We start from the raw sequence: 115,343 nt of genomic DNA on the forward strand, positions 1-115,343 counted from the left end.
GTGCGTGGAAATTTTGATCCGGTGCTCGCCTTCAACACCGATCGTAAAACATTCGATGGCAAGAATTATTACAACTACACGAATGCAGAAGTAGTAATACCAACATGGTTTGGTGTTGAGTTATATGGTGGACTGGAAAATAATTTTGGCGATAACACCAATCGTGAAATTACACTTGGACAAAGCAGTTATGCAGGCATCAGTATTCCGTTGTTGAAAGACCTTGTGCTCGATAAACGAAGGGCCGCTTTGCAACAGGGTAAACTGTTTACACAGCAATCGGAATTTGAACGCCGGACCATCATTAACGAATTATTTTTTGATGCGTACAAAGCATATTGGAACTGGGCGAAGGATTACCAGGTATTACAGGTTTTAGATACGACCATAGCTTTAAATGAAGCTCGATACAAACTGGTGCGAATCTCTTTCGAACAGGGCGATCGTGCAGCGATTGATACCTCTGAAGCCTTGGTACAACTGCAAGCCTTTCAGCAGCTGCGAGAAGATGCGTGGTTGAAATACAGAAAATCGGCACTGGAACTTTCGGTGTATTTATGGTTGCCCGATAACAAGCCTGCTTACCTGCCTGAAAATATAATACCAGATACTTTGTGGAGCAAACAACAACTGGCGATGTATAAAATTGCATCGCTCGATAGTATGCTGGCGAATGCAGCACTGAACCATCCAAAATTACAACAGATCGATTTTAAGCTGCAGTCGCTTGAAATCGAACGCCGGTTAAAATTTCAGAGCTTATTACCTAAGCTGGATCTGAAATATAATTTTTTGCAAAAGGGGTATAACCTGGGTAATGCGTTTAAAAACAACATTCTCGAAAACAACTACAAGTTTGGAGTAAGTGCAGTTGTACCTATACCAAACCGCAGCGGTATTGGCGATTACAAAGCTGCACGCATCAAACTAAAATCGACAGAGCTCGACAGAAACTTTACAGCGCTTACTATTGAAAACAAAGTACGCTTTCATTATAACGAAGTGGTGAACTTACAAAAGCAGGTGCGTATTTATGAAGCTGCTTTAGACAACTACCGTAAGCTGTACAATGCCGAACTGCTGAAGTTTTCATTTGGCGAAACAACTTTGTTTTTACTCAACTCACGTGAAACAAAAGTGCTGGAAGCAGAGCAGAAATTACTGGAGTTGAAAACAAAATTCTACCAGGCTTTTGCTGCGTTGAATTGGGCTACAGGTTTGTTGCAGTAAATCTTCTATGGATTGTGAGACTTTAAGCTTTGCTACCGTCTTCAAATAAATACAGCAATTCAACCTTCGGTTTTTGAAAAAAGGTCGAATTGCTATACTTTCTAATACCTACTACTCTTTGTAAACTAAAGTCTAATAAACTTTTGTTACAGCAAAAGTACCATTGTCATTTGCAGGGTTTACATTCACATAAGTACCGTTTGTCAGCGTTCCATTAGATGGGTTAAAAGTTGCAGTTAAACGTTGCTGTACGCCAACATTAGATGAAATACCATACATAGTGGTTACGTTAGCTGTAAAAGTATTAGCGGATAACGTCCATGTGCCGACACCAAAATGATAAACGTTGCCTGCATAACCTTCAAACGTTATTTTTCCGTCGGATTTAATTGCAAGGCTGTAGGGCACTCCTGAACTTGAGCTGTTTCCAATTGTTCCAACCCACAGTCCTTGTATGTTTTTTGCTGTTTGGGTTGTGTCTTTTTTACAGCTTGCGATTGTTACGCTGAATAATACTGCGAAGAGCAGATGCGATTTTAATTGGGTTAGCTTTTTCATTAAAAAATTTTAGAGTTTGGTTATAAGGATAAAAATAGTGAAATACTCAATAAAATGATCTAAAATGAAATGTGTAGGATATATTTACGCTGAACAGTGGTTGTAAATTTTCTGCCTGTTCGTTCTACTTGAACTCTTCTGTAAAGGAATCATCCCATTTAAATGCATTTACGATCCATCCATTTTTATTTTTATAGTAGGTGATTATTAAACGGATTGCTGTGTTGTCGTAACGAATCAGATAAGTTTCCCTGATAGCAAAGTCGAGGATTGTTTCATTTTTTACTTTTACGTAGTTAATTGGATTCCCGAATCGATCACTGATCAGGTTAAGATATTTAATAGTCTTTTCTTCAAATGAAAGAATTTCATTCTCAGGTATTGGCCAGAACTTTCGAAGTTCCTTAGTTGCTTACAATATTTTCTTGGTAAAAAAGAGATTGGTAATCTTTTCCGAGAATGATTTTGTTTCTGCGACAGTTAACAGATAGTCGGATTGAGCGTTTGCGTAAAAACTGTAGAATAAGATGGATGTAATTATGATTACTTTTTTCATGGTTATAGGTTTGTTTTTAATTAAGTTATCCTTTACTTCTTCCCCAACCCCTTCTTAAAAAACAGCAAGTGATAATCTACTGCACTGCCCCAATAAGCACCGTTGTGCACACCTGGCCGTTCGGTATAATCATGATCTATTTTCAGCCGCATCAACTTCTGGTGCAGGTTGCGGTTCACTTCTAAAAAGAAATCGCCGAGACCACAATCAATGAGCAGATTCAATTCGCCATTCTTCAATGTTTCTACTTGTGTAATAACCGCATAGTTATCCCAGTTTTCTTTATTGGTGGTAATAGCACCAAGTACCTGTTTAATTTGCCATTTATCGGGGAAGGGGCGTATATCCACACCGCCAGCCATTGAACCTGCCTGTGCATACACATCTTTGTTACGCACCGCAAGATAAAGGGCACCATGTCCGCCCATACTTAAACCGGTAATGGCTCTTCCTTTTTTATCTGCAATGGTTTTGTAAGTACTGTCGATATAACTCACCAACTCTTTACTTACAAAAGTTTCATATTTCATTTTCGGATCAACAGGGCTATCGAAATACCAGCTGTAATAACCACCATCCGGACAAACAATCATCATCTGCAGTTCATCGGCCTTTTGTACAAGCTGTGGTGCTTCTTTGATCCAGCTGGCGTAGTTACCGCTGTAACCATGTAAAAGATATACAACCGGAAAACGTTCTTTACTTTTTTTATACTTTTTTGGTGTAATTACAACGCACTTAATTTCCTTCTGCATGCTGTTGCTGAACACAGTGATGGTATCAACTTTACCAGCGAAGAGATGAAAAGAAAGAAAAAAGAAGAAGAGGAGAGTGGTCAGTTGTTTCATGTGTTGAAGATAACACAAGGTTGAAATAAAGAAGATCATCAACTCATTTTTTATTTAGTTTAAACACAAAGAACAAAAGGGAATAAACGCACAAAGGGCACAGAGATATTCTCTGTGCCCTTTGTGAAAGCTTTGTATACTTCGTGCTACTATCTTAATTCTTCTGTGCTCTTTGCATTGAGTTGCCACCTGCGCTAGCTCCACGTGCAGGACCACCGCCCTGACGGAACAAGGTAAACTTCGATGGCATTTCTTTCACCGGCCATAAGTTGTTGCTCTCATCAATGTCAGCAGTTTCACGCATTGGATCGATACGGATAGCAGCCACTTCTTTATCCTTGATGAACACTTTGGTAAACTTCTGTTCATTCAGTTTCCAAACACTTACAGGAATACGGTCAACTTCTTTGCTGCCATCTTTGTAAGTCCATTCAACAATTACCGGCATCACCATACCACCTTTGTTGGTAAAGCTTAACTCGTAAAAGTTTTTATTGGCCCATTTGCTTTTGTTTTCATTATCAACCGGAATAGCAGCTTCACGTTGTTGCTGTGCAAACTTTATATCCGCATCGGGATTGTAATAATAATAATCACGCAAGCTTGTGTCGGCATCTGTTGCGTATACAATACTCTTATCTTCTTTGTTACGCAGTTTGTGTACAGCATTAAATTCCTGGCGCTGGAATGCAGCTGCATTGGCTGCATCGTTTACTTTAAACCAACGTACACTGTCGAGCGAAATATCTACAGGCTCTGTGCCATAATACCAGCCTCTCCAGAACCAATCAAGATCAACAGCACTTGCATCTTCCATTGTGCGGAAAAGATCGGCAGGTGTTGGATGTTTAAATGCCCAGCGGCGTGCATATTCACGGAATGAATAATCAAATAATTCACGACCCATCACCGTTTCACGCAAAATATTTAAACCGGTTGCCGCTTTTGCATAAGCGTTCGAACCAACCTGCAATACGTTATCACCCATCGTCATAATCGGCTCCAGCTGATCTTTCGGCAGCTTCATATAATCGGTAATAAGATGCGCAGGTCCACGGCGTGAAGGATAGTTGTTATCAAACTCACCTTCGGTTAAGAATTGGGTAAAGGTATTTAAGCCTTCATCCATCCACCAGTACTGACGCTCATCGCTGTTAACGATCATCGGGAAGAAGTTGTGACCTACTTCGTGAATCACTACACCAATCATTCCGTACTTGGTTGCTTCGCTGTACGTACCATCTTTTTCTGTACGGCCGTAGTTGAAAGCAATCATCGGATATTCCATACCCTGCGATGCTTCTACTGATAATGCAACAGGATAAGGATAAGGAATGGTGTGTTTTGAATACACTTTCAATGTATGTGCTGTAACCTTGGTTGAATACTTACGCCATAAGCCATACGCTTCTTTCGGGTAGTAGCTCATGCTCATGATCTTCTTACCTTCAACATATGTAGGCATCGCATCCCAGATAAACTTACGGCTGGCACCCCATGCAAAGTCACGCACGTTTTCTGCAGAATAGATCCAGGTTTTTTTATCAGTCGATTTATCTTTTTCGTTCGCTACTGCTTCATCAAGCGTAACTACTTCCACTACATCTTTTGCAGTTTGCGCCTGTTTCCAGCGTTGCAATTGTGCAGGTGTAAGTAATTGATTATAGTTCTGACATTCGCCGGTTGCAGCTACCACAAAATCACCCGGCACCGTCATTTTTACTTTAAAGTTGCCAAAGGTTAATGCAAACTCTGCACCACCACTGAACTGTGTGTTCTGCCAGCCCTGGAAATCGCTGTACACAGCCATGCGTGGATAAAACTGGCTCATGGTAAACACCATATTTCCATCTTCCGGAAACAGCTCGTAACCACCACGGCTTCCCCATACACCACGATCCGGAATTTTATAGTTCCAATCGATTTTGAAAACAAACTTCTGACCGGGCTTCAAAGCAGTGGGTAAATCAACACGCATCATCGTTTGGTTGATGGTGTATTTTAAAGCATTGCCTGCGGCATCAGTAAGCTTTGTAATTTTTACACCCAGGTCGTTTTCTTTTGCAATACGCCATTTTTCAATGTTCTGCAATTGCGTATTGCTCATGGTTGCATCCATGCGGTTGCGACCGTTACGCAGGTAATCATGATCTGGATGATGAATGTTTCCATCAACCTGTAACCACAAATACGTTAACGCATCGGGCGAGTTGTTGAAATACGTAATGGTTTCAGTACCGGTTAAACGCAAATTCGATTCATCCAGCTCTACGCTGATGTCGTAATCGGCTTTTTGTTGCCAGTATTTCGGACCGGGAGCACCACTGGCTGTACGGTACTCATTAGGACTTTGTAATAAATAACCCAGTTGTTCAAAGCGGTTGCCATGATTACTGCCCGGGTTACTTTGCGGAGGTTGCGCCACACTTACCACAGTAAGCAGTAAACAACCCAATAAAAAACGAATATGCATAGTTCAGATTTTTTCTCAATGCTTTAAAAAGGCAAACGCTCTAATGCCATTACTATCGACAATGCTGCTATACCACCTGTAACAAACAAGGTCCATTCTCTGCGTTGTATATTGAACACTTGTATACACAGAAACGCCAGCAACATGACGACTACTACAATCAATAACTGGCCAAATTCTAACCCTACATTAAACGCCAGCAGCTGGGTAACGATTGATTCACTTTTTCCCAGCATGCTTTTCAGGTAGTTGCTGAAGCCAAGTCCATGAATGCAGCCAAACAACAAAGCAGCAATATAACGCAGCTTTGGCTGATTGGGTGTTTCTTTTTTTTGCAGGAGATTTCCAAGTGAGGTTAGCAGTATGGTAACCGGTATCAGAAACTCAATCCATTTGCTGGAGATGAGTATTGCATCAAACACGCTTAATGCAAGTGTAACCGAATGCCCGACTGTAAAAGCCGTAACGAGTACCAGTACTTTTTTCCAATCTTTTGCAATATAAGGGAGGCACAGCGCCATGATAAAAAGGATGTGATCGTACCCTTTCCAATCGGTAATATGGTAAAAACCTTCCCTTAAATAAAACCCAAAATCCTCCATTTTTTATTGCAGCGGTGATTGAAGCTGGAAAATAAAACAGAAGTTTGTACCCTTAAAATTTAATCGGTTAATGGTGGCAGTATTATATAAGCGGCTCGGTGAAGGCAAGCCGGTAGTGGTGAGTCGTAAGTCGTCAGTGGTGAATCGTCGGTGGTCAATCGTCCGACGTCTGTGTTTACTGCTGGCTATCGGCTTATGGCTAACGGCTTTCTCCCTGCACCCTTATTACATGAGCGTTACCGAGCTGGAGTACAAACCTGCTGAAAAAGAAGTACAGGTTGCCTGCAAAATTTTTACCGACGATCTCGAAGAAGCATTGAAAAGAGAGTTCAATAAGAAAGTGGATATTGTAAACGCAGCACAAAAAAAGGAGAACGAACAACTGCTGCAACGCTACCTGCAAAAGCATTTAAAACTTCAACTCGATAACAAAGCCGTTGCCTTAGATTTTTTTGGATTTGAAGAAGAAGGTGAAGCCATCTGGATTTACCTGCTGGCCAAAAATACAGCAGCATTTAAATCGGCTACCGTGTTCAACGATGTATTGTACAGCTACAGGGAAGATCAGCTCAACATCATTCATTTTAAAAATAAAGGCGAGCGTAAAAGTTACCGTCTCAACTATCCCAATAACCAAGTTTCCTTCAGCTGGTAATTAAAACGCATCCAGATAAATTTTTGCTGCCAGAAACAGAATGGCAAGCAGCGAAATCCATAAAAGATAGTAATAAGCTGTTGCTTTTTTCTGAAACACAAGATGTCTTTTCTGATCGATACTTCTTGCTCTTAATTTGGGTTCACGCAAGGGCCTCAGCGTAACAATGTTTGCAGCAAAAAGACTGGAAAGAGGGGAGTGGCTGCTTTTTTCATTTTTTGCATTTAAACGATCGTAACCTGCCATGAGTAATGCACGCAGCAGGTAAAGCAAAAGAAACAAAGCAAGCAGTCCGTATAGCAGTAATGTTAACATGCTAAAACTGGATGGGTTTTAATGTAAGCTTCCTGTTGGTATTGTACTCAATAGCAGGAGCCGGAATTTTAAAATATTGTAACGAAAACAAAGGTGCGTTCAGGGCTTGCTGCGAACGGATACGATGCAGATCTGCATCAGCAGCCAGGTAAAACTGGCGGCTTCGTTTAAACGAAGGTATTATTTTACCGTTTATCTCAGTCGGATTTTGTCGGGCACCAATCATACCATCCGCACCAATACCGGCGGCGGCATTCAGCCATACCGGAAAAGTACTTTCCGTTTTCATAAACGAGCGCAGGTTTACACTCAGCCAATAGGTTTGCCCGTTGTAATCTTTCATTAACCGTTCGGCCCATTTGCTGCCGAGCTGTTTGGGATTGTATTGTGCATACGGTGTAAAACTGGCCGAAAATTTCAACCCAATGCGTTGCTGTCCCCAACCTTTTTGTTGCGCTGCAAACAAGCCAATACCGGAGAGGTTGGCCAGCATATCGCCATTGGAAAAACCCCAGTCACGGCTAAAGCCATCCATCACTTCTACAATGCCTAAAAATGCAAGCGAGGTAAGTGCGCTGCCTACAATAGCCTGGTTCGGCTTAACACCGCTCCAGCGCAACAGATCGTGCTGCATGGTGGAAATATTGTAAGCTGTTGTTGCATGCCCCAGCTTATCCATCTGCAACCATTCACGGTTATCGTTCAAAAAATGAAACTTGCTTTTGGGATATTTTTTATACCATAGAAAATAAAGCCCGATGGAGGTAAGCACAAAAATGGCCGACTCGGTAAACACCACTTTCTTTAAACGGTCGGGACGAAACTGCTCACTCGGCGGAAGGAAATACTGCTGCGCAGCCAGCTGCTGAATGGAAAGTGCAGCAAATAAAAACAGCAGTATCAGTTTCTTCATGTGTATAACGGCAGGTGAACAGTTGCAAAATACGGAAGCTGCAGCAATTACCACTCATTACAAACAACCGTTTTCTATGCACGCTAAAATCATTATGCAGCTTTTTGAATGTTAGCAGCAGAATACTACATTTGAATCTCTAAAAAAATTAAACTGTATGCAAGCTACGATTCAGGCCAATGTACAAAAGTGGCTCGATGGAAATTTCGAGCAATCGGTAAAAGATGAAATCAAAAAAATGCAACAGGATCATCCCGATGAACTGGCTGATTCGTTTTACCGCAACCTCGAATTCGGTACCGGTGGTTTACGTGGTATTATGGGCATTGGCACCAACCGTATGAACAAGTATACAGTGGGTATGGCTACGCAGGGTTATGCCAATTATCTCAATAAAAGTTTTGGCGAAGGCAATGTAAAAGTGGTAGTGGGTCACGATAGCCGCAACAACAGTCGCCTGTTTGCAGAAATTGTTGCCAACGTAATGGGCGCCAACGGCATCAAAGTGTTTTTGTTTGAAGCATTGCGTCCTACACCGGAGTTGAGTTTTGCCATCCGTCATTTGGGTTGCCAGGGTGGTGTGGTTTGTACTGCATCGCACAACCCTAAAGAATACAATGGGTACAAAGCCTATTGGAATGATGGCGGACAATTGGTTCCCCCACACGATAAAAATGTAATTACCGAAGTAGATAAAATTGCAGGAGTAGATGATGTAAAATGGAGTGGAGGCGAAAGCAACATTACCTTGATCGGAAGAGAAATGGATGAAGCGTATATGCAGATGGTGCAAAGCCTTAGTGTTTACCCGGAAGTATGCAAGGCGCAACACGATCTCAAAATTGTGTACACCTCTATCCACGGCACAGGTATTACACTGGTGCCCGAAGTATTGCAACGTTTTGGATTTACCAACGTAACCATTGTGGATGAACAGAAAGAACCCAATGGTAATTTTCCAACCGTGGTGTATCCCAACCCTGAAGAAGCAGAAGCGATGAGCATTGGTTTGAGGAAAGCTAAAGAACTCGATGCTGATATATTATTAGGTACCGATCCTGACAGTGATCGTGTGGGTATTGGTGTAAAAGACCACAACGGTAACTGGGTACTCATGAATGGTAACCAAACAGCTGTGCTTGCTTTCAATTACATGATTGAAGCACGCAAGGCAAAAGGCATCAATCAACCGAACGATATGGTGGTGAAGACGATTGTTACCACCGAAATGATCGATACCATTGCCAAGGCAAGTAACATCAATTGCTACAATGTGCTCACCGGTTTTAAATGGATTGCTGAACTGATCAAAGAAAAAGAAGCAACAGAAAATTATATTGTTGGCGGAGAAGAAAGTTATGGTTTGATGATCGGCAGCCAGCTGCGTGATAAAGATGCCATCAGCGCTGTAGCATTGCTCTGCGAAATGGCAGCGTATGAAAAGAACAAAGGCCGCAGTCTTTATCAAAAAATGATTGACCTGTATGTCCAGTACGGTTTTTATAAAGAAAGCCTCATCTCCATTACCAAAAAGGGCATGAACGGACAAGCCGAAATTGCAGCGATGATGGAAGGCTACCGTAACAATACACCAACTGTTATTAATGGTTCAGCAGTTGCACAATTGCTCGATTACCAGTTGCAGAAAGGCAAGAATGTACAAACTGGTGAGGAGTGGACGATCAACTTACCAAAGAGTAATGTGTTGCAGTTTATTTTAGCTGATGGCAGCAAAATTTCTGCACGACCAAGCGGTACCGAACCAAAGATCAAATTCTATTTCAGCGTACATGCACCGTTGGATAAAGCAGAAAACTTTGATGCCGTACATCAGCAACTCAACGAACGTATTGATGGTATTATAAAAGATATGCAGTTGAAATAAGTATAAGTACGAGGTGCGAAGTAAGAATTACGAAGACATCGCTATTCGATCATATAAATAGAAAGACTGCATTCACTCAATGCAGTCTTTTTAGTTTGCTGTTGAAAGTGTGTTGATGTACGCAAGTTTGCTCTTCACTTCAGTAGCATAACAGCTAAATCAAGGCGAAATCCGATTTCGTGTCGTCAATCGAAATCGGGGTCTTTTTTGTTTCTTTTTGGACAAGCAAAAAGAAAAAGAAAAATGAAAGCGACAGCTTTCTTATTTTGCACCCGCTTTATGAGACGATTTGAAGATACTTACCGCCACAAAGGATTACGCAAAAAATTAGTTGAGCTGTTGCGCAGCAAAGGCATTACCGACGAACGTGTGCTGGAAGCTATTAACAACATTCCCCGCCATTATTTTTTAGATACGGCTTTTGATGAAATTGCATATGAAGACCGTGCATTCCCCATTGGTGAAGGACAAACGATTTCGCAACCCTATACTGTAGCGTACCAAAGTCAGCTGCTTGAAATAAAGCCATACGATAAAGTATTGGAAATTGGTACCGGTAGTGCCTACCAGGCTTGCGTGCTGGCCGAAATGCAGGCACAGGTGTATACGATTGAACGGCAGAAAAAACTTTTTGACTTTAATAAAGCTTCGTTTCCTTTCTTAAAAAAATACCTCAACATTAAATTCTTTTACGGCGATGGCTTTGAAGGATTGCCCACGTTTGCACCGTTTGATAAAGTAATTATCACGGCTGCTGCACCGTTTGTTCCGCCGAAACTCATTGAACAAATGAAAACGGGTGCGAAGATGGTAATACCGGTTGATGAAGGTGATGCTCAACGCATGAAACGTTTAACTAAACAGGCCGACGGTTCTTATACTGAAGAAGAGTTTGAACAGTTTTCGTTTGTACCGATGCTGGGTGGAAAGCAGAATGGGAATTGAGTGGGGCTGCTTTGATTTTTGTTATTACATAGCGCAAGCGTTGCGCTTGTGCTGTGCAAAAGAGCGTTACTAATATCATTTAACATCTTTTTTTCTTAAGTATTTATGAGTGAGGAAAATTAAAATAATTAAGACGATCGCATTAGTCCAGAAAAACCGAATGGTCGAAGAGGGAATAGTATGTCCGCTTCCAATTGCCAGCATCCACCATAATAAATCTAACAAAAGAAGTAGGATAAAAATTACAAAGAGCGTACGCCTAAGTAAATGCATTTGATAAGTTTCTATTTTGTATTTTATTTCGGCATTGTTGTTTCTGTCTAAAGGAGTAGTTCGTGGAGGCACGAACCACGGCTTTGGGCACAAGCGGGACGCTTGCGCTAAACCGAGCCATATTGCCAAACCGCCTGTTGGCTGCAGACTTGCCTTGTCACATGGCTCTTGCAAATGCGTTGCCTATATGAAGTCTTGAAATCCATATTTTAGAATTGTTAGGATTTACTTCAACAGAAATCAACGTACCGCCACACCTCACGTTTTTACCAATAAATTCTGAAGGATTTATTGGGCCTGCATATTTAAAATACTCAAAGCAAAGAATATTTGTCTTGGTGTTGTTAGCGGTAATTGTCATGCCTTGCAATTGTCCGTCTTTAGTAAAAAATTGCAGTGAGTTGTAACCATGAGCTGAACTGTCAATATATGGATGCGCAGACATAACAAGTCTTTGTCCGACATATTTGTTTGCTTTTTTCAGAAAGTCAGCATGCGACATTTGGTCAAGAGTTACCATGCCTGCTGATGAAAAAATATTCATATAGATAACAATACCACGTAAATCAGAACTGTCATTTTGTGTCGAGCTTAATAGTTGGCTTGTCTTGTCAAAAGCACCTTTGAAATCTTCCTTTTGCAAAAAAGGAATCACTGATTTAAAATCGTCGTAGATAATTACTTGTCCATAAGAAACAGTCGCAATAATTAGCGGAAAAAGAAGCGACAATATTAATTTCATAAGAGTAGAGTGCTGTTTGAAGTTTGCAGTCAACACTAAATTATGCGCCACTCCCCATAAAACCAAATTCCTCAACTCTTTGATTGGTAGCTAAAGTTTTACAAGTGAGTTCGGTTTGATTATAAACAACACCGCAACACCTGATCACAATCAGTTTCTCCTTCTCGGCTCGCTTTTAATTTTGCGGCTTTTACAAACACTGTTCATCAAATGAAGAAGAAGGTAGAACTGCTGGCTCCTGCAGGAGCATTCGATTGTATACAGGCCGCTATCAATGCCGGCGCCGATGCCATTTATTTTGGCGTAGAGCAACTCAACATGCGTACCCGTTCCAGCGAAGGGTTTACAATTGAAGATATCAAAGAAGTGGCAGTGCTTTGTCATGCCAATAACATCAAAGCCTATCTCACACTCAACACGGTGATGTATGATCATGATCTGCAGTTGCTGCGTATCATCCTCAACAAAGTAAAACAACACAGCATTGATGCGGTGATTGCTGCCGATTTTGCCGTGATGCAATTGTGCAAAGAGTTGAATATTCCGCTGCATGTTTCCACGCAGGCCAATGTAAGCAACAGCGAAGCAGTACAGTTTTTTGCAGGCATGAGCGATGTGGTGGTGCTGGCACGTGAACTTACTTTGCAACAGATGAAAGCCATCACCCGTGATATTGAGCGCAAGAATATTCGTGGTGTGTCGGGCGAGTTGTTGAAGATCGAAGTGTTTGTACATGGTGCGTTGTGTATGGCCGTGTCGGGTAAGTGTTATTTGAGTCTGCATGCGCAGAATGCATCTGCAAATCGTGGTGCCTGTGTGCAAACCTGCAGAAGAGCCTACAAAGTAACTGATGCAGAAACAGGCGAGGAGTTGCTCATCGACAACGAATATATTCTGTCGCCGAAAGATTTGTGTACGATTGGTGTCATCGATCAACTGATTGATGCAGGTGTGGATGTATTAAAGATTGAAGGACGAAGCAAAGGTGCAGAGTATGTGCAAACTGTTACACAATGTTACCGTGAAGCAATTGATGCAGTTGATGCAGGAACCTACACACAAGAAAAAATCGCAGCATGGGAACAACGCCTGGCAACGGTGTACAACCGTGGCTTTTGGGAAGGATATTATCTCGGTCACCCAACAGGTGAGTGGACGAAGAAGCCCGGCTCTGCTGCAACTGAAAAGAAAATTTATGTAGGTAAAGGCAGAAAGTATTATCCAAAAATAAAAGTGGGTGAGTTCAATATTGAAAGCGGTTCGTTAAAAGCAGGCGATACCATTTTAATTACCGGTCGCAGACACGGTGCTGTGAAAGAACAGTTGCATACGCTTACTGTAAATGGTGAAGCAGCCGTTGTTGCCAATCGTGGCGATAAATTAACATTACCTGTTGCTACAGTTGTATTGCCAACAGACAAGCTGTATAAAATTGTGGAGGAAGTACATGCCTAAAATCGTTCACTATCGTAACAAGTGTATTGGCTGTGGTATTTGTTACCAGCAGCAGCCTTTGTATTGGCGCATGAGTAAGAAAGATGGGAAAGCTACTTTACTCAATGCTGTAACAAAAAAGGATGTGCAGTTGCTTGATGTGAATGAAGAAACTGCTGAAGCAAATCGTTCGTTGATTGCTGCATGTCCGGTAAGGGTAATTAAGCTGATGTAATGTTATTATAGTTTATGCCTTTTATTCCTTTGTTGTTTGCCAGCCCAACAAAGTTTTTCATTTCTTTTTCACCGGTATCCAGATCCCTTCTTCTGAATCCTCGCTGTTGTTCTTATACTTTTCGCCCAGTACTTCAAAATGCGGACGATCATCTACTACATAGTCCGACTGTGGCAACCATTGCGAAAAGATCTCTTGGAAAATTGCGGTATCGCTTCCTTTATGATCGAACACCGCATACAAACCTCCGGGTAAGTGAAAATGTTCAAATCCTTCAGGCAAGGCAGTTGTATCAATTACTTCTGCCAATGCCCATTTGGTAAATTCATTGGCAGGATTGAATGTTGTAAAATAATCGGCATTGTACACTTGCAGCGAATAAAGCAAATCATTGACCGCAGCAAGTTGTGTACGTTGCTGCATAAAGCTTTGCCACAACAATCCTGTTTGGTTATGTACAAAACTCATGCGTTGTTGTTTTCCTGCAAGTGTTTTGGGTTGCAGTTCAAGTATACGTGGTTGTAACATGTAAAGAAGTAAATCAGCGTTTAATCTTTTTGTCTTTTACGGTGATGTAGCGTAACCACAAAAAGTTTTTGTAAATACGCTTCACCGATTTTAATGTAAAGTGTGTGGCTTTGCGTTTACCATAGCCTTCTTCTGCTTCAAACACAGTTGGCGCACCAATGGTACCATCGGCTAATGGTGCAAGCACCAAACTGAATTCGTCAATTAAACCTGCTTTCAGGAACGAACCGTTTACATGTCCGCCACCATCAATCCGCACACGCTTAATACCAAAATGTTTATTAAGTTTTTTCAATGCCAAAGCAAGATCGAGCTCTTTCTTGCCGGCAAAGATGTAAGATACATTTTTGCTGCGCAGATGTGCCAGGTAGCTGCTGCTTACATCTGCGCTCAGCACTTCAATTACCTGTTCGGTAGAAACCATATTGGTATCCCAAAAGCATTTGCCCGAAGGATCGATCACTACTGCAAACTGTTTTGCAACTTTCGGTGCAATAAAATCTTCTTTGGCAATTTTTTCTTTTGGCTTTTCAAGTTTGTATTTCTTTTTGCTGCAGAACTCCTGCATGGTTTTACGGCCTACCAGCCATGCATCGGCTTTTATTTTCGAAGCCGGTTCTTCAAAGTATTTGTGATGATCTTTAAATCCCCAGATGTTCTGTTTGATGCGTCCGTCTACCGAACCAAGCATGTGGCAAATAACGTATGGTTTCATGTGTGTACTTTTTGTGTGATGGATTTATTTTCCCTGCAGTCTGCGGTTGGTTACCGATTCGCCGCCAATACCCCAGTTATCTGTTTCCACTTCGTCAATTACAACAACCGTTGTCTGCGGATTTTTGTTCAGTACTCTTTGCAGTAGTTCGGTTACACCTTTTATCAGTTCAGCTTTTTGTTCTTTGGTAGCACCTTCGTTGGTGATTTTGATATTTACGTATGGCATAGTAAAAGCGTTAAGTGAAACAATTAGTTTAACTGTAATTCGGCAATCACCGAAAAATGATCACTTGCAAAACGACCGCCCCATGTTTGCGAAATCGTTGCATGGGTTAACACCTTCCAGCTGCCTCTCAGAAAAATATAATCAATTGGCTGATCGTTGCGTTCCTTGTTTTGAAAACCGGTAAAGGTACCTGTTGGTCCGTAGTGCGGCGTTTGCGAAAGTTCTTTGCTGTCGGTTAAATGCAAAGGATTGTTTTTATCAACGATCACCTGTATCGGTTCATCGGTTGGTTCTGCATTAAAATCGCCGGTAATAACTGCAGGAGTGGAGCCTGCAAATTCTTTTACTTTCTGTAATACCAGCTTTGCACTTTCTCTCCGTGCAATTTTACCCATGTGGTCGAAGTGGGTGTTAAAGGCAAAGAAAATTTTCTTGCTGCGTTTGTCTTTAAACTTCGCCCAGGTAACAATGCGTGTAATAGCAGCGTCCCATCCTTTGCTACCTGCAACTGTTGTTGTTTCACTTAACCAGAACATATCGTTACTGAGTAATTGCAGTTTGGTTGTATCGTAAAAAATAGCGGAGTATTCACCCTTGGTTTTGCCATCATCTCTGCCACCGCCTACATACTTGTAGTTTGGTAAACGTTGCTGCAGATCCATCATCTGATCGTGTAAAGCTTCCTGTACACCCAGCAAATCAACTTTATGAAAAAGGATTTGCGAAGCAACTTTGTCTTTGCGGTGGGGCCATGCATTTAAACTGTCGTAAGGCGTATTTAAACGGATGTTAAACGTCATTACCTGTAAACTGTTCTGCGCAAACAGGAACGAAGTAGTTACAACAAAGAGTAAAAGAAGAGAAAGCTTTTTCATTACATGCATTTATTGTGCAGCAAGTTCCTTAATATCTTTCACTTCCAGTATTTGTTTTTTGTAACCTTTTGTAACAGCGTTGATCATTGCGAGGCCAATATCGCTCAATCGTACAATCATATTGGGGGCAATGGTTTTTATAACCGGCACCATCCATGCAAAATACTTGTAGTAGGGCAGAGTATTCTTCATGCCTTTGCCGGCAATAATAAAGCCCGGCCGGAAATTGTATACCTGTGCAAAGGGCAGTTTGGTTAAATCGTTTTCTGTTTTGCCTTTTACACGTGCCCACATCATACGTCCTTTTTCACTGCTGTCGGTTCCTGCACCTGAAACATAACAAAAAGTCATGTTCGGATTTTGCCTTGCAAGTATTTCAGCAACATGCATGGTAAGTGTATAGGTAAGATGATAAAATTCCTCTTCCTTTTTTCCAACCGATGAAACACCTGCACAAAAGAAACAGGCATCGTAATCTTTTAGCTGTTCGGCAATGGGGGTAATGTTTTGAAAATCGGAATGGATGATTTCCGTCAGTTTCGGATGTGAAAGCCCATAGCTTTTACGGCTGAGGAGTACTACTTCGGCTACGGCAGGGTGCTTCAGGCATTCGTGCAATACACCTTCGCCCACCATGCCGGTGGCTCCGGTAATGATTATTTTCAGCTTGGTTGTTGTCATAACGCAACTCTTTTTTTCTTAAAACGAGTAAATAACATAAATCCTCTAAATGCTAAGCAATTTATTTAGCAATGACCGATAAGTGTAGGTAAAGAATATAATATGATCTACTACAAACTGCCTAAGAAAGACCATTTATTTTTACTTATCCCAAATCCAAGGTAAAACACAGTTATGAGTACTATTAAATTAAAACGCCTGTCGGGCTTTCTTTTTTTCTTATCAATTTTCAGTTCTGTTTGCACATTTGCGCAAACACCCGGCTTAGTCGTTCGTCCGGCAGGAGGCAAAGGGCCTGCAGTATTAAACCCAAACCAGGATTTTTACACGTCCGCAACCACGGCAGGTTTTACTACAAATGATATTACGCAGAGTGAGATTTTGTACAAAATTATTAAGCCGATAATGGTAGAGCCAACTGGTGATCTGGCAACAGGACCAACAGGAGGGTACTCGGATATTGTAAAAACGGTAGACAATAGTGGTTGCTACATTTTCAATGATGGAACAAACCTGTTGTTTCGTTTACGTATCGGCGGTATTGTAAGTGGAGCCAAAGCATATAATATTTTAATTGATACCGATAATAAATTAGGTGCCACAGGTGCAGCAGCCGATCCAAATTATGTTGCGCCAACAAACAGTGGCAATGGAAATCCCGGTTTTGAGTTAGAAGTAGCTTTGGAAACGGGTTCCAGTGGGAGAGTTGCAATTTATAATGTAGATGGTATTGTTAATCCAACTGCAAGCACAACTTATTTGCTCACTACGAATCAACTTATTTCCGTTGCGCTTAGCCGTGAGTCGGGTGATGCAGATTATTTCTACGATTTTTTTGTTCCTATTTCAGCATTGGGTATTTCTGCATCAACACCTATACGTATTGTAATTTCTACCAATACTAATCCCGGTTCTGCATTTCAGGGAACCCGTTCTGATATTTATGGTATTGATGATACTCAGTTCAGCAATACGACTGATGCATGGGAGTATTTTGGCGAAAACTCTCCCAGTTTTACACTTAATGATGTAACCAGTGGAGGCTCCGGACCGTCTGCCGTATGTACTGCAGCACCAACCGTAAACAGTGGCATCGCTTCCGGATCAAACATAAACATTACAGGAACGTGGACAAGGCTGGATGCGACCAAACCGTCTACTGCAACAATTTCTGTGTATAAAAACGGAACATTGGCTGGCACAACTACGGCCACTTCAGGTGCAACATGGACCTATACGATTGCATCTGTGGCAACAGGAGATATTATTACAGCAAAAGCGCAGGCAAGTGGTGAAAGTATGTGTTTGGTGAGTAACAGTGTGACTGTGACTTCTTGTTCGCCTTCAAATATTTCTTCTGTCAGTGGTATTGGGGTTACTTGTGCAACTGTACGAGGTATACAGGGAACCAAGCCTGCAAATGCAAGAATTAAAATTTATTCGATCGCTGCAGGTGGCAATCTAACATTATTTGCAACGGATAATTCTTTAACATCGCCATCGGGCTATTTTGTTACTTATTTAGATACTAATAGTCCAACAGGTACAATATGGGAATATAATGGTGCTAATAACGGGGGCCAGAACAATGCCTGCTCAGGAGGCTCTCCTGATCTTACAAATACAAGCTTTGTATTTACTGTAACCGAATCCGGCAAATGCGAATCCGCTCCCTATTTTTATTGTATGGGGCTTACGCAAACAGCAACGCCCGTTATAACCCAAACCGCATTGTACCCGAGTTCTGCTACAATTAGCGGAACCGCAACGGCAAGCTCTACCGTGCGGTTATTAATTAATGGATTTATTGCAGCAACGACTACTGCATCTGTTGGCGGCACATTCAGTTTCAGTAATCCCGTGTTACAAGTAGGAGATGTTGTTACTGTTAATGCACAGTCTGCAGGACAGTGTGTAAGTTTATCTCCAACATCAATTACGGTTAACTGTTTTACTTCTGTTCCTGTTATTACAACCGATGCGCAAGGTAACTTAACTGCTGGTGCTACAACTGTTACAGGCACATCATCTGAACCTGCAGGTACAACTATACGGGTTTATAATGCTTCTAACGTATTACAAGGCTCGTCAACTGTACAGGCAAATGGTACATGGTCGGTAACAGTTAGTGCTTTGGTCAATGCAACGGGTTATTATGCTACTGCACAAAACGGAACCTGTAGTGTGAGTGCTAATTCTTCAACTGCTACGGCCAGGGCTGCCACAACGGTTTGTCCAACAATTACAGGATCGTATGTTGAGGGTAATACGACCGTTTCAGGTACTATAACCGGACCGTTTACAGGAACAGTTTATTTATACCAGGATGGCGGATTAATTGGTTCTGTTGCATTAACAAGTCAAAGTAGCTGGACAATTACAGTTAACACAGCTACGCCATTGTATGCAGGTGGGGTGTTAACTACGGGAGCACAGGCAAGTGGTGGTACACTTAACAGGGCTTGCGCTTCTACTACTACGGTAGGTTGTTCGGCGCCTTCAACGCCATCAATAAGCCCAACCAGTTCTACCATTTCCGTGGGTCAAACAGTAACGTATACTGTTTCCAATACGCAATCGGGTGCTTTATATATAGTAGCAGATGCAACAACAGAAGAGAACTATGCAACTTCGAAATTTGGTAACGACGGATCGCAAACATTTACAACAGCATCATTTACCAATGCGGGTGTTTATACAATTAATATATCTGCCGATAAATTATCCGGCACAGCTTGTGTTACCAGTTCTTCTGCAACGGTAACTGTGCTGGGAGCATCATTGCCTGTTCATTTATTATCGTTTTCCGGAACCTTGGCAAACCGTCAATCGCAGTTGCAATGGCGTACATCAACCGAAATAAATGCGGCTTATTATGTAGTTGAACGTAGTAATGATGGCCGCAGCTTTATTGCGGTGGGCCAGGTACAGGCATCGGGTAATTCAACTATTGAAAAGCGATACAACTTTACTGATGCAGCTCTTACAGGTACTGTTTATTTCTATCGTTTAAAAATGGTTGATACTGACGGAAGCATTGGCTACAGTTCTATTGTAAAGCTGCAACAAAATCCGGTACAGAAAATAATTGTATCACCCAATCCATTTACATCAACGATTCAGATAAACGCAACAGTTGAAGAAAGCGGTGTAGCAGATATCCGGTTGTTAGATCAATACGGCAGAGTGGTTTATCAAACTGTTCATACAGTTGTACAAGGTACAAACAGCATACAATTAACGAAGCTTCCAAACTTACCGGCTGCGCATTATTTACTGCAATGGAACAGTAATGGGAGAACATATACGGAAAAAATAATGAAGCAATAACAACAACTAAGAACGACTTATAAAAGCAAAGGCCTCCAAAATGGAGGCCTTTGCTTTTATGTTATAACTGATACGAAGTTATTATTGCATCTGCATTTCTTCTCCGCCACCACCTTCAGATCTGTTGCTCTTACGTTTAAATAACGATGCATCGAACTTACCAAATCGGTAGTTGAAGTTTAAACGAACAAAAGCAGGATCTCTTCTTCTCCAGCTGTATTGCTCAAAGAACTGCGATTGCGAAAACTGGTTGTTACGACGTGTACTGAAAATATCGCTCCAGTTTAAAGAAAGGGAAGCAGTGTTGTTTTTGATCTTAAATTCTTTACGTACACCCATGTCAACATAGTAGTTGTCATCAATATAACCTTGTGTGGTTGCAATGCTTCCGCCACCAAAGCCGCCACCGCCGAAGCCCATACCACCACCACGACCACCACGGCCACCGCCACCAGATGATACAGGTAAAATTGAACGGGAGTTATAATCACCACTTAACTGCATAGTCCAGCCTTTTCCTAAACGGAAAGAGTTGTTCAGCTTCACCGTATAGCTGGTACGTTCGTTCTTTAATTCGGGCAAAATAGAACTGCCGTCAATCTTCGAATAGTAAACGTTTACGTTGTAGTTAATTTCCCACCACTTTGCTACGGTGTTACGGAACACTAATTCCAAACCTGCAGCGTAACTTTTGTTTGCATTCACCCAGGTACTGATGATTACACTGTCGGTTGAATTACCTAACTGCTCTTTATTTTGGTAGCGTGAGATAAGATTGTTCGTTTGCTTACCAAATATTGTTGCAAGAAAAGTATTGTTTTTAGAACCGTATGTTTTCTGATACGTCAATTCCAACGAGTTGGTGAATTCCGGTTTCAGATTAGGGTTACCTGTTTGATAGTTAAAGATGTCGCTGTAATCGGTATTGGGCAGCAACTGGAAGAAACTCGGACGATTAATTCTGCGACTGTAGTTCAACTGCAGGTCCTGTTTGTTCTTAACTGTTTTTGATAAAAACACACTTGGAAAAAGTGCCAACGGAAACTGGTTTTGAAAACGTTCTGTTTTACCAACCTGTTCGCCGTCATACTTCGAGCTTTCAATACGCAAACCTACCTGGTAATTCAGGTTTGCCTTTTTAATTTTTTGCGAGTACGTTCCGTATGCGGCATGTACATAATCAACATACTTAAACTGGTTGCTCAATGCGTTATTTACAGTTCCGTTAAAAGAGTTGCGCTGGAAACTTTCAAAATAACGGATTTGTGTACGCACACCGCCTTCGAACTTGATGTTTTCAGTAATCGGATCTGCATAGTCGGCCTGTGCAACAATAAGCGAGTTGTTACCACCTGCATCAATACCCTGTGTGCTTCTTTGGTAAAGGTTTGTCCATAACGGATCAAACCACTTTGAATCGGTGATTTGCTGATCGTTATCGCTGCGGCTCTTGTTATAGTTGATATCTACTGTAAACTCTTTTCCTGCTCGGGGAAACAGATGTTTAAAACTGAGTGTACCACCACCGTTACGGAATTGGTTCATACCATCCGTTTCACGGTAGCTGTAAATGCTTTTTGGTGTTGAGTAAGATGAATCGTAACGGATATAATCCTGGTTGAACAGATCAAAATTTCCACCACCAAAGTTACCGGAGATGGTAAGGGTGTTGCGGTTGTCGATAAGGAAATCGAAACCTGCACGACCGAAGTTGAACATGCCTTCGCTGATGTTGCGGTTACGTGTAAAGATTGTATTGAACACGTTATCGCCAAGATTTTTACGATCTGTTTCGCCAAAGCCAATGCCTCTGCGTTGGTTTAAACCAATGTTGGCAAAGAAGTTCACCTTGCCCTGACGGATGTTAATATCTGCACCACCATTTAATCGGCCACGCATATCTACACCTGCACGAACGCTGCCACTGTAACCTACACGTTTGTTCTTCTTTAATACAATGTTGATGATGGCCGACTGACCGCCACTTGCATCGTACTTAGCAGATGGGTTTGTAATTAACTCAATGCTTTGAATCGCATCTGCAGGAATCTGATCCAGGGTTAATACAGTAGGGCGACCATCTACAAATATCTGCGGAGCGCTGTTACGCAAAGTAATGTTACCATCAATATCCACATTAACGGTAGGTACGTTACGCATTACATCAACTCCGGTTCCGCCCTGCGAAACGATATTTTTTTCAACATTAAATATTTTACGATCGATGCCCAGTTGCAGGGTTGGTTTTTCACCGGTAACCACAACTTCGCCCAATTCTTTTACATCGGCTTCCAGTTTAATATTTCCTAAGTCCTTATCAACCTGGTTCAACATATCTTCCATTGCTCCGCCGGGGCGGATGTTGAAGCCTACTTTTTGTTCAATTGTTTTAAAACCAATGGCTGTAACGAGTAAGCGGTACTGACCCATGATGCTTAAGCTTTCGAGGCTGAAATCGCCATTTGCCTGTGTTAGCTGACCGGTAACCAATACGTCTTTTCTTGTTTTGGTAGCTGAGTCCATTCTGTTTTGATACAGCTGAACAGAAGCACCATCGATTGGTTTGTTGGTTTTCGAATCAACAATTTTTCCATAAAAACGTCCCATATTCATTTGGGCACCGCCAGCATTCGGACGGCCACCGCCCGGTATTTGGGCAACCAGTTCAAGGTTAACAAGCAAAACCAAAAGGCTGATAATTAATCGCATGTACTTCTTTTTAAAATTGAGGCGCAAATTTCTGCGTAAATAAATACCGTTCACATTCAATTAGTATGAATGTGACATTAACCGATTTAGACGGTAAATGGTTTGGCGGGTAGTTTTGAAAGTGATGAGTGGAAGCTATTGCGTAAGAAGGGTTAGCACCACCTGGAAAATACCGATGAGAAAGCCCAGCACTGCACCAATAATTTCTACAAAACGGAACTCTTTGGCCATTACCTGGTAAAGAATTTCTTCCAGCTTATCGCTTGAGAAGGCTTTTACTTTTTCGGTTACAATAGCTTCGAGGTCAAGCTGTTGCTTTAAAGTAACACTGTAATCTTTCATGAATTTCGGAAACAGAATTTCCAGCTCATCCATAAAAACGGCTTTCAGTTTTTCAATGGTTTTATCGCCAATAAACATGCTGATCATGGGCATGGTCTCGCCCAGCTTTACCCGTAAAAAATGATCGATATGGGCTTCTACCGTGGGCATTACTTTCTTGAGGTTATCGGGGTTGGTAATTTTTGCCTCAATTTCATCAAAGGAAAGCAACTCCCGGCTTACGAGTTTACCAAGCTTTTCGGCAAATTGCTGTTGCCGTTTAGGAAAAATACCCTGCACTTTCATGCCGAGTATGTTTACAGGGTTGCGGGGATGGAACAACATTTTAATAGCAACCCAGTTGGTTACCCATCCAATAAAAGCAGAAATGATCGGAATAAGAATAAGCCAGTAATTCATAACGTGGCTGCAAAGAACGTTTATTTTTTAAATATGCATTCTTGATTTGCTTAGAAAAATGAATTCCATTACTTTTGCAGTCCCTTAAACACGGAGGCTGTAGCTCAGTTGGTTAGAGCATCAGATTGTGGTTCTGAGGGTCGAGGGTTCGAGACCCTTCAGCCTCCCCAAGGAAAATGAAATCCCTGCATTGAATGTGCGGGGATTTTTTATTTGAAAATTATTGTTTCTGCAAAGTCTGCTCGTGGAGATGCCCCGGTGTTACGCCATATTCTTTTTTAAACGCCTTTGTAAAATTCGAAACATCGCTGAAGCCAATGCGTAAGCCCGCTTCTTTAGGCGAAATGCCGGTAGTGAGATAGCGTTTTGCTTTTTCGAGACGGTTTTTGTTGTAGTATTCGTACAAGGGGTAGCCGTACACCTGTTTAAATCGTTGTTTCAATTTCGTGCCGCACATCTGGGCAATAACAGAAAGCTTGTTGATGGATGGAAAGCGATCGAGATCTTCTTTCAGTAATTCCTCAATAGCCTTCAGTTTTGTTAAGTCTTCTTCCGGAATAATTGTTTCGGTGTTAATTGCGGGTTGTTCGTTGAGGTATGCTTTAAAAAAGTAATCGAGCAAGGACAGAATTTTACTTTTTATCTGAAAGCGTTGCTTCTGGCTTGTTAGATCGGAAGCAAAAATTGTTTGTAGTGATGTGTTGATCTCTTCATCAATGATCATTTTATCAACCAACTGCACACCTTGTTTGGTAAGCTGGGTAATTTTCTTTTTTGCTTCATCGTCAAGATGCACAGCAATCCATTGTGGTGTAAGATAAATGCCCAGGCGTTTAATAACCGAACCGGCAGCGTAATGCACCTGTAACTCGGTGTTGGTCGGCGATAAAAAGATATTGTTCTTTTGAATAGTCGATTCGTTACTGAAAGAATCTTTTTTGTTTTTGATATGTATAAAATCAGTAACCTGCGTTTGGTTAAAGAAGATGAGTAAACCGCTTTGGTTATTACTTATTCGGTGAAGCGTACAATCGCTATTTAATGTTGCATTTAAAATGCCAAACGAAAATGTCCGGTCAATACTATCGGCATAACAATAGCCTTTGCCGATAGTTTCAGGAAACACAAGGATATTATTAGCAACCTTGCAATTGGTTAGCGCTCCTATTTCCTGTAACCAGGTTTTAAAATTTCGTTGTTTGTATTTTAAATACATGGTTGCATAAAGGTATAAAACCGGTATATGTAACTATGTAGAACAGAATATGATGTTTTTGAGGTTTATTGTAATTTCTGCTTAATCTCCTGCAGCTTCAGTAATGCCTCAACAGGAGTAAGGCGGTTAATATCAATACCGCTCAACATGTGTCGTATATCTTCAAATGTTTGCGAATGCACATCAAAAATATTCAGCTGCATTTTTTGTACGGGCATTTGCTTTAGTTGTTCTTTAATATCGCTGCCGCCACGCTGGTCTTCGAGCTGTTTTAAAATTTCGTTGGCACGCTGAATAAGTATTACAGGCATACCGGCCATTTTTGCTACATGTATACCAAAGCTGTGGGTACTGCCGCCGGGAGCCAGTTTACGTAAGAAGATGACTTTATTACCAACTTCTTTATTGGTGATATGGTAGTTTTTAATACGTGGAAATTTTTCTTCCAGTTCATTCAGCTCATGGTAGTGCGTAGCAAACAGTGTCTTGGGCTGCTGGGGCGATTGATGTAAAAATTCGGCAATGCTCCAGGCAATGGAAATACCATCATAGGTTGATGTGCCACGGCCGATCTCATCCAATAATATTAAACTGCGTGCCGAAAGGTTGTTGATGATGCTGGCCGTTTCATTCATTTCTACCATGAATGTACTTTCACCTCCGCTCAAATTATCGCTGGCGCCAACACGGGTAAAAATTTTATCAGTAAGCGGTATGGTTGCAGCTGTTGCAGGAACAAAACTTCCCATATGTGCCATCAATACAATTAAACCTGTTTGACGCAGCAATGCACTCTTGCCACTCATATTGGGTCCTGTAAGGATAATGATTTGCTGCTGATCTTTATCCAGCACAATATCATTGGCAATATAACTTTCACCTGCGGGTAAATGCCGTTCAATAACAGGGTGGCGTGCATCTTTTATATCCAATGCAACTTCATCCTGTATAAGCGGACGAACATATTTGTACTGGATTGCGTTTTCTGCAAAACAACTAAGGCAATCCAGTATTGCCATAACCTGTCCATTGATTTGAATAGGGCCGATGTACTCCTGTAATTCCAGCAGCAGTTTTTCAAAAAGCTCTGATTCTATTTTCAGAATTTTTTCTTCTGCACCTGTAATTTTTTCTTCATACACTTTTAGCTCGGGGGTAATATAGCGCTCGGCATTGGCTAGTGTTTGTTTCCTAGTCCATTCGGCAGGTACTTTATTTTTATGTGTATTGGTTACTTCTAAATAATAACCAAACACATTATTGAAAGCAATTTTCAAAGAGGGGATACCTGTTGCTTCGCTTTCACGTTGTTGTATTTCTAACAAGAATTCTTTGCTGTGGTGAGCAATACGGCGCAGTTCGTCCAGTTCGGCGTGTACCCCTTCTTTAATAACATCGCCTTTGCTGATCATTACCGGTGGATTGTCTACAATCTCATTCAAAATCCTTTCGGCAATGTAGTGACAGGGATTAATTGTATCGCTTAAACGTTTTAAATACGTGTTCGATGAAGTTTTGCTCAGCTCTTTAATTTGTCCTGCAAAGCCAAGCCCTTTTGCCAAATGTAAAATTTCACGTGGATTGATTTTTTTCAATGGCAGTTTTGCAACAAGGCGTTCCACATCACCACTTTGTTTGATGAGTGTTTGCAGTTGCTTACGCAAATCGGTTTCAAGAATAAGCGACTGAACTGCTTCTAACCGCTCATTGATGCGTTCCATATCTTTCAACGGCAGTACCATCCAGCGGCGCATCAAACGTGCACCCATAGGCGAAACCGTGTTGTCGAGTATCTTCAACAGCGTATGACCACCATCCGCACCGCTACCCAACAACTCAAGATTACGAATGGTAAAACGGTCCATCCATAAATAATCACGTTCGTCTAAACGTTGCAGCGATGTAATATGGTTGAGGTTGGGATGCTCGGTATCACGCAGGTAATGCAGTACAGCCCCTGCAGCAATGGTGCCCAGCTTTAATTCTTCCACACCAAAACCTTTGAGCGAGTGTGTTTGAAAATGTTTCAGCAACAATTCTGTTGCATAAGCTTCAGAAAAAATCCATTCTTCTAAATGGTAGGTATAAAACTTGGTACCGAAGTTTTCTTTAAACTGTTTTTGTTTGTTGCGTTGAAAAACAACTTCAGCAGGTCGTAAGCTTTGTAATAATTTATCAGCGTATTCTTTATTTCCTTCAGCTATAAAAAATTCGCCGGTGCTGATGTCGGTAAACGCTAAACCGTAGTGATCGTTTTCTTCATGAACAGCAGCAAGAAAATTATTGCTGTCGTGTTCCAGTAGTTTATCGTTGGTAGCAGTGCCCGGCGAGAGTAATTCCGTAACACCACGCTTTACAATTCCTTTCGCCTGTTTCGGATCTTCTAATTGATCGCAGATGGCAACCCGATGACCGGCTTTTACTAGTTTGTGTAAATAAGTATCCAGCGCATGATGGGGGAAGCCTGCGAGTTCATTACTGGCTGCAGATCCGTTGTTGCGTTTGGTTAACGTAATACCCAGCACTTGTGATGCAATGATTGCATCGCCACCAAATGTTTCATAAAAATCGCCAACACGAAACAGTAAAACAGCATCGGGATATTTCGCTTTAATTGCTCCGTGCTGTTGCATTAACGGGGTTTCTGATCCTGCTTTTGCCATGGCGGCAAAAATAAGGAAGCAGCCTGTTCAGTAAACGATTAGTTGTTCAGGTTTTTTTAGCTGTAAATAATTTCGAAGCTCATGTTGGCAAACTTGCCAAACATAGCGCTAACGCCGCAGTATTTTTCTTTTGAAAGGGTCACCGCTTTTTCAACTTTTTCCCGGTCTTCGGGCTTTACGGTAATGCGGTAAATCACTTTTACATCGGTATAAATTTTCGGGTGATCGGCTGAAAGCGTTGCTTCTGTGTCGATAGAGAAATTGCTGAATTCAACACGCATTTTATTGAGTAAGGAAACAACATCAATACCGGTGCAGCCCGCCAGGGCAGAAAGCATCAGCTGTTTCGGACGAGGGCCGCTGTTGGTACCGCCATCATTTTCCGCAGTGTCTATTATTAACTCATGTCCGTCATCGAATTTCGATACAAAACGCATGCCCCCGGTAAACGCTGTCTTAACAATTTTATCTGCCATAATAGTAATAAGCTGTTCTTTAATTCCGCAAAAATACGGGTCAATCCATCATCTTCTACCATGGTAGCGTTGAATAAAAGGTTGCCTTGGGTTTGCAAAGTCCTTCGCTTCTTTTGGTACGAAAATCTTTATCAGCAGAATACCTGCAACAAACCCACCAATATGTGCAGCATAAGCCACGCCATCACTTTGGCTCGAAAGCAGACCAATGCCACTGATTATCTGAAAGGCAATCCATACGCCGAGTGCAAGTAATGCCGGTATAGTTACAATAAACCAAACAAAAATGGCGTGTACTTTCCGATGTGGGAAAAGAATAAGGTAAGCGCCCAGTACCCCTGAAATGGCACCGGAGGCACCAAGGCTCGGGATAAACGGATCTTGTGCAAGGAAGTAGGTTGAAAATACATGACTCAGTGCGGCCAGTAATCCGGTTATGAGATAAAACAGCAGGTAACGCAGGTGACCAAGTTTGTTTTCAATATTATCGCCAAAGATCCAGAGGTAGAGCATATTGCCGGCCAGATGCGCAAAGCTGCCGTGCATAAACATCGATGTAAACAGGGTAAGGTACACAGAGCCGGGTGTTTCGTACAAAGCCGGACGCAAAAATTGTTGTCCGGTTTCGGGTATTTGCAGCAGCATTGCAGGTCTAACCTGGTCAACCCCTGTAAGTATTTCAGCAGGCACAGTACTCCAGGCATAGGTAAACAATTCGTTAGATCCCAGTTGCTGAAAAAACAGGAACACGAATACGTTGGCAACGATCAACAGATAATTAATATAGGGCGTTATTTTTCTGTCGGAGTTATCGTCTGCAATGGGTAAAAGCATGCTTTTTTCTTAAAAATACATCGTTTCTTTGCGCCCAAAACAGCAAAAGAGGAGAGTTTTCCACGATTCTTGGGTAAAAAGAGATTAGCCACGAGGATTTTTAAAATTCGCTTAAAAAAAGTGAAAGATTTAAGTTGGAAACTCTTACCTTTGCCGTCCTAAAAATTTGTATCATGGCTAGAGTTTGTCAGCTTACAGGAAAAGTGCCGGTTGGTGGTCACAAAGTATCGCACTCGAACATTAAGACGAAGCGTCGTTTTTTGCCCAACCTGCAAACGAAGCGTTTCTTCCTGGCTGAAGAAGATAAATGGGTAACGCTTAAAGTTTCTACAGAAGCGATCCGTACAATCAACAAAAGAGGTTTGTACAGCGTTGTGAAAGATCTCAGAGCGAAAGGAGAACATATTTAATAAGCATATTTAAACTGAGCTAAAATGGCAAAGAAAGGTAATCGTGTACAGGTTATTCTGGAGTGTACAGAGCACAAAACATCGGGTCAACCCGGTACAAGCCGCTATATCACTACCAAGAATAAAAAGAATACACCGGAGCGTTTGGAGTTGAAAAAGTTCAACCCTATCCTTAAGAAGGTAACTACGCACAAAGAAATCAAATAATAATGTGCGTGATGCACATTTGAATTATTCAAACGGATCCCTCTGGGATTAAAAATTAAGAAGTCATGGCAAAAGCAGCTTCAAAGAACGCAAAGATTAAAGACGCCAAAGCAGCGGCAGAATCAAAAAACTGGACAAAAGTAATCAGGGCCGTTCGCAGTCCTAAATCTGGTGCATATACCTTTAAGGAGCAAATTGTGCACAAGGACAAGGTGAAAGATTACCTGGCTCAAAAATAACTTATACCTGATCAGTATATTCAAAGCTGTTCCAAGTTCACCAACATGGAGCGGCTTTGTTGTTTTTATATGCTAAACCTATTTCGTAGTAATATTGTAAAAACAGAACGATGGGATTTTTTGGAAAACTATTCGGTAAAAAAGAAAAGGAAAGTCTGGATCAGGGATTGGAGAAAACCAAGGAAGGTTTTCTGGGAAAGATTGCAAGAGCTGTTGCCGGCAAAAGCACAGTTGATGCAGAGGTACTCGACAACCTGGAAGAAGCCTTGGTGAGTGCAGATGTTGGTATTGAAACGACCGTAGCGATTATTGAACGTATTGAAGCACGTGTTGCAAGAGATAAGTACATTAATACTTCGGAGCTCAACGGTATTCTGCAAAATGAAATTGAGAATATTCTTGTTGATGCTCCCGCTGATACTACTTACTCCAACTTTGATTTACCTGCAGGTAAGAAGCCTTTTGTACTAATGGTAGTGGGGGTGAACGGTGTTGGTAAAACAACAACGATTGGTAAACTCGCTCATCACTTTACCCAGGCAGGAAAGAAAGTAATGTTGGGTGCAGCAGACACTTTTCGTGCCGCTGCGGTAGACCAGTTAACAATCTGGAGCGATCGGGCAGGAGTTCCTATCGTAAAACGTGAGATGGGTAGCGATCCTGCTTCTGTTGCGTTTGATGCGGTAAACAGTGCTGTTGCAAAAGATATTGATGTGTTGATTATTGATACCGCAGGACGTTTGCATACCAAAACACATTTGATGGAAGAGTTGAGCAAGATCAAACGTGTTATACAAAAAGTGATTCCTGACGCACCGCATGATGTATTACTGGTATTAGATGGTTCAACAGGACAAAATGCAATAGAACAAGCCAAGCATTTTACCGCTGCAACCGACGTAACAGGGCTTGTAATTACAAAGCTAGATGGTACTGCAAAGGGTGGTGTTGTATTAGCTATTGCACACCAATTTAAAATACCGGTAAAGTTTATTGGAGTGGGAGAGCGGGTAGAAGACCTGCTGGTATTTGATAAGCATGAATTTGCAGACAGTCTCTTTAATCTCAAAAAATAAGAATAGAAACGTACATAAAATAAAAACCTCCTGCTTGCAGGAGGTTTCTTTTTTGATTCGTTAGAATCTTATTTCTTTTTCGCAGCTTTTTTAGGAGCAGCTTTCTTTGCAGCTTTTTTAGGAGCAGCTTTCTTTGCAGCTTTTTTAGGAGCAGCTTTCTTTGCAGCTTTTTTAGGAGCAGCTTTCTTTGCAGCTTTTTTAGGAGCGGCTTTTTTAGCAGCTTTCTTTTTTGTTGCCATTTTTTTAGAATTTAATGATTAGTAAAAAAAACTTAACAGGGTAAAAATAAAAAAATTTTTATTTTAAAAAAATTTTTTTAAGCACCTGCTTCAACGGGGGCAACAGAAACGAAAGTCTTGTTATTCTTTCCTTTTTTGAATTCAACAACGCCATCGGCTAATGCGAAGATGGTAAAGTCTCTACCAACTCCTACATTTTTACCAGGATGATATGATGTGCCACGCTGACGAATAATGATATTACCGGCAGCTGCAGGCTGGCCACCATAGATTTTTACACCAAGGCGCTTACTTTGTGAATCACGGCCGTTCTTTACACTACCTTCACCTTTTTTATGAGCCATTGTATTAGAATTTTATTTTTAAAAATTTTAAATCCGAATGAAATAATTCAGATTAAGCGATACCGGTTACCTTAATTTGAGTGTACAACGTACGGTGTCCTCTCTTTTTGCGGAAACCTTTACGACGTTTCATTTTGAAAGCAATCACTGTTTTGCCTTTCTTTTCAGCAACAATTTCAGCTTTCACTTTTACTTTAGCATCAGCACCTGCACTGATTTTTCCATCCGTATCAACAAATAATACATCAGAAAACTCAACTTGGTCGCCAGCGTTACCTTCAATATGAGGAACGTAGAGGCTCTGACCTTCTGAAACTTTGAACTGCTGACCGGCGATTTTAACGACTGCAAACATAACTTTCCAATATTAGGGCTGCAAAGGTAGGGATTAAATTGGTTTGAAAACAAGTTTCTACTTAAAAAATTTGCCCATTTTAACGGGACGCTTTGGGCTTGTAAAGTTAAATTTGTGGCCTCAAAACCGGGTTTCGGAATGAAAATTAAATCAGTGCTTGCAAAACCTTTTGCGGGTTATATCTATAAATCGATCCAAAAAAGTAAACTTACCGCTTTGTCTGACCAGGAACAGATCCTGAAACAGTTGCTTAAAACCGGGCGAATAACCGAATACGGCAAGGAACACAATTTCGGTCAAGTAAATAATTATGAGGAGTTTAAGCAAGCGGCGCCCATCAGGGATTACGAGCAAATCCGTCCATGGATCGATAAAATCGTTGAGGGTAAGCACAATATACTTTGGAAAGGCGTGCCCATGTATTTTGCCAAAACTTCGGGTACAACCAGCGGCGTTAAATATATCCCCATAACAAAAGAATCTGTTGGCAATCATTTCGGTACCGCCCGTAACGCTGCTCTTTGTTATGCTGCCGAAACCGGAAATACCCGCTTTTTCGATGGTAAGCTCATCTTTTTATCGGGTTCACCTGAGCTGGAGAGAGTGGGCGGCATTCCAACAGGCAGGCTTAGTGGTATTTCGAACCACCTCATTCCGAAATATCTCCGCACCAATCAGTTACCTTCTTACGAAACCAATTGTATTGAAGATTGGGAAACCAAGCTGGGTAAAATTGTAGATGAAACTATCAACCAGAATATGACCCTCATCAGCGGTATTCCGCCATGGATGCAGATGTATTTTGATGAATTGATGAAGCGAACCGGCAAAAAGGTGGGCGACATCTTCCCTAATTTTAACGTAATGATCCAGGGTGGGGTGAATTTTGAACCCTACAAAGCCAAAATATTCGAAAGTATTGGCCGAAAAGTAGATACCATCGAGGTCTTCCCTGCAAGTGAAGGCTTTTTCGCCTTCCAGGATTCGCAGGTAGCAGACGGCTTATTATTAAATACCAACGACGGGATCTTTTTTGAATTTGTACCGGCTGCAGAAATCCACAACGAAAACCCAACCCGCCTTTCGCTCAAAGATGTAAAAGTGGGCGAAAACTATGCACTTATTATTAATAGTAATGCAGGCTTATGGGCGTACAATATTGGCGATACGGTAAAATTTGTTTCTACAGATCCTTACAGGTTGGTAGTTACCGGCCGTATTAAGCATTATATTTCTGCTTTTGGCGAGCATGTAATTGGCGAGGAAGTTGAACAAAGCTTATTACAAACAGCTAAAGAAGAACATATTCATATTACCGAGTTTACGGTTGCTCCTATGATTCAGCAGGGCGAGGGCAAAAGCTACCACGAGTGGTTTATTGAATTTGAACACAAGCCTGCCGATCTTGCCGGTTTTGCAAATAGGCTGAACGAGAATATGCGGGAACGCAATATTTATTATGATGATTTGATTACAGGTAATATTTTACAGCCGCTTAAAATCACCCCGGTGAAAAAGAACGGGTTTATCGATTACATGAAAAGTATTGGTAAATTGGGCGGACAAAATAAAGTGCCACGCCTCAGCAACGATCGCAAAATTGCCGACGAACTGATGAAGTGGACGGAAAACTAATTTTCAACGAACGAAGTACGGTGCACAATTGTAATGGTTTTGTACAGTAGTACACAACTGTAAACAACACGGCATCTTCAGACGACTATATGCAACAACAAAAGAAACGCATTGCCATTTTTGGTTCAACAGGTTCTATCGGAACACAGGCGCTCGATGTTATTGAGGCTAACCCGGATTTGTTTGAAGTTGAAATTCTTACCGCCCATACAAACGATGAGTTACTGGTTCAACAGGCGATCCAGTTTAATCCCAATGCGGTGGTTATTGTGGATGAGCGCAAGTACGAAAAAGTAAAACAGGCACTTGCTTCAACCGATGTAAAAGTATTTACAGGCGAACAGTCGCTGGAAGAAGTAGCTGCGTTTGATACCTACGATATGATGCTGGCGGCCATTGTTGGTTTTGCCGGTTTAAAACCTACCTTAAAAGCCATTGAAAATAAAAAGGCAATTGCACTAGCCAACAAGGAAACACTGGTTGTAGCAGGTGATATTGTGATGCAGAAGGCTGTTGAAAACCGTGTGCCCGTTATACCGGTAGACAGTGAGCACTCTGCCATTTTTCAATGTTTGGTAGGAGAAGCAAGAAATAAAATTGACAAAATCATTTTAACGGCAAGTGGCGGTCCTTTTCGTGGACGCAAACCCAACTTCCTGTTGAATGTAAAGCGGGATCATGCATTGCAGCATCCAAACTGGAGCATGGGCGCAAAGATTACCATCGATTCTGCCACACTCATGAACAAGGGTTTGGAAATGATCGAGGCGAAATGGTTATTCAATCTTGCTCCCGAACAAATACAGGTTGTTATTCATCCGCAAAGTATTATTCATAGCATGGTGCAGTTCGAGGATGGCAGTATAAAATCCCAGATGGGTTTACCCGATATGAAATTGCCCATTCAGTATGCCATGGCTTTTCCGCAACGCATACCGAATAATTTCCCACGTTACGATTTTAAAAAAATCAACACGCTTACGTTTGAAGAACCCGATCTTAAAACATTCCGTAACCTGGCATTAGCAATCGATGCCTTAGCAAAAGGTGGCAATCTTCCCTGCATTATGAATGCGGCCAATGAAATTGCAGTATGGGCATTCTTACGCAACAGGGTTGGTTTCCTGGATATGACAGACATTATTGAAAAAGCAATGAACCATGTAAAGTTTATTGCAAAGCCAACACTTGATGAGTATCTTGAAAGTGATGCCGAGGCACGCAACTATACCGCTTCACTTATTCAGATGTAACCTTTAAAAAATTATAACTTCTTTTTTTCTGCATATTTGCAGTCCATTATCATAAAAGGAAAACCACACTAATTAATCTATTATGTTATTAGCAATTAACTGGGGCGAGTTTGGTATTAAAGCAGGACAATTACTGTTGTCGCTTTCGATCTTGATTATTTTACATGAATTCGGGCATTTTATTACTGCACGTTGGTTTAAATGCCGGGTAGAAAAATTTTATCTCTTCTTCGATCCCTGGTTTTCTATTTTTAAAAAGAAAGTAGGCGAAACTGAATATGGTATTGGTTGGTTGCCGTTGGGCGGCTATGTGAAAATATCGGGTATGATTGATGAAAGCATGGATAAAGATGCCATGAAGCTTCCACCACAACCTTGGGAATTTCGCAGCAAACCGGCCTGGCAACGTTTGATCATCATGATTGGCGGTGTAACCGTCAATGTGATCGTTGCGTTTATTATTTATGCCATGATTTTATTTGTGTGGGGTGAAGATCGTGTGCCGATGGAAAGTGTGAAATCGGGTGTTTGGGTTACAGATAGTTTAATGTATGATGCAGGCTTAAAAGACGGTGATAAAATTGTTTCAATTGGCGGCGAACCTGTTGCTTATTTCGATGATGTAAATAAAGAAATTCTTACTGCCAAGGAGATGGTGGTTGACCGCAATGGCGTTGAGAAAAAAATTATTTTTCCAACAGACCTGGTTGGTAAGTTGGTTGAAAGTAAACGCCGACGCAGGTTGGTTGAAATTCGGGTGCCTACCATGGTTGAAGCGTTTGATCCGAAAGACACTAGCTATGCAAGTAAATCGGGCTTGAAAAAAGGCGACCGGATTATTGCGGTTGACTCCGTAGCTGTTAGTCATTTCGATGAAATGATTCCGCTGGTTGCAAAAAAGAAAAACGGAACGGTTACGTTTACTGTAAACCGTGATGGCGATACACTCAATGTTACTTCCAAAGTAAATAAGGATGGAAAAACAGGACTTGGCTTGTGCGAAATGGAAACCTATGCAGCTGCAGGCGTGTTTACTATTCAGCACAGATCTTATAGCTTTTTTGAAGCGTTTCCTGCAGGTGTAAAGAAAACATTCAGCAAGTTGGGCGATTATATCGAGCAGTTTAAATTAATTCTTCGTCCAGAAACCGGTGCTTACAAAGGTATTGGAGGTTTTAAATCGATGGGTTCTATTTTCCCTTCTGTTTGGAACTGGGAAAACTTCTGGGGCATTACCGCTTTCTTCAGCATTGTATTGGCATTTATGAACCTGTTGCCAATACCTGCATTGGATGGTGGACATGTACTGTTTACATTAATTGAAATGATTACCGGCCGTAAACCCAACGAAAAGTTTTTAGAATATGCACAAATTGTTGGTATGGTGTTGCTGTTAGGTTTGATGCTGTATGCAAACGGCAACGATTTGTTTGGCTGGAACAAGTAAGTTATAACTCAATTCCAATCTTCTTCATTAAGATAGAGGCGTTCATGCTTTGGCAAACGCCTCTTTTTATTTTGTAATCGAAGTATAGTTCTTCTGCATTTACCTGTACATCGAAATGGTAATTATGAACAGTTGCCGGATATTCATCCGCTAGTTTTGCCAGTTCCAGATCGTGTGTTGCAAGAATACCTGTTGCTTTCTGCAGTAGCAATTGTTTTATCAATGCCTTCGATCCGGTATGCCTGTCGTTGGAGTTGGTGCCTCTTAAAATTTCATCAAGTAAAATGAAAACAGCTTCGTTGTTATTCACCGCATCAATAATCTGCTTCAGTTTTTTCAGCTCGGCATAAAATGTAGAAGTATTTTCTTCGAGATTATCTTTAATGCGCATGCTGCTCATAACTTTCAAAGGTGAAACAGTTAGTTGCTTTGCGCATACCGGAGCACCCATGCAGGCCAGCACCATATTTACACCTACACTCCGCAGGAATGTACTTTTGCCTGCCATGTTAGAACCGGTAATGAGGTTGATTTGTTGTTGCCCTTTTGTTGTAAAATCGTTCAAGACATTTTTACCGCTTTCAATCAATGGATGTCCCAGTTGTACTGCATCAAAAACAGGTTCGTTTGTTTGTAATACCGGGAATCTCCAGTGTGGATGATTAAAGGCAAGTGTAGCCAGGCTGCCCAGTGTTTCCAGTTCGGCCAAGGCACTAAACCAATGATTGATTTGTTGATTATTTTTCTTCTTCCATGCTTCTAACTGCAATACGAGCTGCAGATCCCACAACAAAAAAATATTCAGCGGAATAAATACAACGGGGTTTAACCGGTAATCGAAACGGTTAAAGATTTGTTTCAACTGAAAAATTTGCTTCGATGCTTTGGTGGAGTTGTTGTGAAACTGTTGTTGTAACGAAAGTAATAACGGATCTGTAAAAGCAGCCTGTTCAATGCAGTTGATGCTGTTGGAAAGTGTTTCCATTTCGCCGGTAATTTTGTTCAGCTTACGGTAAAGCGGAACAATAGAACGGGTAATGCCAAATGCAATCAATGCAAATAATAACGACGCCTGTAAGAAGCGTTGGTAAGTAATTACATCAACTAAAAAACAAAACAAAGTTGTTAACGCAACAGCAGGAACAATAAAGCGCAGTACATGCCAGTAAGCTTTATGTACAAATAAATTTTCTTCCTTTAACCATGCTTCCAGTTTCTTTTCAGTTGATGAAGTAATAACCGTTTCCCTGCCGATTGCCTGCAGCTCCTGCCGCCAATTTGTTTTACTGCATAATTCTTTTATCGCTTGTTGTCGTGCAGTAATAGTTGCTGCATCGGCTGGTTCTAATAACCATTCGGCCATACAGTTATTGCCCTGCTGCGATGTGGTTCTGTTGATGTATTGGTAAAGCGAAGCTCTGCCGAAAATATCCAAATCACCTGCATACGGATGCTCTTCATGATAAAATTCGTGGCCATCTTTCTGTTGTGTAAAACGATGCTGTAAGTATTGCAATTCCTCTTCGTTCAATGCAATAAGATTACGGCAATGCTTAATGGTATCATGGTTGGTCAAATCTTTCTTCACAGCAAACAGAAACAAGGCAACACCCAACACAATTACAAGCAATGAAAACAGTAGTGCTAGCGACCAAACATACCAGGTGCAAAAGGCTGTAACAGCCAGTATCGAAAATCGTGTCCATCCTAAAATTCGTTTCCGTTTCAGAAGTTCATGCAAGTGGATAGTTAAGGTTGATAGCTGTTCTTTATAAAACTGTTCCGGTGTGCTGTTAGTTGCCATATTGTAAAACTATGAAAGAAACAATGAACGGGTTCTTTTGCATTTTGACAACAGAAATAAATGTATTTTTGCAGTCCGCCGGTACTTTGTACTTCGTACCAGCTAATGGGGCTGCCTGGTTTTGACAGCATAGATCTTTGAAGGTGTAAGCATGCCGTGCGTTGTGTAATTAGCACGTTAATCTGAATACTCAAAACTCAAATGGCAATACACAGTATGCCATGGCTGCGTAATTAGTGATTATTCAGTCATTCGGGCCGCCGAACAGGTTGATCTGTTACCAAGTTCCGCCGCCGACTCAAAAACAAAACAGGTTGCTGTAACACAAGGCTGTGACTGTTGCAAAAGATTTATTCAGCTACGTATTGTATTGGTAGGTTCAGGTCCTGTACAGTGCCGACAATTAATCATGAAATAAGCATGTAGAAAGCTTTTGGAGAATGTGTTTGGACAGCGGTTCGAGTCCGCTCAGCTCCACAATAAAAAGGCAATCTGTTTAAAACAGGTTGCTTTTTTTGTTTTAGCCTTAACCTGATGTAGAGTTCCGTTCAATAAGTGTAGATGGAAGCACCGTCACGGATTCGGCGGTAATTGTATGCTTCTTCTTTTCGATCATGGTAAACAATGCTTCGGCAGCAGTTTTACCAATTTCAAAAGCCGGCTGTGTAATAGTTGTTAATGATGGATTAAGAATAGGAGCGGTTTCCAATGTAGAAAACGCAATCACTTTCAAATCGTCCGGTATGTTGATGTTCTTTTCAAGACAAACGAGATAGATCTGCATCGCCAGTTTTTCAACCGAAGCAACGATGCCATCAATTTTTTTATTCTTCTTCAGCAATTTCTGCAGCTGCTCAAAAATCATTTCCTGTGTGCCGGTACAATCAATAACAAATTCATGTTTGTTGTTGGTTAAGCCTGCATCTGCAAGTGCAGCCGCAAAGCCTGCCGAACGTTTACTGCAGATAGAGAGACTTTCGGATGTTGACAGAAAAACAGGTTGTTTACAACCTTTTTTGATCAGCAGTTTTGCTGCTTCGTAACCACATGCATAATCGTTGGTGATTACTTTGGGTGCTTTAAAGTTTTCAAACTCACGATCAAAAAACACAAACGGAATATTCTCGTTCTGCAGCTTTTCTATGTGCGATGCAGTTGTTGTTGCACTCGAAACAGAAATCAGCACACCATCCACTCTTCCGCTTAAACAATGGTTCACTGCATTTTTTTCAATTTCAAAACTTTCATGTGAGAGATAGATAAGTACATGATAGTTTTTTGTAGTAGCAACAGCCTGAATACCGTTAATGGCTAAAGAAAAAAAGTTATCAGCCACCTCGGGCAAAATCACGGCTATCGTTTTGCTTTTTTGTTTACGTAAACTACTGGCATAAGGGTTAGGCACATAATTCAGTTGCTCAGCCATTGCCAATACCTTTTTCTTGGTTTCACTGCTTATTTCATGGCTGTCTTTTAACGCCTTTGAAACAGTTGCAATGGAAAGTCCAAGTTCTTTTGCCAGGGTTTTAATTGTAAGCTTACTCATACGCTCTAATCAAATCTTGTGGTTGGGTTTTACACCTGTTGCATATAAAGATAGGCGTTATACCGAAAACGGTTTCGTAAATAAAGTCTACCAAACTAACAGCATTATCCAACAAAAAAGTGTCATTTTAACACATCAATCACAACCAACGATTTGCTTTATATGAAATGGCAGACCATTCCATGTTTCAGCCTTTACTATGCAAACTGCAATACTGTGCAGTACGCCTCTACGGCATTTTATCCTTTACACATTCTATCAATCAATAAATTTTAAGCTTTATGAGTAAGAATAACTTTGAGGCTGTGCCCCTGAATAACCTCGATGAGTGGGAAGATGATTTGCTGAGGCGCTATCCCGATCCGGAAGCAATTGCTACAGGAAAAGCAACGGAAGAATACCGGAATTACCAGGAGCCGGCAAGAGATACTGTGAAAGAGTTTTACCGTCTCAACCATACCTATCAAACTTATGCGTTTGTACAGGAAAAAGAGAAAGAGTTCCTGCAGTTCAATAAAAAAGAAATGACGATTTGGGATGCGTTTGATTTTCTGAATCAGTTGGTAGATGATTCAGATCCTGATACCGATCTTGATCAGCTGCAACATCTTTTGCAAACTTCAGAAGCGATTCGTCGTGATGGGCATCCCGATTGGATGGTGCTGGTTGGTTTAATGCACGATATGGGGAAAGTGCTCTGCCTGTTTGGTGAACCGCAATGGGCAGTAGTAGGCGATACCTTCCCCGTTGGTTGTGCTTATTCTGATAAGATTGTATACCCTGAATATTTCTCGGCAAACCCCGATTATAACAATCCTGTGTATCAAACGAAATACGGTGTGTACGAACCTAACTGCGGTTTGCGCAAAGTACACATGAGCTGGGGGCACGATGAGTATGTATACCAGATGATGAAAGATTATTTACCGGAAGAAGGTTTGTACATGCTCCGTTATCATTCGTTTTATGCATGGCACAGAGAAGGTGCGTACGATCATTTACTCGATGAGCATGACCGTAACATGCTCAAGTGGGTGAAGTTGTTTAATCCTTACGATCTCTATTCAAAAAGTCCGGAACCGCCAGACTGGAAAAAGTTGAGACCGTATTACGAAGAGCTGGTACAAAAATACCTGCCTTCTACCATTAAGTTTTAATAATAAGTTTTTTCAAGTATAACTCAGTTTTAAAATCCGGTATTCTCCATCCTTGTTCTTATTATAACTCAAAAACAAATTGCTATGATGCGAATCTTTAAACGAGGCTTGCTGAATCATTATGTGTTGCCTGCCATAATGATCACTTTCCTTGCTTTCATTACCACGAACGTAAGCGGGCAACAAACACAGGTAAGCGGAACTGTAAAAGACGAAAAAGGTGAACCGGTTGCGTCTGCTACAGTGGCAGTAAAAGGAAAGAATGTTTCTGTTACTACTGCAACCAATGGTACCTTTTCTATTTCAGCAAAAACAAATGATGTACTTGTTATCAGTGCGGTTTCGTTTACTACACAGGAAGTAAAAGTTACTTCTGCATCTTCTTACGACATTGTCCTCTCAACCTCCAGTGTTGCCTTAACAGATGTTGTAGTTGTAGGTTATGGCCGTACTTCTAAACGAACAATTTCAAGTGCTATTACATCTATTAAACCGGAAGATCTTAACCGAGGTGCAATTGGTGACGTAGGCCAGTTGTTACAAGGTAAAGTACCTGGTTTGAACATTACTGCAAGTGGTGATCCTAACCGTCCTGCGGCGGTGATTCTCCGTGGTGCATCAACTGTAAACAGTCCGCAAGGTCCGTTCTATGTTATTGATGGAATTCCCGGTGCCGACATTAATGCCGTAGCTCCGGATGATATTGCTTCAATGGACATTTTAAAAGATGCTTCTGCAACTGCCATCTACGGTAACAGAGCTTCTAACGGTGTAATTATGGTTACGACCAAAAAAGGTAAAAAAGGAAAATTGAATGCGGCCTATAACGGCTATGTTGGTTTTGAAACTGTAAGCAGCAGTCTCGACCTGATGGATGCTACGCAATTACGAGCGTATGCACAAAAGAACAACTATACACCAAGCTCTAACGACGATAAAGGTGCAAATACCGATTGGATGAAAGCTGTGCAGAAAGAATCGGCACTTTCACACAATCACAATATCTCTTTTAGTGCAGGTACAGATAAAAGCAGCTACAGTGCAAGCTTAAACTACCTGAAGAAAGATGGTATTATGTTACAAAGTAGTTTGGAAAGAGTAATTGGAAGAATCAGTGCAGAACATCATGCATTGAACGACAAGCTTACTTTGGGTTTAAACATTATGAGCAGCAACAGTAAAGCATCAAATGTTCCTTTGCAAAACATGGTGTTCCAACAAGCGGTGAAGTTTAACCCAATGTCGCCGGTATATAATGCAGATGGTACATTCTTCGAAAACCCGAACAATACACAGTACTTCAATCCGGTTTCTATTGTAAAAAATGCACTTGATGATACAAAGTATGGTTCTTTGCAAGGCAACTTTACTGTAGAAGCGAAACTGCCATTTAACTTAACTTATAATGCAAACCTTGCTTACCAGCGTGGTACATGGTTGCATGGGGAGTATTACAACAGTTACTATTCACGTAACTACAGCACCGGTAGTTTCTACACCAACGGCGATCCTGGTGGTGGCCGCAGCCTTCGCAATTTTTACTCCAATGGTCTTGCATACAGAGGTTATTATCAAAGCAGTGCTAAAACACTCGAATCGTATTTAACGTGGGGTAAAAAGTTTGGTGCGCATAACATCAAAGCGGTGTTGGGTTACAGCTGGCAAAAGAATACCAACAACGAAGGGTTACAAGCCAGCCAAACAAATTTCGTAAACGATTATACAGGCTACAATAATCTTGGTTTAGGTAACTATCAAACTGTAAATGGTTTTGCTGTTGATTACGGTGGAGCTGTTTATGAAGAAACTAATTTTATCTCCGATTTCTTCCGTTTAAACTATGATTTTAACGAAAAGATTTTAGTACAGGCTTCTGTACGCAGAGATGGTAGTTCTGTATTCGGTAAAAATAAAGAATGGGGTTATTTCCCTGCAGCAAGTGTTGCATGGCGTTTGTCTGAAGAAGATTTCATCAAGAATGTTGCTTTCATCAGCGACTTAAAGCTGAGAGCCAGCTATGGCGAAACCGGTAATGCTTTCGGCTTAGGTGCTTACAATGCACAACGTTTGTATAGCAAATCGGGTACATACTACAACAATGGCGTGTTTGCTGCCTCTTTCCGTTCATCGCAAGGTTCTAACCCTAATTTACAATGGGAGGTTACAGCAACAAAGAATATTGGTTTGGATTATGGTTTCCTCAAAGGAAAAATCAGTGGTTCAATTGATGTGTACGAAAAAACCACTACGAACATGGTGTTTCCTTATGCTGTTGCACAATCAATTGATCCAAGTGGATTCTTATGGTTGAACGTTGGTAAAATCAGAAACCGAGGTATTGAGTTTAGTGTAAACATCAACGCAGTAAATCAAAAGAACTTTACCTGGAGTACCGGCTTGAACCTGGCAACAAACCAAAACGTAATTCTGGATTTAAAAGGTCCTGAGCAATATGGTGTAAATGCAGATTCTACTTACTACACACAAATTGATGGTCCCGGAACTTCTGGCAGCCGTCTGCAGATCCTTGCAGTTGGTGGTCCTTTAGGTCAGTTTTACTCATTCTCTTATGCAGGTAAAGATGCCAACGGTAATTCGTTGTTCTACAAAAAAGATAAGACCACAACTACGAACCCTTCTAACGTAACAGATTACTTCCCGCTTGGTAGTCCGCATGCTAAGCTCATGTTCGGCTGGAACAACTCACTGCGTTATAAAAACTTCGATCTGAACTTCTTTGTAAGAGGTGTGCTTGGTAATAAGATCTTTAACGCAACACGTGCAGATCTCTCATACGTAGTAACTGCGGGTCAAACAAACATCAGTCCTTATGCTGCAGATGATAAAAGAACTGATTCACGAAACAACAACTTCTCATCACGTTATGTAGAAGATGGTTCATACCTGCGTTTCGATAATGCCACTTTAGGTTATCGTTTCAATATCAAAAACGACTACATCAGTAATCTGCGTTTGTATGCAACTGTAAACAACCTGTTTGTAATAACGAAGTACAAGGGAATCGATCCTGAAATTAACCAGGGAGGTGCTTCTTTGGGTGTAGACTATAACAGCTTCTATCCGAAGACACGTACGATTCTTTTAGGTGTATCAGTTGGATTTTAACGATTAAAAAACTTTTTATGAATAAGTATTTCAAACAATTTCTCATAGTGATAGCAGCAGGTATAGCTATAAGTTCCTGCCACAAAATTGAGGTAAAGCCTAATTCGCTTTATACCGAAGATGTGTTCCCGAAAACCGATGCCGAATTTCAGTCGGTAATGGGTACTATTTATACCAGTTTACGTGGGCATTATTCGCTTGGTTACTGGTTTGCACAAGAACTCAGTTCAGACGAATCGATATTGCCGGTGTATGGTGGTAACTGGTTCGATGGACAAGGTTATATTCAGTTGCACCGCCACAACTGGAATAAAGATCATGGATGGATTACTACAGTGTGGAATGATGCCAACTCAATCGCCGGTCTGTGTAACCAAACCATGTATATTTTCAAAAATGCACCTGAAGGTGATTCGAAAAATACAGCAATTGCCGAGCTGAAAACATTAAGAGCATTTGCCTATTGGGAACTGCTCGATATGTTTGGTAACGTTCCTTTAGATACGGTTTATCCAAGTCCCGGCGTGCAGGCAAAAGCAACACGTGCACAGGTATTTACTTTTGTTGAATCTGAGTTAAAAGCAGCACTTCCTTATTTAAAAACAGCAACAGGCAGCAGCACTTATGGTAAAGTAACCAAGTGGATGGCCTATGCATTGTTGGCAAAACTGTACTTAAACGCAGAAGTGTATGCTGGTACTCCTAAATACAACGAAGCAATTGCGGCTTGCGATGCTATCATTGCTTCAGGCAATTTTGCGGTAGAAGGAAGAAGTACATATCTTAATCAGTTTGCTCCAACAAACGGACCTTCCTTCAAGGAATTCATTTTCGCTATTCCTTACGATCCGTCAACAAGCAATGGTTACTTATTCCACGGCCGTTACGATCTAAACCGTAACCTCGGTATCAAGTATCGTTATTCAGGAAGTACACCGGGTAGCTATTCATTCAACCAGATCATCATGAACCAAACAACCGGCAATGGGTTGGTGAATGCAAGACCAAGCGGACCTCGTGCAACATTATCGAGCTTCTACAATGCTTATTTTGTATCTGATGCCAATGATATCAGAAACAATCAGTGGTTGGTAGGTCTTCAATACTGGCCTGATGGAAGCCCGTTGATGGTGAGCACAACCAAGAAAGGGTACAACCAGTTTTATACAGGTTCTGATGGCGCAACTGCTATGACCTATCACCTGTATATCGATTCTGTCTTTTCTACCCGCCAGGATGCAGCTTCACTGGATATGGGTAATGATGAAATTGCCTGGAACATGGGTATCCGTAATATCAAGTTTGCGCCCGATCCAAACTCATCAAGCCGTAACCAAAGTAACGATGCCCCACTATTCCGTTATTCAGACATTCTGTTAATGAAGGCTGAGGCAATCTTACGTGGTGGTACAGCAACAAATGGCCAAACAGCGCTTTCATTGGTGAATAGTGTACGCAGCAACCGTACAACTTCACCGGCATGGACAACTGTAACACTGGAAGATTTGTATGCAGAACGTGCACGTGAATTTACATGGGAGTGCTGGCGCAGAAACGATATGATCCGTTTTGGTAAGTTTGAAAATGCTTATGGCTTTAAAACCAACACAGATACGTATCGTCGTATTTTCCCGATTCCAACTTCGGCAATGAACACAAATCCGAAATTGGTGCAGAACCCAGGTTATTAGTATTCTCAGCAGTTATAATCAATAGTTAATCACCCCGGGGTTGTCAAGCCCCGGGATTTTTCTATCACGTATATTTATTGCATGCAATCACTACTCCAAAAATCAATACTGTTTGTTGCATTTGTAGTATGTTACAATACACAACAGGCGCAGGTATTGGTAAAAGATTCATCCTCTTTGCCGAAGCCAGATACAAAGCTGGTGAAGAAAGAAAAAGCATTACACTTTATTGCCATGGGCGATTGGGGACGTAACGGAGCCGATCATCAAGTACAGGTAGCCAAACAAATGGGTATAACTGCCAATGAAATTGGTTCGATGTTTACCATTGCTACAGGTGATAATTTTTACCCCAGTGGTGTGATCAGTGAGTTTGATCCGCTTTGGAAATATTCGTACGAAGATATTTATACCGATTTCCGTTTGCAGTGGGATTGGTATCCTGTATTAGGTAATCATGATTACAAAAGCAATCCCGATGCGCAGGTAAACTATTCAACCATCAGCAGACGTTGGAAAATGCCTGCACGGTACTACAGCAAAATATTTTCAATCAACGGCGATACTACACAACAGGTGTTACTGGTATTTATTGATACCAATCCATTGATTCCTGCGTTCTATAAAAATGCGGAGTATGGTCCAAATGTAAAAGGGCAGGATACAACCAAACAAAAACGGTGGATGGAAAAACTGCTCAGCAACAAATCGCCCAACATTAAATGGAAAATTGTGGTTGGTCATCACCCGATGTATTCCGGTGGCGGACGAACAGAAGGGTACGATACCAAAGCCATCCGCAATTCATTAAAGCCAATGTTTGATAAGTATCATGTAGATGTTTATCTCTCTGGCCACGAACATAGTTTGCAGCACATGCAAAGTGAAGGCAACATGCATCATATTATTTCCGGTGCAGCGTCGGAAAAAACGCCTGCACGTTTAATTGAAAACAGTTTGATGTCTGCTTCTGAGTATGGCTTCTTTGTTTTCTCTGTTACAGGAAATGAATTATTACTGCAAGCAGTGAATGATACAGGAAAAATTATTTACAGCTACACAATTAAAAAATAAATTCTGTTTGAACCAGGCTGCAACATATAACCAACCAACTGCAACAAACAGCAGGCTTTTATCGCTCGATGCGTTGCGGGGCTTTGATATGTTCTGGATCGTAAGCGGCGAAGGAATATTTCATGGTCTTGCAGCTGCTGTTAAAAACAAATACGGACTAATACAAGACAAAACAACCTGGCAAATAGCTACAACCGAGCAGTTGAGTTTTTTTGAACGCATACTGGTTGGTATCAGCAATCAATTACATCACACTGTGTGGAATGGTTTTACGTTTTACGATCTGATATTTCCACTATTCATTTTTATTGCCGGGGTAAGCATGCCGTTCTCTTACAGCAAACAATTGAACGGATTGCCTGATGCGAAAAAGAAGATCTACCGTTCATTAATTAAGCGAACAGTATTATTGTTGTTGCTTGGTATGATTGTAAACGGTCTGCTGCAATTCAAGCCGTACGATGAAACACGCTTTGCCAGTGTACTTGGCCGTATTGCATTGAGTTGTTTTTTTGCTGCTATTATTTATCTCAATGCGTCGTTTCGTTGGCGCATTGCATGGGTTGTATTGTTGCTGTTGGGCTATTGGCTGATGTTGCTGTTTATACCTGTTCCGGGTTTTGGTGCAGGTGATCTTACTGCCGAAGGAAATGTTGCAGCCTACATTGATCGTTTATTCCTGCCGGGCAAATTGCACCGCACAGTCTACGATCCCGAAGGATTACTTTCTACCATACCTGCCATTGCAACAGCATTACTGGGAATTTTTACAGGTGAGTTCATGCGTTTACAAACGCACACAGCTAAAAAGAAAGCCTTGTTTTTAACAGCAGCAGGGTTGGTTTTATTATTAACAGGTTGGCTTTGGAGCTTTGTTCTTCCAATCAATAAAAATTTATGGACCGGTTCTTTTGTACTCTACACCGGTGGATGGAGTTTGTTCCTGTTTGCACTGTTTTATTTTGTGCTTGATGTGCAACAGTTCAAAACCTGGAGTATGCCGTTTGTATGGCTGGGCTGCAATTCTATTTTAATTTATATGGCTGCACATGGCGTGGTCAACTTTCTGTCAACTTCCGAATTTGTATTCGGAGGTATCATCAAACAATTTTCTCCCCAATGGAGCGAAGCGTTATTATGGACAGGTGTTGCACTCATTCAATTTGCCGCTTTGTATTTTTTATATAAACGAAAGCTGTTTTTAAAACTATAACGATTAACGTACTTGCCCAATGCATAAATTATTACCAGCCGATTATATTGTTTTCTTCATCTACTTCATTGCTGTATCTGTTTATGGGTATTACATCTACCATAAGAAGAAATCGGCAACCATGAGCTCCAACGATTTTTTTCTTGCCGAAGGTTCGCTTACATGGTGGGCTATTGGGGCGTCGCTCATTGCCTCCAATATTTCTGCCGAACATTTTATTGGCATGAGTGGCTCCGGTTTTGCATTGGGGCTTGCTATTTCAACCTACGAATGGGCATCGGCTGCAACGCTCATCATTGTGGCGGTATTCATCATTCCGTTGTATCTCAAGAATAAGATCTATACCATGCCGCAGTTTTTGGCAAAGCGGTATAACGATAGTGTAAGCACCATCATGGCGGTGTTCTGGTTACTCGTATATGTGTTTGTAAATCTCACGTCCATTATTTATCTCGGTGCATTAGCCATCTCTTCTATTTCGCCCATCAGTTTCGAATGGAGCATTGTTGGCTTAAGTGTGTTCTCCATTGTTGTTACACTCGGTGGTATGAAAGTGATTGGTTATACCGATGTGATACAGGTGATCGTATTGTTGATTGGAGGATTGGTGACAACGTACTTAGCGCTATCACTGCTTGCAGATAAGTTTGGTTTTGATGGAAATATCCTTGAAGCTCTTGGTGTGTTGCGCAAAGAAGCTCCGGATCATTTTCATATGATTTTTGATAAGTCAAGTCCGCACTACAAAGAGTTGCCCGGCTTGTCGGTGTTGATCGGCGGCATGTTGATTAATAACCTTGCTTACTGGGGATGTAATCAATACATCGTTCAGCGTGCATTGGGTGCCGATTTAAAAACTGCACGCAACGGAATTTTGTTTGCAGCATTCTTAAAACTGTTGATTCCTGTTATTGCTGTACTGCCCGGCATTACCATGTATGTGATGCACCAAAACGGTATGTTCCAACAGGAGATGATAGATGCAGCAACCGGCAGCATCAAACCCGATCATGCGTATCCTACATTGATGAACTTGTTGCCGGCAGGTTTAAAAGGTGTCGCCTTTGCTGCATTAACTGCTGCAATTGTTGCATCGTTGGCAGGTAAGGCCAACAGTATTTCCACCATTTTCTCACTCGATATTTATAAAAAGTATTTCAATAAAGATGCATCCGATAAAAAAGTTGTGCGTGTTGGTCGTTGGGCTGTGATTCTGTCTATGGTAATTGCGGCAATTATTGCGCCTGCATTAAAATCACTCGATCAGGCTTACCAGTTTATACAGGAGTATGTTGGATTCTTTTCACCCGGTGTGCTGGCGATCTTCTTGTTAGGTATGTTCTGGAAACGTACAACAGCTGCTGCTGCATTGGCAGGTGCGGTGTTAACGATTCCTGTTTCTACCGTATTAAAATTTTTACCAACTTGGACAAACGGTGCATTCCCCGATTATCCATTCCTTGATCGAATGACGATTACATTTTTTGCAATTGCCGTGCTGATGATTGTGATGAGTTTACTCAAGCCCAACAAACCCGGCGATACGCATTCAATTGAAGTAGATAAAAGTTGGTTTAAGGTGTCAACTGAATTTGTTATTGGTTCTGTGATTATTTGTGGCGTGTTGGTGGCGTTGTACACCGTGTTCTGGTAGTATTATTCATCCTTTAACTTGAAATGACGATGAACAGAAATGATTTTTTGAAAATAGGAGCAATGGCAGCATTAAGTCCGTTGTTTGTAAAGGCATCAGCAAATGATTTTAGTGCGTCCATTGACACAGAGATGATGAACCACTTACTTGCTGCAAATGATAAAACAGCAGCACAATTAATGGAAACGGTGAAGCCTGGCAACCTTCGTTTCAGCCGCATGATCGCTTATGATATTGCCGTGCTTACGGCTGCTTATTGTGCAAAAGGATCGGCGTACTATCACCATACAGAAGTGGTAAGCAAGATCGATTTGCTGGTGAAGTTTTTAGCAAGTGCACAGGCAGAAGATGGAACGGTAAATGTGGGTAATCTGGAATCGCCACCTGATACTGCGTTCCTTGTTGAGATACTTGGTCCTGCTGCATCCATCCTGCGGAAAGATAACAGCAGCGAATTGAAAGATGTGCAGCAACAGTTAAAACAAATTTTATTAAAAACAGGTGAAGGTCTTTCAACAGGTGGTATACACACGCCTAATCACCGTTGGGTGATAAGTGCAGCACTTGCGCAACTCAGTCATTTATATCCCAACAAAAAATACAGTAACCGCATCAACGATTGGTTGGGCGAAGGCGTGTTCATTGATGCAGATGGGCATTACCCTGAACGCAGCGGTATTTATTCGGGTGTGGAGAATGCAGCATTTATAACAATAGCAAGGTTGGCGAACAAGCCTTCGCTGTATGCTCCTGTTCGGAAAAATCTTACCATGTACCAGTACTACATTGAACCGAATGGCGAATTGGTACGCAACGATTCAAGGAGACAGGATCAGTACGAAGCTGCTGCAAAGCCAAGTACGCTGTTTTATCTGCAGTACCGGTATATGGCTGTTCATGAAAAAAGTCAACTCTTCGCTGCTATTTGTAAACAGATCGAAGGAACAAAGGATTTTGAAAAAGACATACTTACCCGTTCGTTGTTTTACTTTTTGGAAGATGAAACATTACAGCAACAATTACCAACTGCTGAAGTGTTGCCTGAACGGTACGAAAAATTATTTACAACATCACACCTGCTGCGGATTAAGGAAAAGAACACAACCATTACATTGTTTGGCGGAACCGACCAGCCCCTGCTCATTGCATCGGGTCGTTCTAATTCGCCAGATTTCTTTTCGTACAGAAAAGGGGATGCTATTTTGAAGTATATGCGGTTGTCGTCGAATTTTTTCAGCATGGGTTATTTCTATAGTGATGGTTTGCGAAAAGAAGGGAACAGCTATGTACTGCGGAAGAAACTGGAGATACCTTACTATCAACCGTTGCCAAAAGAAAAACGAAAAGCAAATGGCGATTATAAATTGTCGCCGAGTATTGATGATCGTTTCTGGAATAAAATGGATTTCAGTAACCGTCCGGTGAGTAATGTAAAAACATTGGAAACCATTATCCGTTTAACTGAAACAAACGGAACGGTTGAGCTGGACTTTGAACTGAAAGGAATGAAGGGCGTACCTGTTACCATTGAATTGTGTTTTAAAGAAGGCGGACAATTAACAGGTGTTGCTGCTGCAGATGCAAACGGCAATAGTTTTCTGGAACAGGGAACAGGTGAATACCGTTCGGGAAATGACGTGATTTCATTTGGTCCCGGTGCAGTAGCACATAAACAAATCATAAACCTCGAAGGAGAACGTTACAGTACGCATTTCGGAACATTGCGTACCAAAGGTGAGCATGTGTACATTACCGGTACAACACCATTTAAACACAAACTTATATTTCGTTAACCAGGTTGTTAGTTGAAAGCGGTAACAGCTTGCCTTGATTAAGTTGAATAGGAATGAAAAAAACATTTTCCATACTTTTCTGCATACAGTTTTTCTGCTTTGGTTTATTCGGGCAGATGTATAAACAGTGGGGCGATCTGGGAAATGGAACTTACGCTAATCCTGTTTTGCCTGCCGACTTTAGCGATCTGGATGTTATTCGTGTGGGGAATGATTACTATGCTATCTCATCTACAATGCAGTTTTCTCCAGGCATGGTCGTGCTGCATTCTGTTGATCTGGTGAATTGGAAAATCATTGGACATGTAGTAGACGATCTTACGAAAATAAGTCCGCAGCTCAATTGGGATAAAATGAATCGGTATGGCAGAGCTGTTTGGGCAGGTTCTATCCGCTACTATAAAAATAAATTCTGGGTTTACTTTGGTACACCTGACGAAGGTTTTTTTATGAGCTCGGCAACAAATCCTGCGGGGCCTTGGGAGCCACTTCATCATTTATGGAATGTATCGGGCTGGGATGATTGTTGTTCTTTTTTAGATGATGATGGGCAACTTTATTTCATTGCAACAAATTTTTCAACTGATCCGAAAAATAAGAAGGAGTACAACATTCATCTGTTTAAAATGACAGCGGACGGAAAGCAGCTGATCATGGAATCGGATACGATTCTGTACCAGGCAAAAGGAAGTGAAGCAAACAAGCTATATAAGATTAATGGATTGTACTATCATTATTTCAGCCAGGTAAATGAATTAGGACAACGTTACATTATGATGGGACGATCAAAAAATATTCTCGGTCCGTATGAATACAAGCAGTTGAATAAAGTTGACAGAACGAAAGATAGAGAACCCAACCAGGGAGGATTGATAAAGGTAACTGACGATCAGTGGTATTTTTTAACACATCATGGAAGGGGAGATTGGGAAGGAAGACCGGCCAGCCTGTTACCGGTAACATGGATCAATAACTGGCCCATCATTGGCAAGGTTGGGAAAGATACCATTGGTGAAATGGTATGGACAGGAAAGAAACCAATCACAGTAAAGACGCAACAGACTATCCAAACAAGCGATGAATTTCAATCTGCAAAACTGAATGTGCAGTGGGAATGGAATTACCAGCCGAGAGCAGATAAATGGTCGTTAACGGAGCGTAAAGGCTTTTTGCGTTTACATGCATTTACACCATTTGATCCGACGAACAAAGAACAACTGTTACTGCGTGCAGGCAATACCATTACACAACGCAGTATGCGGACCAACACAAACCTTGCAACTGTAAAACTTGATATCAGCAATATGGTTGATGGGCAGCATACCGGATTAACACATTTTTCTACTGCAGGCTACAGTACAATTGGTATACGAATGAATAATGGACAAAAGTTTTTGGTCTACCATGTAAACGGAAAAGATTCTGTCGTTAGGACGATAACACACAAAGATATCTGGCTGCAATCATCGTGGAATATCGACGGCATGAATATCTATTCGTATAGCCTTGATGGAAAAAAGTTTATTGCGCTCACAAATTCTTCACAGTTAAGATGGGGAAGCTACCGGGGCGACCGCATTGGTATTTATAATTACAATTTACTTGCTGAGAAAGGTTTTGTTGATGTTGATTATTTCCGGTACAGTTATTCCAAGTAGTTGTATCAACCGTAGTGCGCAAGTAGAAATAAAATTCAGTTAACTGTAAATATATTTTAGTGATGGATATGAAGAAGATTGTTTTATTCGCAGCGTTGATTTTTACAGCACAGTTTGTTTTCTCTCAGCAAAGGGAATTCATTATTACTGCTTTTGCTGCAAAGGCCGATAGCAAAACCAACAATGCAAAATTTATTCAGGCAGCAATTGATAAAGCGTCTGCTGCAGGTGGTGGCAAAGTAATTGTACCGAAAGGAAAATTTGTAACCGGACCAATTGTATTAAAGAGTGGAGTGGAGCTTCATTTGCAGCAAGGCGCAGTGTTACAGGGGAGTACGAATCGAATAGATTATGGTAAAGAAACTGCACAGGCGCTTATTAGTGCAGCGCATCAAAACAATGTTGCAATAACCGGCAAAGGTGAAATTGATGGACGAGGTGCGGAACTGGTGGAAGACGTGTACCGTTTGTTGAAAGCTGGAAAGATTACGGATGCAGAATGGAAAACAAAACGGCCAACAGAGTTCAATCGCCCCAAACTTGTTTTGTTTGAATTGTGCAATAATGTTCGTGTTACAGGAGTAACCATTAAAAACGGTTCGGGCTGGGTGCAGGATTATATCCGTTGCAACAATGTAATTATCGACAGCATAACAGTTAACAGTACCAGTTACTGGAACAACGATGGTATTGATATCACCAATTCAAAAAATGTGTCCATCACCAACTGCTATGTAAATGCAGCCGATGATGCCGTGTGTTTAAAATCAGAAGGTAAGGAACCGGATAGTTGTGTTAATATCTACATTGCCAACTGCAAACTTCGCAGCAGTGCAAACGCTGTTAAATTCGGCACAGCATCGAAAGGTGGATTTCGTAATGTAGTTATAAAAGATATTGAAGTGTGTGATACCTATCGCTCAGCCATTGCACTGGAAGCAGTTGATGGCGGGTTTTTAGAAAATGTAGAAGTACAAAATATTAAAGCAACCAATACAGGCAATGCCATCTTTATTAAACTTGGTCACAGAAACAAAGACGAACGTTACAGTGTGGTGCGCAACATTCACGTGAAAGATATGTATGTGGAAGTGCCTGCAACAAAACCTGACAAGGGTTATAATATGGAAGGACCATTGTTGCGTTATCCTCCGGGTGTTGTTCCTGCCAAGCAAGGTGAAGTGCAAAGTGTTTCTCCCTGGAATCATACATTGAACGACAGCACGGCCATCATTTACCGGCACAATGTATTTCCATCTTCTATTTCAGGATTGCCCGGTCATGATGTGGAATCGGTCACATTGGAGAATATTGAAATTGTGTACGAAGGCGGAGCCGATAAACAGCGGGCTTATTTTCCCTGGCAAGCATTAACAAAGATCACCGAAGCAGAAACTGCTTACCCGGAGTTTTCTATGTTTGGCGAATTGCCTGCATGGGGTTTGTATGTGCGGCATGCAAAAAATATTCAATTGAAAAATGTAATGCTTCGTTATAAACAGGAAGATTTTCGTGTGCCTTGTATTTTTGATGATGTGAAAGAATTGCAGATACAGCAACTCTCAATTCCGCAAAGCAAAGATGTTCCGGTGCTGTTGTTGAACAATGTAAAAGGTTACAGCTTCAAAGAACTTCGTTTGCCTAAACCGGAAAGTGAAGCAATTATTGTACAATAGAATTACAGGTTATGAAGGGAGTGACACAACAAAAGATGAACTGTAGCAATACAGCTGGCTACATAAAAAATATTTTCAGTTTATTGTCAGTAATCGTACTGATGCAATTTGCAACAGCACAAAACCTAATGAAATATGTGCAACCGCTGGCAGGCACAGCATCGGCAACAACCATTAGCGCTGTTAAACACAGCGAAGCAGGCGGAACAGAAACAAACGCCAACACCATTCCTGCAGTAACATTACCGTTTGCAATGACACAATGGACAGCGCAAACAAAACAAACCGAGAACAAATGTGTGCCACCTTATTTTTATAAAGATTCCTTGCTCACGGGATTTCGTGGATCTCATTGGTTGAGTGGTTCCTGCACGCAGGATTACGGAAGCTTTACAGTAATGCCCGTTGCTGGCACATTAAAAACAGCAGCGAAAGAGTATGCCGTTCGCTTTTCGCATAACGATGAAATTACTTCGCCTGCTTATTATAAAGTGAAAGCTGGTGCAGTTACAACAGAGATCACTTCCACACTTCGTTGCGGACTGTTGCAGTTTACAATGCAGCAGGATGATAGTTTGTACGTGTTGGTTACACCCAACAGCGATTATGCAAAAGGGTTTGTAAAAGTGGATGCAGCGAAAGGAGAAATATGGGGTTACAATCCGGCGCATCGTATTTACCAGGGTTGGGGCGAACCAACAGGTTTCAGCGGATGGTTTTATATCAAGATTGAAAAGCGATTTACAAAGCGTGGCACATTTGCAGGTGCTGAAGTTTTTACAAATGATAGTGTACTGCAAAAGAAAGAGGCAGGTGCGTTTGCTGGTTTCAAGTTGAAGAAAGGTGAGCAGTTATTATTACGCATCGGTACATCGTTCAGCAGCCTTGCAGCAGCAAAGAAAAATTTAGCAGCAGAAGTTGGCTCAAAAAGGTTTGATGCTGTTCGTGCTGCTTCAACACAGCAATGGGAGAAAGTATTGGCACAGGTGCAGGTGCAAACAAACAATGAAAAAGACAAGCGTGTATTTTATACAGCCATGTATCATTCCATGCAGCATCCACGTTTGTTCAGCGATGTGGATGGCACTTATCCTTCGTTTGCAGGTAATGCCCAGTTGAAGAAAATGAATGGGAACTATTACGATGATTTTTCGATGTGGGATATTTATCGTGCACAATTGCCATTGCTGGAAATATTGAATCCAACGATGACGAATGATTTTGTGCGGTCGTTGATCTTAAAAGGGGAGCAGGGTGGATGGTTGCCGATCTTTCCTTGCTGGAACAGTTATACTGCTGCCATGATCGGCGATCATGTAACTGCATTTATTGCGTCGGCATACAACAAAGGTATTCGTAATTACAATGTACAGTCTGCATACCAATTGATGCGTAATAATGCATTTGAAACACCTGCCAGTTTTGCGGAGTATAAAAACGGAATGGGACGAAGAGCATTAACATCGTACCTGCAATATGGTTATGTGCCAATGGAAGATAGTGTGCAGGAAGCCTTTCACAAGAAAGAACAGGTGAGCCGGACATTAGAATATGCGTTTGATGATTATGCATTAAGTGTTGTGGCAAAGGGTTTGAACAAAACAGAAGATCACAAAAAATTACAGCAACGTTCATTCAATTATCAAAACGTTTTTGATGCATCGGTTGGTATGATGCGTGGTCGTTTTGCAATAGGAAAATGGGTTGAACCTTTTCGTGCTGATATTCGTGAACCTTATATTACCGAAGGTACACCAAGACAATATACTTTTTATGTGCCGCAGGATATTCCGGGTTTGGCAAAGCTGATGGGCGGAACAATGTCATTTGAAAATGCATTGGATAGTTTGTTCAGGAAGAATGAATACTGGCATGGTAACGAACCCGGTCACCAGATTCCCTTCTCGTACAACTACACTTCATCGCCTTACAAAACGCAGAGAGCAGTAAGAAAGATATTGGCAGAAGAATACAGCGATGGGCCCGGTGGATTAAGCGGTAATGATGATGCAGGACAAATGAGTGCATGGTATGTGTTTGCAGCAATGGGTTTTTATCCTGTCGATCCTGTTTCAAACAACTATTTATTATGTTCTCCTTTGTTTGATGTAATAACTATGCGTTTGCAGGGAAATAAGACATTTACACTGCAAACACATAAAGCAAGTGCGCAATCGCTTTACATTGATCAAGTAAAATGGAATGGGAAACTGTACAGTAAAAATTATATCACTTACCAAATGATCATGCAGGGCGGCAAGCTGGAATTGTGGTTAACAGATAAGCCAACACAATGGGGAGCATTACCTGCAAACAGACCAACAGGTTTAACTCAATAAAGGAATAGTCATGTCTACATTCAAAACATATTTCATTGTTGTGCTTTCGTTCATTTGTTTTTCCGCAGCAGCACAGCAAGGCAACCGACAGAAAGTATTTGTGGTAAAAGATTTTGGTGCAGTGGGCGATGGTAAAACAGATGATGCCGTTGCAATACAAAAAGCAATTGATGCAGCACATGCAGCAGGTGGTGGTACGGTGTTGTTTACTGCGCCGTTTGTGTACAAGGCAAGTCCCATTACTGTCAAATCAAATATTGAACTGCATTTGCAGGGAGGTTCAAAACTGCTTGCCAATCCTGATGAAAAGGTTTATACCAAAAGTGCCTTCCGAACTAATCCCGGCGAAGGAACAATCTGGATCGGAGGAGAGAACGTAGAAAATTTTACCATCAGCGGTAACGGAGAAATTGATGGAAATGGTATTTCATTCATGGGTGCAGAGCTGGAAGATTCGTATGAGTTGAAACCGTTTAATGTGCTTGATCCACGTCCGCATGTATTAACCATCATTGGCGGAAAGAACATACGCATACGTGATGTGAAGATCGGCAACTCTGCTTATTGGACGGTTCACTTGATTGGTTGTGATGATGTGGTGATCAGCGGTATTACTTTGCTCAACAGTTTAAAAGTGCGTAACAGTGATGGTATTGATCTTGATCATAGTAAAAATGTACGCATCAGCGATTGTTATATTGAAAGCGGTGATGATTGTATTTGTTTAAAGAACCGCAGAGAGTATGAAGAGTTTGGTGTGTGTGAAAACATTACTGTTACCAACTGCACCATGACATCCAGAAGCTGTGCCATCAAAATCGGTTCGGAGAATATGGATACCATCCGCCAGGTGCTGATCGATAATTGCATCATCAAAAAAAGTAATCGTGGGGTTGGTATTCAGCACAGGGATGAAGGTGTGGTGAGTGATGTCATCTTCAGCAATATGATCATTGAAGGACATTTATTCAGCGATGTATGGTGGGGCAAAGCCGAACCCATTTACATTACTGCATACCGCAGGGCAAAGATCAATCACAAAGATGCCAACTGGCGTTTTCCCAAAGGAGCAACAGAAGGAAAAGTGGGCGTGGTGAAGAATATTTATTTCAGCAACATTAAATGCTCAAGCGAAAACGGTGTGTATGTAAGCGCCGAATCGCAGGATAAAATTCAAAATATCGTGTTTGATAATGTGGATGTGTTCATCAACAAAATAACGAACATACAAGGTGGCATCTACGATCGTCGCCCGGCAAATGTAGAAGGCTTTGTAAAAGGAACCACTGCCGGTTTTTATTTTGATACCGTGAAGAAAATTGTACTGCGGAATTGTTCGGTAGAGTGGGGCGATAAGAAAGAAGCTTATTTTTCAAATGCTATCCGCAGCATCAATGTCGGTTCGTTGGAACGGTTCGGCTTCAGCGGCACCTCCGCTTTTCCCAAAACAGCGCCTGCCATCAAACAATGATGCACATCATCTACACAATAGGTAAATAGTGGGCTTTGTAAGCCGAAGAGCAATAACTTTACCCCCGTTCAAATTTTTGCCCGTTCGACCAAGGTCATCCGGGCGGGCTTAGCAAAACAATCAAAAATGATGAGGGTAATTTTTCTTGCCGCACTTATTGTATGTAGTTCGTTCAACGCTTCTGCACAACGCAAACGAGTTAACATCGATGAAAACTGGAAGTTTGCTTTTGGTCATGCCGCAAATCCTGAGAAGGATTTTAACTATGGTCTCAAAACTATTTTCTCCAAATCGGGAGCAGCAGCCGGCACAGCCATCGATCCGAAGTTTAACGACAGCAGCTGGCGCACACTTAATCTGCCGCATGATTGGGCCGTTGAATTGCCTTTTGCTTATGTAGATAATTTCGATGTAGAGAGTCACGGGTACAAACCTGTTGGTGGTTTGTTTCCTGCAACAAGTATCGGTTGGTACCGCAAACAATTCAAACTGGAAAAAGCAGACTCGGGCAGAAGATTTCAATTACAGTTCGATGGTATTTTTCGTGATGCCAATGTATGGATCAACGGATTTTATCTCGGTAATAACAAGAGCGGTTATGTGGGTGTAAATTATGATGTCACTGATTTTCTCAACTTCGACCGTAACAACGTTATTGTTGTTCGTGTGGATGCCACACAATACGAAGGCTGGTTTTACGAAGGTGCAGGTATCTATCGCCATGTATGGTTAAACAGTTATCTTTCATCTCATATTACAACAGATGGCGTGTTTGCTTATGCAAACATCAACGGGAGTAAAGCAACATTGAATGTGGAGACAAGCATCATTAATGAATACGGTAGTTCAGGTAGTTATTCTGTATCAACATATCTCACCGACAGAGCAGGAAATAAAATTACATCATCAAAAGAACAGGCGCTTGCATTGAATGTGCTGGAAGAAAAAACGTTGAAGCAAACAATTGCTGTTAACAATCCAACAATATGGTCGTTGGAGAATCCTTACCTCTATCGTGTAGTAGTGGAGTTAAAACAGAATGGAAAAATCATCGATCAGCAAAAACTTCGTTTTGGTTTCCGTTCAATCGAAATAAAACCGAATGGTATTTTCCTTAATGGTAAACACATTAAAATTTACGGAACAAATAATCACCAGGATCATGCAGGTGTAGGAAGTGCCTTGCCCGATTACTTACAATACTATCGCATTGGTCTATTGAAAGAAATGGGTGTGAATGCTTACCGCACCAGTCACAATGCACCAACACCTGAGTTGCTTGATGCATGCGATAGTTTGGGTATGCTGGTAATGGATGAACAACGTTTGCTCAACAGCGGTGCTGAATACATGGATCAGTTTGAGCGTTTGGTAAAGCGTGACCGCAGCCGTACTTCTGTTTTTATGTGGAGCATCGGTAACGAAGAAGGCTGGATTCATACCAACTCTTTCGGTAAGCGTATTGCAGAATCATTTATTGCCAAACAAAAACAACTCGATCCTACACGAACATGCACCTATGCTGCTGATGTGGCGAATGTTTATAAAGGGGTGAATGAAGTGATTCCTGTACGCAGTTTCAATTATCGTCAGTTTGCTGTGGCCGATTATCATAAAGATCATCCCGATCAACCGATCATTGGTACAGAAATGGGCAGTACGGTTACCACACGTGGTGCATTGGAAAAAGATTCTATCCGTGCTTATGTGCCCGACCAGGATATTACTGCTCCGTGGTGGGCCAGCCGTGCAGAAGAATGGTGGAAGCTGGCAGCAAGAAACGATTTTTGGTTAGGTGGTTTTGTCTGGACAGGATTTGATTATCGTGGTGAACCAACGCCGTACAAATGGCCGAACATCAATTCGCATTTTGGAGTGATGGATGTTTGCGGCTTTCCGAAAAATATTTACTACTACTACCAAAGCTGGTGGACGGATAAAGATGTGCTGCACATTTCGCCACACTGGAACCATCGTAACGAGTGGGGGCTACCGAAAAAGCAAATTGATGTGTGGGTGAACAGTAATGCAGACAATGTAGAGCTGTTCCTGAATGGAAAAAGTTTAGGGAAGAAGGATATGCCCCGCAACGGTCACCTGCAATGGAAAGTGGAATTTGAACCAGGCAAGCTGGAAGCAGTTGCTTATAAAAATGGACGAAAACTGACAAGTAAAGTTGAAACAACAGGTGTACCAGTTGAAGTAGTATTAACGCCGTATAAAACAACGATGCTTGCTGATGGCAAAGATGTAACCGTGATGAATGTTTCTGTTGTTGATCGTGAAGGAAGAGAAGTACCCGATGCCAACAACATGATTTATTTTAAAGTGGAGGGCGATGCGAAAATCATTGGTGTAGGTAACGGTGATCCCAGCAGTCATGAAGCAGATAAATGTGCAGATGGTTTGTGGCAACGCAGTTTGTTCAATGGTAAATGCCAGGTGATTATTCAGTCGGGAACAAAGCCGGGTATTTTTAAAGTAGAAGCAAGTGCAAAGAATTTGTACACCGGTTCAACAGATGTGATTACAGTTGATCCGGTAAAAGCAGCAACGATTACCATTGATGAAAAGTATAAACTGAAAGGTGAAGCTGCAAAGCCAAGAGTTGTTGATCAGATGATAGGCGCTGATATTTCGTTCTTACCCGAACTGGAAGCAAAGGGAATGAAATTCTCGGATAAAGGTGTAACCAAAGATGCTATTGAGATCATCAAAGAGCATGGCATCAACTATGTGCGTCTGCGTATCTTTCACGATCCTGCGCAGGATAGCGGCTATTCACCCAAGAAAGGATTTTGCGATCTCAATTACACAAAGCAAATGGCGAAGCGTGTAAAAGCTGCCGGATTAAAACTGTTGCTTGATTTTCATTACAGCGATTACTGGGCTGATCCCGGTAAGCAATACAAACCTGCTGCATGGAAAGGTCTTTCGTTTGAAGAGTTGAAAAAAGCCTTGTACGATTATACCAAGATGGTGATGGAGGAATTGAAAGCGCAAAATACGTTGCCCGATATGGTGCAGGTGGGCAACGAAATCAATCATGGTATTGTTTGGCCCGATGGTAATGTGAGCAATATGGATCAACTGGCGCAACTACTTTGTGCAGGAACAGCTGCAGTAAAAGCGGTTGAACCGAAAACACAAATGATGTTGCATGTAGCACTCGGGGGACAAAATAACGAATCAGTTTTCTTTATCGATAACATGCTTGCACGTGGAGTGCATTTTGATGTCATCGGGCAATCATATTATCCCAAGTGGCATGGCACATTAGCCGACCTGGAGAATAATCTCAATGATCTTGTTCGCCGTTATAACAAAGATGTAATTGTAGTTGAATACTCAGCATTGAAAGAAGAAGTGAACAAAATCGCTTTTGGGTTACCGAATGGAAAAGGAAAGGGCACTTGCATTTGGGAACCACTCAGCACCTGGGAAAAGTTTTTTGATAACGATGGTAAATCGAATCAGTATCTGCCGTTGTATGATGAGATGAGTAAAAAGTATCTGAATAAATAAACAGCAGTTTCAAAATAAAAACGGGCAACAATTGTTGCCCGTTTTTATTTCATCCAAAATTTGTTATTCAAAAATTCTTGCAAAGTGATTCTCTAAGTGGTTGCGCATACCATTGCGGAATTGTTCTGGTGTACCATGTTCCAGTATCTCCACCAGTTCTTTATGCGATACGAATGTTTTCAACGCTGTTTGCTTTTTTAATAAACCACTGTTGTGCACATAATCAAATACAGGTAATAACATTTTCTGGAATTTCTTCATCGTTTCATTGCCTGTTATTTCGTAAAGCTTTCCATGAAATGCAATTTCGTGTTGTACATTGAACAAATGATCCTGTGCAGCAGGTGGTTCGTTAGCAACGATCTGTTTTAACTCCTTTATATCTTCTTTGGTTACACGATGAAACAGGAAATCGGCCATACCAATTTCAAGTACCAGTCGTATTTCAAACACTTCTTTTAATGTTTCAGGCGAAAGAATATGCGGGTTCATACTCTTACCCAGATTGCCGAACAGATCCGGACTGGTAATAACGGCACCCTTCTTTTTCTTCGACTCAATCAGCCCCATCAAACGCAAACGCAGCAACGCTTCACGTATTACCGTACGACTTACACCCAGCGCTTCGGCCAGTTCAATTTCTTTCGGAATACTATCGCCCACCTTTAGTTTCTGCTGTTGCAGCAACTCCACCAGGTTGGCTTCTACCTTATCCACCAAACTGCTGGTTTCAATGGTTTTTAAATGTCCGTTCAAAAGAGTGTTCGTCATATTATGTAATACTTAATTATTCAAAATTAAGAAAATTGGGCAGTTCACTTCGATTTTTCGATTGATTATTAATTACTTAATCTAATCTAAAAAAATATTTGTTGGAAAGAAAGAACTTTCTTTAACTTTATTATGTCATACATAATACAAAATTAAAACAAAACTTGCTGTATGAAAGCATTTTTAAAGATGGGATTGCTGCTGAACTTCCTGCTGCTCACCTTCATGGCGGGAGCACAATCCATCAAAATTTCCGGGCAGGTGTTATCGAAAGAGGATAACACAGCTATTGCCGGTGTATCTGTTGTGGTAAAAGGAAAAAGCAGCGGAACACAAACCGATGCCGAGGGCCGTTTTACGATTGACGCTGCCATCGGCGATGTACTTGTTTTTACTTCTGTAGGTTTTACAACGCAGGAGGTAAAAATTGAAAGTGCAGGTAGTATAACCATTACCCTGCAGGCATCTGTTTCTAAAATGGATGAAGTTGTAGTGGTGGGTTATGGTACACAAAAGAAATCGAAGATTACCGGTTCGGTTAGTAAACTTGATCCGAAGGTTTTGCAAACCGGTGTGCGTTCGAACCCGGCTTCTGCATTGGCAGGAACAATTCCGGGTTTACGTGTGCAGCAAACATCCGGTCGCCCGGGTGCGGTACCCAACATTGTACTGCGTGGTGGTACCAATTACAATGGTACCGGTTCGCCGTTAATTCTTGTTGATGGTTTGGTGCGTGCAGGTTTCTTTGAAGTAAACCAGGAAGATGTTGAGTCGATTGAAGTATTGAAAGATGCATCGGCAACAGCGATCTATGGTGCACGTGCAAACAATGGTGTAATTCTCATCACCACCAAAAAGGGGAAAGCTGGTACTTCAAAAATTACAGTAGGTTCTAAAGTGGGTGTAAACCGATTGAATCTGCCTTTCGAATTTTTGAATGCAAGAGATTATCTCTACTACTCAAGAAATGCCGTAAAAACGTCGGGTGTTTATGATCCTTCACGTTTATCGCAATTAACTGCTGCGGGTCCGTTTGGTACAGGTAATCGTTTCCTCGATGGAAGTGGTAATGTCATTGATGGTAATGTAAACTCGTTAGGTGTTTGGAGTACAATGAAACTCGATAATACCAACCGGAATAAACTCAACGATGGTTGGGAAACAATGATCGATCCGATTAACGGAACCGATACACTTATCTTCCGCAACTTTAATTATAAAGATTATGCATTGCGTGATTACAGTTTAACACAGGATCACAATGTATCGATGAGTGGCGGTAACGATAAAGGAAAATATTATGCAGGCTTTGGTATGTACGATGAAAAAGGTTTGCCGATTAATACGTTCTACCGCCGTTACACATTTGTGTTGAACAGCGAATACAAGATCCGTCCCTGGTTAACCTCTACCTCCAACTTAAACTTTGCCAATGCAAAATGGCGTGATCCTGTTACCAACTCAGAAGGTAACTACCTGTCTCGTTCATTAGGTGCACCTCCAACCATGCGTGGCTGGAACGAAAAAGGAGAGTTGCTGGTTGGTCGTGATGTGGGCGATGGTAACCCGTTGGTGAACGATGCAAAATTTATCCGTAACAATAACAGCGATAAGTTTACCATTTCTCAAGGATTTAAAATTGATCTGCTGAAAAATCTTTACTTAAAAACAAGTGCTAACCTGTTTTACGATGAAGGTTTTTACGAAAGCTTCAATAAAGATTATTTGCAAAGTCCGGGTAACATCAACCGTACACGTTCCTCTTCTGCATCGTTTGGCCGCAGCTTAAGTCAAACTTATAATGCAGTAATTGATTATAATACAAGTTTCGGTGATCATGATCTTGACTTGATGGCCGGTTCGGAGTACTATGATATTTATTCGTATGGTGTTTCTGCATCGGGTTCGCAGGCGCCGTCAGACGATTTTCTCGATCTGCAATATGTTCGTCGTGACGCAACAACGCAACCTTCTGTTGATTCGTACCACGAACGTCAGCGTATTCTTTCATTCTTTGGAAGAGCAACCTACGATTACAAAGAAAAATATTTAATTACAGGAACACTTCGTAGTGATGGTTACTCAAAACTCATCAACAACCGTTGGGGTACATTCCCGGGTGTGTCTGTTGGTTGGAACCTGCACAAAGAAGATTTCTTTGATGTAAGATGGATCAATGCACTCAAGCTGCGTGCAAGCTATGGCCAAAATGGTAACGTAAGCGGCATCAGTGCGTATGGTTTGCAAGGTGGTTACAGTGTAAACCGTTACAACACATCTACCGGTTATCTTTTCTCTACACCTCCTTTCCCTGATCTGTTGTGGGAGCGTTCATCAACTTACGAAGGCGGTGTTGAAGGTAATATCTTAGGTAAAATTGATTTCAATATTGCTTACTACAAGCGTATTACCTCCAACAAAATTTCCAGCTTTAACCTGCCTGCAACTTCCGGTATTACCAGTTTAACAACCAACAACGGTAGCATGCAGAACCAGGGTGTGGAAGTTGATTTGAATTATGCAATTGTTCGTAAAAAAGATTTCCAGGTTGATGTAGCTGCAAACTTTGCTTATAATGCGAACAAAGTATTAAAGCTTCCAAACAATGGTTTGGAAAATAACAGGCAAGGAGGTTTTCAGGTTTGGGATCCTTCACAAAAGAAACTCATCTGGGTTGCCGGTACACAGCAAGGACAAGACCCTAATGTTGCTTATGCTTACGTTGCAGAAGGGTTGTACCGTACACAAGCCGAACTGGATGCGCACGGCAACCGTGTTGATTTGAATGGTGCAAAAATTTTATTGGGCACAGCCAAATGGGCAGCGCTTACGCCTGCACAACGTGCCAGCTATTACAACATTGCGTTGGGTGATGTACGTTGGAGAGATGTTGACCAGAACGATACAATCGATTTCCGTGATCGTGTGTACATGGGCCGTACCGTTCCACGTTTCACCGGTGGTTTCTCTGCCGCTGCACGTTGGAAAGGATTATCTGTTAGTGCACGATTTGATTATGCGTTTGGCTTTGTGGCATACGATGGTCCACGTGCATGGTTCATGGGTAATGCACAAGGTACATTCAACACCATTAAAGATGTGTACGATACTTGGACGCCAACCAATACCAATGCAAAATTCCCTACTTGTTATTGGGCCGATCAGTTGTTTAAAAACAACGTGCTGCGTGAGTCAAGCATGTTCTATAAAAAAGGCGATTACCTCGCTTTGCGTGAAGTGAACATCAACTATGCGTTGCCGCAACGTTGGGCCGGTGCAATCAAAAGCCAGGCTGTTAACTTCTCTGTTACCATGCAGAATGTTGGTTACTTAAGTAAAGCAACCTTGTACTCTCCGGAATCGGGAAGTATTGCTAACTCAGCTGCAGGTTTCGGTGGTTATCCGCTTCCACGAATTATCATTTTTGGTGCACAGGTAACATTTTAATTCATTTCAATAGTTATAAAGATGAAAAAGATTTTAAATGGTTTGTTCTTGCTGGCAATGATCGTTTCGATGAATGCCTGCAAAAAATTAGAACTGGCACCGGAAGATTATTATGCCAGTGGAAACTTCTGGAAAACGGCCGCACAGGTTGATGGTGCAATGGTTGGTTTGCATAACCAATTGAGAGGTTTTCAGTTTACATTTTTCAACCTTGGTGAACTGCGTGGCGGTGTGTTTAAAGATGCAACCGGTGCAACAGGCACATCTTCACTCAACTCTGCAGCAATTATCCGCCAGGATCTGCGTGAATCTGCTCCGGGTATTTCGAGCTGGGCAGGTTTGTATGGCCCTATCTTCCAGGTAAACCTGTTTATTTACAATGTAGAGAAAGCTGATTTTTTACCGGAAGCCGATAAGAAATATTATCTCGGACAGGCATACGGTCTTCGTGCATATTATTATTTCCATTTGTATCGTACCTATGGTCGTGTGCCATTGGCAACCGAGCCCAAAGTGTTAACCAATACACCAACATCGGCAGAGCAGGCATACTTAGCTCGTACGAAAACAGAAAAGGAAACACTGGATTTTATTAAAGCTGATGTAGAGAAATCGGTAACCAACTTCAATGCAAACTATACAACCAAGTTCAGCAAAGGCATGTGGAGTTTATTGGCTACACAAATGCTGAAAGCGGAAGTATATCTGTGGAGTGCAAAAGTAAAGATTGATGGTGCTGCTCCAACAACTACAACAGCCGATCTTGCAACTGCACGTACAGCAGTAGAAGATGTAATTGCACGTACGGCTAAACTCAACAGTTTTGCAGATGTATTTAAGTATGCAAACAAAGGAAATAATGAAGTGATTTTTGCCTTACGTTTCCAGGTGGGTGAAGCAACCAATAACTACGGGCAGTTCATTTATGCACAAACCGATCCGATGAGCAGTTTTGTTTCTGTTGGTGGTGCGCCTTTAACTTCTGATCAGGCCGGAGCTTCTGCTGCTGATCCGTTGAAAGTTGCAGGTGGTGGTACCATTATCCGTTACGAATACAAGTACGATCTGTTTGCGAAATATGATACGGCAACAGACCTGCGTGCAAGAGCAACCTTCTTCGATTTTTACCGCACACCCACATCAACAGCAACCAACAAGTTTGTAAACCTGCGTAAGTTCTTAGGCACTATGGATGGTACCAACAGAAGTTTTGCAGATGATGTACCGGTATATCGTTGGGCAGAAGCGCTGTTGATTTTAGCAGAGATTAAAAACAAACAGGGACAGGATCCTTCTGCTGAGATCAATGCCGTTCGTCAGCGTGCGTATGGTAGCAATCCGTACCCTGTGTATACAAATGGAAGTTTCGAAGCCAACGAAATTGCGATCTTCGAAGAAAGAGGAAAAGAATTTGTAGCTGAAGGAAAGCGTTGGTACGATTTGCGTCGCATGCAGGATGCAACAGGCGATCCGTTGGCATTCAGAACAGACCTTCCATTGGTAGGTGTACTCATCAAAGCTACACAGGAGTACAAACTGTTATGGCCTATCGATCGTACAACACTGAACCAGGATCCAACCATTGAGCAAAATCCCGGTTACCCAGGAACATAAGCATCGTTTCGATTTCATAATCAGCAGTTAGTTTAGCCGGGAGTAGTCCTGCTCCCGGATTTTTTTTAATGTTTATTAATTTTTAGAACTTGTGCATATGAACAGAAAGAAATTAGAAGGATTGATTGCCGCACCTTTTACACCTATGCAGAGCGATGGTTCGCTCAACCTTGCAATCATTCCGGCTTATTACGAAATGCTCAAAGCAAATGGCGTAAAAGGCGCATTCATCTGCGGTTCAACAGGTGAGGGTGTTTCGTTATCACTCAACGAAAAGAAAGCAGTAGCAGAAGCATGGGCTGCAGTAGCAAAAGAGGATGCAGATTTTATTGTGATGCCTTTATTAGGCGGCACCTGCTTAACCGATTGTAAGGAACTGGCTTTACATGCGCAGCAGATTGGTTTGGATGCAATTTCGTTTACCGCACCGTTTTATTTTAAACCGGCATCGGTAGATATGCTGGCGAAGGCCTGCAGCGAAGTGGCATCGGTAGTACCCGATATGCCGTTTTACTATTACCATATTCCGGTGCTTACGGGTGTAGGTTTTTCAATGATTGATTTATTAAAAGCAGTGGATGGCCTCATTCCCAATTTTGCCGGCATCAAATACACACACGAAGATTTTATGGACTTTCTTTCGTGTATGAATTTTCAAAATGGTAAATACGATATGCTGTGGGGCAGAGATGAAAATATGTTACCTGCATTGGCATTGGGTACAAAAGCATCGGTAGGAAGTACATTTAATTATGCAGCGCCTTTGTACTATCAATTAATAGATGCATTTAATCATGGCGATTTAAAAGCGGCCAATGCATTACAGCAACAATCCATCGATATGATTACCTTGTTGGGTAAGTACGGCGGTATTGCAACAGGTAAAGCTTATATGAAATTACTGGGTATTGATTGTGGTGAGTTTCGTTTACCTGTCAAGAATATGAGTGCCGAACAATTTGAAGCCTTTAAAAAAGATACAGAACAGATTGGTTTTGCAGAATTTTCATCACGCTTACAACCGGCTGTGAATGTTTAAATAAGAATGAACCGATTGCACATATCATTATCGTTATTATTCCTCATGTTTTTTACTGCAAACATAGCTGCACAAAAAAAACAGAAGCTGACTATGCAATGGACTGTTGCTGCTGAGCTTCCTGTTGCCGAAAACAAAACGAAAGCGTTGGGCGTTGCCGGCGCTGTTACAGGTATACATAAGCATAAACTCATTATTGCAGGAGGCGCCAATTTTCCTGCTGCAATGCCATGGTTGGGCGGTAAAAAAAACTATGAAGATGCCTTGTATGTGTATGCAAAAAAGGGTGACGGTATTGTATTGCAGCAGCAAGCAAAACTTCCGTTTACCATTGCTTATGCTGCTTCCTGCACAACTGAAAAAGGAATTGTTGTAGCCGGTGGCGAAAACGAAAATGGTTTGAGTAATAAAACATTTCTGCTACAGCTTACAAACAATGCATCCGTATTTTCCATTCAACATCTGCCCGATCTTCCTTTTGCGGTAACCAATGCATCAATAACGGTTAACGGGCAACACATTTACCTGGCAGGTGGTGAAACAACGAATGGCGTAAGCGATCAGCTGCTTGAACTCGATCTTAATAATCTGGCGGCAGGATGGAAGCAACTGTCAACAATAGCAAAGCAGATATCCCATGCCGTTTTGTTAATCAATGAACATACGCTGTATGTAATTGGCGGGCGTAAACGAAACAGTAATGGCATCAGCACGTTGTATAATTCTGTTTCTGCATTTGATTTGTTAACCAAACAGTGGACAGAAAAAAAAACCGTACCCTATGCTTTATCGGCCGGCACCGGAGCAGTGTATAAAAATCAACTGCTTATGTTTGGTGGCGATAAAGGCGAAACCTTTCATCGCACAGAAGAATTAATTGCAGCCATTAATACTGCTGCCGATGAAGCAACAAAAAAGAAATTAACCGACGAGAAAACAGCTTTGCAATCAGCTCATCCGGGCTTTAGCAAAGAAATTTTAGCGTACAATATAATCAATGATAGTTGGGATGTTATCGACAGTATTCCCTATGCTACACCAGTTACGACAACCGCTGTCAAATGGAACAACTGTTTTTATATTCCAAGTGGAGAAATAAAAGCAGGAGTTCGTTCGCCTTTTATACTATCTGTTAAACCAGTAACCAGAAAATGAATAACTCAAAATCATATCCCTGGATCGTTGTTGGTTTGCTTTGGGTAGTAGCATTACTCAATTACATGGACAGGCAAATGCTCAGCACCATGAAGCCATCAATGATGATTGATATTGCTGAGTTGCAAACAGCTGCCAACTTCGGCAGACTGATGGCGATCTTCTTATGGATCTATGGCATCATGAGTCCGTTGGCAGGGATGATTGCCGACAGAGTAAACCGTAAATGGCTCATCGTTGGAAGTTTGTTTGTGTGGAGTGCAGTTACCTTAGCGATGGGGTATGCACAAAACTTTACACAATTGTACTGGCTTCGTGCAATCATGGGTGTTAGTGAAGCGCTGTACATCCCGGCAGGGCTCTCTCTCATTGCCGATTATCACGACGATAAAACAAGATCACTCGCTATTGGCATTCATATGACGGGCTTGTACATGGGCCAGGCATTGGGTGGCTTTGGTGCAACCATTGCATCAGCCTTCTCGTGGAAAACAGCCTTTCATACATTCGGTTTAATCGGTATTGGTTATGCCGTTGTATTAATGCTTTTCCTGCGGGAGAAAAAAGTACAAGCAATCGAAACGCCAAATCAATCAACAGCAAAACCATCCCTTACAAAAGGGTTGGCCTTGCTTTTCAGTAACATATTTTTTTGGATCATCTTATTCTATTTTGCTGTACCCAGTTTGCCCGGTTGGGCAGTAAAGAACTGGCTGCCGACATTGTTTGCCGATAGTTTGCATATCGATATGTCGAAAGCAGGTCCGTTATCCACCATCACCATCGCCGCATCTTCTTTCATCGGTGTCATCTTCGGTGGTATCTTATCCGATCGTTGGGTGCAGAAAAATATCCGTGGAAGGATTTACACCAGCGCTATTGGTTTGGCATTAACCATTCCATCCTTATTGTTTATTGGTTTGGGCGATACCGTGTTTCATGTAGTGGCAGCAGCGTTTTGTTTTGGTTTCGGCTTTGGTATGTTCGATGCGAACAACATGCCCATCCTCTGCCAGTTTGTTTCATCGAAGTATCGTGCAACAGCATATGGATTGATGAATATGACAGGTGTGTTTGCCGGTGCATTCATTACCGATTGGTTAGGTAAATCAACCGATGCAGGAAACCTGGAAAAAGATTTTGCCATGCTTGGCGGTATTGTAGCCGTTGCCTTAATTATACAGTTGTGGTTGTTGAAACCCAAAGCAACGACTGTAACAGAAGAATAATCATTTATCAGTTTTATATAATCGAACATGAAAAGATTTTATTTGAGTGCTTTTGTTTTATTGATAACAGCATCAGCGCTGTTGGCACAAACTACACCGGTTACTGTATTTGAATCGGGGAAAGAAGGACATAAGAGTTACCGTATTCCTGCCATTGTAAATTTAAAAGACGGAACGCTGCTTGCATTTGCCGAAGGTCGTGTAAACAATGCAGGCGATTTCGGCGATATCAATATTGTACTCAAACGAAGTACGGATCATGGCAAAACTTGGACCGCCATACAGACTGTTGTGGATTATGATCAACTGCAGGCAGGCAACCCTGCGCCTGTTGTTGACTTAACAGATCCTATGTACCCGAAAGGAAGAGTGTTTTTGTTTTATAATACTGGTAATAATCACGAAGGCGAAGTACGTAAAGGAAAAGGTTTGCGTGAAGTGTGGTACAAAACATCAACCGATGGCGGTGTTACTTGGAGCGAAGCAGTGAACATCACCACACAAGTGCATCGCCCGAAACAACCTGCAACAAATGCTGCTTATAATTTTAACGAAGACTGGCGAAGTTATGCCAACACGCCCGGTCATGCGATGCAGTTCAGTACAGGTGTATACAAAGGGCGGATTTTTGTAGCAGCCAATCATTCTGCAGGCGAACCGTTAAAGCAGGCAGAAGATTACAAAGCACATGGTTTTTATACAGATGATCATGGTAAAACATTTCAGCTGAGTGAAACCGTTGATCGTGTGGGTGGTAACGAAGCAATGGCGACAGAGATTTCCGGCAATCGTTTAATGATGAATATCCGCAACCAGAAAGGCGATGTGCGTGCAAGATTAATTGCCATCAGCAACGATGGTGGAGCGAAATGGGATAGTGTTTATTTCGATAACAACTTACCCGATCCTGTTTGCCAGGGAAGTATTTTAACGGTTGGTAAAAAGAAAGGCAAACAGATTGTTGCGTTCTGCAATGCAGCCGATACAAAAAGCAGGGATAATCTTACACTCCGCATCAGCTACAATGATGGATTTACCTGGAAGAAAAGTATCGTCATTGATTCAACAGGAAAAAGAGATAATGCAGCGTACTCCGATATCGTTCGCATTTCTAAAAAGAAGATCGGCATCCTCTACGAAAAAGATAATTATGCAAAGATCATTTTCACGATTGTAAAGTGGAACTGATACTGTTATTGAAATACTAAAGTAAAATGACTTACACAACAAACGATTTAATTGCTCTTATAGCCACGTTAATCTTCGTAATGACAATGATTCCAAGGCATGACTAAGCAAGTGTATCCAGTAAGTTAATTAAATAGACTATTATTCAGGCTGGCTTTCAAATTCCTTAATAAAGCAATTCTAAATTAAATCTTTTAAAAACAAACACTATGAAGCATCTAATGCTATTATCATTTCTTACAGTTTTTTCTATTTCTGCAAAGTGCCAGTTAGATAGAAATTATTGGCTTGTTGGTGGAGCAGGTAGTTTTTACACTTATAACGAACAAAGCGTCAATACTGTAACAAATATGCCTGTCTCAGGAAAGTTAACAGAAATAAACATTACTGGGAATGTTGGTTATTTCCTTTTTGACAAATTTGCAGTAGGTATTAGACCAGGTATCAATTCAATAAAAAGTCATGGAGCAAATTCTGCATCGGTACTTACAGAAGTTACCAAGATTTACGTTGGGCCTTTTGCCCGTTACTATTTTCTTAATAAGGAAAAGCCATTTAATATTCTAGTTGATGGTAGCTATCAGTTTGGTTCATTGGCAAACTTTGGAAAGGGCACAACTCAAAATGCTTCTATTATGACAGGCACAGAATTATTCTTTAACAATAGTGTAGGACTTGAGTTTCTACTTGGCTATTTATACCAAAAGAATATCAAGGATGAAACTCAGAACGCCTACAAACACATAAAAAAGGGATTCTATGTTTCTATCGGTTTTCAAATTCATTTAATCAAAGATTAATTTAAACAAACATGAAAAAAATATAAAATCTAAGCCTTGGTTCGTGTCTTCACGAACCACTCGGTAATTGTTGAAAGAAATGAATAATAGTTTACGAGTGCGCACGGAAAATTAAAAAATGTTACCATTTTAAGAATTTAAAACAACTCTCAAATGAGTTATACAATACAGGAATTAAAAGAACTGCAACAATTTTACAGCAACCAGTTACTGAACGATACGGTTCCATTCTGGTTTCCCCGTTCCTTCGATACAGAACATGGTGGTTTTTTATTGATGCGTGATGCTGATGGTGCACTCATTGATGATGATAAAGCGGTGTGGATACAAGGAAGAGCAACCTGGCTCTTATCAACTTTGTATAACACTGTTGAACAAAAACAAGAATGGTTGGATGGTGCCAGACTTGGCTATGAGTTTTTAAACAAGCATTGCTTCGATACTGACGGACAGATGTTCTTTCATGTAGCACGCAGCGGCGAGCCCATTCGTAAACGCCGATATTATTTCTCCGAAACATTTTATGTAATTGCTGCTGCGGCTTATGCAAAGGCAAGTGGGAGTGAAGAAGCAGCAGCGAACGCCAGAAAAGTGTTTGGGGAATGTATTGCTTATGCAAGTGGTGAAAAGAAACTGCAGCCAAAATTTACCGGTACAAGACCCACACGTGGTATTGGTGTACCCATGATTATGACCAATACGGCGCAGCAGTTACGGGAATTAATTGGAGATGAGCGTTGCGATGAATGGATCAGCAAATGGATTAATGAAATTGAAACCTACTTCGTAAAAGACGATATCAAATGTGTGATGGAACAGGTGGCGCCCGATGGCAGCATCATTGATCATATTGATGGACGTACACTCAATCCCGGTCATGCCATTGAAGGTGCATGGTTTATTCTGCATGAAGCAAAACATCGCAACAACGATCCGCAGTTGATTACACTCGGTTGCAAAATGCTCGACTATATGTGGGAGCGTGGATGGGATAAAGAGCACGGCGGTATTTTGTATTTCCGTGATGTGTACAACAAACCGGTGCAGGAATACTGGCAGGATATGAAATTCTGGTGGCCACACAACGAAGTGATCATTGCCACACTGCTTGCTTATACGATGACAGGCAATGAGAAATATGCACAATGGCACAAGTTGGTGCATGATTATGCATACAGCCATTTTCACGATAAAGAACACGGCGAATGGTTTGGTTACCTGCATCGTGATGGCAGCATTGCTCAAACAGCCAAAGGAAATTTATTCAAAGGTCCGTTTCATTTGCCCAGACAGGAATGGTATTGTATGCAATTATTAAATGAGTATCTGTCATCTTCAACGAATCTTGCGCACACGTTTGAGCAGTAACCAACCAGGTGTAATCAATAATTTTATCAAAGCAATCTTTAATTGTTCTCACCAATGAAAAGATTGTCATTCAGTTACTTTTTTTATTTCCCATCGTTGCCATCGAACAGTTGTCGATGGCAACATTTTTTAGATGAAACGTTCCCGGAAAGTTCAAATAAACAGCTGTTAGTGAAATCGAAGCAAAAGCCTGCTTATATTTATTATGGCTGGCAGCCATTCAACAAAGAAAATTTAGTGAATGGTGAACAACTGCCTGCATCAACATTTAAATTGAAAATCGAGTGAAAAAAAAATTGCTTACCGTTTCCTTATTGTTGTGGGCGCATATTTTGTTTGCCCAACGCAACGATGTTACTGTCCGTTTTGATGCTCCTGCCACACATTTTACGCAAAGTTTACCATTGGGGAATGGTCGTTTAGGTGCCATGATGTTTGGTGATACAAAGAAAGAGCGTATCGCACTCAACGAGATTTCGTTGTGGAGTGGTGGACCGCAGGATGCAGATAATGAAAATGCCTACCAGTTCTTAAAACCCATCCAGGAGTATTTGCTCGCAGGTAATAATAAAGCTGCACAAGAGTTGTTGCAGAAAAATTTTATTGCAAAAGGAAAAGGTTCGGGGCATGGCAGAGGAGCAAATGATAAGTATGGTGCCTATCAAACCATGGGCGATCTGTTCATCAGCTGGAAAGACAGTAATGCAGCTGTAAGCAATTACAGTCGTGTGCTTGATCTGGAGAAGGCAACTGCTACGACCACATTCACCCGCAATGCTGCAACGTTTACAGAAGAACTGTTTACCGATTTTGTACATGATATTACATGGGTGCGTTTGTCAACCACAAAGAAGGGCAGCATCAATGTTGTGTTGGCCTTGTACAGAAAAGAGAATGCGCAAATCAAAACCAAGAAGAATACCATTGCGATGATGGGACAACTTCCATCGGGCGCCGATAAAGGGATGCAGTTTGTGACTATTGCCCAACCAACAGTGAAAGATGGAACCATCCGGCAGGAAGGAAATGAACTGGTGATTGAAAATGCAACTGAATGCTGGGTCAAAATTTCATCGGTTACGAATTATGAGTATGCAACCGGTAATCTTTCTGCAAATGATATTATTGAAAAGGCATTTCAGTACATCGAAAAAACAAAACAGACTTCCTTTGCTGTAGCACAGCAAAAAAGTACAGTAGCTTATCAGAAACTATTTAACCGTTGCCGTTGGAACATGCCCGATAGTAAACCCGGCACAGGGTTTACAACTAATCAGCGTCTCATCAATTACAATAACGGCGACGAAGATTTGCAGTTGCCTGTGTTGTATTTCAACTTTGGCCGATATTTACTTATCTCTTCTTCACGTCCGGGTTTATTGCCGGCTAATCTGCAAGGCTTGTGGGCAGTAGAATACCAAACACCATGGAACGGCGATTACCATCTCAACATAAATGTTCAAATGAATTACTGGCCGGCAGAGTTAACCAACTTAGGTGCACTTGCCGAGCCGATGCATCGTTTCACTTCTTCCTTAGTGAGCAATGGAAAAAAAACAGCGAAGGCTTATTACAATGCAAATGGTTGGGTAGCTCATGTTATTAGTAATCCCTGGTTCTTTACATCACCCGGCGAAGGTGCAAGTTGGGGTTCAACATTAACAGGTGGTGCATGGTTATGCGAACATATTTGGGAGCACTACCGTTTTACAAAAGACACAGCGTTCTTACGAAAATATTATCCGGTTCTAAAAGGAGCTGCACAATTCTTACAATCCATCTTAATAAAAGAACCAACGCACGGCTGGCTGGTAACAGCACCATCCAATTCACCCGAGCATGCGTATAAAATGCCGAATGGTTTTATTGGCAATACTGTTATGGGGCCAACAATGGATATGCAGATCAGCAGAGAGTTGTTTAATGCCTGTATCAACGCATCAACTGTGTTACAAACAGATGTAGAATGGCGGAGCGAATTAATGTCAACAGTAAAACAATTAGCACCGAATCAGATTGGAGCAAAGGGCGATTTAAATGAGTGGTTAAACGATTGGGACGATGCAGAGCCAACACACAGGCATGTGTCGCACTTGTATGGATTACATCCGTACGATGAAATCTCAATACGTAAAACACCTGCGCTTGCAGAAGCAGTAAAGCAAACATTGTTGCAGCGTGGTGATGCCGGTACAGGCTGGAGTATGGCATGGAAAATAAATTTCTGGGCACGGCTGCACGATGGTGAACATGCATTGCGGTTATTTAAACAATTGGTAAAGCCTGTTGCAGGTGGCGATGAAATAAAGATGAGTGGCGGTGGAGGTACTTATTCTAATTTGTTCTGTGCACATCCGCCTTTTCAGATTGATGGCAACTTTGGTGCAACAGCAGGTCTTGCCGAAATGTTGTTGCAAAGCAATGATGAAGAAATAGAGTTGCTCCCTGCATTGCCTGCTGCCTGGTATACAGGAAATGTAAAGGGGTTGTGTGCAAGAAATGGGTTTGATGTGAACATTGAATGGAAGGACGGACAACTTGTTTCCTGTTCGTTGTTATCAAAAGCAGGGAATAAAGTTGCACTATTATACAAAGGAAAAACCATTCGATTGAAAACAGTGAAAGGTAAAACCTACAGGTTTGCCTTGAACGATTTTAAGTAACTTATGAAGAGGAAGCGTTTGCTGATTGCATTTATTCTTTTAGCACAGCTGCAGTTACAGGCACAGGTGAAATTGCCGCTGTTGCATGATAGTCTGTTCTCCACTTACTATCATCAGCGGGTGACGTTGTTTGAGTCGATGCCGCAAACAACCCTTCGACAAGCTCAGGGTGAAATTATTTTTCTGGGCAATAGTATTACCGATGGCTCGGAGTGGGCGCAACTCTTCAATGATGTGCGGATGAAGAACCACGGCATCAGTGGCGATATTACAGCAGGTATGCTGCACCGTTTGGATGCAGTAATAAACCGAAAACCCGCAAAAATATTTTTGCTGATTGGTACCAATGACCTTGCAAGAAACATCAGTGCGGATAGTGTACTGAAGAATATGTTGCTCATCGCTGATTATGTAAAGCAGCAATCGCCCAAAACAAAATTGTATGTGCAGAGTATTTTACCGGTGAATGAACTGTATGGAAAGTTTGGCGGCCACACAAAAAATACAATACTCATTCAGCAAGTAAATGAGCAGTTAAAGGCAAATGCTGCAGCTCATCATTACCAGTATGTTGATCTGCATACGCCGTTCAGCAATGAAAACGGAAAACTGAAACCGGAATTAAGCAACGATGGGTTGCATTTAATGGGTAATGCCTATCTATTGTGGAAGCACATCCTCTATCCGTATGTGTACGATCTGCAACCAAAGGCTTCACTGATTCCGCAGCCACAACAAGTACAATGGAAGGCAGGTGCTTTTGCTTTGTACAATTGCAAGACGATTATACTGAAAGATAAAAGTCTGCTGAAGGAAGCAACGCAACTGCAGCAATACCTTCAATCGATGGGTTGGGAAATGAAGTTGACTGATAAAGCAGCAGCCAATGAATTGTTTATTGAGTTAAGTCTTGGAAACGTAAAAGCAACACAACATGAAAGCGAAGCGTATCAGCTGGATGTAAGTACTTCAAGCGTAAAATTGGTTGCCAACACAGCACACGGTATTTTTAATGGTATGCAAACACTCAAACAATTGCTGCGCAGCGAAACAACGATGGATGCGGTGAGTATTACCGATTGGCCTGCGTTCAGCTGGCGTGGCTATATGATTGATGTAGGACGGAATTATATGTCGATGCCGTTGCTGAAACAGCAGATCGATGTGATGGCGGCGAACAAACTCAACATTTTTCATTTTCATGCAACAGAGGATATTGCGTGGCGCATCGCCAGTAAACATTATCCGCAACTTACAGCACCCGAACACATGCTGCGGAACAAAGGCATGTATTACAGTGAAGCAGAGATCAAAGAGTTGATCAACTATTGTAAAGAACGGCATATTACGTTCATTCCTGAAATTGATATGCCCGGCCATAGTGCAGCGTTTAAACGTGCCATGAAAACCGATATGCAGAGTGACAGCAGGTTGGCGATTGTAAAAAATATTCTCAAAGAATTTTGTACAACCTACGATGTGCCGTACATCCATATTGGTGCAGACGAAGTAAAGATCACCAACAAAAACTTTGTTCCTGAAGTAACAGCATTCATTGAAAGTATGGGCAAGAAAGTGATCGGCTGGCAACCCGGTGGTAATTTCAGCAATAGCACCATTCGTCAACTTTGGATGGATGACAATGCACATCACACATCAAACAATCAAATTCAGTTCATCGATTCCCGGCATTTGTACCTGAATCATATGGATCCGCTGGAAGCAGTGACGACGATCTTCAACCGAAAGATTGCTGACAAAGAAAAAGGTGATGCAACAACACTCGGCGGCACCATCTGTATGTGGCACGACAGAGCTGTTGGCAAAGAAGAAGATGTGCTCAACATGAATCCTGTATATCCTTCTATACTTGCTTTTGCAGAACGCAGCTGGCAGGGTGGTGGTGTTGATGGTTGGGTAGCAAACATCGGCGAGCCGAATACAGCAAGGGCAAATGCATTTGCAGCGTTTGAAAAACGTTTGCTCGATCAAAAACAACAATACTACTCTTCGCTTTCATTTCCTTATACGCAGCAATCAAATCTTGTTTGGAAATTATTCGGTCCATTTGATAACAAAGGCGATCTGTCCAAACAATTTACACCGGAACAAAAGGGTTTTGATGCAGATAAAACAAAGCAAGCAATAGAACAGGTTGGTGCAACAGTTGTGTTGCGTCATTGGTGGGCGCCGTTAATTAAAGCTGCAATACCGAATGCAGAAGACAGTACTACCTGGTATGCTGTAACAAAAATCTGGAGCGATGAAGATGAAACAAAACAGTTCTGGATCGGCTTTAATAATTTATCCCGCTCACCTGCAACTGATGCACCACCTGCAAATGCATGGGATGCTAAACAAAGTGCAGTGTGGGTAAATGGACAATTGATTCCTGCGCCGCAATGGAAACATGCAGGACAAAAAGGAAACAGCGAATTGCCATTGGCCGATGAAGGTTATGAATACCGTATGCCAACAAATATTCCATTAAAGAAAGGTTGGAACACTGTCTTGATCAAAGCGCCGGTTGGCAGCTTTAAAGGAAAGGATTGGCAAAACCCGGTGAAGTGGATGTTTACGTTTGCACCTGTTCAATTTTAAATAAATAAACACGTATTGATTATGTCCTTAAAATTTGTAAAGTTCCTGTTGTTGCTTGCTTGTCCGTTAACTCTGTTTGCGCAACAGGTTTCTATTATTCCGCAACCGGTTGAGTTAAAACTGAACGAAGGAAATTTTAGTATCGATAAAAATACAACTGTACAGTTTAATGCTTCGCAGGCTGCATTAAAACCGGCCGTTGATTTTTTTCTCAATGCCGTAAAAGATATTTCCGGCATTGCATTGCAGCAGAACAAACCGGCGGCAAAAAAAGTGGAGTTTATTCTTGCTGCACAAACTGCATTCAAGCCCGAAGCATACAGCTTAACGGTTACGCCTTCACTGATTCAGATCAAAGCCAGCAGCTATGCCGGTATTTTTTACGGCATTCAATCTGTGCTGCAAACATTACCACAGGTGCGTACCAATGCAGCGTTGCAGGTGCCTTGTATGCAGATCAATGATGAACCACGTTTCAAATGGAGAGGTATGCATCTTGATGTGAGCCGTCATTTCTTTTCAGCAGATGTTGTGAAACAATACATCAACCTGATGGCAATGTACAAGATGAATACTTTTCACTGGCATTTGGTAGATGACCAGGGCTGGCGTATTGAAATCAAAAAATATCCCAAGCTTACTTCAACAGGTGCTTGGCGTGTTGATCAGATTGATAAAGTGTGGGGCAGTCGTCCGCAGGCAAAACAAGGTGAAGCTGCTACTTACGGTGGCTATTACACGCAGGAACAGGTAAAGGAAATTATTGCGTATGCGAAGACAAGAAATGTAACAGTGGTGCCTGAAATTGAAATGCCCGGGCATGTAGCATCAGCTATTGCAGCGTATCCGCAGTTGAGTTGTACGCAACTGCCGCAGCTGCCGTTAACGGGTGGTAATTACAATAACATGTCCTCAAACTATTGCGCAGGTAACGAAGAAGTGTTTTCTTTTTTGCAGGATGTGTTAACAGAAGTGATTGCACTCTTTCCTTCAACCTATATTCATATTGGTGGCGATGAAGTGGATAAAGGTCCATGGAAAAAATGTGAGCGTTGCCAGGCTCGTATGAAAAAAGAAGGATTGAAGAACGAAGAAGAACTGCAGAGTTATTTTATCAAACGCATGGAGAAATTCATCGTCAGCAAAAAACGGAAAATGATTGGCTGGGATGAAATACTCGAAGGCGGATTGGCGCCTGAAGCAACTGTGATGAGCTGGCGTGGTGAAGCTGGTGGTATTGAAGCGGCAAAGATGCATCATGATGTGGTGATGACACCGGGTTCGCCTTGTTACTTCGATCATTACCAGGCAGGGCCCGAAGGTGAGCCGTTGGCCATTGGTGGATTTAATACCGTAAAGAAAGTGTACGATTATGAACCGATACCAAAAGAGTTGAGTGCAGAACAACAAAAGTATGTATTGGGTGCACAAGGCAATGTGTGGACAGAATATATTTCCACTGCAGAACATCTCGAATACATGGTGTTGCCACGTATGCTGGCGTTGGCGGAAACGGTTTGGTCGCCTGCAGCAACAAAAAACTGGAATGATTTCAGCAGACGTTTACAGTTTCATTTTAAAGCCTTTGATGCAAAAGGGTTGCATTATTCACCGGGCAATTTTACAGTTGACATAAAACCTGCTTCCAAAAATGGCAAACTGGAAGTGGCGTTGTTTTCTGAGGTACCCACGGCCTCTATTCTTTATACAACTGATGGATCGGTGCCAACTGTATCAAGTGCGGTGTACAAACAACCCATTGCTGTTGAAAGTACACAAACGATTCGTGCTGTCACTGTGCAGAACGGAAAGATCATGAACCTGCAACCTGTTGAACAACGTTTTGTGATGCACAAAGCAGTTGGTGCCAATGTGCAGTATGCGTTTGCTCCATCACGTTCGTACATGGCCGATGGTATGAATTCGTTAACAGATGGTGTGCGTGGAAAATCAGCAGTCAATAAATTCTGGCATGGCTTCAATAAAAATAATCTTGTTGCAACGGTTGATCTGGGTACAGAAAAAAATATCAGCCGTATTTCACTTGGATGCTTGCAACATTACCGTGACTGGATCTTTTTACCAACAGAGGTGAAGTTTGAAGTATCACTTGATGGAAAAATATTTACCGAAGTGGCAACCGTGCAGAACGATGTGCCGGTGAATACACTTGCGCTCACCATCAAAGATTTTAAAACAACGTTTGCAGCTATCAATGCCCGTTATGTGCGTGTTACTGCGTTTACGTTAGAAGCTTGTCCGAAAGGTCATCCCGGAGAAGGAAAACCTGCATGGACGTTTGCAGATGAGTTGGAAGTAGAATAAAGTGATTTTTTATTGAACCACAAAGACACGAAGCCACGAAGAAACAGGAAGCCAATGATTCAGTGTTTCTTCGTGGCATTTTTTATTCTTTGTGCTGCTTCGAGTCTTTGCGTCTTCGTGGCTAAAAAATTATTTCAACGCTTCCCACAACACTTCCACCGGATGCAAAGCTTTTTTGCCTGTACCATCTTTTACCTGGTGGCGGCAGCTTGTACCGGGTGCTGCAATAATTACATCATCCGCTGCATTACGCACAGCAGGGAACAACACCATTTCGCCGATCTTCATCGAGAGTTCATAGTGTTCTTCTTCATAACCGAATGAACCGGCCATGCCGCAACAACCCGAAGGAATGGTTTCTACTTTATAATTTTCTGGGAACGATAATACTTTCACAGTGGCTGCAGTGCCTACCAATGCTTTTTGCTGGCAATGGCCATGCAGTTTTATTTTCCTTTCAGCAGAAGTGAATTGCTCTTTGCTGATGTTGCCTTTGTCGATTTCACGTGCAATAAACTCATCGATCATGAATGTATTGGCAGCAAGTTGTTTGGCTTTGTCAAAGTTCTCATCGGTTGCCAGGTCAACATACTCATCACGGAAGGAGAGGATAGCTGAAGGCTCAATACCGATCAATGGTGTATCGGCAGTAACAACAGGATGCAGCAATTCAATATTCTTATTCGCAATTTCTTTGCCTTTCCGTATCAATCCTTTCGATAACCAGGAACGGCCACTTTCAATATGTTCTGGGATGATCACTTCGTAACCCAGCTTGTTGAGTAACTCAACAGCTTTGATACCGATCTGTGTATCGTTGTAATTGGTGAACTCATCGCAGAAGAGATAAACTCTTTTGGAATTTGGAATTTGGTTTTTGGAATTTGGATTTTCCTTCCTAAACCATTTTTCCAACGTAGTACTATACATCGTCGGCATGGAGCGCTTTGTTGCAAAGCCCGATGCTTTTTTCACCAACGAACTGATGGCACTATTCGTCATTACAAAATTGTACAACGATGGTGCAATAGCACCCAGCTTCGATGAGTTGGTAAAGTTGGCAATCAGCTTTGAACGGAAGGGTACACCATTCGCATCGTAGTAATGCTGCATAAACTCAGCTTTGAGTTTGGCCATATCCACATTACTCGGACATTCGGATTTACAACCCTTGCAACTCAAACACAAATCCATCACTTCATAAATTTCTTTATGATCGAAACGGTTGGCTTTGGTGGAGTTGGTTAAAAACTCACGGAGAATATTGGCTCTTGCCCTCGTGGTTTCTTTTTCGTTACGTGTCGCCATGAACGACGGACACATTGTTCCACCGGATAAATGTGTCTTACGACAATCGCCACTGCCGTTGCATTGCTCTGCATGTTGCAGGATATCCTGGTTGTAAAAACGAAACACCGTTTTAAACGCCGGTGTTTGCTGGCCGGGCACATACCGCAGCATGGTATCCATCGGCGGTGTGTCCACAATTTTGTTGGGGTTGAAAATATTTGCAGGATCCCATGTTTTCTTTACTTCTTTCAGCAATTGGTAATTCTTTTCACCTACCATTTGCTTAATGAACTCACCACGCAAACGACCATCGCCATGTTCTCCACTCAACGAACCTTTGTATTTTTTCACCAACGTTGCAATCTCTTCTGCAATGACACGGAAGAGACGGTTCCCTTCTTCTGTTTTTAAATTGATGATGGGACGTAAATGAATTTCACCCGAACCAGCATGCGCATAATGCACCGAATACAGATTGTGTTGCTTCAGGATCACATTAAAATCACGAATGAAATCCGGCAAGTCATTTACATCAACTGCTGTGTCTTCAATCACCGGCACCGCTTTTTCATCGCCGGGTAAATTACTCAGCAAACCGAGTCCGGCTTTGCGAAGCGTCCAGATCTTTTTTGTGTCTTCACCAAACAGGAGCGGGAAGTGATAACCCAAACCTGCTGCACGCATGTCGGCTTCCACTTCTTTACAGATCGCCACAATTTCTTCTCTTGTCTCCCTCGCAAATTCAATTACCAGGATAGCACCGGGGTCACCCTGCACAAAGAAACGGTTCTTGATCTGCTCTTTGTTTTCTTTGGTGCATTCCAATATATAATGATCGATCAATTCACTTGCACCGGGATTGTATTTTAAACCAATCAGGTTTGCTTTTAATGATTCATCAATACTGTTGAAGTGAACGCAAAGCAAACCCACTTCTTTGGGTGGCAGAGGAATCACGTTCAGTTTTATTTCAGTAATCAAGGCCAGCGTACCTTCTGAACCGGCAATGAGTTTACAAAAATTAAAATCTGTTTCACCGGCGGTGAATGGCGCAGTTTCCAACAACAGATCAATGGCATAACCGGTGTTGCGGCGCTCCACTGTTTTCTTCGGAAACTCTTTGCGTATCTCTACCTGGTTGTCGTAATTGCTCAGCATGCTTCTAACCGAACGGTAGATATTTGCTTCCAGTCCTTCGCCTTCGCACTTACTATGAAACTCATCAATGTTCAATGCTTTGAATGTTGTCTCTGTTCCATCGCTCAGCAAACAATCTACTTCCAGCAAATGCTCACGTGTGCTGCGGTACAAAACAGAATTACTGCCGCAGGAATTATTGCCCACCATACCACCGATCATGGCACGGTTGGCCGTTGATGTTTCCGGACCAAAGAACAATCCATGTGGTTTCAGAAACATGTTCAATTCATCACGGATCACACCCGGTTGTACACGCACCCATTTTTCTTCTTTGTTCAGTTCAAGAATGTTGGTGAAGTATTTCGATACATCCACGATAATGCCGTTGCCCACCACCTGTCCGGCAAGCGAGGTGCCGGCGGTACGGGGAATCAACGAAGTCTTGTTGTTATGGGCAAAAGCGATAAGCTTTTTGAGATCGTCTTTGGTTTTGGGAATAGCCACCGCCAATGGTAACTCACGGTATGCCGACGCATCGGTGGCATAGAGGGTACGCATGGTGGTATCAAAATAAAATTCTCCTTCGAGTTGCTGTGCCAGTTGTTGTAATCGTTCGTTCATGTTTGCTGCTGCAGTTGGGCGGCTCAAATTTACACTGTTTGAAACTTGCAGCTGTTAGTTGTGGAAGGGGAAGTATGGGAACGATTGCGGTGACAATAAGCTGATAGTAAATCATTTATTGGCAGGCAGATTCTTTCTGGCAAAGCGGGACAAACTGTTCCTCAGAATGACAACAAAGTTGAACAGCGTGCAATTGCTGAACACTTGTACTAAACTCAGCAAAGCTGTCTTTCCGACGAAGGAGGAATCTGTTGGGCTTTTTAATAGCAACGTAACAATCCGACTTTGCCTCATTTGTTAAACTTCCGTTAACACCTCATTTTCTACCCAACCCTTTTGAGTCCGTGAGGGGTATCTCTATCATACCGCCACAAGCAGCGGCTTTTTTAAACCTTATAATCAAAGAATATGAAACAGACATTCCGCAGCGTATACACGCTCTTCATCGCAAGCCTTATCATCCTGGTTTCCTGCAAGAAACCCGTTGAGCCACAACAACCCGGTGGTGGTCCGGGTCCAATGCCCGGTCTTTCGCACAAGTACCGCATCTCGGCCGAAGCATTGCCCGGTTTACCAAACCAACCCATTGCCAACTTGTTCGCCAAGTTCGATGTGGTAAACGCACAAGACGAACTGGTGGTAAACAATAAACTGGCAGCCATCAGCTTCAACGGAAAGTTTACAACCGAAGAAATGGAACTGCCTGCAGGTACTTATCGCATCAGCAAACTCCTGATTGTATCGGGCACGGGCAATGTATTGTATGCGGTACCGGTAACCAACTCGGCAAAAGCAACACAGGTGAGCAAGCCCCTGGCTTATCCCATGGTATTGCCTGCAGCTACTTCGGTGGATATTGCTGCGGAATTTCTGAAAATTGAAGCAACCGACAAAGCCATCGATTTTGGTTACAGTGCCGGTGAGTTTGGCAACAGCAATACACCTCCTGTAGAAACAGATATTACCATTCAAATGCGTACCCGTATTAAAGTGGGAGACATTCTGTACGACAGTATTCAGTCTTCGTTGGTGTATCGCACGTTCGATGCAACCAACGAGTTGAAGAGTGTACAATTCATCAGCCTCATGCCCGGCATCAATACGGTAACGTTAAAAAAGGAAGCAGCTTACCACGAGTTTATTGTACAAAAATGGGGTGGTACTTACACCAAACGTTATGCGAAAGAAGAATTGAAAAAAGATATTGTGTATGAATTTGGTGAAGAAAAAGAAGCGAAAAAACTGAAGTCGGAGATCACGGCACGTTGGGATGGCAACATGTACAAAGCCGAATCGAAGAACAACTATATCTACGATGGAAAAGGTCGTTTGACCAAAGTTGAGTTTATGCAGAAGCGCCCTTCCGATGGTACACCGTTTGTTGCCAGAACAGAAAACCTGGAGTACACAGATGGACGTGTAGAAAAAATCAGCATCTACAACGAAGGCGATGTGTTTGCCGGTACAAGAAGCATCCGTTACAATACAGCCGGAAAAATCAATCATATTACAGAAGATATCCTTAATGTAAGCAAAACCGAAGTAGACATTGCACATCATGGCGCAAATGGCGATGGATTAGATGAAGTGAATTTCGACTTCCGGTATGCACACACTTCCAGTACCATGACGTATTATCAACGCCGCAGACATGGTAACCTGTTTTCCGATAACAGCTTTACCAGCAACCGGGATACAGAAACCGGCAGCTACCAGTACGATAACAACATCAACCCGTACATACACATGAACTGGCCCGATCTGTTTTTAAGCCGCAGCTCAAAAAATAATCTCAACTGGCAGTCACGTACGTATTTTGGCAGCTATCCTGTAAATGTTGCCTACAGTTTCGAATACAAATACGATAGCGAAGGTTATCCCATCGAGTTGATCCGCCGTTACAAATCGTATATCACCGGAGAGCATTTGTTTACAACAAAGACTATTTTCAACTATTGAAAAAACTATCATTTCTTACTACATTCATAAACGAATTACACTTATGTTACATAAATTATCATTCATAGCGCTGCTGTTTTTGGTTTCTTGCACAGCAGCCAAAGTATCGGTTCCTGCGAGTTTCAGCTCGCAGGCAACCCGCATGAAAGTGAAAGGATTGAATGGCTGGATGATCAATCAGCGGTTGAGCTTTGGCGAATTTTCTACTTCGGCTGTTAAGCGTGGATGGGATTTCGGCAGCTCCTTTCAGTACACCAAATTCAGTCTCGATCCGCAAACCATGTTGCTGCGTGTGTTCAATATTGATACGGATGTACGCAACCTCAAACAACGCAATAAATTTCAATACACAATCCAGGATGGCAATTTAATGGCGGAAGTTTTTGCAACTGAAAAGTTCAGCGAAAATCAACTCGTGTACAAAAGCAACAATCCTTTTCTGGGACAAGTAAATGCAACGCAGCGTTATGAATATGCATTTACTGCTGCGATACTTCCGTTGATGGCGAAAGAAAACGATCCATGGTCGGTAGTGCTGATAAATAAATACGATGTAAAGAAAGATACAGCCCGCCGTTTGTTCGATCGTCCGTATGTAGAAGAAGAAGGTTATGCTACCAATGGAAAAGAAAATATTACCATCAGGCCGTTGCGACTGGAGAAACTCACCACAAAAAGCGGAAAAGAAACAAAAGTAATGGGCGGAGCCATCCTCACCGGATACGAATTACGTTGGGATGATGGCGTAGTAGCCATCATTGATATATTGGATAACAGCATCTGGTTTGCAAATAATTTAGATGCAAGAGATAAAATCATTTTATCATCTATTTCATCGGCTATCCTGTTAAAACGGATGCAGGATGTAGAGAAGGAAAAAGACGTACTATGATTGAAGGAAGGAGATAGCCGATAGTAGTTAGTGGATCGTAAAAAAAAGATAAACAGTATTGCAGGAAGTAAGTGATTGCAGAAGCACTCGATATTGATCAGTTGGTGGAAGATTGCAAACGCAATAACCGCAGGGCACAGGAACAGTTGTACCGGCAGTTCTATAACTATGCCATGACCATTGCCCTGCGTTACTCCCGTGATGAAGCCGATGCTGCTGATATTATGAGTCATGCGTTTGTGAAAATTTTTAAAAGCATGCACACGTTTGATAAAACAAAAGGTGCTTTGCAAACATGGATCAAACGGATTGTGATGAACGAAGGGCTCGATCATTTGAAAGCAAGAGAACGTTTCAGCAAAGACATGGAACTGGAAACTGTGGAAGAACCGCAGATCAGTAATACGGTGTTGGAACGGATGGGTGCAGATGAAATAATGAAACTCATTCACCAGTTACCACCCGCCACACATGCTGTGTTTGTGTTGTATGCAGTGGAAGGCTATAATCACAGGGAGATAGCAGAGAAACTCAACATCAGCGAGGGTACATCGAAATGGCACCTGAGCGAAGCCCGGAAAACATTACAACAACAACTCAGTCGCACAACATAGCGGATGAATCAAAAAGCAACATACGAATTAACCATTACCGAAAAGCTGGAACAGCTTACGGCACCCGATATGGTGGATGCTATCTGGGCACGTATCGAGGCACAGCTCGATATGGATCTGCCGACAGATGAGGGTCCAGCCAATCCGCCTGCTGCACCAACGAGTGGCCCCGGTAAATGGCTCAACCGTGGATTCATGCTTGCAGCAGTTGCTATTGTACTCATTTATTTTTTCAATAACCGTAAACAAACAATTACTTCTAACGATCAACCAACCATTACTGCACCTGTACCAACACCCAACAACAACGATAATCCGGTACGCAATAATTCGCCGGGTACAAGCAATACACAAGCGCCGCAGAATAATACATCTGATCCAACAAATGCAATCACTGTATTGCCTGTTGACAGTAATGTTATTGCTCCTGTAACGGGGCCTGTGTTATTACAACCCGATACGGCTGCTGTTAAAACAAATTCAGCACCGGTATTTACACCGCCGGTTGTTACGCCGCAAAAAAATAATGCACCTGATAGTACCAGGAAGGGCAGAGGTGTAAAAGGTATTACCGATGCCGATTATAAAATTGTACCGAAGAAGGATAGTAGTAAGAATTGATTTGCAGAGTAGCTACTGCCGAAAATTTTTGTTGAGCAGATCCTTTCCCGCAAAGCGGGACAAGCTGTTCCTCAGGATGACAGGAAGGTTGGGCTTAGTAACTAAGATGAACTGTGGTACACTGCTCAACAAGGCTGTCTTTCCGACGAAGGAGGAATCTGTTTGGTGCAAACATCAGCTAATATTTAATGATTTTCTTAACTCCGTAAGAAGCGGATGTATTGCATTCGCTAAATTTTCTCCTTCTTGATGAATGAAATCATCCCAATCGTATGTTGGAGCAAACCAAAGCCAAAGATTATTTAATTGTTCGATGTCGCCTGCTTTAAGTTTGTTTATACTTTCTTTAAGTGCCGAGTGAAATTCTTCAGCTGAAAAAAAGTGATCTGAATAGCCGCCTGTAAACTGGCCAGCCAACTGCTCCGCTTCATCAAGAAGTGTAATCAGTCGTTCTAGTTTTGAGTCGTGCAATGTTGTGTTTATGTTTAATGTTATTCTCCCGGATGATACACCCTTTCCGCCTTCCCATAAACTTCTTCCTTCTTCAACGTCATCCGTTTTGTTTTTTGCTGGATATACATTTCCACCTGGTCATCAAAATGTTTGTTGCCTTTTTTAGCAGAAGCACCATACATGTTCACCGTTTCAATTTGCGGCAGTGCATCTTTTGTAAAGCGGATGAACATGATGAGCCCATCACCACCAACCGATTTTAATTTGCCGTCTTTATAGTTAGCTGTCCATTGTGGAGAGAGCAGATCAGGAAAACCCCAGAGCGGCCATTCCTTATCGCCACGCACCAGTTTCTGAATATCGCCCAATGCAAGATCGGTACGGTTAAAATGTTTCATCATGTAATCATACACGTAGGCATAGGTTTCAACTGCTTCGGCAGTGGTGAGCGTGCGTGCAGCACCTGCGCCTAATTTTTTGGCCAGGTGCAGATAGCTTAACAGAAACACCGCAGCACCTTTACTATCTGCTGTACCTTGTTTATCCCAGCTTTTTAATGTTTGTATGAGCGATGCATACAAGGGGTATGCTGTTTCACTTAACAGGAACAGCGTATCAATATTATGCGGATACTGCAATACAGCAGGCAGCTGTTTATCGAATTTAATTTTACGGAAACTTGCGTAATCGAGTTTGTCTGCAGGCAGTTGTTGCAGTACCCGAATACTGCGGTTGTTTTGCCAGGTTTCCCATCCATCAGTTGCAGGAAATTGTTCGGCCTTTAAATTATTGGCTGCATCGGTTGCAAAAAACGAAGAGTGATTGGTATTAAACACATACCCGTTTTTCGGATTCACATATTGCGGCAGTTCATTAAACTTTCGAAAGGCTGTCCATAATGTTTGTGAGGTATTACCCGGCAAGGTCGACTTCCAGTTGTATTGCGGCGCCGGATTACGCACCGGCACCAAACCATTGTTTACATAAAAGATGGTATCGTATTTATCAGCATAGGTAATGTTAAACATTGAGAGGCGCTGGTCTTTAATGGCCGCATAAAACTCAGTAAAGTTTTTTGCCTTGTCCATGTAATACCATTGCTCCAGTGCACGGATGTCCATATTAGCACCCAAACGAATACTGAAGAATCCTTGTTTGTTCTTCATGGTGGCGCCATACTTACTCCAGTATATTTTTCGCTTTACAGCAACCGGTATTCCTTTAATGCGCAGGGTAATGGTTTTCTCTTCCAGGTCAATCCATTCACCATCAAATTTGTATTGCGTTGCATTGGCCGGATTCATTTCTAACTGAAACACATCCACACGATCCACATAATTTACCGTATGTGCCCAACCAAGATTTTCATTCACGCCATGTAAAATACAGGGACCACCTGCCAGCAATCCGCCATGTACATTCAATCCTTCTTCGCTGTTAATATGTGCTTCGTAAAAAGCCTGCGAACCGGTGTTGGGCTGGTGTGCATTGATGAGCAGAAATGCTTCGCCTGTTGTAGTTTTATTCGGATGCACAGCCATGGCATTGCTGCCTTTCTTGTTCAGCTCCGGATCGGTTTCAATCACATTGTTAAAGATCCCCATCAATACTTTATCTGCTCCGTTAAAAGCCGTTAAGGCCAGCACCGATGAAGCAATGTATTCTTTCGCCGTAATAGGAAATATTTTTTTATGCAGCACTTCGTTGGGATGTGCTTTTGCATACGCATTAATGCCTTGTACATAGCCATCAATCAATTTCAGAAAAGCAGGCGTGAGGGTGTTCCATTTTGCTTCGGTAATTTCCATGCAGCGGAACAAGGCAAATGCATAATCGGCTGCAGCACCGGCCTTGCCTTGCACTTTGCCAGTTAAACCTTTGGCAGGCAATACCACATCCTGCAAGCTTTTAAAATCGTCTTCGGCATGTGCCCATGCTAAACCATAAGCTACTTCCGCATCGGTTTTGGCAAAGATGTGCGGCACGCCAAAACTGTCACGTACAATTTCAATATTTTTCGGGTTGATGGTTTGAGCGGAACTGCTGCAAAAGAACAGGACAAGAATCGTTACGAGGTTGAGTGATTTTTTCATATTAAAAGCCAAATAACAACAATCATCAGGCAATTGTTTTTTTCTGTCGTTTATATTTATTGTGAATAATATCCTGTACCGGCACATTTTCAATTTTACTTTCGAGCCAGCTTACCACATCGAGGTAAACAAATGCCCGGGTTTCAAAGCGGTTACCTTCGTATTGGCGGATGCTGTCGAGCAGGGTAATAAATGCCGGTTTAATTTTTGCCGGCGACAGCTGCAATGCATCACGCAAAAAGCGGAACATTTCTTCTTCCACGCCACTCAGGTTTTCCATTTTGCCCATAAAACGGTATACCGATTTAATGAGGTATTCCAGTAAATCGTAATTGCCTAATTCAAAGTGTGCAATTAAATGCAGCAGTCGTGCATAGCATTGCAAATCGGTACGCAGATCAACTTTCCAGTTAATGATTTTATTGAGGTACTCAATGGCTTTTTCGTTGTTGCCGCTGCCGAAATACAAACAGGCTATTTTATAATAAAAGGTGAGAACACGATGCCGGTCGAGGTACAAGCCATACTCATCCAGTTTTTCTTCAATACCGGGTACCAACCGTAAGCCTTGTGTAAAGGTTCCTTCTAAAAAGTGTTTATTGATCTTAGCAATGGAGAGATACACAAAACAAAGAATGCGGTAGTTCTCGTTTTGCTGCGCCACTTTACGGTGTGCAAATTTTTCTAACTGCTCAATGGTTTCATTTAGCTTGGCTTCATTGCTTAAATCGAAATGCGCACTCATTAAATTGTGCATGCCTTTAATGTAGTGGGCCGTTTCGGCTTCAATCATGGCGGGATATTTTTCAAACAGGTCTACCCATTTTTGCGTGTAACGGTAGTACAGCAAATAATCCTGTCGAATAAAAGCCACCCAACAATGCGATTGAAACAGGTACAACTGCTCATAAAAGCCGGTGAGTTTATCAGCATGTTTCGGCAAATGTTTTTCAAAATATTCTTTCGCATCGTCGCCTTCTTTTTCGTTACGGGCAACGCCGTTTTTAATATACCAGCTGTATAACTGCAACGATAGATTAGAAAGTTGCGATACAGTGGTGAGTTGTTCTTCCACTGCAACCGATTCTTTCGTCAGCTTATCGGCACGGTCCTGCATACTGCGGGTGATGTACAGTGCTTCAATCTTTTTTTCAAAAAACAGGATCTGTTGCAGGTAGGTAATCTGTTCGTACTGGCGTGCTAGTTCCTTCATTTTATCCAGTACTTTCAGGCTTTGCAGGTACAGGCCTTTGTTGTACAGGATGCGGGCAAAATCCATCTGCTCGTTCAGCTGGATGGTGATATTGTCTTCCTGCTTAATCAGCCGTAAACTGCTCAGGATCGATTTGTATAAATGGGCTTTTAAATTGCTCAGCTGCTGCTTGGCAATGCTGGGAGTTTTGCGCAAAAGATTGGCCTCATCGTACTCATCCATCTTGTCCATGGCGTCGAACAACTGAATGATTTTCAGGTTCGGGTCGGCCGAATTCCGCTTCACATAAAGCTTAAAATTCCGCTTTTCGCTCTTTTCCAGCGATTTTATGAGTTGAAAGGTCGTATCCGTCGATCTGTTGGGCATCGTAATTCGTTTCTGCTGAAACCCTTACCTGTCAAGGGTTTTCAATAAAAGGGTCGTACTTATCTGTCGTAAAATACAGTAAATAAGGTTTGCCAACCGCTTCTGTTAGAAATAATTTTATGGAGCAGGTTGGTTACTTCAACCCTTCAGACAAAGAAAGAAGTACATCAACCTGCTTTTTTACAACTATTAAAGATTATTATGGCCGACAAACAAGTGTTCATTTTTGATACCACTCTCAGAGACGGAGAGCAGGTACCGGGTTGCAAGTTAAACACGAAAGAGAAGATTGAACTTGCGCTGAAATTAGAAACCTTAGGTGTTGATATTATCGAAGCCGGTTTCCCCATTTCAAGTCCCGGCGATTTTGAAAGCGTGAACCAGATTTCGAAAGTAATTAAACAGGCAACGGTGTGCGGTTTAACCCGTGCCGTTCAAAAGGATATTGAAGTGGCAGCAGAAGCGCTGAAGCCTGCTGTTCGTCCACGTATCCACACCGGTATCGGCTCATCCGATAACCACATCAAATACAAATTCAATTCCACCAGGGAAGAAATATTAGAACGTGCCGTTAAAGCGGTTAAGCTTGCCCGTAATTATGTGCCCGATGTAGAATTTTATGCCGAAGATGCAGGTCGTGCAGACCTGCAGTTTTTGGCACAGTTAACCGAAGCAGTCATTGCTGCGGGTGCAACGGTGGTAAACGTTCCGGATACAACCGGTTTTTGTTTGCCGCATCAGTATGCCGAAAAGATGGCTTACTTAATGAACAACGTAAGCAATATCGATAAAGCGATTCTTTCCTGCCATTGCCATAACGATCTTGGTTTGGCTACCGCCAATTCTATTGCAGGTGCTATTGCCGGTGCACGCCAGATTGAGTGTACCATTAATGGTATTGGCGAACGTGCAGGTAATACCTCATTGGAAGAAGTGGTGATGGCCATTCGCAAACATCCGGAGCTGGGTCTTTATACCAATGTTGATCCCAAGCAGTTATTGCCGATGAGCCGTTTGGTAAGCGAAACCATGCGTATGGTGGTGCAGCCCAATAAAGCGGTGGTGGGTGATAATGCCTTCTCTCATTCATCGGGTATTCACCAGGATGGATTTTTGAAAGAAGCCACAACGTATGAAATTATTGCGCCGGAAGAAGTAGGTGCTGATACATCGAAGATTGTACTAACGGCAAGGAGTGGCCGCAGTGCACTGGCCTACCGTTTCAAAAACCTCGGTTACAGTTTCGATCGTAACCAGGTGGATGAATTGTACGAACGCTTTTTGGTACTCGCCGATTCGAAGAAAGAAGTAGAAGATGCGGATTTGAAAGTATTAGCCGAACAGATTGCGATTACTGCATAAACAACACCTGAATTATGGAAAAAAAGATAGCTGTATTAAATGGAGATGGAATAGGACCCGAGGTAACAGCTCAGTCTATTAAAGTATTGAATGCGGTTGCACAACAGTACGGGCATATTTTTCATTACAAAGAAGCATTGGTTGGTGCCGATGCAATTGATAAAACAGGTACAGCATTACCGTCGGAAACAATTGATATTTGTTTAGACAGTGATGCTGTTTTGTTTGGTGCAGTTGGTCATCCCAAATACGATAGCGATCCTTCTGCAAAGGTGCGCCCGGAGCAGGCTTTGTTTGGCCTCCGTCAGGCATTGGGATTGTTTGCCAATATCCGTCCTGTAATTACGTACAGCGGTTTACAGCATTTGTCTCCATTTAAAGCATCACATCTTGAGGGAGTGGATATTGTAATCTTTCGTGAACTGACAGGTGGTATTTATTTTGGTGAAAAACATACCAGCGATGATGGAAATAAAGCAAGTGACGAATGTGTGTACACTCGCCCCGAAATTGAACGCATTGCACACCTCGCCTTTAAACTTGCACAGGGAAGAAAGAAAAAAGTAACACTGCTCGATAAATCGAATGTACTCGAAACATCACGCCTGTGGCGTAAAGTGGTGCAGGACATTGCAGCGCAATATCCTGATGTAACTGCTGAATATATGTATGTTGATAATGCAGCCGTGCAGGTGATCTTAAATCCCAAACAGTTTGATGTGATCTTGACAGAGAATATGTTTGGCGACATCATCAGCGATGAAGCAAGTGTACTCAACGGATCAATGGGTATGTTGCCTTCTGCATCGGTTGGTAATGGCACAGCTTTGTTTGAACCCATTCATGGCACATTTCCGAAAGCAGCAGGAAAAGATATTGCCAACCCGATCGGTTCTATTTTATCAGCAGCATTAATGCTTGAATATTTTGGATTGAAGGAAGAAGCGCAAGCTATTCGTGATGCCATCGACTGGACACTGCAGCACAACTTCGTTACAAAAGATATTGATCCGATGAATTTTTATTTCACCAGCACCATTGGTGATCTGGTGAGTGAATATGTGTTGGGTAAAATTCCCGGTGCAGTAAAGAGAGAGAATATTGAGTTGCGTAAGTCAACAATCATATAAAAAGGGGAAAGGGGTAGGGTGTAAGGTATAAGGAAGAATTTAGAAGTTGAATGCCTTAAGCCTTATACCATAAACCTTCCAACTTGAAATAGTTCTTTGTTTATTTTCAATAAGGCGGTATATTCGTTTTTCGAACAACGCACTTATGTTGAATAACAGAATCAATAATGCACTACTAAACATCACAATTGTCATTGTGGTTGTCATTATTATTCCTGCACTCAACGGAGGTGTAAGTTGTATGTAAAACGAATTAAAAACTAAACATAACGACCCGCCTCCAAAAGAGGCGGGTTTTTTATTACCGCAAAAAACGAAACAACGTATGGCATCCTATTACAACAGTGAAACAATTCTGTATCTCAACGGAGAGTATGTAAAAGCGGCTGAAGCAAAAATGGATTTCTACAGTCAGAGTTTTCATTATGGCTACAGCGTGTTTGAAGGCATCCGTTCGTACAGAACAGTGAGTGGCGAAACGAAGATTTTTAAAGCCAAAGAACATTACGATCGCTTACAACGTTCGGCTGAGTTGGTGAACCTTCCTTACCATTGGACAACAGAAGAATTAACCGCTGTTACCTACGAAGTATTGAAGTTGAATAACCTGCAGGATGCATATATCCGTCCTGTTGTTTACGCACCGGCCAATATGAGTTTTGTGCAGAACGAGCAATCGTTTTTGGTAATTGAAGTGTGGGCCATGCAACCGTTTCTGGGCGATAAGTTGTTACGCATCATGACCAGTTCGTTTGAACGTCCCAATCCAAAAGCGTTTAAGATTGAAGCAAAAGCAGCGGGTCATTATGTAAACTCAATCCTTGCCAGCCAGGAGGCAAAAGCAAAAGGTTTTGATGAAGCATTGTTGCTCGATATGAATGGCAATGCAGCAGAAGCACCGGGAGCGAATTTGTTTTATGAGAAAGACGGTAAACTCTTTACACCTGCAAAAGGAAATATTCTTCCGGGCATTACGAGAGCAACTGTTTTTGAAATATGTGCAGCGTCAGGTATTGAAGTAGAAGAAAAGTTCTTTACAACAGATGAATTGAAACAAGCCGATGCTGCTTTTTACTGCGGCACAGCAGCAGAAGTAATTGGCTTTGATAGTTTGGATGATTACAAGTTTCCATTGAAATGGGAAGAGAGTGTGAGCAGACAAATACAACTGGCATATAAAAACCTGGTTGTTGAAAAGGCAAGAGAATCACAAAGACCACAAAAACAAGAAACACAAAGTGCACTAAGCTTATAAACTTGTATTCTTTGTGTCCTTAGTGAAAACCTTAGTGGACTTTGTGATATAAAAATGAAATAACAGAAGATAACAAAAAATAAAATGGCTGAATTAAACAAGTATTCGAAAGTATTAACGCAAGACGAAACACAACCGGCTGCACAAGCCATGTTGTATGGTATTGGTTTAACAGAAGATGATCTCAAGAAAGCACAGGTAGGTATTGCAAGTATGGGTTACGATGGTAACACTTGTAACATGCACCTGAATGATCTGGCGAAAGTGGTAAAAGAAGGAGTGTGGCAAAACGATTTGGTTGGTTTAATCTTTAATACAATCGGCATCAGCGACGGTATCAGTAACGGTACAGATGGCATGCGTTATTCGCTGGTGAGTCGTGATTTAATAGCAGACAGTATTGAAAGTGTGTGCGGTGGTTTTTATTATGATGGATTGATCGCCTTGCCGGGATGTGATAAAAATATGCCGGGTGCTGTAATGGCGATGGGTCGTTTAAATCGTCCATCGATTATGGTGTATGGCGGTACAATTGCTCCCGGTCATTATAAAGGTGAAGAACTCAATATCATTTCTGCATTTGAAGCATTGGGTAAAAAATTAGCAGGCACTATTACACCTGAAGATTTTAAAGAAGTGGTGAAGCACAGCTGTCCCGGTGCTGGCGCATGCGGCGGTATGTACACGGCAAACACTATGGCATCTGCTATTGAAGCATTGGGTATGAGTTTGCCCTACTCCTCATCGAATCCTGCAACAAGTGGTGAAAAGCAAAATGAATGTTTGGCTGCAGGTAAAGCAATCAAAGTTCTTTTAGAAAAAGATATCAAGCCAAGAGATATCATGACGAAGAAAGCATTTGAAAATGCGATCGTCACTATTATGATCTTCGGCGGAAGTACCAACGCTGTGTTGCACCTGATTGCCATGGCGAAGAGTGTGGATGTAGATCTCACACAAGAAGATTTTCAGCGCATCAGCGATAAAACGCCGGTGCTGGCAGATTTTAAACCGAGCGGAAAATTCTTAATGCAGGAATTACATGCACATGGTGGTGTACCTGCTGTAATGAAATATTTATTGAACAAAGGTTTGCTGCATGGCGATTGTTTAACTGTAACAGGAAAAACGGTTGCAGAAAACTTAGCCGACATCGAACCCATCAATTTCGAAACACAAAAAATTGTCTTCCCGTTAGAACAGCCATTGAAAGCAACCGGTCACTTACAGATTTTGTATGGTAACCTGGCAGAGAAGGGAAGCGTAGCAAAGATCAGCGGTAAAGAAGGTGAACGTTTTGAAGGTCCTGCACGTGTGTTTGATGGCGAGAAAGATCTGGTAGCAGGTATTGCAAGCGGAAGAGTAAAGAAAGGTGATGTGGTAGTGATACGTTACGAAGGACCAAAAGGTGCACCGGGTATGCCGGAGATGTTGAAACCAACTTCAGCAATTACAGGTGCCGGTTTAGGTAAAGATGTTGCATTGATCACTGACGGACGATTCAGTGGCGGTTCACATGGTTTCGTCGTCGGTCACATCACTCCGGAAGCATTTGAAGGTGGTGTAATTGCATTGGTACAGGATGATGACATTATTGAACTCGATGCAGTGAATAATAAGATCACACTTAAAGTTGCTGACGAAGTGATAGCAGAACGACGCAAGAACTGGAAGCAGCCTGCTTTGAAAGTAACGAAAGGTGTGTTGTACAAATATGCCATGTGCGTAAAGGATGCAAGCCAGGGTTGTGTAACTGATGAGGCCTAAGCCTCCTAACCCCATGATGTGGAATGTCAAAATAAAATTCAGCTGTGTACAAAACAGCAACAATAAATAAAAGTGAAATGGAAACACTCACAATAAAAGAAGAGCAAAAGCAAACAGAAGCAAAAGCAACGAAATCAATTTCGGGTAGTGTTGCTGTATTGGATGCTTTGCTCAATGAAAATGTAAAGACCATCTTTGGTTATCCGGGTGGTGCAATTATGCCCATCTACGATGCATTGTACGATTACAATGATCGTTTAGAGCATATTCTTGTCCGTCACGAGCAAGGTGCTATTCATGCAGCACAGGGTTTTGCAAGAGCAAGTGGTAAAACAGGTGTTGTATTTGCAACAAGTGGCCCCGGTGCAACAAATCTTGTAACTGGTTTGGCCGATGCAATGATTGATTCAACTCCGATCGTTTGTATCACGGGACAGGTGTTTGCCCACTTGTTGGGTACTGATGCATTCCAGGAAACAGACGTGATCAATATTACAACGCCTGTTACCAAATGGAATCACCAGGTAACAGATGCAAGTGAAATTCCTGCTGCGTTGGCAAAAGCATTTTACATCGCAAGTAGTGGCCGTCCCGGTCCGGTGTTGATTGATATTACAAAAAATGCACAGCTGCAGTTGTTCGAATATGAAGGTTATAAGAAGTGTGAACATATCCGAAGCTATCGTCCGAAACCAATTGTACGGAAAGAATATATTGAAGAAGCTGCAAAGCTCATCAACGCAGCTGAACGTCCTTTTGTGATTTTTGGTCAGGGTGTTATTCTTGGTAAAGCAGAAAAAGAATTCAAAGCCTTTATTGAAAAAGCAGGTATCCCATCAGCATGGACCATCATGGGTATGAGTGCCATTCCAACTGATCATCCGCTCGGTGTTGGTATGTTGGGCATGCATGGCAACTATGGTCCAAACTTATTAACGAATGAGTGTGATGTGTTGATTGCAGTGGGTATGCGTTTCGATGATCGTGTAACCGGCCGTTTGGATAAATATGCCAAGCAAGCGAAGATCATTCATTTCGATATTGATCCTGCAGAGATTGATAAGAATGTGAAAACGACTGTTCCGGTTTGGGGCGATTGTAAAGAAACATTGCCCATGCTTACGGCATTGGTTGAAAGCAAAGTGTATCCGCAATGGTTACAGAAATTCCACGATTGCATGGAAAAAGAAAAAGCATTGTGTATTCAACCTGAGATGAATCCTGAAGGTGATATTTTAACCATGGGTGAAGTAATTAAAACACTCAATGAGTTAACGCAAGGCAACGCCATTATTGTAACGGATGTTGGTCAGCATCAGATGGTGGCGTGCCGTTATGCACAAATGAATCAAACAAAAAGTAATATCACCAGCGGTGGATTAGGTACGATGGGGTATGCATTGCCTGCAGCAATTGGTGCGGCATATGGCGATCCATCAAGAACAACTGTTGCCATTATTGGTGATGGTGGTTTTCAAATGACCTTGCAGGAGTTGGGAACCATTATGCAGTTCAAACCAAACGTAAAGATTTTAATTCTTAATAACCAGTTCTTAGGCATGGTGCGTCAGTGGCAGCAACTGTTCCATGAGAAACGTTATTCGTTTGTTGATATTACCAGTCCGGATTTTGTACAGGTGGCGAAAGGATATTACATCGATGGACAACGCATCAGCGAACGTTCTGAATTGAAAGGTGCATTGAAGACCATGCTTGATCATGAAGGCAGTTACCTGCTGGAAGTAATGGTGGGCAAAGAAAACAATGTATTCCCTATGGTACCACAGGGCAGGGGCGTTGCAGAAATCGTATTAAGCAAAGAAGAAATCTAAAACAAGGTTATGCAAAAACAGGAATTCACCATAACGGTATATACAGAGAACCAGATCGGTTTATTGAACCGTATTGCTATTCTCTTTTCAAAACGTAAGATTAATATCGACAGTTTAAATACGTCTCCTAGTGAAGTGGACAGTGTGCATCGTTTCACCATCGTCATTAATGAAACTGAAGAAGTGGTACGTAAACTCTGCCGCCAGATTGAAAAGCAAGTGGAAGTGTTGAAGGCATATTACAATACCAACGAAGAAATCATTTGGCAGGAATTGGCTTTGTATAAAGTGCCAACAGAAATTATCGCTGAAGAAGTAAAAGTAGAACGCTTGTTAAGTCAGTACGGTGCAAAAGCAGTTGTGATTCGTAAGGATTATACAGTGTTTGAAGTAAGCGGACAGCGTGATGAAACAGATGCATTCATTAAAGTATTGGAGCCGTACGGGTTAATTGAATTTGTACGCAGTGCCAGAGTCGCCATCATCAAAGCAAGTGATGGCTTCCACAAAAAACTCAAAGAGTTCGAATACCGTGAGCCAAGTGAAGAAGTGATCGAGAACGAATATTTAGATAAGAACGAAGAGGTGTTTACCATGTAATACCCTTGTCTGAACCAAGATTTGTGAGATTGATGGGATAAAGAATAGAATTACGAACGTTGAAGAGTGCGACGCAACAGGAGATGATGAGCGTTGATGTCGCCGGTAACATAAAATTTAAATTTTTAAATCTAAACTTTCTTTGCTTGTTGTAAGCAAAGACAAACAAACAAAAAGAGAAACGAAAATGGCAAATTACTTTAACACACTTCCGCTCAGAGAACAGTTGGCACAGCTTGGTGTATGTGAATTTATGGACCGTAGTGAGTTTGCGGATGGTGTGAATGCGTTATTGGGAAAAAAGATCGTCATCGTTGGTTGCGGTGCACAAGGTTTGAACCAAGGGTTAAACATGCGTGATTCTGGATTGGATATTGCGTATGCATTGCGTAAAGAAGCTATTGAAGAAAAACGTGCTTCCTGGAAAAATGCAACTGAGAATGGTTTTACTGTTGGTACATACGAAGAGCTGATTCCATCTGCTGATCTCGTGTTGAATCTGACTCCTGATAAACAACATACTTCGGTAATTAAAGCCATTATGCCGTTGATGAAACAAGGTTCTACTTTGTCGTACTCACACGGTTTTAATATAGTTGAAGAAGGTACACAGATCCGTAAAGATATTACGGTGATCATGGTGGCACCAAAATGCCCCGGTACAGAAGTACGTGAAGAATACAAGCGTGGCTTTGGTGTACCTACGTTGATTGCTGTGCATCCGGAAAATGATCCTGAAGGAAAAGGTTTGATCCAGGCAAAAGCATATGCAGCTGCAACCGGTGGTCATCGTGCAGGTGTGTTGCGTTCTTCGTTTGTTGCCGAAGTAAAATCGGATCTCATGGGTGAGCAAACCATTTTGTGTGGTGTGTTGCAAACAGGTTCTATTCTTGCATTCGATAAAATGGTAGAAAAAGGAATTGAACCATCTTATGCAGCTAAACTGATTCAGTATGGTTGGGAAGTGGTAACAGAAGCGTTGAAACACGGTGGTGTTACAGCGATGATGGATCGTTTATCAAATCCTGCAAAGATCAAAGCATTCGAATTATCAAACGAAATCAAGGATATCTGGCGTCCGTTGTTCCAGAAGCACCAGGACGATATCATGAGCGGTGAGTTCTCATCAACCATGATGAAAGACTGGGCGAACGATGATAAGAACCTGTTGACATGGCGCAAAGCAACCGGCGAAACAGCATTTGAAAAAACAGCACCGACAACAGCAAAAATTTCTGAGCAGGAATATTTTGACAATGGATTATTACTTGTTGCCTTTGTTCGTGCAGGTGTGGAACTTGCATTTGAAACAATGGTTGCTTCCGGTATCAAAGCAGAAAGTGCTTACTACGAGTCGTTACACGAAACACCGTTGATCGCAAACACGATTGCACGTAAGAAGTTGTTTGAAATGAACCGTGTAATTTCTGATACTGCAGAATACGGTTGCTACCTGTTCGATCACGCAGCAAAACCAATGTTGACTGAGTTCATGAAGACCATCGATATAGATGTGATCGGCAAAAATTTCAACGATGGTAAAGATGGCGGCGTAGATAACAAAGAACTGATCGCTGTAAATGATATTCTTCGTTCGCACCCTGTAGAAAAAGTAGGAGCTGTATTGCGTAAAGCAATGACGGATATGAAGAAGATCAGCACTGAGGCTTAATCAACAATGAATATCGCAACACAACATACTCAACTCGACTTCACTGGCGCTGCACTGCGCATTAAAAAAGTAGTGCATAAAACGCCGTTGCAGTTGAACCGAAATCTTTCGAAGAAGTACAATTGCAATGTGTACCTCAAGCGTGAAGATCTGCAGGTGGTACGCAGTTACAAGCTGCGTGGTGCTTATAATATGATGAGCAGTCTGCCTGCAGAAACATTGCAGAGAGGTGTTGTATGTGCCAGTGCAGGTAACCATGCACAGGGTTTTGCCTTCAGCTGTAAAAAGCTCAATGCAAAAGGTGTGGTGTTTATGCCGGTGATAACGCCTAATCAAAAAATCAACCAGACGAAAATGTTTGGTGAAGATTTTATTGAAGTGCGTTTGGTGGGCGATACATTCGATGATTGTGCTGCTGCAGCAAAAAAATATACAGAAGAAAACGGACTGACTTTTATTCCTCCCTTCGATGATCTGCGTATCATCGAAGGGCAGGGTACTGTTGGCGTAGAGATACTGGAAGAGTTGAGTGATATCGATTACATCTTCGTTCCGGTTGGCGGTGGTGGATTGAGTGCAGGCATTGGTGCGTATTTCAAAACCTATTCACCCAAAACAAAAATGATTGGTGTAGAACCGGAAGGTGCTCCATCCATGAAAGAAGCATTGGCAGCTGGTCATCCGGTAACGGTTGAAAATATCGATCGTTTTGTAGATGGTGCTGCGGTGAAACGTGTAGGCGATATTCCATTCAGCATTTGTAAAGATGTACTGGATGGGATGCAGCTTGTTGCAGAAGGAAAGATTTGCTCAACTATTTTGAAGTTGTACAACGAAGATGCCATTGTAGTTGAACCTGCAGGCGCCTTAAGTATAACTGCATTAGACAATTTTACTGCAGAAGAACTTGCCGGTAAAACAGTTGTTTGTGTGGTAAGCGGCAGTAACAATGATATTGATCGTATGCAGGAGATCAAAGAACGCAGCCTGCAATACGAAGGGTTAAAACATTATTTCCTCATTCGGTTTGCACAACGACCCGGTGCATTAAAAGAATTCGTCAATCATGTACTTGGTGAAAACGACGACATTACACGTTTTGAGTACATGCAGAAACACAACAAAGAAACAGGTCCGGCATTGGTGGGCGTGGAGCTGCGGAGCAGGACAGACTATGATGCCCTTTTAACCAATATGAAAAAGTACCAGATTAACTTTACCGAACTGAATAAGAACGATAACCTGTTTGGATACCTCGTGTGATTTATCTGTTAAAAATATGACAGAGTATACAACAGGTGTTAGTTGATTAATTTGGTAATTTTAGACGATTGCTTGCTATTTCAGGAACCTAAATCCTGATCCAAATAATATTTTTAATTCAAAACTTGCATGTAGAATGGCAGGCAACCAAGGTTTATACAACCCGGCATTTGAACACGATGCCTGTGGTATCGGCTTCGTAGCGAGTATCAAAGGCTACAAATCTCATCAGCACATCAGTGATGCATTGACTGTTCTTGAACGTATGGAACATCGTGGTGCATGTGGTTGCGAAGATAATACCGGCGATGGTGCAGGTATTATGATCCAGGTGCCACATGAATTCTTCTTTGAAGAATGTTTAAAACTCGGTGTACATCTTCCTTCGTTTGGAAAGTATGGTGTAGGTGTATTGTTCTTCCCGAAAGAAGTAAAGCTTCGTGAAGAGTGTCGTGATATTTTCAACCGCACAGCCGAAAAGCTGGGTCTTGAAATTTTAACGTACAGGAAAGTACCGGTAAATCCTGATGGTATCGGTCCTTCTGCATTAAGTGTAGAGCCTGAGATGGAGCACGTGTTTATTGCATGTCCTGATCACACTACGAATCCCGATGAGTTCGAACGCAAGTTGTTTGTATTGCGCAATCATGCAACGCATTTAATTAACAGTACTGTGAAGAAAGATGCTATTGGTTTTTACATTGCATCGCTTTCGTATAAAACAGTTGTTTATAAAGGACAGTTAACCAGTGGACAGGTTCGTGGTTACTTCCCCGATTTAAACAACAAACGTGTGGTGAGTGCATTCGGTTTGGTACACAGCCGTTTTGCCACCAACACATTTCCTTCATGGAAACTTGCACAGCCATTCCGTTACATTGCACACAATGGTGAAATCAATACATTACAGGGTAACCTCAACTGGTTAAAGTCTTGTGAGCATGGGTTCTCTTCTCCCAACTTCACAAAAGAAGAAATGGAGATGTTGTTGCCGATTGTTTCCGGCGGACAATCCGATTCTGCATGTTTGGATAACATGATTGAACTGTTAACAATGACAGGTCGTTCGTTACCACATGTAATGATGATGTTGATTCCTGAAGCATGGGATGGTAACGATCAGATGGATCCGGTGAAGAAAGCGTTTTATGAATATCACGCAACCATCATGGAACCATGGGATGGTCCTGCATCTATTTCTTTCACCGATGGTAAAATCATTGGTGCTACACTCGATCGTAATGGTCTGCGTCCTTCACGTTACTGTATTACTACCGACGATCGTGTAATTATGGCGAGTGAAAGTGGTGTGTTGTGGGTCGATCCGAAAACCATTGTGAAGAATGGTCGTTTACACCCCGGTAAAATGTTTGTGGTGGATATGGAGCAGGGTCGTATCATCAGCGATGATGAATTGAAATCAACCATCTGTTCGCAGAAGCCATACGCCGATTGGTTAAATCAAAATAAAATACGTTTGGAAGAATTGCCTGAGCCACGTGTAGCGTTTACACACCTCAGCGATGAAAGCGTACATAAATATCAAAAAGCATTCGGTTACTCAACGGAAGATATTGAAACCATTATTACGCCAATGGCGCTCGATGGTAAAGAGCCGATCGGTTCAATGGGTACCGATACACCGCTGGCTGTATTGAGCGATCAGCCGCAACATCTTTCATCTTACTTCAAACAATTGTTTGCACAGGTAACCAATCCGCCCATCGATCCTATTCGTGAGCGTATGGTCATGAGCCTTGCAACCTTTGTTGGTAACAACGGTAACCTGTTGGAAGAAGATCCGATGCATTGCCACACCGTGGCATTGAAACAACCGATCCTTACCAGCAGCGATCTGGAAAAGATCAGAAGTATTGATACCGGTAAGTTCCAGGCAAAAACAATTCAGATCTATTTCCGTGCAGATGGTAAGCCCGGTTCATTAAAAGCGGGTCTCGATCGTATCTGTCGCTATGCAGAAGATGCAGTACGTGATGGATTTGAAGTGTTGATCCTTTGCGATCGTGCTGTGGACAGTGATCATGCGGCTATTCCTTCGTTGCTCGCAACTGCGGCAGTACATCATCATCTTATCCGTAAAGGATTACGTGGCGAAGTAGGTATTGTGGTAGAAGCAGGCGATGTGTGGGAAGTACATCACTTTGCATGTTTGGTTGCGTTTGGTGCAACAGCCATCAATCCATATTTAGCATTAGCTTCTATCCGTAACATGAAAGTGAACGGTAAACTCGAAACAGAACTCGAGTGGGAAGCATTGCGTAAGAATTATGTAAAAGCTGTGTGCGATGGTTTGTTGAAGGTATTCTCGAAGATGGGTATCTCAACACTGCAGTCTTATCAGGGTGCACAGATTTTTGAAATACTTGGTTTGAACCAGGAAGTGGTTGATAAATATTTCACGGGTGCAACAAGCCGCATTCAAGGTATAGGTCTGGAAGAAATTGCACGTGAAGCATTGGTGAAACATTACTTTGCTTTCAGCAAAAAAGATATTCCTGTAGATCGTTTACCTGTTGGTGGTGTATACCAGTGGAAACGTAAAGGTGAGTTCCACTTGTTTAATCCAACAAGTATTCACCTGTTGCAGTACGCAACAAAAATGAACGATTACAATACGTTCAAAAAATATACAAAGTATGTAAACGATCAGAGTGAAAAAGCGGCAACGCTTCGCAGCCTGTTCGAATTTAAACGTACTCGTCCTGCAATTAGTCTTGATGAAGTGGAGCCTGCAGAAAACATTTACAAACGTTTTGCAACAGGTGCCATGAGCTTCGGTTCTATTTCGTGGGAAGCACACACTACATTGGCCATTGCCATGAACCGCTTGGGTGGTAAGAGCAATACCGGTGAAGGTGGTGAAGATGAAGTACGTTACGAACGTTTACCGAATGGCGACAGCATGCGTTCTGCTATTAAGCAGGTGGCATCTGCACGTTTTGGTGTAACAAGTTTGTATCTCACAGAAGCAGATGAATTACAAATTAAAATGGCACAAGGTGCGAAGCCGGGTGAAGGTGGACAGTTACCGGGTCATAAAGTAGATGACTGGATTGGCCGTACACGTCACTCAACACCGGGTGTAGGTTTGATTTCTCCCCCTCCGCATCACGATATTTATTCAATTGAAGATTTGGCACAGCTCATCTTCGATTTAAAAAATGCAAACCGTGCTGCACGTATTAACGTGAAGCTGGTAAGTAAAGCAGGTGTGGGTACCATTGCTGCAGGTGTTACAAAAGCAAAAGCCGATGTTGTATTGATCAGTGGTTTTGATGGTGGTACAGGTGCATCACCTATCTCATCTATCAAACATGCCGGTTTACCTTGGGAACTTGGTTTGGCAGAAGCACATCAAACATTGGTAAAAAATAAATTGCGCAGCCGTGTGGTAGTGCAGGCCGATGGTCAGATGAAGACAGCACGTGATATCGCTATTGCAACTTTGTTGGGTGCAGAAGAGTGGGGTGTTGCAACTGCTGCATTGGTGGTAGAAGGTTGTATCATGATGCGTAAGTGTCATCTCAATACCTGTCCTGTTGGTGTGGCTACGCAAGATCCTGAATTGCGTAAGCGTTTCAGCGGCGACCCCGATCATGTGGTGAACTTCTTCCGCTTTATTGTACAGGAGTTACGTGAAATTATGGCTGAACTTGGTTTCCGTACCATCAATGAAATGGTAGGCCAGGTAGATAATTTGCAGATGCGTGAAAACATTACGCATTGGAAATTCAGCAAGCTTGATCTGTCGCCTGTACTGTACAAAGAACCAGCAGCTCCATCAACCGGTTTGTATTGCGCAGAGGACCAGGATCACGGTTTGGCAGAAGTGCTCGACTGGAAACTGTTAGCTGCGGCGAAACCAGCTATTGAAAAGAAAGAAAAGGTTACAGCTTCATTTGAAATAAAGAATACCGATCGTACAGCAGGTACTATTCTTTCTAACGAGATCACGAAAGTGTATCGTGCAGAAGGATTGCCACAGGATACCATTCATTTTAAATTCACCGGTACGGCCGGTCAAAGCTTTGGTGCATTTAACACCAATGGTATTACACTCGAACTGGAAGGTGATGCCAACGATTATTTCGGTAAAGGCTTAAGTGGTGCACGTTTAATTGTGTATCCGCCAAAAGCTGCCACTTTCACACCGGAAGAAAATATCATCATTGGTAACGTTGCCTTCTATGGTGCAACAAGTGGTGAAGCATTCATCCGTGGTAAAGCAGGCGAACGTTTTGCAGTACGTAACTCCGGTGCTAATGTGGTGGTTGAAAGTGTGGGCGATCATGGTTGCGAATATATGACCGGCGGACGTGTTGTAATTCTTGGCGATACGGGCCGCAACTTTGCCGCAGGTATGAGTGGTGGTATTGCATATGTGTACGATGTAAAAGGAAAGTTTGCAACAAACTGCAATAAGGAAATGGTAGATCTTGATCCTGTAAATGATGAAGATGCAAAAGAGCTGAAACAAATGATCAGCCGTCATTTCGAATACACCGGCAGCACTGTAGCACGTTTTGTACTGGACGATTTTGAAAACCAGTTACAGCATTTTGTAAAAGTATTCCCAAGCGATTACAAGAAAGTGTTACAGAAAGCAGCGCAAACTGTTGCAGCAGGTAAATAAATTATTCTCATTAAACGTAAAGTGTATAAATCGTTTTAGAAATGGGTAAACCAACCGGATTTTTAGAATTTACGAGAGAGCTTCCAAGCAAACGCAGCGTGGAAGAGCGTGTAAATGATTACAAAGAATTTGTAAACCGTTACAGCGATGAAAAGCTGAACCAGCAAAGTGCACGTTGCATGAACTGTGGTGTTCCGTTTTGTCACAATGGTTGTCCTTTAGGAAATGTTATTCCCGAGTTCAATGATGCGGTGTACAATAAAGAGTGGAAGGATGCATACGATATCCTTACTTCAACCAATAACTTTCCCGAGTTTACAGGTCGTATCTGTCCTGCCCCTTGCGAATCGGCATGTGTGTTAGGCATCAATCAACCGGCTATTGCAATTGAAGAAATCGAAAAGCACATTATTGAAATTGCTTTCGAGAAAAACTTTGTACAGCCAAAGAAGATCAACAAACGTACCGGTAAAAAAGTAGCAGTAGTGGGTAGTGGTCCTGCAGGTTTAGCTGCAGCTGCACAACTCAACTACGCAGGTCATTCTGTTACAGTATTTGAACGTGATGATCAGCCAGGCGGTTTGTTACGTTACGGAATTCCCGATTTCAAATTGGAGAAATGGGTCATCGACCGTCGTGTAAAACTGATGGAAGAAGAAGGCGTAACCTTTAAATGCAATGCCAATGTAGGTGTAAATGTGAATGTGAATGATCTGTTGCGTGAGTATCATGCAATCGTTCTGGCAGGTGGTTCAACAGTACCACGTGATCTTAATGTTCCAGGTCGTGAATTGAAGGGCGTATACTTTGCGATGCAGTTCTTAAAGCAACAGAATAAACGCAATGCCAATATTGATCCTTTAGCAAATGCTGCTGTTGAGAGTAATATTCTTGCAGAAGAAGTGTTGGCAACAGGTAAGAATGTTGTAGTAATTGGTGGAGGCGATACCGGCAGCGATTGTGTTGGCACCAGCAACCGTCATAAAGCAAAATCGGTAACACAATTTGAACTGATGCCGATGCCGCCAACAAGCCGCACGCAATTCATGCCTTGGCCAACATATCCCATGACGTTGAAAACATCTTCCTCACACGAAGAAGGTGCTGATCGTAAATGGGCTATTGCAACCAAAGAATTCATCGGCGATGAAAATGGAAATCTCAAAGCCATTAAAGTGGTTGACCTGGAGTGGAAGAGTGCAGAAGATGGTCGTCCGGCATCGTTTGTTGAAAGAGCTGGCAGCGAACGGATCATGCCTTGCGAATTGGCATTGCTGGCAATGGGTTTTGTGAATCCGCAATACGCCGGTTTGCTGGAACAATTGGGTGTGGAACTTGATGAGCGCAAGAATGTAAAGGCAACAGAAAAAGAATACAAGACAAACATTAATAAAGTGTTTACTGCCGGCGATATGCGTCGTGGTCAATCACTGGTCGTTTGGGCAATCAGCGAAGGCCGTGAGTGCGCACGCAAAGTAGATGAGTTTTTAAGCGGCGGATTATCCGTTTTAGAAACAAAAGATCAAACTGCGGCAGCTTTAATGTTTTAATTAGCGAGTTTGTTTCTTGGGTAATATGATGCCCAACTCTGTAAAACAGGTGTAAATAATTGATTTTAAGATTATTGCACCTGTTTTTTTATTGCCATTCAGTATATATTAAAAAATATAAAATGTAAATTAAACTAACAAGTTGTTTGATTTTTTATCGGTATTTTAGTTAAATAATAATTAATTATAAAATTAATTAATATCTAAACCAAAAATCGATAGACCATGATTAAAAAAGTAACCCCACGGCAAATTGCCCCCTTTCTCATTCTGGCAGCCGTAGCCATTGCCTCTTTGTTCATTCCCGTTGTTCCGGGTTTTGAAGACAAAGCAGGAGTTTACAATCCTGCAGACATTGCATGGATTATTGTAGCAACAGCATTAGTATTTCTTATGACGCCGGGCCTTGCCTTTTTCTATGGCGGTATGGTGCACCGTAAGAATGTTATTTCAACCATGATCAAAAGTGTAGTTGCTGCCGGCGTGGTAGGTGTACTTTGGATTGTAGTTGGCTTCAGTCTTGCCTTTGGTTCTTCCATTGGTGGTTTCATTGGCGACCCAACTACATTTTTGTTCTTTAAAGATGTTTCTTCAGGCGCTCCCTGGAGTTTAGCACCAAGCATTCCATTGGCATTGTTTGCATTGTTCCAGATGATGTTTGCCATCATTACTCCCGGCCTGGTAGTAGGAGCCGTAGCAGAACGTATCCGTTTTACATCTTATATCCTATTTACTGTTTTGTTCTCTTTATTAGTATATGCACCACTTGCACATTGGAGCTGGCATCCTGATGGATTCCTGTTTAAAATGGGTGTTCTTGATTTTGCTGGTGGTACAGTAGTACATATTTCTGCCGGTTGTGCTGCCCTTGCAGGTGCGTTGGTATTAAAGCGCAGAAAAGTACACATGGAAAACAAAGAAATTCCTCCTGCCAACGTACCATATGTATTGATCGGTACCGGTTTACTCTGGTTCGGTTGGTTTGGTTTCAACGCAGGTTCTGCATTGGGTTCAAATGCATTGGCGGTATCTGCTTTTGCAACAACAAACACAGCAGCTGCAGCCGCAGGTTTAAGCTGGATGTTCTTTGATGTTGTACGTGGTAAAAAGCCATCTGTACTTGGTTTCTGTATTGGTGCAGTAGTTGGTCTCGTAGCTATTACACCGGCAGCAGGCTTCGTTGGTATCCCACAAAGTATTTTCATTGGTGCGGTAGCAGCCATCATTTCTAATATCGCCGTATACTACAAGCAAAAATCAAGACTGGACGATACATTGGATGTATTCCCTTGTCATGGTATTGGTGGTATGGTTGGTATGCTTATGACAGGTTTATTCGCTTCTAAAGCAGTAAACAGCGCTGGTAACGATGGCTGGTTCTACGGCAACTTTGATTTCTTCTTTACACAAGTGAAAGCCCTTGTAATTGTTGTGGCATTCAGCTTCACAGCTTCATTCATCATCTTTAAATTCATCAACTTCATTCTGCCTTTACGTGTAACAGAAGAAGAAGAAGAATTAGGTCTCGATGCTACTCAGCACAACGAAAAGTATCTGCAGGGTACATTGCTGGTTGCTAAAAATGGCCAGATGAAAGAAGAAGAAGTGTCAGAACACATTTCAGAATAATCACCATCCTCCTTCATTATCGATTTACTTTAGAAAAAAAGGTACAGCATATGATCTGCTGTTGACGCAACAGATCTGCTGTACCCTTATTAACACTTAAAATCTATCACAATGTTACGAAAATTCTTCGCAACAGGATCGCTCCTGTGTGTTACCCTATTGTCTTTTGCTCAACAGAATTCATCTATTGAAAAGGTTACTCCTCCAACAGACTCAACAGCAACTGTTGCTGATGAGCCGGAAAAGAAACCTGCCTTAACCATCAGCGGTTCTGCTGATACGTATTTCAAATACGATTTTGCAAAACAAGGTTCAAACAACCGTACAAGTTTTACCAATGCCAACAACACATTTGCATTGGGTATGGCATCGGTTAAATTTGAACATGCTGGCGATAAAGTTAGTGCCGTTGCTGATCTTGGTTTTGGTCCACGTGCTATGGAATTTGCTTATAACGATGCAGGTATTTTTGCTGCAGTAAAACAGTTGTATGTTTCATATGCTCCCATCGAAAATTTAAAGTTCACTGCAGGTACATGGGCTACGCATGTAGGTTATGAGTTGGTTGATCCGCAACTGAACCGTAACTACAGTATGAGTTACATGTTCACTAATGGTCCTTTCACACATGCAGGTATTAAAGCAGATTTAACTGTTGGTAAAAGTGGATTCATGGTAGGTATTGCAAATCCTACTGATTACCGTTTATTACCTGCCGGACAAATTGAGAAGAAATTTTTTATTGCACAGTACAGCCTTGCTGCAACAGACGGTATTAAACTCTACGCAAACTTTGTAGGAGGTAAAAATCCTGATACATCTGTTGTAAACCAGTTCGATTTTGTTGGCACATTTGCTGTGAGCAAGAAATTTAATATTGGTGTTAACGCAACACTCAACCGCAGCCAGGCTTGGGATGGTTCTAAAAATGAAGATGCAAAAAGCTGGTGGGGTGCTGCTGCCTATCTGAACCTCGATCCTTCAGATGTATTTGGTTTAACACTGCGTAGCGAATTATTCGATGATAAAGACGGCGTAAAAGGCTTTGGCACATCCATCTTTGCAAACACTCTTTCAGCGAACTTCAGAGTAGGTGGTTTCACCTTTATTCCTGAACTGCGTATTGAAAGTGCAGGTGGCAGCATCTACAGTAACAAAGATGGTGCAGGAACGAAATCAGCTGCTAGCTTTTTGTTGGCTGCCGTGTATAAATTCTAACTTGAACTACGGCCATTCAGTTTCCTTTTTTATATATGGCAGGCCCGCTCTTTCTATAGCAGGCAATCGATTACCCCTTTGTTTTTACAAAGGGGTTCGATTTTAAAATTTTAATGATGGTAATCGTAACTAAGCATGAGAAAAAGAAAGTCTCTCCATTTGGAGAGACTTTTCTGTTTATGCGTTGATCGTACTAGTTGATTATACCAGCGGCTCCTGCTGACTTAAACAATGAAAGCTGCCTAAGCCCCATATGATTTCAGTAGAATCAATACCCACTACTTCACGATCGGGGAAACACTGCTGAATGATCTGCAGCGCTTTTTCATCTTTTGCACAACGGAAGGTTGGAACAATCACCGATTTGTTGGCAATGTAAAAGTTGGCATACGATGCAGGTAAACGTTGCTCATCGTGCACAACTTCATCAGGCATTGGTAATTCAACAATGTTCAATTGTTTACCGTTGAGTAAACGCATGCTTTGCAGTTGCTTTAAATTGTGTTGCAGTAAATCGTAGTTCTTATCTGCTTTATTTTCTTCAATAACCGTTAATACGGTGTCTTCATTTACAAAACGTACAGTATCATCAATATGTCCATCGGTGTCATCACCAATAATGCCTTCATCAACCCACAGTATTTGTTCAACACCATAATAGTTGATGAGGTATTCTTCGATCTGTTGTTGGTTGAGATGCGGATTGCGATTCGGATTGAGCAAACAGGCAGTAGATGTCATTAATGTACCGTTGCCATTAAACTCAACAGAGCCACCTTCCATAACTATACCCGGATTGTACACCGGTAAATGATAATGTTTGCCAATGAGTGTTGGTATTACATCATCCAGATCGTACGGAGGATATTTATCGCCCCATGCATTGTATCCCCAGTCAACAATTACTTTCTTGTGTTCTGCATTGGGGTTAATGAGAAATGCCGGACCATGATCCCTGCACCACGCATCGTTTGTAGGGTGGAAGAAGAATTCAACTTTGCTAAGATCTACGTCTGCTGTTTGCAAATGACCCAACGCAAAATTTTTCATGGCTTCGTCCGCCACATTAATGCGCACCAGTTCACTTTTGGTTAGTTCTTTAATAAACTGTGCGTAGTAAGGAAAGATGGTATGAATTTTTCCCGGCCAGCTTGCTTCTTTATGCGGCCAGCTTAACCAGGTGGCAACATGCGGTGCAAATTCGGCCGGAAAATAATATCCGAGTTCTTTGGGGGTAGGAGAGTCGGGAAGTCCGAAAGACGGAAGACCGGAAGAAGCCTCCGCACTATTTAAGTTTCTTGATGAATGAAAAAAGTTTTTCAACGCTTTTTAATTTAAAGTATTTCTGAGTGCATTTGTCATAACCAATATCTCTTCACACAGGCGGTATATTTTTTCAAATTCCTGCTGTTGTATATAACCTCTGCGCTGTGCAATAAAAATACATCCTACCACTTCAATATTTGATCGGAGTGCATACGAAAGAAAACGACTGAACTCCGGGTTGGTTTGACCAGTTGACCCTTCTGCAATATTCAGCGAAACAGAGTCGGCTGCACGTTTTATTTGCGAAGTCAACACATACACTTCGTCTTTCGGAAATGTTTTCGTTAGTTGATTTACAACATCGGAAAGATCGAGTGCTTTTTGCCAAACAATCAGCTTTTCAAACTTGAAGGCCATAGGTGTAGTTTTAGGTGTATGAAATGATTAAGTCAGGAATTCTAAAAGACCGGAAGTCGGAAAGACAGAAAGAAAAGCAATGGCTTCGAATTTCGGCACAACTCTTCCGGACTTTCCGACTCCCGACTTCTAACTATTCTTTAGTCTTCATCAATATATCGCTTGGTAATCGGCTGATACGAATCAATTCTTCTGTCTCGTAAGAAAGGCCAATGTGTGCGGTAACGATCTGTTTTTGTGAGATCGAGTTCTTGTACATGCACCTCTTCAGCATCATGTGATGCTTTGTACAGCAATGAACCAAACGGATTGCTGATGAACGAACCGCCCCAGAATTTCATGGCGCCGTTCTGTTCCAATCCAACACGGTTTACACTTACAACGTGGATGCCGTTGGCAACTGCATGACTGCGTTGAATGGTTTGCCATGCATTGTATTGCTCGGTATTGGTAGCTTCGTCTTGTGATGTTGCCCAGCCGATAGCTGTAGGATAGAACAAAATTTCTGCGCCCATCAATGCGGTGATTCGTGCCGCTTCAGGATACCACTGATCCCAGCAGATGAGTACACCAATGCTGGCGAATTTTGTTTTGAATATTTTGTAACCGAGATCGCCGGGTGTAAAGTAAAACTTTTCATAATAAGCAGGATCATCGGGGATATGCATTTTGCG

The 115,343-nt window shown here is 41.9% G+C and carries 84 protein-coding genes, 1 tRNA gene and 1 other RNA gene (2 of these 86 cut by a window edge); 55 read left to right on the forward strand and 31 right to left on the reverse strand.

The features are described from left to right. On the forward strand, positions 1-1,230 hold the 3' portion of the coding sequence (locus IQ13_RS19595) for a TolC family protein (protein WP_158637446.1). It extends 177 nt beyond the left edge of the window; the window shows 1,230 of its 1,407 coding nt (coding positions 178-1,407); its start codon lies beyond the left edge, outside the window; it ends in the stop codon at positions 1,228-1,230. A gap of 132 nt (positions 1,231-1,362) precedes the next feature. Here IQ13_RS19595 and IQ13_RS19600 read toward each other — a convergent pair whose 3' ends face one another. The 4 genes from IQ13_RS19600 to IQ13_RS19615 all read right to left on the reverse strand — a co-directional run bounded on the left by IQ13_RS19600 (position 1,363) and on the right by IQ13_RS19615 (position 6,267). Continuing rightward, the gene (locus IQ13_RS19600; protein WP_144888449.1) at positions 1,363-1,788 is read right to left on the reverse strand and encodes a hypothetical protein; all 426 of its coding nucleotides are present in this window, start codon (positions 1,786-1,788) and stop codon (positions 1,363-1,365) included. 588 nt (positions 1,789-2,376) lie between these two features. Further along, positions 2,377-3,192, reverse strand: coding sequence for an alpha/beta hydrolase (locus IQ13_RS19605; protein WP_144888450.1), 816 nt, complete (start codon positions 3,190-3,192; stop codon positions 2,377-2,379). Positions 3,193-3,346: 154 nt separating this feature from the next. After that, positions 3,347-5,665, reverse strand: coding sequence for a M1 family metallopeptidase (locus IQ13_RS19610; RefSeq protein WP_144888451.1), 2,319 nt, complete (start codon positions 5,663-5,665; stop codon positions 3,347-3,349). A 23-nt stretch (positions 5,666-5,688) separates the two neighbouring features. Continuing rightward, a complete protein-coding gene (locus tag IQ13_RS19615) occupies positions 5,689-6,267 on the reverse strand; it encodes a HupE/UreJ family protein (protein WP_144888452.1) in 579 nt (192 codons plus the stop codon). Positions 6,268-6,337: 70 nt separating this feature from the next. On the opposite strand from IQ13_RS19615, the gene IQ13_RS19620 reads away from it, so the two are divergent. Then, a complete protein-coding gene (locus IQ13_RS19620) occupies positions 6,338-6,922 on the forward strand; it encodes a DUF6702 family protein (RefSeq protein ID WP_144888453.1) in 585 nt (194 codons plus the stop codon). Here the strand turns inward: IQ13_RS19620 and IQ13_RS19625 are convergent, their stop codons facing one another. Then, positions 6,923-7,237 (reverse strand): hypothetical protein, encoded by a 315-nt coding sequence (locus IQ13_RS19625; protein ID WP_144888454.1) that lies wholly within the window; start codon positions 7,235-7,237, stop codon positions 6,923-6,925. It abuts the gene before it with no gap. A gap of 1 nt (position 7,238) precedes the next feature. Then, a complete protein-coding gene (locus tag IQ13_RS19630) occupies positions 7,239-8,150 on the reverse strand; it encodes a DUF2279 domain-containing protein (RefSeq protein WP_144888455.1) in 912 nt (303 codons plus the stop codon). Positions 8,151-8,307: 157 nt separating this feature from the next. On the opposite strand from IQ13_RS19630, the gene IQ13_RS19635 reads away from it, so the two are divergent. Both IQ13_RS19635 and IQ13_RS19640 read left to right on the forward strand, forming a co-directional pair. Continuing rightward, positions 8,308-10,035 carry a phospho-sugar mutase gene (locus IQ13_RS19635; RefSeq protein WP_144888456.1) on the forward strand — a complete coding sequence of 576 codons (1,728 nt, stop codon included), beginning with the start codon at positions 8,308-8,310 and terminating at the stop codon, positions 10,033-10,035. Positions 10,036-10,314: 279 nt separating this feature from the next. Next, entirely contained in the window at positions 10,315-10,980 is a 666-nt protein-coding gene (locus IQ13_RS19640; protein WP_144888457.1) for a protein-L-isoaspartate(D-aspartate) O-methyltransferase, read from the forward strand. Positions 10,981-11,410: 430 nt separating this feature from the next. On the opposite strand, the gene IQ13_RS19645 is transcribed toward IQ13_RS19640, so the two are convergent. Further along, positions 11,411-11,995, reverse strand: a complete 585-nt coding sequence (locus tag IQ13_RS19645) for a hypothetical protein (protein WP_144888458.1) — start codon at positions 11,993-11,995, stop codon at positions 11,411-11,413. A 210-nt stretch (positions 11,996-12,205) separates the two neighbouring features. On the opposite strand from IQ13_RS19645, the gene IQ13_RS19650 reads away from it, so the two are divergent. Then, a complete protein-coding gene (locus IQ13_RS19650) occupies positions 12,206-13,450 on the forward strand; it encodes a peptidase U32 family protein (protein WP_144888459.1) in 1,245 nt (414 codons plus the stop codon). Continuing rightward, the gene (locus IQ13_RS19655; RefSeq protein ID WP_144888460.1) at positions 13,443-13,664 is read left to right on the forward strand and encodes a ferredoxin; all 222 of its coding nucleotides are present in this window, start codon (positions 13,443-13,445) and stop codon (positions 13,662-13,664) included. The genes IQ13_RS19650 and IQ13_RS19655 overlap by 8 nt, the downstream gene beginning before the upstream one ends. 57 nt (positions 13,665-13,721) lie before the next feature. On the opposite strand, the gene IQ13_RS19660 is transcribed toward IQ13_RS19655, so the two are convergent. The 5 genes from IQ13_RS19660 to IQ13_RS19680 are packed head-to-tail and all read right to left on the reverse strand — an operon-like array spanning position 13,722 to position 16,691. Continuing rightward, positions 13,722-14,192 (reverse strand): GyrI-like domain-containing protein, encoded by a 471-nt coding sequence (locus IQ13_RS19660; protein ID WP_144888461.1) that lies wholly within the window; start codon positions 14,190-14,192, stop codon positions 13,722-13,724. Positions 14,193-14,205: 13 nt separating this feature from the next. Continuing rightward, positions 14,206-14,907: a dihydrofolate reductase family protein gene (locus IQ13_RS19665; protein ID WP_144888462.1), complete on the reverse strand. Its 702-nt coding sequence runs from the start codon at positions 14,905-14,907 to the stop codon at positions 14,206-14,208. 24 nt (positions 14,908-14,931) lie between these two features. Next, positions 14,932-15,135, reverse strand: a complete 204-nt coding sequence (locus IQ13_RS19670) for a tautomerase family protein (protein WP_144888463.1) — start codon at positions 15,133-15,135, stop codon at positions 14,932-14,934. A gap of 23 nt (positions 15,136-15,158) precedes the next feature. Next, complete coding sequence (locus IQ13_RS19675) at positions 15,159-16,010, reverse strand: endonuclease/exonuclease/phosphatase family protein (protein WP_144888464.1); 852 nt, start codon at positions 16,008-16,010, stop codon at positions 15,159-15,161. A gap of 9 nt (positions 16,011-16,019) precedes the next feature. Beyond that, positions 16,020-16,691, reverse strand: a complete 672-nt coding sequence (locus tag IQ13_RS19680) for an NAD-dependent epimerase/dehydratase family protein (protein ID WP_144888465.1) — start codon at positions 16,689-16,691, stop codon at positions 16,020-16,022. Positions 16,692-16,865: 174 nt separating this feature from the next. Between IQ13_RS19680 and IQ13_RS19685 the strand changes: the two genes are divergently transcribed. Next, positions 16,866-20,021 carry a T9SS type A sorting domain-containing protein gene (locus IQ13_RS19685; protein ID WP_144888466.1) on the forward strand — a complete coding sequence of 1,052 codons (3,156 nt, stop codon included), beginning with the start codon at positions 16,866-16,868 and terminating at the stop codon, positions 20,019-20,021. Positions 20,022-20,102: 81 nt separating this feature from the next. On the opposite strand, the gene IQ13_RS19690 is transcribed toward IQ13_RS19685, so the two are convergent. Then, positions 20,103-22,730 (reverse strand): TonB-dependent receptor, encoded by a 2,628-nt coding sequence (locus tag IQ13_RS19690; RefSeq protein ID WP_144888467.1) that lies wholly within the window; start codon positions 22,728-22,730, stop codon positions 20,103-20,105. A 135-nt stretch (positions 22,731-22,865) separates the two neighbouring features. Then, on the reverse strand, positions 22,866-23,471 hold the full coding sequence (locus IQ13_RS19695; RefSeq protein ID WP_144888468.1) for a DUF445 domain-containing protein: 606 nt from the start codon (positions 23,469-23,471) through the stop codon (positions 22,866-22,868). 93 nt (positions 23,472-23,564) lie between these two features. On the opposite strand from IQ13_RS19695, the gene IQ13_RS19700 reads away from it, so the two are divergent. Continuing rightward, a tRNA-His gene (locus IQ13_RS19700) sits at positions 23,565-23,641 on the forward strand. 50 nt (positions 23,642-23,691) lie between these two features. On the opposite strand, the gene IQ13_RS19705 is transcribed toward IQ13_RS19700, so the two are convergent. The 4 genes from IQ13_RS19705 to IQ13_RS19720 form a co-directional block, all read right to left on the reverse strand. Beyond that, positions 23,692-24,687, reverse strand: a complete 996-nt coding sequence (locus tag IQ13_RS19705; protein ID WP_144888469.1) for a helix-turn-helix domain-containing protein — start codon at positions 24,685-24,687, stop codon at positions 23,692-23,694. Positions 24,688-24,752: 65 nt separating this feature from the next. Beyond that, the gene (gene mutS / locus IQ13_RS19710) at positions 24,753-27,350 is read right to left on the reverse strand and encodes a DNA mismatch repair protein MutS (RefSeq protein WP_144888470.1); all 2,598 of its coding nucleotides are present in this window, start codon (positions 27,348-27,350) and stop codon (positions 24,753-24,755) included. Positions 27,351-27,406: 56 nt separating this feature from the next. After that, entirely contained in the window at positions 27,407-27,826 is a 420-nt protein-coding gene (locus IQ13_RS19715) for an OsmC family protein (RefSeq protein ID WP_144888471.1), read from the reverse strand. 48 nt (positions 27,827-27,874) lie between these two features. Next, the gene (locus IQ13_RS19720) at positions 27,875-28,660 is read right to left on the reverse strand and encodes a rhomboid family intramembrane serine protease (RefSeq protein ID WP_144888472.1); all 786 of its coding nucleotides are present in this window, start codon (positions 28,658-28,660) and stop codon (positions 27,875-27,877) included. Between the two features lie 173 nt (positions 28,661-28,833). Here IQ13_RS19720 and rpmB point away from each other — a divergent pair, with 173 nt between their 5' ends. The 4 genes from rpmB to ftsY all read left to right on the forward strand — a co-directional run bounded on the left by rpmB (position 28,834) and on the right by ftsY (position 30,592). Continuing rightward, on the forward strand, positions 28,834-29,070 hold the full coding sequence (rpmB, locus tag IQ13_RS19725) for a 50S ribosomal protein L28 (protein WP_144888473.1): 237 nt from the start codon (positions 28,834-28,836) through the stop codon (positions 29,068-29,070). 24 nt (positions 29,071-29,094) lie between these two features. Beyond that, entirely contained in the window at positions 29,095-29,277 is a 183-nt protein-coding gene (gene rpmG, locus IQ13_RS19730; RefSeq protein ID WP_129132648.1) for a 50S ribosomal protein L33, read from the forward strand. A 65-nt stretch (positions 29,278-29,342) separates the two neighbouring features. After that, positions 29,343-29,516, forward strand: coding sequence for a DUF4295 domain-containing protein (locus IQ13_RS19735; RefSeq protein WP_129132649.1), 174 nt, complete (start codon positions 29,343-29,345; stop codon positions 29,514-29,516). A 110-nt stretch (positions 29,517-29,626) separates the two neighbouring features. Continuing rightward, positions 29,627-30,592 (forward strand): signal recognition particle-docking protein FtsY, encoded by a 966-nt coding sequence (ftsY, locus tag IQ13_RS19740; RefSeq protein ID WP_144888474.1) that lies wholly within the window; start codon positions 29,627-29,629, stop codon positions 30,590-30,592. Between the two features lie 68 nt (positions 30,593-30,660). Here the strand turns inward: ftsY and IQ13_RS21530 are convergent, their stop codons facing one another. The 3 genes from IQ13_RS21530 to rplU all read right to left on the reverse strand — a co-directional run bounded on the left by IQ13_RS21530 (position 30,661) and on the right by rplU (position 31,530). Then, positions 30,661-30,831: a hypothetical protein gene (locus IQ13_RS21530; protein WP_199758317.1), complete on the reverse strand. Its 171-nt coding sequence runs from the start codon at positions 30,829-30,831 to the stop codon at positions 30,661-30,663. A gap of 77 nt (positions 30,832-30,908) precedes the next feature. Then, positions 30,909-31,175 (reverse strand): 50S ribosomal protein L27, encoded by a 267-nt coding sequence (gene rpmA, locus IQ13_RS19745; protein WP_144888475.1) that lies wholly within the window; start codon positions 31,173-31,175, stop codon positions 30,909-30,911. A gap of 52 nt (positions 31,176-31,227) precedes the next feature. Next, a complete protein-coding gene (gene rplU / locus IQ13_RS19750; RefSeq protein WP_129132652.1) occupies positions 31,228-31,530 on the reverse strand; it encodes a 50S ribosomal protein L21 in 303 nt (100 codons plus the stop codon). 138 nt (positions 31,531-31,668) lie between these two features. Here rplU and IQ13_RS19755 point away from each other — a divergent pair, with 138 nt between their 5' ends. From IQ13_RS19755 to rseP, 3 genes are all read left to right on the forward strand, one after another. Then, positions 31,669-33,165, forward strand: a complete 1,497-nt coding sequence (locus IQ13_RS19755; RefSeq protein WP_144888476.1) for a GH3 auxin-responsive promoter family protein — start codon at positions 31,669-31,671, stop codon at positions 33,163-33,165. 89 nt (positions 33,166-33,254) lie between these two features. Beyond that, positions 33,255-34,418: a 1-deoxy-D-xylulose-5-phosphate reductoisomerase gene (locus tag IQ13_RS19760; protein WP_144888477.1), complete on the forward strand. Its 1,164-nt coding sequence runs from the start codon at positions 33,255-33,257 to the stop codon at positions 34,416-34,418. A gap of 82 nt (positions 34,419-34,500) precedes the next feature. Beyond that, a complete protein-coding gene (rseP, locus tag IQ13_RS19765) occupies positions 34,501-35,865 on the forward strand; it encodes an RIP metalloprotease RseP (RefSeq protein ID WP_144888478.1) in 1,365 nt (454 codons plus the stop codon). 1 nt (position 35,866) lies between these two features. Here the strand turns inward: rseP and IQ13_RS19770 are convergent, their stop codons facing one another. Continuing rightward, a complete protein-coding gene (locus IQ13_RS19770) occupies positions 35,867-37,669 on the reverse strand; it encodes a MutS family DNA mismatch repair protein (RefSeq protein WP_144888479.1) in 1,803 nt (600 codons plus the stop codon). Positions 37,670-37,776: 107 nt separating this feature from the next. On the opposite strand from IQ13_RS19770, the gene ssrA reads away from it, so the two are divergent. Further along, positions 37,777-38,149, forward strand: a transfer-messenger RNA (tmRNA) gene (gene ssrA / locus IQ13_RS19775). A gap of 46 nt (positions 38,150-38,195) precedes the next feature. Here the strand turns inward: ssrA and IQ13_RS19780 are convergent. Then, on the reverse strand, positions 38,196-39,215 hold the full coding sequence (locus IQ13_RS19780) for a LacI family DNA-binding transcriptional regulator (protein ID WP_144888480.1): 1,020 nt from the start codon (positions 39,213-39,215) through the stop codon (positions 38,196-38,198). Positions 39,216-39,496: 281 nt separating this feature from the next. On the opposite strand from IQ13_RS19780, the gene IQ13_RS19785 reads away from it, so the two are divergent. The 12 genes from IQ13_RS19785 (at position 39,497) to galA (ending at position 61,592) form a co-directional block, all read left to right on the forward strand. Next, on the forward strand, positions 39,497-40,372 hold the full coding sequence (locus tag IQ13_RS19785) for an inositol oxygenase family protein (RefSeq protein WP_144888481.1): 876 nt from the start codon (positions 39,497-39,499) through the stop codon (positions 40,370-40,372). An 84-nt stretch (positions 40,373-40,456) separates the two neighbouring features. Further along, complete coding sequence (locus tag IQ13_RS19790; RefSeq protein WP_199758318.1) at positions 40,457-43,498, forward strand: SusC/RagA family TonB-linked outer membrane protein; 3,042 nt, start codon at positions 40,457-40,459, stop codon at positions 43,496-43,498. Positions 43,499-43,515: 17 nt separating this feature from the next. Beyond that, complete coding sequence (locus tag IQ13_RS19795; RefSeq protein ID WP_144888482.1) at positions 43,516-45,189, forward strand: RagB/SusD family nutrient uptake outer membrane protein; 1,674 nt, start codon at positions 43,516-43,518, stop codon at positions 45,187-45,189. 81 nt (positions 45,190-45,270) lie between these two features. After that, entirely contained in the window at positions 45,271-46,263 is a 993-nt protein-coding gene (locus tag IQ13_RS19800) for a metallophosphoesterase (protein ID WP_144888483.1), read from the forward strand. Beyond that, positions 46,220-47,476, forward strand: coding sequence for an acyltransferase family protein (locus tag IQ13_RS19805; RefSeq protein ID WP_199758319.1), 1,257 nt, complete (start codon positions 46,220-46,222; stop codon positions 47,474-47,476). Before IQ13_RS19800 ends, IQ13_RS19805 begins: the two co-directional genes overlap by 44 nt. 19 nt (positions 47,477-47,495) lie before the next feature. Then, positions 47,496-49,130, forward strand: coding sequence for a sodium/sugar symporter (locus IQ13_RS19810; protein WP_144888484.1), 1,635 nt, complete (start codon positions 47,496-47,498; stop codon positions 49,128-49,130). Between the two features lie 62 nt (positions 49,131-49,192). Next, positions 49,193-50,923, forward strand: a complete 1,731-nt coding sequence (locus IQ13_RS19815; RefSeq protein WP_199758320.1) for a hypothetical protein — start codon at positions 49,193-49,195, stop codon at positions 50,921-50,923. A 53-nt stretch (positions 50,924-50,976) separates the two neighbouring features. Further along, positions 50,977-52,581 (forward strand): glycoside hydrolase family 43 protein, encoded by a 1,605-nt coding sequence (locus tag IQ13_RS19820; RefSeq protein WP_144888486.1) that lies wholly within the window; start codon positions 50,977-50,979, stop codon positions 52,579-52,581. A gap of 68 nt (positions 52,582-52,649) precedes the next feature. Beyond that, entirely contained in the window at positions 52,650-54,257 is a 1,608-nt protein-coding gene (locus IQ13_RS19825) for a glycoside hydrolase family 28 protein (RefSeq protein ID WP_144888487.1), read from the forward strand. Positions 54,258-54,358: 101 nt separating this feature from the next. Continuing rightward, entirely contained in the window at positions 54,359-56,596 is a 2,238-nt protein-coding gene (locus IQ13_RS19830; protein WP_144888488.1) for a GH92 family glycosyl hydrolase, read from the forward strand. Between the two features lie 10 nt (positions 56,597-56,606). Beyond that, on the forward strand, positions 56,607-58,067 hold the full coding sequence (locus IQ13_RS19835; RefSeq protein WP_144888489.1) for a glycoside hydrolase family 28 protein: 1,461 nt from the start codon (positions 56,607-56,609) through the stop codon (positions 58,065-58,067). A 126-nt stretch (positions 58,068-58,193) separates the two neighbouring features. Continuing rightward, entirely contained in the window at positions 58,194-61,592 is a 3,399-nt protein-coding gene (gene galA, locus IQ13_RS19840) for a beta-galactosidase GalA (protein WP_144888490.1), read from the forward strand. Between the two features lie 63 nt (positions 61,593-61,655). On the opposite strand, the gene IQ13_RS19845 is transcribed toward galA, so the two are convergent. After that, positions 61,656-62,363, reverse strand: coding sequence for a FadR/GntR family transcriptional regulator (locus IQ13_RS19845; RefSeq protein WP_144888491.1), 708 nt, complete (start codon positions 62,361-62,363; stop codon positions 61,656-61,658). A gap of 171 nt (positions 62,364-62,534) precedes the next feature. Here IQ13_RS19845 and IQ13_RS19850 point away from each other — a divergent pair, with 171 nt between their 5' ends. From IQ13_RS19850 to IQ13_RS19900, 11 genes are all read left to right on the forward strand, one after another. After that, on the forward strand, positions 62,535-65,810 hold the full coding sequence (locus IQ13_RS19850) for a SusC/RagA family TonB-linked outer membrane protein (protein ID WP_144888492.1): 3,276 nt from the start codon (positions 62,535-62,537) through the stop codon (positions 65,808-65,810). Between the two features lie 21 nt (positions 65,811-65,831). Beyond that, positions 65,832-67,424 (forward strand): RagB/SusD family nutrient uptake outer membrane protein, encoded by a 1,593-nt coding sequence (locus IQ13_RS19855; protein ID WP_144888493.1) that lies wholly within the window; start codon positions 65,832-65,834, stop codon positions 67,422-67,424. A 97-nt stretch (positions 67,425-67,521) separates the two neighbouring features. Beyond that, positions 67,522-68,463 (forward strand): dihydrodipicolinate synthase family protein, encoded by a 942-nt coding sequence (locus IQ13_RS19860; RefSeq protein WP_144888494.1) that lies wholly within the window; start codon positions 67,522-67,524, stop codon positions 68,461-68,463. A 45-nt stretch (positions 68,464-68,508) separates the two neighbouring features. Next, the gene (locus IQ13_RS19865) at positions 68,509-69,618 is read left to right on the forward strand and encodes a Kelch repeat-containing protein (RefSeq protein ID WP_445352035.1); all 1,110 of its coding nucleotides are present in this window, start codon (positions 68,509-68,511) and stop codon (positions 69,616-69,618) included. After that, positions 69,615-70,847 (forward strand): MFS transporter, encoded by a 1,233-nt coding sequence (locus IQ13_RS19870; protein ID WP_144888496.1) that lies wholly within the window; start codon positions 69,615-69,617, stop codon positions 70,845-70,847. The genes IQ13_RS19865 and IQ13_RS19870 overlap by 4 nt, the downstream gene beginning before the upstream one ends. Positions 70,848-70,874: 27 nt before the next feature. Further along, the gene (locus tag IQ13_RS19875; RefSeq protein ID WP_144888497.1) at positions 70,875-72,035 is read left to right on the forward strand and encodes a sialidase family protein; all 1,161 of its coding nucleotides are present in this window, start codon (positions 70,875-70,877) and stop codon (positions 72,033-72,035) included. 209 nt (positions 72,036-72,244) lie between these two features. After that, entirely contained in the window at positions 72,245-72,835 is a 591-nt protein-coding gene (locus IQ13_RS19880) for a hypothetical protein (RefSeq protein WP_144888498.1), read from the forward strand. Between the two features lie 153 nt (positions 72,836-72,988). Beyond that, entirely contained in the window at positions 72,989-74,203 is a 1,215-nt protein-coding gene (locus tag IQ13_RS19885; protein ID WP_144888499.1) for an AGE family epimerase/isomerase, read from the forward strand. A 284-nt stretch (positions 74,204-74,487) separates the two neighbouring features. Next, on the forward strand, positions 74,488-76,866 hold the full coding sequence (locus IQ13_RS19890; protein WP_144888500.1) for a glycosyl hydrolase family 95 catalytic domain-containing protein: 2,379 nt from the start codon (positions 74,488-74,490) through the stop codon (positions 76,864-76,866). A gap of 3 nt (positions 76,867-76,869) precedes the next feature. Then, on the forward strand, positions 76,870-79,467 hold the full coding sequence (locus tag IQ13_RS19895; RefSeq protein WP_199758322.1) for a family 20 glycosylhydrolase: 2,598 nt from the start codon (positions 76,870-76,872) through the stop codon (positions 79,465-79,467). Between the two features lie 21 nt (positions 79,468-79,488). Continuing rightward, positions 79,489-81,792 (forward strand): glycoside hydrolase family 20 protein, encoded by a 2,304-nt coding sequence (locus IQ13_RS19900; protein ID WP_144888501.1) that lies wholly within the window; start codon positions 79,489-79,491, stop codon positions 81,790-81,792. 129 nt (positions 81,793-81,921) lie between these two features. Here IQ13_RS19900 and IQ13_RS19905 read toward each other — a convergent pair whose 3' ends face one another. Continuing rightward, positions 81,922-84,843, reverse strand: coding sequence for an FAD-binding and (Fe-S)-binding domain-containing protein (locus IQ13_RS19905; protein ID WP_144888502.1), 2,922 nt, complete (start codon positions 84,841-84,843; stop codon positions 81,922-81,924). Positions 84,844-85,251: 408 nt separating this feature from the next. Here IQ13_RS19905 and IQ13_RS19910 point away from each other — a divergent pair, with 408 nt between their 5' ends. From IQ13_RS19910 to IQ13_RS19925, 4 genes are all read left to right on the forward strand, one after another. Beyond that, a complete protein-coding gene (locus IQ13_RS19910) occupies positions 85,252-86,802 on the forward strand; it encodes a hypothetical protein (protein ID WP_144888503.1) in 1,551 nt (516 codons plus the stop codon). Positions 86,803-86,845: 43 nt separating this feature from the next. After that, positions 86,846-87,694: a hypothetical protein gene (locus IQ13_RS19915; protein ID WP_144888504.1), complete on the forward strand. Its 849-nt coding sequence runs from the start codon at positions 86,846-86,848 to the stop codon at positions 87,692-87,694. 71 nt (positions 87,695-87,765) lie between these two features. After that, positions 87,766-88,308, forward strand: coding sequence for an RNA polymerase sigma factor (locus tag IQ13_RS19920; protein ID WP_144888505.1), 543 nt, complete (start codon positions 87,766-87,768; stop codon positions 88,306-88,308). Between the two features lie 3 nt (positions 88,309-88,311). After that, positions 88,312-88,929, forward strand: a complete 618-nt coding sequence (locus IQ13_RS19925; protein ID WP_144888506.1) for a hypothetical protein — start codon at positions 88,312-88,314, stop codon at positions 88,927-88,929. A 174-nt stretch (positions 88,930-89,103) separates the two neighbouring features. Here IQ13_RS19925 and IQ13_RS19930 read toward each other — a convergent pair whose 3' ends face one another. The 3 genes from IQ13_RS19930 to IQ13_RS19940 are packed head-to-tail and all read right to left on the reverse strand — an operon-like array spanning position 89,104 to position 93,054. Further along, positions 89,104-89,400, reverse strand: coding sequence for a hypothetical protein (locus IQ13_RS19930; protein WP_144888507.1), 297 nt, complete (start codon positions 89,398-89,400; stop codon positions 89,104-89,106). A 20-nt stretch (positions 89,401-89,420) separates the two neighbouring features. Beyond that, positions 89,421-91,475 (reverse strand): penicillin acylase family protein, encoded by a 2,055-nt coding sequence (locus tag IQ13_RS19935; protein WP_144888508.1) that lies wholly within the window; start codon positions 91,473-91,475, stop codon positions 89,421-89,423. 25 nt (positions 91,476-91,500) lie between these two features. Further along, positions 91,501-93,054 (reverse strand): hypothetical protein, encoded by a 1,554-nt coding sequence (locus IQ13_RS19940; protein WP_144888509.1) that lies wholly within the window; start codon positions 93,052-93,054, stop codon positions 91,501-91,503. A 201-nt stretch (positions 93,055-93,255) separates the two neighbouring features. Between IQ13_RS19940 and IQ13_RS19945 the strand changes: the two genes are divergently transcribed. The 12 genes from IQ13_RS19945 to IQ13_RS20000 all read left to right on the forward strand — a co-directional run bounded on the left by IQ13_RS19945 (position 93,256) and on the right by IQ13_RS20000 (position 112,986). Then, a complete protein-coding gene (locus IQ13_RS19945) occupies positions 93,256-94,416 on the forward strand; it encodes a 2-isopropylmalate synthase (RefSeq protein WP_144888510.1) in 1,161 nt (386 codons plus the stop codon). A 14-nt stretch (positions 94,417-94,430) separates the two neighbouring features. Then, positions 94,431-95,546, forward strand: coding sequence for a 3-isopropylmalate dehydrogenase (gene leuB, locus IQ13_RS19950; RefSeq protein WP_144888511.1), 1,116 nt, complete (start codon positions 94,431-94,433; stop codon positions 95,544-95,546). 325 nt (positions 95,547-95,871) lie between these two features. Next, positions 95,872-96,801: a branched-chain-amino-acid transaminase gene (ilvE, locus tag IQ13_RS19955; RefSeq protein WP_144888512.1), complete on the forward strand. Its 930-nt coding sequence runs from the start codon at positions 95,872-95,874 to the stop codon at positions 96,799-96,801. A gap of 84 nt (positions 96,802-96,885) precedes the next feature. Then, positions 96,886-98,568, forward strand: a complete 1,683-nt coding sequence (gene ilvD, locus IQ13_RS19960; RefSeq protein WP_144888513.1) for a dihydroxy-acid dehydratase — start codon at positions 96,886-96,888, stop codon at positions 98,566-98,568. A 77-nt stretch (positions 98,569-98,645) separates the two neighbouring features. Beyond that, the gene (gene ilvB / locus IQ13_RS19965) at positions 98,646-100,400 is read left to right on the forward strand and encodes a biosynthetic-type acetolactate synthase large subunit (protein ID WP_144888514.1); all 1,755 of its coding nucleotides are present in this window, start codon (positions 98,646-98,648) and stop codon (positions 100,398-100,400) included. Between the two features lie 9 nt (positions 100,401-100,409). After that, positions 100,410-101,000 (forward strand): acetolactate synthase small subunit, encoded by a 591-nt coding sequence (gene ilvN / locus IQ13_RS19970; protein ID WP_144888515.1) that lies wholly within the window; start codon positions 100,410-100,412, stop codon positions 100,998-101,000. Positions 101,001-101,187: 187 nt separating this feature from the next. Continuing rightward, on the forward strand, positions 101,188-102,672 hold the full coding sequence (gene ilvC, locus IQ13_RS19975; protein WP_144888516.1) for a ketol-acid reductoisomerase: 1,485 nt from the start codon (positions 101,188-101,190) through the stop codon (positions 102,670-102,672). Between the two features lie 6 nt (positions 102,673-102,678). Then, positions 102,679-103,935, forward strand: a complete 1,257-nt coding sequence (ilvA, locus tag IQ13_RS19980) for a threonine ammonia-lyase (protein ID WP_144888517.1) — start codon at positions 102,679-102,681, stop codon at positions 103,933-103,935. Positions 103,936-104,071: 136 nt separating this feature from the next. Beyond that, the gene (gene gltB, locus IQ13_RS19985) at positions 104,072-108,589 is read left to right on the forward strand and encodes a glutamate synthase large subunit (protein ID WP_144888518.1); all 4,518 of its coding nucleotides are present in this window, start codon (positions 104,072-104,074) and stop codon (positions 108,587-108,589) included. A gap of 41 nt (positions 108,590-108,630) precedes the next feature. Then, complete coding sequence (locus IQ13_RS19990) at positions 108,631-110,139, forward strand: glutamate synthase subunit beta (RefSeq protein ID WP_144888519.1); 1,509 nt, start codon at positions 108,631-108,633, stop codon at positions 110,137-110,139. A gap of 225 nt (positions 110,140-110,364) precedes the next feature. Next, positions 110,365-111,768: an ammonium transporter gene (locus IQ13_RS19995; protein ID WP_144888520.1), complete on the forward strand. Its 1,404-nt coding sequence runs from the start codon at positions 110,365-110,367 to the stop codon at positions 111,766-111,768. A 111-nt stretch (positions 111,769-111,879) separates the two neighbouring features. Next, entirely contained in the window at positions 111,880-112,986 is a 1,107-nt protein-coding gene (locus IQ13_RS20000; RefSeq protein ID WP_144888521.1) for an outer membrane beta-barrel protein, read from the forward strand. Positions 112,987-113,187: 201 nt separating this feature from the next. Here the strand turns inward: IQ13_RS20000 and IQ13_RS20005 are convergent, their stop codons facing one another. From IQ13_RS20005 to IQ13_RS20015, 3 genes are all read right to left on the reverse strand, one after another. Continuing rightward, a complete protein-coding gene (locus tag IQ13_RS20005) occupies positions 113,188-114,309 on the reverse strand; it encodes an agmatine deiminase family protein (RefSeq protein ID WP_144888522.1) in 1,122 nt (373 codons plus the stop codon). A 6-nt stretch (positions 114,310-114,315) separates the two neighbouring features. After that, positions 114,316-114,669, reverse strand: a complete 354-nt coding sequence (locus IQ13_RS20010; RefSeq protein ID WP_144888523.1) for a four helix bundle protein — start codon at positions 114,667-114,669, stop codon at positions 114,316-114,318. A gap of 140 nt (positions 114,670-114,809) precedes the next feature. Then, positions 114,810-115,343, reverse strand: partial view of a carbon-nitrogen hydrolase gene (locus IQ13_RS20015; RefSeq protein WP_144888524.1) — the 3' portion only. Its footprint extends 342 nt past the window's final position; the window shows 534 of its 876 coding nt (coding positions 343-876); the start codon falls outside the window, past its right edge; the stop codon is at positions 114,810-114,812.

Source organism: Lacibacter cauensis (assembly GCF_007830055.1).
GTDB lineage: Bacteria > Bacteroidota > Bacteroidia > Chitinophagales > Chitinophagaceae > Lacibacter > Lacibacter cauensis.

Bases quoted from the DNA above. Each gene is read 5' to 3' on its own strand.
- IQ13_RS19600 (WP_144888449.1), bottom strand. From the start codon at position 1,788: ATGAAAAAGCTAACCCAATTAAAATCGCATCTGCTCTTCGCAGTATTA.
- IQ13_RS19605 (WP_144888450.1), bottom strand. From the start codon at position 3,192: ATGAAACAACTGACCACTCTCCTCTTCTTCTTTTTTCTTTCTTTTCAT.
- IQ13_RS19610 (WP_144888451.1), bottom strand. From the start codon at position 5,665: ATGCATATTCGTTTTTTATTGGGTTGTTTACTGCTTACTGTGGTAAGT.
- IQ13_RS19615 (WP_144888452.1), bottom strand. From the start codon at position 6,267: ATGGAGGATTTTGGGTTTTATTTAAGGGAAGGTTTTTACCATATTACC.
- IQ13_RS19620 (WP_144888453.1), top strand. From the start codon at position 6,338: ATGGTGGCAGTATTATATAAGCGGCTCGGTGAAGGCAAGCCGGTAGTG.
- IQ13_RS19625 (WP_144888454.1), bottom strand. From the start codon at position 7,237: ATGTTAACATTACTGCTATACGGACTGCTTGCTTTGTTTCTTTTGCTT.
- IQ13_RS19630 (WP_144888455.1), bottom strand. From the start codon at position 8,150: ATGAAGAAACTGATACTGCTGTTTTTATTTGCTGCACTTTCCATTCAG.
- IQ13_RS19635 (WP_144888456.1), top strand. From the start codon at position 8,308: ATGCAAGCTACGATTCAGGCCAATGTACAAAAGTGGCTCGATGGAAAT.
- IQ13_RS19640 (WP_144888457.1), top strand. From the start codon at position 10,315: ATGAGACGATTTGAAGATACTTACCGCCACAAAGGATTACGCAAAAAA.
- IQ13_RS19645 (WP_144888458.1), bottom strand. From the start codon at position 11,995: ATGAAATTAATATTGTCGCTTCTTTTTCCGCTAATTATTGCGACTGTT.
- IQ13_RS19650 (WP_144888459.1), top strand. From the start codon at position 12,206: ATGAAGAAGAAGGTAGAACTGCTGGCTCCTGCAGGAGCATTCGATTGT.
- IQ13_RS19655 (WP_144888460.1), top strand. From the start codon at position 13,443: ATGCCTAAAATCGTTCACTATCGTAACAAGTGTATTGGCTGTGGTATT.
- IQ13_RS19660 (WP_144888461.1), bottom strand. From the start codon at position 14,192: ATGTTACAACCACGTATACTTGAACTGCAACCCAAAACACTTGCAGGA.
- IQ13_RS19665 (WP_144888462.1), bottom strand. From the start codon at position 14,907: ATGAAACCATACGTTATTTGCCACATGCTTGGTTCGGTAGACGGACGC.
- IQ13_RS19670 (WP_144888463.1), bottom strand. From the start codon at position 15,135: ATGCCATACGTAAATATCAAAATCACCAACGAAGGTGCTACCAAAGAA.
- IQ13_RS19675 (WP_144888464.1), bottom strand. From the start codon at position 16,010: ATGAAAAAGCTTTCTCTTCTTTTACTCTTTGTTGTAACTACTTCGTTC.
- IQ13_RS19680 (WP_144888465.1), bottom strand. From the start codon at position 16,691: ATGACAACAACCAAGCTGAAAATAATCATTACCGGAGCCACCGGCATG.
- IQ13_RS19685 (WP_144888466.1), top strand. From the start codon at position 16,866: ATGAGTACTATTAAATTAAAACGCCTGTCGGGCTTTCTTTTTTTCTTA.
- IQ13_RS19690 (WP_144888467.1), bottom strand. From the start codon at position 22,730: ATGCGATTAATTATCAGCCTTTTGGTTTTGCTTGTTAACCTTGAACTG.
- IQ13_RS19695 (WP_144888468.1), bottom strand. From the start codon at position 23,471: ATGAATTACTGGCTTATTCTTATTCCGATCATTTCTGCTTTTATTGGA.
- IQ13_RS19705 (WP_144888469.1), bottom strand. From the start codon at position 24,687: ATGTATTTAAAATACAAACAACGAAATTTTAAAACCTGGTTACAGGAA.
- mutS (WP_144888470.1), bottom strand. From the start codon at position 27,350: ATGGCAAAAGCAGGATCAGAAACCCCGTTAATGCAACAGCACGGAGCA.
- IQ13_RS19715 (WP_144888471.1), bottom strand. From the start codon at position 27,826: ATGGCAGATAAAATTGTTAAGACAGCGTTTACCGGGGGCATGCGTTTT.
- IQ13_RS19720 (WP_144888472.1), bottom strand. From the start codon at position 28,660: ATGCTTTTACCCATTGCAGACGATAACTCCGACAGAAAAATAACGCCC.
- rpmB (WP_144888473.1), top strand. From the start codon at position 28,834: ATGGCTAGAGTTTGTCAGCTTACAGGAAAAGTGCCGGTTGGTGGTCAC.
- rpmG (WP_129132648.1), top strand. From the start codon at position 29,095: ATGGCAAAGAAAGGTAATCGTGTACAGGTTATTCTGGAGTGTACAGAG.
- IQ13_RS19735 (WP_129132649.1), top strand. From the start codon at position 29,343: ATGGCAAAAGCAGCTTCAAAGAACGCAAAGATTAAAGACGCCAAAGCA.
- ftsY (WP_144888474.1), top strand. From the start codon at position 29,627: ATGGGATTTTTTGGAAAACTATTCGGTAAAAAAGAAAAGGAAAGTCTG.
- IQ13_RS21530 (WP_199758317.1), bottom strand. From the start codon at position 30,831: ATGGCAACAAAAAAGAAAGCTGCTAAAAAAGCCGCTCCTAAAAAAGCT.
- rpmA (WP_144888475.1), bottom strand. From the start codon at position 31,175: ATGGCTCATAAAAAAGGTGAAGGTAGTGTAAAGAACGGCCGTGATTCA.
- rplU (WP_129132652.1), bottom strand. From the start codon at position 31,530: ATGTTTGCAGTCGTTAAAATCGCCGGTCAGCAGTTCAAAGTTTCAGAA.
- IQ13_RS19755 (WP_144888476.1), top strand. From the start codon at position 31,669: ATGAAAATTAAATCAGTGCTTGCAAAACCTTTTGCGGGTTATATCTAT.
- IQ13_RS19760 (WP_144888477.1), top strand. From the start codon at position 33,255: ATGCAACAACAAAAGAAACGCATTGCCATTTTTGGTTCAACAGGTTCT.
- rseP (WP_144888478.1), top strand. From the start codon at position 34,501: ATGTTATTAGCAATTAACTGGGGCGAGTTTGGTATTAAAGCAGGACAA.
- IQ13_RS19770 (WP_144888479.1), bottom strand. From the start codon at position 37,669: ATGGCAACTAACAGCACACCGGAACAGTTTTATAAAGAACAGCTATCA.
- IQ13_RS19780 (WP_144888480.1), bottom strand. From the start codon at position 39,215: ATGAGTAAGCTTACAATTAAAACCCTGGCAAAAGAACTTGGACTTTCC.
- IQ13_RS19785 (WP_144888481.1), top strand. From the start codon at position 39,497: ATGAGTAAGAATAACTTTGAGGCTGTGCCCCTGAATAACCTCGATGAG.
- IQ13_RS19790 (WP_199758318.1), top strand. From the start codon at position 40,457: ATGATGCGAATCTTTAAACGAGGCTTGCTGAATCATTATGTGTTGCCT.
- IQ13_RS19795 (WP_144888482.1), top strand. From the start codon at position 43,516: ATGAATAAGTATTTCAAACAATTTCTCATAGTGATAGCAGCAGGTATA.
- IQ13_RS19800 (WP_144888483.1), top strand. From the start codon at position 45,271: ATGCAATCACTACTCCAAAAATCAATACTGTTTGTTGCATTTGTAGTA.
- IQ13_RS19805 (WP_199758319.1), top strand. From the start codon at position 46,220: ATGATACAGGAAAAATTATTTACAGCTACACAATTAAAAAATAAATTC.
- IQ13_RS19810 (WP_144888484.1), top strand. From the start codon at position 47,496: ATGCATAAATTATTACCAGCCGATTATATTGTTTTCTTCATCTACTTC.
- IQ13_RS19815 (WP_199758320.1), top strand. From the start codon at position 49,193: ATGGCAGCATTAAGTCCGTTGTTTGTAAAGGCATCAGCAAATGATTTT.
- IQ13_RS19820 (WP_144888486.1), top strand. From the start codon at position 50,977: ATGAAAAAAACATTTTCCATACTTTTCTGCATACAGTTTTTCTGCTTT.
- IQ13_RS19825 (WP_144888487.1), top strand. From the start codon at position 52,650: ATGAAGAAGATTGTTTTATTCGCAGCGTTGATTTTTACAGCACAGTTT.
- IQ13_RS19830 (WP_144888488.1), top strand. From the start codon at position 54,359: ATGCAATTTGCAACAGCACAAAACCTAATGAAATATGTGCAACCGCTG.
- IQ13_RS19835 (WP_144888489.1), top strand. From the start codon at position 56,607: ATGTCTACATTCAAAACATATTTCATTGTTGTGCTTTCGTTCATTTGT.
- galA (WP_144888490.1), top strand. From the start codon at position 58,194: ATGATGAGGGTAATTTTTCTTGCCGCACTTATTGTATGTAGTTCGTTC.
- IQ13_RS19845 (WP_144888491.1), bottom strand. From the start codon at position 62,363: ATGACGAACACTCTTTTGAACGGACATTTAAAAACCATTGAAACCAGC.
- IQ13_RS19850 (WP_144888492.1), top strand. From the start codon at position 62,535: ATGAAAGCATTTTTAAAGATGGGATTGCTGCTGAACTTCCTGCTGCTC.
- IQ13_RS19855 (WP_144888493.1), top strand. From the start codon at position 65,832: ATGAAAAAGATTTTAAATGGTTTGTTCTTGCTGGCAATGATCGTTTCG.
- IQ13_RS19860 (WP_144888494.1), top strand. From the start codon at position 67,522: ATGAACAGAAAGAAATTAGAAGGATTGATTGCCGCACCTTTTACACCT.
- IQ13_RS19865 (WP_445352035.1), top strand. From the start codon at position 68,509: ATGTTTTTTACTGCAAACATAGCTGCACAAAAAAAACAGAAGCTGACT.
- IQ13_RS19870 (WP_144888496.1), top strand. From the start codon at position 69,615: ATGAATAACTCAAAATCATATCCCTGGATCGTTGTTGGTTTGCTTTGG.
- IQ13_RS19875 (WP_144888497.1), top strand. From the start codon at position 70,875: ATGAAAAGATTTTATTTGAGTGCTTTTGTTTTATTGATAACAGCATCA.
- IQ13_RS19880 (WP_144888498.1), top strand. From the start codon at position 72,245: ATGAAGCATCTAATGCTATTATCATTTCTTACAGTTTTTTCTATTTCT.
- IQ13_RS19885 (WP_144888499.1), top strand. From the start codon at position 72,989: ATGAGTTATACAATACAGGAATTAAAAGAACTGCAACAATTTTACAGC.
- IQ13_RS19895 (WP_199758322.1), top strand. From the start codon at position 76,870: ATGAAGAGGAAGCGTTTGCTGATTGCATTTATTCTTTTAGCACAGCTG.
- IQ13_RS19900 (WP_144888501.1), top strand. From the start codon at position 79,489: ATGTCCTTAAAATTTGTAAAGTTCCTGTTGTTGCTTGCTTGTCCGTTA.
- IQ13_RS19905 (WP_144888502.1), bottom strand. From the start codon at position 84,843: ATGAACGAACGATTACAACAACTGGCACAGCAACTCGAAGGAGAATTT.
- IQ13_RS19910 (WP_144888503.1), top strand. From the start codon at position 85,252: ATGAAACAGACATTCCGCAGCGTATACACGCTCTTCATCGCAAGCCTT.
- IQ13_RS19915 (WP_144888504.1), top strand. From the start codon at position 86,846: ATGTTACATAAATTATCATTCATAGCGCTGCTGTTTTTGGTTTCTTGC.
- IQ13_RS19925 (WP_144888506.1), top strand. From the start codon at position 88,312: ATGAATCAAAAAGCAACATACGAATTAACCATTACCGAAAAGCTGGAA.
- IQ13_RS19935 (WP_144888508.1), bottom strand. From the start codon at position 91,475: ATGAAAAAATCACTCAACCTCGTAACGATTCTTGTCCTGTTCTTTTGC.
- IQ13_RS19940 (WP_144888509.1), bottom strand. From the start codon at position 93,054: ATGCCCAACAGATCGACGGATACGACCTTTCAACTCATAAAATCGCTG.
- IQ13_RS19945 (WP_144888510.1), top strand. From the start codon at position 93,256: ATGGCCGACAAACAAGTGTTCATTTTTGATACCACTCTCAGAGACGGA.
- leuB (WP_144888511.1), top strand. From the start codon at position 94,431: ATGGAAAAAAAGATAGCTGTATTAAATGGAGATGGAATAGGACCCGAG.
- ilvE (WP_144888512.1), top strand. From the start codon at position 95,872: ATGGCATCCTATTACAACAGTGAAACAATTCTGTATCTCAACGGAGAG.
- ilvD (WP_144888513.1), top strand. From the start codon at position 96,886: ATGGCTGAATTAAACAAGTATTCGAAAGTATTAACGCAAGACGAAACA.
- ilvB (WP_144888514.1), top strand. From the start codon at position 98,646: ATGGAAACACTCACAATAAAAGAAGAGCAAAAGCAAACAGAAGCAAAA.
- ilvN (WP_144888515.1), top strand. From the start codon at position 100,410: ATGCAAAAACAGGAATTCACCATAACGGTATATACAGAGAACCAGATC.
- ilvC (WP_144888516.1), top strand. From the start codon at position 101,188: ATGGCAAATTACTTTAACACACTTCCGCTCAGAGAACAGTTGGCACAG.
- ilvA (WP_144888517.1), top strand. From the start codon at position 102,679: ATGAATATCGCAACACAACATACTCAACTCGACTTCACTGGCGCTGCA.
- gltB (WP_144888518.1), top strand. From the start codon at position 104,072: ATGGCAGGCAACCAAGGTTTATACAACCCGGCATTTGAACACGATGCC.
- IQ13_RS19990 (WP_144888519.1), top strand. From the start codon at position 108,631: ATGGGTAAACCAACCGGATTTTTAGAATTTACGAGAGAGCTTCCAAGC.
- IQ13_RS19995 (WP_144888520.1), top strand. From the start codon at position 110,365: ATGATTAAAAAAGTAACCCCACGGCAAATTGCCCCCTTTCTCATTCTG.
- IQ13_RS20000 (WP_144888521.1), top strand. From the start codon at position 111,880: ATGTTACGAAAATTCTTCGCAACAGGATCGCTCCTGTGTGTTACCCTA.
- IQ13_RS20010 (WP_144888523.1), bottom strand. From the start codon at position 114,669: ATGGCCTTCAAGTTTGAAAAGCTGATTGTTTGGCAAAAAGCACTCGAT.